Source organism: Paenibacillus sp. GYB004, from assembly GCF_036577605.1.
In the GTDB taxonomy this organism is placed as follows: Bacteria; Bacillota; Bacilli; order Paenibacillales; family NBRC-103111; genus Paenibacillus_AB; species Paenibacillus_AB oceani.
Genome location: NZ_JARBDB010000063.1, coordinates 1 through 115,343, shown reverse-complemented (window position 1 = coordinate 115,343; position 115,343 = coordinate 1). Strand labels below are relative to the sequence as shown.

Here is a 115,343-nt window from a genome sequence, read left to right as displayed (position 1 = left end):
TGGAAGAGATCATCGAGACGGACGGTATCTTCGTAGCGATCGGGCATACGCCGAATACACGCTTCCTGAACGGCCAGCTGAAAACCGACGAGATCGGCTATCTGCTCGTTACTCCAGGGACGTCCGAGACCAACGTGCCCGGCGTGTTCGCTTGCGGAGACGTGCAGGATCACAAGTACCGCCAAGCGATTACGGCAGCGGGCAGCGGTTGTATGGCGGCGCTGGATTGCGAGAAGTTTCTGGAAGGAAACGCGGTTCACGACTGGAGCAAGTCGCTCTAATTGGACAACGAATCGTAGGGAGAACCCGGGTTCTCCCTTTTCCTTTTCCAATATTCGCACAGGTGCGTTAGAGGACTTTTGCGCCCTTGCGGAGCCTCCCGCTTTACTTGACCTAATAGGTGGGTTGGCTTATAGTTGGAACAGTAGAATACAATTTCGGTTGAGGTGACATTGGGAATGTCGGAGAAGATTTATGTCGGAGTGGATTTGGGCGGCACCAATATTAAGGTGGGCATTTGCGACGAGCAAGGTAAGCTGCTTCACACTTATGAAGGTCCTACTGGAGCAGAAGACGGTCCCGAAGCGGTGCTTGACCGTATCGCGCAATATGTAAAGAAGATCGTGTCCGACTCGACCTACCAGTGGGAACAGGTGGCCGGCGTTGGAGCTGGAATTGCCGGATTTATCGATTTGGCAAACGGAGTCGTCCTGTTCGCACCGAACTTGAAATGGAAAGACGTTGCCGTGAAGAGCGAGCTGGAATCGCGACTTGGGCTTCCGGTAGCGCTCGACAATGACGCAAACGTGGCGGCGCTCGGAGAAGCTTGGAGCGGAGCGGGCGCAGGCCTCAAACATATCGTTGCTTTTACGCTTGGAACGGGCGTAGGCGGCGGCATTATTATCGACGGCCGGATCTATCAAGGCTTCCGGGGAATGGCCGGGGAGCTGGGTCACATTAAGGTCGTTCCCGACCTCGAAGCGATCCAGTGCGGATGCGGCCAGTTGGGCTGCGTGGAAACGGTTTCGTCTGCTACGGGCATCGTCCGGATGGCCAAGGATGCAGTCGGCCGCGGCGAAGCGACTTCGCTATCGCTGAATGAAACGATCTCGGCGAAGGACGTATTCGATGCGGCCAAAGACGGGGATGAAGTGGCGATCCGCATTGTGAAGCGGGCGGCGTATTATTTGGGCAAAGCGATGGCAGCTGTGGCGGTTGTATTGAATCCGCAAAGGTTTGTCATTGGCGGCGGCGTATCCAAAGCCGGCGATATTTTGTTCGACGAGATCCGCAAAGTGTACGTTCAGAACGTTCCTGAAGTGTTCGCTCAAGGTGTTGATATCGTTCCGGCTACGCTCGGAAACGACGCGGGTGTTGTGGGAGCGGCCGGATTAAATTTGAAGTAAGCCTCATACAGTAATAGAGCGAGTTCAAAAAGTCCGGTTTTCAGCACCGAGAAGATGGGATGAAGCTAGGAAATGGGCTTTATGAACAACCTCTAATAGAGAGAATAGAGCGTCCGCAGCGCCCGGCGGTTCTCTCAAGCGATGGGAGGGGAAACGTATGGAGGACATGGCGAACGTTGCAAGACTAGTCATCATTACGGGTATGTCGGGAGCGGGGAAAACGATCGCGGTGCAAAGTCTGGAAGACCTTGGCTTTTTCTGCGTAGACAATTTGCCTCCCGTACTCATCCCGAAGTTCGCGGAGTTGATCGACCAGTCCAAGGGACGGATCGGCAAAGTGGCCCTCGTCATCGACCTGCGCGGACGCGAATTTTTCACCTCGTTGTCCGAATCGCTGCGCACGATTAAGGAAAACTATACGATTACGTACGAAATCTTGTTCCTGGACGCTACCGATTCGACGCTCGTCCAGCGTTACAAGGAAAGCCGCCGCCGTCATCCGCTCGCTCCGGACGGACTTCCGCTGGACGGCATCCATCTCGAGCGTAAGCTGCTTGAAGAGCTCAAAGGCATGGCCAATCAAGTGATCGATACGAGCAGTCTGAAGCCGGCCGAGTTGAAGGAACGGATTATTTCCCGATTTACGAGCATGGGCAAAGGAAGCATCTCGGTCAACGTGATTTCCTTCGGATTTAAGTACGGAATCCCGATTGACGCCGACCTTATTTTCGACGTCCGTTTTTTGCCGAATCCGCATTATGTGGAACACCTGAGACCGAACACCGGCCTTGATCCGGACGTCTACGATTATGTGATGAAATGGAGCGAGACGCAGGAGTTTCTGACGAAACTGATCGATTTGCTCCAATTTCTCATCCCGCAGTATGCGAAGGAAGGCAAAAGTCAGGTTGTTGTCGGGATCGGCTGTACGGGAGGCAAGCACCGTTCGGTGGCGATCGCCGAATACTTGGGCAAGATGCTCGGCAGCAGCGAAACCGAAGTGACGCGGATCAGTCATCGGGACGCGGATCGGGATCGCCGTCCCGAGGTGAGCCGATGAGCGAAAATGTGCAGGAGGGCAGCCTTCCCCGGATTGTCGTCATTGGCGGCGGTACCGGTCTGTCCGTCATGCTCCGGGGACTGAAGGAGAAGCCTCTCGATATTACGGCTATCGTCACGGTGGCGGACGACGGGGGCAGCTCCGGCGTGCTTCGCCACGAGCTGCAAATCCCGCCTCCAGGCGATATTCGCAACGTGCTGATCGCCCTGGCCGACGTAGAGCCGCTGCTGTCAAAGCTGCTTCAGCACCGGTTCTCGAGCGGAGCGGGCCTCGCCGGGCACAGTCTGGGCAATCTGATGCTGGCCGCGATGAAGGATATTACCGGCGATTTCGTAACTGGAGTCAAGGAGCTCAGCCGGGTGCTTGCTGTCCGGGGCCGCGTGCTGCCGGCAAGCGATCACCAGATCATCCTGAAGGCCGAGATGAAGGACGGGACGATTATTGAAGGCGAGTCGAATATTCCGAACGCCGGAGGAAAAATTAATAGGGTATTCATCGAACCGGCTGACGTTTCACCGCTCGAAGAAGCGGTGGAGGCGATCCGTGAGGCGGACGCGATTCTGGTCGGCCCGGGAAGCTTGTATACGAGCATTTTGCCGAATTTGCTCGTCCCTAAGCTGGCGGAAGAGATTATGCGTTCCGAGGCGGTCAAAATCTTTGTCTGTAACGTGATGACACAGCCCGGTGAAACCGACGATTTTACGGTCAGCGACCATTTGCAGGCCGTATACGATCATGTGGGACACCATCTGTTCGACTATGTCATCGTGAATAATGGAGAAATTCCGCCGCAAGTTCAGAGCAAGTATGCGGAGAAAGGCGCGAAAGCGGTACACCTCGATATGGAGGAAGTGACCCGACGGGGTTACAAGGTGATCGCCGACCGGCTTGTTCTGTTCCGGACTTACTTGCGCCATGACGCGGCGAGGCTGAGCCACCATATTTTTCAACTGGTGGAAAGCTGGATGGTGCGAAAGAGGTGACAAGGGATGTCTTTTGCGGCGCAAACGAAAAAAGAGCTGACCATGGTCGAGGCCGAGGAGTGCTGTGAGAAAGCGGAAATGGCAGCACTCATCCGGATGAACGGGACCGTCCAGCTGACGAACCAGCGCATCGTGCTTGACATCTCCACTGAAAATGCGGCCATCGCCCGGCGTATTTATATGCTGATCAAAAAAAATTTCAACCTTCATACCGAGCTGCTCGTCCGCAAAAAGATGAGACTCAAAAAAAACAACGTATATATCGTCCGAGTGCCGAATCAGGTTCAGGAAGTGCTTGGCAGCCTCCGCATCGTATCCGAAGGGTTTCAGTTTACCCCGGGGATCGACCGGCGGATCGTGCGCGGCAACTGCTGCAAGCGAGCGTATTTGCGGGGGGCCTTCATGGCCGGAGGTTCGGTCAACAATCCCGAGGGTTCCTCGTACCACCTCGAGATCGCTTCGATGTACGAGGAGCACTGCCACGCCTTGTGTCAGCTGGCCAACAAGTTTCACTTGAACGCGCGCTGCATCGAACGAAAAAAAGGCTACGTGTTTTATATGAAGGAAGGCGAGAAGATTATCCAGTTTTTGAATCTGATCGGCGCGCATCAGGCGCTGCTGCGATTCGAAGACGTCCGCATCATGAAGGATATGCGCAACTCGGTCAACCGGATCGTCAACTGCGAGACGGCCAATTTGAATAAGACGATTGGGGCGGCCGTCAGACAAATCGAGAATATCAGGTATTTGAAGCAAGAGCTGGGTCTTGAGAATTTGCCGGAGAAACTGAGGGAGGTGGCGGAGGTTCGCCTGCTTCACCCGGATATGAATCTGAAGGAAGTCGGGGAGCTGCTGAAAGGCAGTGTCAGCAAGTCCGGAGTGAATCACAGACTCCGCAAGCTGGACGAACTCGCCGAAAAAATGAGAAATTCCTGAACAGTTTGAAATCATGGGGAACTTTCCTTTAACTGTTCGGTAATAAATGATATAATATGTCAATAACGAATTTCAACGGAACGTTGATCATAAGATGTAGGGGGTATCGGTTACATGACCAGACGTCCAGCAGTCGTACGACTGAGAACGGGATTGCACGCAAGACCGGCGGCATTGTTTGTCCAAGAAGCGAACAAGTTTTCGTCGGAAATTTTCGTCGAGAAGGACGATAAGAAAGTAAATGCCAAAAGCATTATGGGCATTATGAGCCTGGCCATCAGCTCCGGCACCGAAGTACACATCAGCGCGGAAGGTTCGGACGCAGAACAGGCTGTAACCGCTTTAGTCGCCCTGGTCGGCAAAGAAGAACTGGAGAACCAATAAGACGTTCTCCCCGGGCCGTAAACCGGCCCGCCGCTTCATACGGAGTATCCGAAAGCTTCCTTTTATCGAGGAGGCTTTTTTGGCGTTTCGGCGGCAAATAAACCTTGAAGATTACGTGCAACCTTTCTCCCTGCATCGCGTCTAAATGTACAGACAACCTATATTATACATAGAAAGAGTGGAGAGAGAAGTTGAACAGGAGAGGTTTGCGCAAGTGGATGGGGCTTGCTTTGCTGTGCGTGCTTATGGCGGCGGCTGTCGTTCCGGTATCCGGAGCGGGGGGAGTATCTACGACCACGATGAACATCTGGCTGCACTTGGATGAGCCGGTCGCTTACGTCGATTCGGCCAAGGTGGATCTGGACACGCCGGGGGTCTTGAAAGACGGCAATATGCGGTTTGTGCCGATTAAGTTTTTGGGCGAGAAGATGGGGTTTGAAGTGAAATGGAACGACAAGTCGCACCGGGTGGAAGTGAAGACGTCCCGGGCGGTCATCGAGCTGGACTCGGTGAACAAGTCGGTATTTATTAATGGGGTTTACTTGCCGTTCGACTCCGTCGCCCGGATGTTCAACGACAAGCTGATGGTGAAGGAAAGCTGGCTGATGGACTTTTTCGGAGCCAAGTACACGTTTAATGCCGAGCAGAAACGGCTGGAGATCACGTATGTCAAACGGCCGCCGTCGATCGTCGACAAAGACGGGAACTCCCGTCCGGTCGCCAGGTTTACATTCGGGAAGCCCGTGTACAAAATCGGTGAGCCGATCCAGTATATCGACCTGAGCTACGATCCGGACGCCGAAGGGCTCGTGTACGAGTGGGCGGGCAAGGAGGAAGCTTTCTTCTCGTCAGGCAAACATCTGATCACGCTGAAGGTCAAGGACGGGAAAGGGCTCGTCAGCGAGACATATTCCCGCTACATTCAGATCAGCTCGGAAGTGATGTACAAGTCTCCGATGGACTACAAACTTCACGTCTACCCGCTTCAGACGCTCGTACCGACGAACTGGACGGAAGTGTATGCGTACTTCAACGATTTGCCGGCCTTCGAGAAGAAGGTGACCGAAGACCGCTCGCGCAAGCTGCTCGTCAGCGACAGCCCGGAGACGTTCGAGGACAAGGGCATTTTGTACGCGGACAAAGTACAGGGCAAAGCGCGGCTGTATGCGGATCACATTAACGGTTCGGACGAGAAAGTGCAGTTCGTTATTATGGCTACGAACCCGGGCACGAAGCCGGTCAAAGTCAAAACGACCAACAAAGGCGAAGTGTATCCGTCGATTTATGCGAATCTGATCGGCCATGAGGCATCGGTCGAGTTTCTGCTCGCCGATCCGACAAGCCGGGAGCTGGAAGTGCCGCCGGGACAATCCCGGGTGTATGTGCAAATGCCGGAATTCCTGCCGGGACAAGGCGTTAACGTTATATACGATGTGGAAACCGACGGTCTGATCGAATTTTCCTTCATGGCGATCGATTCCAGCATCGAGTCTCCGACCTCCACGTATCCGCTGCTGTACAAGCAGCTGCCCGGCGATGGACACATCCGCGGGACGTTCCCGGTAACCGAGAAACGTTGGGATATCGATGCAAGCGCCTTTACGAAGCCGACCCGGCTGATCTTTGGCGACAACGACTATGACGAGTGGCAGAAGGGAATCGACCCGACGCTGAATGCGGAGGTGACCGATGACGGCAACTACGGAGTCGTCTACAAAATCCATTCGGACAAGCCGCGGAAGATGGCGATCTTGCTGCAGGCGCGGGGAGGCCCGTTCAAGGGCCCGCTCAAAATTAACGGCGAATTCGTGCTGGCGCCGCCGTCGGGTGTTATTACGGCGTTCGAAAGCGTGCAAATTCTCGCCAGAACGACAGGCGAAGAGCCATCGCTCGATATCGAATTTACGCCGCCGGCCGGTTCGGCATTCCCGATGAACCTGATCTTTTATCCGCTCGATTAATCGAACAATAGCCTGGAGCTTAAACGGCTCCCGGCTTTTTTTTGGTAGGCAGGCACTGAACAATATAAGAGTCTTTGGAGCCCTCTATTTTCGGCATATGAGGGAAACAGCGACGAATAAAGGTGGTTCGTACCCCTTATTTCAACCAACTGGTCGGGTCTGCACTCTTTTTGCGGGTAGTAGCAGCTACAAACCGCTCTTAAGTCTTCGTTGGAGCGGGTTTCGGACAAAATAAAGGGTACGGACCGCTCTTATGGGCGCTTCCTGCCCACTCCAGTCTATAAAAAAAGAGTTCGCCAAACCGGTCCGGTTCAGCGAGCTCTTTTCTGGGTTAGTGAAGTATGGAATAGTTAAATCTTGGAGACGACTTTATCGATGATGCCGTATTGGGCCGCCTCTTCCGCACTCATGAAATAGTCGCGGTCGGTATCCTTGTCGATCCGCTCGAGCGGTTGGCCCGTACGTTCGGACAAAATGCCGTTGAGCTTCTCGCGCAGCTTGATGATACGCTTCGCACGGATCTCGATATCGCTGGCCTGGCCTTCGGCCCCGCCGAGCGGCTGGTGAATCATCACTTCGCTGTTCGGCAGCGCGTAGCGCTTGCCCTTGGCGCCTGCAGCGAGCAGGAAGGCGCCCATCGAAGCGGCCATGCCGACGCAGATCGTGGATACGTCCGGTTTAATAAATTGCATCGTATCGAATATCGCCATACCGGCCGTAATCGAGCCGCCGGGGCTGTTGATGTACAGGCTTATGTCTTTATCCGGGTCTTGCGCCGCCAGAAACAGCATCTGGGCGATAATCGCATTGGCGATTGCGTCGTTTACGGGTGTGCCGAGGAAGATGATCCGGTCCTTGAGCAGACGGGAATAAATATCGTACCCACGTTCACCGCGTGCGTCCTGTTCGACTACCATAGGGATAAAACTCATAGCTAAAGCCTCCTTAATTGAAACGGATCGTCCACTCGGGGTGGAAACTACCTCTATCATAACGGAAAATGGGCTAAAGGTCAAGAAAGGTCAAATCAATTAAAACGATGTTTATTCCGTCCGCTTTTCCAGTATAGCCAGCGGTTTGGCAGTCTATAAGGTCAAGCGTACCGGATACTCCAAGGATCCACGGGAGGAGCAGCCCGCTCCATAAACAGGACTGGAGGCAACATTTGAAACCTTAGACTGAAGCGAGCAAGGCCGAGCTGTGAGAATAGCCCTTATAATGCAAAAAAACGTCCAAAGGACGTCTGTCGGTGTCATATATGGCGCGCTCGCAAGGAATCGAACCTTGATCTCAGGCTCCGGAGGCCTACGTCATATCCATTGGACCACGAGCGCATATTGTTGTTTGCGTCATAACTGTTTTTCGGACGCAAAGGTTATTATAGGACATCGATAAAAAAAAAGCAAGCTGTTTCTTTTGAGGGAATTTTAAGCCCTATTGTTTCGACAAAAGATGCGAACAAATGTCGCCTTGCATTTTCAGAAAAAGATGCATATAATAAAGTGGAAGTTGCGGGACGGAAAATGAAAGTGCGGGACTAAAAATGTCCCGATAAAAATCCCGCCAGCTGCAATCCGTTTCGGGAGTGTGTCCGCGATCCATGAGGCAGATTTTGGATATTCAAAAGAGGCTGTTGCCGGATTTGACGGACGTCTTGAAGAAACGCTACACCATCTTGCATCATATATCGACGACGGGGGTTGTGGGCCGTCGCGCTTTGGCCACTCATCTGGAGCTAAGCGAACGGGTGCTGCGGGGCGAGGTCGATTTTCTGCGCGAGCAAGGATTGCTCGAGACGGAATCGTCCGGGATGAAGCTCAGCGACTCGGGCAGACAGCTGCTGGAGGATATGGAGCCGATCGTTAAGGAGCTGCTAGGGTTGTCCGATCTGGAGGAGACGCTGCGGACGCGGTTTTCGCTGCGCCAGGTTGTGATCGTACCCGGAGATTCGGATGTATCCGAACTGACGAAGAAGGAAGTGGGCCGGGCCGGAGCGGCCGCGCTGCGGAGATACGCATCGAAAAACGATGTCGTGGCCGTAGCAGGCGGATCTACGCTTGCGGAAGTGGCGAACTTTTTGACCCCGTCGGTTCAGATGAAAGGCAGCATGTTCGTGCCCGCAAGAGGCGGTTTGGGTGAAAGCGTCGAGCTGCAGGCGAACTCGATCGCTTCGACAATGGCGAAGAAAGCAGGCGGACAATACCGTCTGCTGCACGTGCCCGATCATTTAGGCGAGGAAGCCTATGTATCTCTCATGCAGGATCCGAACATACTGGAAATCGTCGAGGTTATTCGCAGTGCGCGTATCGTCGTTCACGGAATCGGCGACGCGATGGTGATGGCGCGTCGGAGGAAGGTAGACTTCCAGACGATTCAAGAGCTGACGGCGGAAGGCGCGCTGGCGGAAGCGTTCGGTTATTACTTCGATCGCGAAGGCCATGTCGTGCACAAGATGCAGACGGTCGGCCTGCGGCTCGAGGACATTCAGGAGACGGAAGTCGTCATCGCGGTAGCCGGGGGCAAGAGCAAAGGCGAAGCGATCGCGGCGGTTATGAAGTTCGGGCACGAGGATGTGCTCGTAACGGACGAAGCGGCGGCCACCGAGCTGCTGAAGTACGTGTAGGCCAGGTTATCTTGACAAGTCCTACAGGCTTGTCTTGACATACAAGATTCCATTTCTCTCGAGGAGGACTTTTCAATGGTTAAAGTAGGGATTAACGGATTTGGACGTATCGGACGGAACGTATTTCGGGCAGCGCTGAACAACGAGAATGTAGAAATCGTAGCGATTAACGATCTGACGGACGTCAGCACGCTGGCGCACCTGCTCAAATACGATACGACGCATGGCCGCCTGAACGCTACAGTAGAAGCAGGCGAAGGCGCACTGTTCGTAAACGGCAAAGAAATCAAAGTATTCGCCGAGCGCGATCCGGGCAACCTGCCTTGGGCTTCCGTAGGCGTAGAAATCGTCGTAGAATCGACCGGTATCTTCACGGCAAAAGAAAAAGCTGAGCTTCACCTGAAAGGCGGCGCGAAGAAAGTTATCATCTCCGCACCTGCATCGAACGAAGACATCACGATCGTTATGGGCGTTAACGACGACCAATACGATCCTGCCAAGCATACGATTATCTCCAACGCTTCCTGTACGACGAACTGCCTGGCGCCTTTCGCCAAAGTACTGAACGACAAGTTCGGCATCGTTAAAGGCATGATGACGACCGTTCACTCGTACACGAACGACCAGCAAGTACTTGACCTGCCGCATAAAGACCTGCGTCGTGCGCGTGCAGCAGCCGAGAACATCATTCCTTCTTCGACAGGCGCAGCGAAAGCCGTATCCCTCGTATTGCCTGAGCTGAAAGGCAAGCTGAACGGCATGGCGTTCCGCGTACCTACTCCGAACGTATCCGTAACGGATCTCGTAGCCGAGCTGAAAGTTAACGTGTCGGTTGACGACGTAAATGCAGCTCTGAAAGAAGCGGCTAACGGACCGCTTAAAGGGATCATGGTTTATACCGAGGAGCCGCTTGTATCCAGCGACTTCAACGGCGATCCGGCTTCCTCGACGATCGACGCGCTGTCGACGATGGTCGTAGGCGACAACCTCGTGAAAGTCGTATCCTGGTACGACAACGAGTGGGGCTACTCCAACCGCGTCGTGGACCTGGCTCATTTCATCGCCAACAAAGGACTGTAATATCGAATAACCGCGCTACAGGCGGGACGCTCTCGTACGTTCCGCCCGCGTAAGAAGGCAAGGGAAGGGGAGAAGCGATTCTCCTCTTTCCCTGTGTGTGCCTCCTTGTTTGACGGTAGACACTTTTACAAGAGGGGGAGTTCCCATGAATAAGAAAAGCGTTCGGGACGTTCAGACGGCCGGCAAGAAAGTATTCGTCCGCGTCGACTTTAACGTACCGCTGGAAAACGGCCAAATTACCGACGATACCCGGATCCGCGAGACGCTGCCGACGATTCGCTTCCTGACGGAGCAAGGCGCGAAGGTGATCCTCGCGAGCCATCTGGGGCGTCCGAAGGGACAAGTCGTCGAGGAGATGAGACTGACTCCGGTAGCGGCACGTCTGTCGGAACTTCTGGGCAAACCGGTGGTCAAAGCGGATGAAGCGATCGGCGAATCAGTCAAGGCGCAAATCGCCAGTCTGAACGACGGCGATGTATTGCTGCTCGAGAACGTACGTTTCTACGAAGGCGAAGAGAAAAACGATCCGGAGCTGGCAAAAGCGTTCGCCGAGCTGGCTGAGCTGTATGTGAACGACGCTTTCGGCGCCGCTCACCGCGCTCATGCATCCACGGAAGGGATCGCGCATCATTTGCCGGCCGTATCGGGACTGCTGATGGAGAAAGAGCTGGAAGTTCTGGGCAAAGCGCTGAACAACCCGGACCGTCCGTTCACCGCGATCGTCGGGGGCTCCAAAGTCAAAGACAAAATCGGCGTGATCGAACATCTGCTCGGTATTGCCGATAACCTGCTCATCGGCGGAGGTTTATCGTACACGTTCCTGAAAGCTCAAGGCTACGAAATCGGCAAATCGCTCGTCGACAACGAGAAGCTCGACCTGGCGCTGGGCTTCCTGAAAAAAGCGAAGGAAAAAGGCTGCAATCTGATGCTGCCGGTCGATATTGTGATCGGGGACGATTTCAGCAATAACGCCAACACCCGCGTCGTGCCGATCAACGAAATTCCGGCGGACTGGGAAGGCTTCGACATCGGACCGAAAACCCGCGAGCTGTACGCGGACGTCATCGCCAAATCGAAGCTGGTCGTCTGGAACGGACCGATGGGCGTATTCGAACTGAATCCGTACTTGAACGGAACCAAAGCGGTCGCGGAAGCTTGTGCGGTTACGCAAGGCTACACCGTTATCGGCGGCGGCGATTCCGCTGCGGCAGCCGAGAAGTTCCACCTGGCGGACAAGATGGACCACATCTCCACCGGCGGCGGCGCATCGCTTGAATTTATGGAAGGCAAAGCGCTTCCGGGCGTCGTTGCTCTGAACGACAAGTAAGAACGGCGTTACGCTTTTCACATACACATTCGCGCATCACGATGAACATAGCATGTAGTTTTACCAAGGGGACGTCCCCACTTTACATTCGAGAGGAGCGTTCGAAAATCCGATGAGAACTCCGATTATTGCAGGCAACTGGAAAATGTTCAAAACGGTCGGCGAAGCGACTGCGTTCATTCAGGAAGTGAAAGGCAAAGCGGAAGTGGACGGCGTGGAAAGCGTCATTTGCGCGCCTTATACGAGTTTGCCGGCTCTGATCCAAGCCGTGAAAGACACAACGCTCAAAGTCGGAGCGCAAAACCTTCACTGGGAAGACGGCGGCGCGTTCACGGGCGAGATCAGCGGCGCCATGCTGAAAGATCTGGGCGTCGACTACGTCATCATCGGCCACTCCGAGCGCCGGGCTTACTTCGCCGAGACGGATGAGAACGTCAATAAAAAAGTCCATGCGGCGTTCAAGCACGGACTTCTGCCGATCGTATGCGTCGGGGAGAGCCTCGAAGAGCGTGAAGCGGGCAAAACGAAGGATGTCTGCCGCGTACAGACGGAAGCGGCTCTGCAGGGCCTTAGCGCGGAGCAGGCGGCACAAGTCGTTGTAGCCTATGAGCCGATCTGGGCGATCGGCACGGGCAAAACGTCGACGGCCGAAGATGCGGCTGACGTAATCGGCTATATCCGCGAAAGAATCTCGGCAGTGTTCGGCGGCGAAGTCGCGGGCAAAGTGCGGATTCAATACGGCGGCAGCGTCAAACCGAACAACATCCGCGAATTTATGCAAAAAGAAGATATCGACGGCGCACTCGTAGGCGGCGCCAGCCTGGAGCCGGCTTCTTATGTCCAGCTCGTCGAGGGGGCGCGCTAAGATGGCCAGACCGAAACCGGTTGCGCTGATCATCCTGGACGGCTTCGGCTTGCGGGAGCAAACCGCAGGCAACGCCGTAGCGCAGGCTAAGAAGCCGAATTACGACCGTTACATGGCGACCTATCCGAATACGACGCTGACCGCCTGCGGCGAAGCCGTAGGGCTTCCTGAAGGGCAGATGGGCAACTCCGAGGTCGGTCATCTGAATATCGGCGCAGGCCGTATCGTGTATCAGGATTTGACCCGGATCTCCAAGTCGATCCGTGAAGGCGAGTTTTTCGAGAACGAGACGATTATCGGCGCGGCTCGGCATGCGAAGGAGCAAGGAAAGAAACTGCATCTGTACGGACTGCTGTCCGACGGCGGCGTACACAGCCATATCGAGCACCTGCTCGCGCTGATTGACCTAGCGAAGAAGGAAGGGCTCGACAACGTCTATATCCATGCGTTTCTCGACGGCCGCGACGTGGCTCCGGACAGCGCGAAAGGCTACATCGAGCGGGTACAAGCTCACATCGCCAAAGTCGGGATCGGCACGATTGCCACGGTTCAAGGCCGTTATTACGCCATGGACCGCGACAAGCGCTGGGAGCGGACCGAGAAGTCTTACCGTGCGATGGTGTACGGAGAAGGTCCTCAGTATACCGATCCTTTGCAGGCGGTCGCCGAATCGTACGACAAGTCGGTTTATGACGAGTTCGTCATGCCGACGGTCATTACGGATGCGGCAGGCAAGCCGGCCGGACTGGTTGAATCGGGCGATGCGGTCGTGTTCTTCAACTTCCGTCCGGACCGTGCCATCCAGCTGTCCCAAGTGTTCACGAACAGCGACTTCCGCGGCTTCGACCGGGGTGACCAGGCCCCTCAGGACTTGTATTTCGTTTGTTTAACGTTATTCAGTGAAACCGTAGGCGGCTTTGTTGCGTACAAACCGAAAGACCTCGATAACACGCTGGGCGAGGTGCTCGTGCAAAACGGCTTGAAGCAGCTCCGGATCGCCGAGACGGAGAAATACCCGCACGTGACGTTTTTCTTCAGCGGCGGCCGTGACGTCGAGCTTCCGGGCGAGACCCGGATCTTGATCAATTCGCCGAAGGTAGCGACGTACGATCTGCAGCCGGAGATGAGCGCTTATGAAGTGGCGGCTGCGGCTGTGAAAGAGATCGCAGCCGAGAACCATGATGCGATCATCCTGAACTTCGCCAACCCGGATATGGTCGGCCATTCCGGCATGCTGGAGCCTACGATCAAGGCGGTCGAAGCGACAGACGATTGTCTCGGCCAAGTGGTCGAGGCGGTGCTGGCCAAAGGCGGAGTCGCGATCATTACAGCCGACCATGGCAACGCGGATATGGTATTTGACGAGAACGGCCGTCCGTTCACCGCGCATACGACGAATCCGGTGCCTTTCATTGTGACCGACAAATCTGTTACACTAAGAAACGACGGCATCCTGGCGGATATCGCCCCGACGATACTGGAGCTGCTGCAGGTGGCGAAGCCGGAGCAGATGACCGGACGATCGATGCTGAGCAAGTAACTCGGGCAAGAGCGGTTTCAGGTAAACATTCGCGGGTCCGGACTTCTCCGTGAAGTCCCGGCCTCGCGTTTATACGGTCTGCTTCTGTTTCACCGGCAGGCTACATACTTTATCTAAGTGAAGGAGTGTCTACGAACCATGACTATTATTTCCGACGTTTACGCACGCGAAGTGCTCGATTCCCGCGGCAATCCGACCGTTGAGGTGGAAGTATACCTCGAATCCGGTGCAAAAGGACATGCGATCGTTCCGTCCGGCGCTTCGACCGGCGCTTACGAAGCTGTAGAGCTTCGCGACGGCGACAAAGGCCGTTACCTGGGCAAAGGCGTTCTGAAAGCTGTAGACAACGTGAACACGCTCATCGCTCCCGAGCTGATCGGTCTGGACGCTTTGGACCAAGTAGCGATTGACAATAAAATGATCGCGCTGGACGGCACGCCGAACAAGGCGAAGCTGGGCGCTAACGCGATTTTGGCCGTATCGATGGCAGTAGCCCGCGCTGCAGCCGACGCTTTGAACGTGCCTTTGTACACGTACCTGGGCGGATTCAACGCGAAGCAGCTTCCGGTTCCGATGATGAACATCATCAACGGCGGAGCTCATGCGGACAACAACGTAGACGTTCAAGAGTTCATGGTTCTGCCTGTTGGCGCTGCGTCCTTCAAAGAAGGATTGCGCTGGGGAACGGAAATTTTCCATAGTCTGAAAAGCGTTCTGAAGGAAAAAGGCTTGAACACGGCTGTAGGCGACGAAGGCGGCTTCGCGCCAAACCTGAGCTCCAACGAAGAAGCGATCCAAACGATCATTACGGCAATCGAGCGCGCAGGCTACAAGCCGGGCGTTGACGTCTTCCTCGGCATGGACGTTGCTTCCACCGAGTTTTTCAAAGACGGCAAATACCACCTCGAAGGCGAAGGCAAATCGTATACGCCGGAAGAGTTCGTTAACTTCCTGGCCGGTTGGGCCGAGAAGTACCCGATCGTGACGATCGAAGACGGCTGCGCTGAAGACGACTGGGCCGGCTGGAAGCTGCTGACCGAGAAGCTGGGCGGCAAAGTTCAGCTTGTGGGCGACGATTTGTTCGTCACGAACACCGAGCGTCTGTCCCGCGGTATCGAAGAAAATATCGGCAACTCGATCCTTGTCAAAGTCAACCAAATCGGTACGCTGACGGAAACGTTCGATGCGATCGAAATGGCGAAACGCGCAGGATACACGGCTGTTATCTCGCACCGTTCCGGCGAAAGCGAAGACAGCACGATCGCCGACATCGCGGTTGCAACGAATGCAGGCCAGATCAAAACGGGCGCGCCTTCCCGTACGGACCGCGTAGCGAAGTACAATCAGCTGCTCCGCATCGAAGATCAGCTTGGCACGACGGCTCGTTACCTGGGCCGCCAATCGTTCTATAACCTGAAAAACTTCAAATAAAAAGCTTTCCGCACTGCGGAATACTTGTAAGTTCAGCGGATTTACAGGGTAACTCTCGGAAAGTAGGGGATCCGGATGAGTCGGTGGATGACAACGATACTTTTTTTGGTGGGGTCAGCCATATTGACGGGGTGGATCCCCTACTCTTCTTTTTTTCGAAATGTCGATACGATGGTACATGAGCTCGGTCATGCGGTTGCTACGCTGGTATTGTCCGGCCAGGTGCTGTACATTGAGCTGTATTCGAATCATGCGGGCGTGACGTATTCGTACATCGAGCAAGGGTGGAAGACGATACCGCTCGGGCTTGCGGGGTATGTAACCGCGTCGCTGTTCGCTGTCTTTTTGTTCAATTGCTACAGGAAAGGGAAGCTGGGGCTTGGTTTTGTGGCGATGTCGCTGCTGGCCGTTCTGTCCCTCGCCTTTTTCGTCAACAATACGTTCGGCGTCCTATGGCTGATCGGGTTTATCGTGGTGAATGGGATCGCTATGTTCGTACCGTTCCCGTTTCTGCGCAAGTTTTACTATTTGCTCGTCTCGTTTATCTGTCTCGAGGAATCGGTCATGGGGCCGATCAACTTGATCTACATGTCGGTCATTGATCCGAGCCGGGCCGGAGATGCAAGCGGATTAAGCCGTTCGACGGGACTGCCCGCGATGTTGTGGGCGATTGTGTTCCTGATTTTTTCACTGCTGTGCGCCAGAAAAGCGATCGCCGATTTTATGGCGGTTAACCGTGCACGCAAAACGCCGGCTCCCCGCTGGGAAAGCCAGGTTTGATCAGATTGGTTCGGCTATCATTTAAAGATATGAAGGATTAGCTTCATTTGTTTATTAATGAGGCGTACGATTCATATTGTAAAGGATCGCGGCTTGTCCGTGTGACACAGTACGGATCCTATAACTAGCGACAATAATCGGCTGCAGACAAGGCGGATAAGCAAAGATGCGGATTCGAGCTTCGTTCCGGGCGAAATGCAGGATGATGAACTTGTCTTGGGACGCCGTTTGTGATACAATAAATATTGCTTTGTACTGTGGTTTTGAAACATTTGATCGTAAGATCATGTACGCAGATACATAGGGATTTCGAACTGGAGGTGGATCAAGTGGAAATTTTTCTGAAAATTTTGCTCGTCATCGCATCGATTGGCCTGATCGCTATCGTTCTTTTGCAAAAAGGGAAGAGTGCGGGATTATCCGGTGCCATCTCGGGCGGTGCGGAACACCTCTTCGGTAAACAGAAAGCACGCGGATTGGAATTACTTCTGTCCCGGGTAACGGTCGGATTTGCCGTATCGTTTTTCCTGTTGTCCCTTATCGTAGCATACGTGGTAAAAGCTTAAATGTCGACATCGAACGCAGCAGGGGTGCTAAGCTCCTGCTGTTTTTTAGTTGGCAAATCGTGGTTGCCCTTACAAGCGAGCGAAGGCTGCGGGCGGCATGGTTGCCGGGAATAGGCTGTCTCTACCACCAAGATGGTGCGGCTGCGCAGGCAGTCCTCCTTCGGAAACTGGCCGCAGCTGTATCGAATGTTTAAAGTGCATGGTTATCGTGTAAAAGCATAGAGAACATTCTTTATCGGAGAACGTCATGATTAGGGGGATGAGCGGGTCGAAAACGTCAATACTAACATACAGAGTAATTATCGACAGGAAACAGGTGATTTTATGATGACAGCCGAGCTATTGCTTGATTTTATGCGCGAGAAAGCGTACAAGCCGATGACGTATCAGGAGCTGGAGAAGCATTTCGAGATTTCGGATGCCGATGCATTTAAACAGTTTCTGAAGCTGCTGAATCAGTTGGAGGAAGCCGGAGAGATTATTCGTACCCGGACAGAGCGTTATGGGGTTCCCGAGCGGATGAATTTGCTGAAGGGCAAGCTTCAGGCTCACGCCAAAGGGTTCGGGTTTTTGCTGCCGGACGACAAAGAACATCCGGATATTTATATTCATGCGAACGACATGAACGGGGCGATGAACGGGGATATCGTGCTGGCCCGCATTACCTCCAAAAGTGCGGCCGGAGGCAGGCTGGAGGGGGAAGTTGTCCGGATCGTTACACGCGCGATCAAGCAAATCGTCGGGACGTTCCAGAGCTTCGAAAGTTATGCGTTCGTTATTCCGGACGACAAACGGATTACGAAAGATATTTTTATCCCGAAAGATTATTTCGAAGGCGCGGTAACCGGTCAGAAGGTCGTCGTCGATATCGTCACGTACCCGCAAGGGCGTGCGGCGGCGGAAGGCCGGGTTGTGGAAATTCTCGGGCATAAGGACGATCCGGGCGTGGACATTTTGTCCATTATCCGCAAATACCAGCTGCCGGAAGCATTCCCGGAGGAAGTGACCGCCGAGGCGGAAGGCGTGCCGGATTCGATCAGCGAGGACGACCTGCGCGGACGCCGGGATTTGCGGGATCGGACGATTGTGACGATCGACGGCGAAGACGCCAAGGATCTCGACGACGCGGTCAACGTAGAGCTGCTGCCGAACGGCAACTATCTGCTGGGCGTTCATATTGCCGACGTCAGTTACTACGTGCGCGAGAACTCCCCGCTCGACCGGGAAGCGTACAATCGCGGCTGCAGCGTTTATTTGGTCGACCGTGTTATTCCGATGCTTCCGCACCGGTTGTCAAACGGAATCTGCAGCTTGAACCCGAAGGTGGACCGGCTGACGATGTCGTGCGAGATGGAGTTCGACGCAGACGCCAGTGTGGTACGCCACGATGTGTTCACAAGCGTGATTAAGACGACGGAACGTATGACCTATACGAATGTGCGCAAAATATTGGCCGGTGAAGACGAAGAGGTCACGAGCCGGTACGCCGATCTCGTCGATTTCTTCAAGCTGATGGAAGAGCTGGCGATGAAGCTTCGCCGGAAACGGATGAAGCGCGGAGCGATCGACTTCGATTTCCAGGAGTCGAAAATACTGGTGGACGAAAACGGCAAGCCGACGGATATCGTCAAACGGGACCGTTCGATCGCCGAGCAGATTATCGAAGAGTTCATGCTGGCCGCGAATGAGACGGTGGCGGAACATTTCCACTGGCTGAAGGTGCCTTTCCTGTACCGGATTCACGAAAATCCGGACGGCGACAAGCTGCAGCACTTCATGGAGTTCATCACCAACTTCGGTTATGTCGTGCGCGGGAAAGGGAACACCGTTCATCCTCGTGCGTTGCAGACACTGCTGGAGGAAATCCGCGGGACGAAGGAAGAGACGATTATCAGCACGGTGATGCTGCGCTCGATGAAGCAGGCGAAGTACGATGCGAACAGCCTCGGCCACTTCGGTTTGGCCGCCGAGTATTACTCGCACTTTACGTCGCCGATCCGGCGTTATCCGGACCTGATCATCCACCGGGTGATCCGCGAGGTGCTGGAGAACGGTTCGCTGAGCGAGCTGCGTCATGAGTATTTGGGCGGACGGATGGACGATATTGCGAAGCAGTCGTCGGAGCGGGAACGGCTGGCGGCGGATGCGGAGCGGGACACCGAGGCTCTGAAAAAGGCCGAATATATGCTGGACAAGGTCGGCGAAGAGTTCGAGGGGATCATCAGCAGCGTGACCAACTTCGGTATTTTCGTTGAGCTGCAAAATACGGTCGAAGGGCTGATCCGGCTAAGCGATCTGTCCGACGATTATTATCATTATCATGAGCTGCAGCATGCGCTGATCGGCGAGCGGACGTCGAAGATTTACCGGATCGGCGACGAAGTGAAGGTGCGCGTAGCCCGGGTCAACCTTGAGGAGCACAACATCGATTTTGAAATGGTAGATGCGCAGCCGCGCGGGCAAAAGGTGAATTTCGTCGACGGGAACCGCGGACAACGGGGCAAGCGCGGCGACGAAGGCAAGGACCGCGAACGCGGACGGGGCGGCGTCGACATGTGGGGCTTTAGCCGCGGCGGCGGAGGCAAGCGTGGCGATCGCGGCGCGCGGACTGGCGGCGGTGCGGGAGCAGGCGGCGCAACAGGCGCGGGAGCAGCCGGAAGCGGCCGGGCGAGCGAGACCGGCGACGGCGGCGAGTGGACCAATGTGCGGCCGGGAGGCAAGCGAGGCGCAGGAGCAGGCGGCGGCAGCCGGGGCGGACGCGGGCGCACCGGCACCGGAGGCAGCGCGCGCGGCGGTGGCAGCGGAAGCGGCGGTAAGCGCGGAGGCGGCTTTGGCGCGTCGCGCAAGCCGGGCGGCGGCGGTGTGAAAGGCGGCGCTTTGGCAGGCGGCAAAAAGCGCGGGAAAAAATGATTATAGCGGTAGCCCCTCATTGATTTTGCGCAGGGAAGTTGATACAATGAATTCCTAGCGTAGTACGAACGGTATCGGACGGACCGCAAGGTTCGTCCGTTCCTTACTCGGAAGGAGGGGATGGAATTGACCAAGAAAAACGATGGCAAGCAGCTGGCTCAGAACAAGAAGGCGTCCTACGATTATTTTATCGAGGATACGTATGAAGCCGGACTTGTACTGACCGGTACCGAGATCAAGTCGCTGCGAGGCGGCCGGGCCAACATATCCGACGCATTCTGTACGATCCGTAACGGTGAAGCGTTCGTGAACAATATGCATATCAGCCCGTTTGAGCAAGGGAACCGCCACAATCCGTCCGATCCGACCCGAGCGAGGAAACTGCTGCTGAAGAAGGTACAGATTCACAAGCTGCTAGGCTTGGCGAAGCAGCAGGGTTACACGATCGTACCGCTCAAGATCTACGTGCGTAACGGCTATGCCAAGCTGCTGATCGGCGTCGGCAAAGGGAAGAAGCAGTTCGACAAGCGCGAAAGCGACGCGAAGCGGGATGCTCAGCGCGATATCCAGCGCGCGTTGCGTGAGAAGCAGAAGATTGCCCGCTAAAGCGACAGGTGCGTTAGGATTCATTGATAAGATTGCCATGGTTTTTTCCATGGGATCGTTGTCAGAGTGAACCTTCGTTTCCATCAAGAAGCGGTGTCGGAAGCAGCCAAATGTGATATACTGTGTATACAGCGATACGATGCGCTGTCGGTTTTCGGCTCCGCAAGCCGAACTTGCGAAGCACCTCGTTCCAGACGAGACTTCCGATCACGGGGGCGTTTTTGGATTCGACGGGGATAGTTCGAGCATGAGTAGCGGGTAGTGGGGCTGCGTCCACTTCAACAACGCGAACGCCAATTTAACTGGCAAACAACAACCAAAACTCGCTTTCGCAGCTTAATAACCTGTGATGCGGCTTCTACCCTGCATCGCCCATGTGCCGGGATAGGGGCTCAACCTTAGTGGGATACGCTGTCTAGTCTCCGCCTGGGGCTAGCTGAAGAAGACAATCAGGCTGACCTGAAGAGTAGCCGGTGACGGGGCGACTCTAGGGTGACATCAAATCTGTCACTACACCCGTAGAAGCTGGTGTGGCGTTATCTTCGGACAGGGGTTCGACTCCCCTCGCCTCCATACCAAACGAAAGCACCCCTAAAGGGTGCTTTTTTGTTTGGTATGGGATTTGGGAGGAGAACCCCTGTCCGAAGAGGACATTGGGGGGCAGATCGCGCGGACCGAAGCGAAGCGGAGGGAGCACGCAATCGAAATCTACCGCTGCGATCTGCATCGTCGAATGGGCATCGGCAGAAAGTATAATCAAGATTGTCGATACTCCCCTCGCCTCCATACCAAACGAAAGCACCCCTAAAGGGTGCTTTTTTGTTTGGTATGGGATTTGGGAGGAGAACCCCTGTCCGAAGGAGGACATTGGGGGGCAGATCGCGCGGACCGGAGCGAAGCGGAGGGAGCACGCAATCGAAATCTACCGCTGCGATCTGCATCGTCGAATGGGCATCGGCAGAAAGTATAATCAAGATTGTCGATACTCCCCTCGCCTCCATACCAAACGAAAGCACCCCTAAAGGGTGCTTTTTTGTTTGGTATGGGATTTGGGAGGAGAACCCCTGTCCGAAGGAGGACATTGGGGGGCAGATCGCGCGGACCGAAGCGAAGCGGAGGGAGCACGCAATCGAAATCTACCGCTGCGATCTGCATCGTCGAATGGGCATCGGCAGAAAGTATAATCAAGATTGTCGATACTCCCCTCGCCTCCATAGCATGCAGAGCACCCGAAAGGGTGCTTTTTGCATGCTATTAGGCAGGGAGGCAGAACCCCTGTCCGAAGAGGACAATGGGGGGCAGATTGTGCGGACCGTAGCTAAGCGGAGGGAGCATCTCTATTTTTTCGCAATTTCTCTTACAAAGGGTTCAATAGTTGTAAGGATTTGGCGACGGTTTCGAACTTTTTCTTTCGTGCTTGGGTTTTATCATTAATTTCCATACCGTTTCTCATTTCGTCACTCGACATCAACCCTTAAATTATCATATATTCAGACGAATTCCTTTTTAGAGAGGTTAAATCTTTATCCCTGCACAATAAGAATAAGCAGCCTTGCGGGAATGGCGGGTATCCGAACTCAATACCAAGTTGTTTTTCAAAATTTACGCTTCCGAATCCATGAGACCGATGAATTCCCGGATCGGCTGTCGTCTATATAAACGAAGACATAAATGAACACAAACTAATTTGACGAAGAGGTGTTTTGAAAATGGCATTAACGTCCGTATTCACGAGCTTCAACCTGCCTGTAAAAAACGTAAAACAATCGAAAGCATTCTTCACTGGACTCGGATTCGAGCTCAACCCGCAATTCCCCGAGAACGAGAATTCGGTAGCCATCGTGATCGGCGACAACCTGCAGGTCATGCTGATCAATCAAGCATTCTTTAATACGCTCACGGAGAAGGAATCCGTCGATACGAGCAAGTATGCGCAGATGACGATCGCACTGGCCTTCGAGAGCCGGGAAAAGGTCGATGAAATCGTGAATACCGCGGTCTCCTTGGGCGGGAAATTGCATGCTGAACCTGAAGATCATGGGTTCATGTATCATTGGGGCTTTGTGGACTTGGACGGCCATCTATGGGCCATTAATTACATGAACATGGATGCGGCACAAGGTTAAGACTAACGGAGAGCACGCTCGTACTAGGGTTCAAAAAGAAAGACGCCGGGCATCTTCCCCGGTGTCTTCTTCGCGATGATTAGTTTTGTTCGGTATAAATTTTGAAATTGTCCATGATGGCTTGCCAGCCTGCTTGCTGGAACTCGACGGGATTGGAGCTTTCCGCGTCGAACGTTTCAATGACCTTCGTCTCATTCCCTTGATCGACGAAAGCAATATCCACTCTTCTTCCGTCTTCCATGGTGTAGCCGATCGCCTCATGCCGATTCACGACATCGTAGACGCCGCCAAAATCAAAGCCCATGCTGCAGTCCTTCGCTTCCATCCGTGTCAGAAACTTGCCGCCGACCCGCAGATCGTTTTCGGCTCTCGGTGCATGCCAGTCCTCGGACGCTTGATTCCACTTCGTGATGTGATCCGGCTCGGTCCAATAGCGCCATACCTTCTCGACAGGGGCTTGAATGACGGCTTGCACGGTTACTTTCGTCGGTTGACTCGTTTCCATTTTAAATAGACACCTCTCTCATGATATTCGTCGTTTGGTTATTCTCAATGATATAGACGTAAGCCAATGACGAAATTCATTGGTCCATTCGCTCAGGCAGCCCAAATCGCGAAAATAATGGCGTATGAATGAAGTTTTGAACGTGCAGGATTTGATTTTCTTTGGTTTCGATGACGTGGATGCCCCAGGGTACCAGGCCAGAGCCTTCTTTGTCCGGCATATACTGGGCCAACGCCGGATAACCGCCATTCACCGTAATGGGCACAAATCGCGAACCTTCGCAATGCCAGCGAGTAAGCGAATAGAAGGCGGACAAATCTTCCTTGCCGCGGATCCACATCTCGAAGGGCGGCATCGACATGCAGCCTTCCTCGTGGAACAACTCGACAAGCGCAGCAATATCGAATTGCTCGAAGGCCTCCACATACCGGGACAGCAGCTGCTGCTCCGGTTGAACGTCCATGCTGCTGAGCTCATCCGAGCGAAGCTGCGCCCGGTCCATCGTCTCTCGGGCTCTTTGCAAGGCGCTATTCACCGCTGCCGGCGACATCGCCAACGTTTCCGCGATCTGCTTGGAGGACCATTCAAATACATCCTTCAAAATGAGTACCGCGCGCTGCCGCGGAGGTAAGGTCTGCAGAAGAGCGATGAAGCACAGTTGAAGGGTATCTCTGCGGACGAGCTGATCCTCCGGATTGCCCCCAAAGTCGGGAGACGGCCAGATCCAGGCAGAGTCCGGCAGTGTGTCGCGCGGCTCGACGATGGCGAAGGCCGGGTCGAACAGGTCAACGGGAAGCGCGCGGCGTTTGGATTGTCTCAGCTTGTCCAAGCACAGGTTGGAGGCAATCCGATAGACCCAAGTTTTGAACGAGGAATCCTGTCTGAACGTGCTCCAGCTCTGCCAGACCCGAATACTCGTCTCCTGAACGGCATCGTCCGCATCGTCCATGGAGCCTAGCATTCGGTAACAGAACGAGGTTAAGCCCGGCTTCAAGCTTGCAAATAATGGTTCGTCAAATGCGGTCTCGTTCATCGCGGCCTCCCTTAACGATCTCCCCGAAGGGTGGTACCATCATTATATGCTTTGAAGCGGACAGCCTCAATCCGAAAGGTTCGGAGGTGACCAAGATGCGCTGGGAAGAGGTTCGTGAACAATTTCCTGAAGAGTGGGTTGTTTGTGAAGCTTTAAAGTCCCGCTCGGAGGACGGATACTGGCTTATTGATGAGGTGGCAGTCATTGATCGCTTTGAAGATTCGTCTGTTGCCATGAAACGCTACTATGAGCTGCATCGGGCACAGCCTTATCGGGAATACGGTTTTTTTCACACGTCCCGCGAAACGCTCAAGCTTCGGGAGAAATGGGCGGGGGTACGGGGAACGAGATGAAAATCGATGTGAAGTATGGATTGCCTTTTATTGAAGTGGTCATTTGTTATCGTGGAGAAGAGCTTCATTTAAGGAATGTACTACTCGATACGGCTCAGCTGGAACTATTTTAGCGCAGATATAGTGGATGCCATCGGGGTCAAAATTGAGCCAGGTGACTTTTTGAATAAAATCAGGGCGTGGGTGGAGTTGAGGTTGTGTACTCCAAACTATTTGATTTTGTGCAAGCAGGAGAAGTGACTTTTGAAGGATTTGAAGTGGAAATTGGAGAAATGAACTATGGAATGGAGATTGACGGCATTATTGGTTTTGACTATATTCAATCAGCCGGTTTGGTGATTGATTCAAAAGCAATGACAGTGAATGCGAGAGAGTAGCTATCCCACTTCATCAAAATCCGGAGCACACGGCGGCGGATTCAAGATTCGCCCGGTTACACTTCGCCTCCTCCATTAGCCAAATCCACAACCTGATGGTTGTGGATTTTTGGCTATACTATACGTTTGCGACTGTAATGTCGAGTGATTGCTCATGGAAGTGCACATTCCCTTGCTAGACAACTAGAAGAAGGGATTACTTCCCTAGATGTTGATAATCTCTACAGAGATACTTTCACACTTATGTATAAATGCTTACCGTCAGTTGAATCCAGATATTCGCTAGAAATACTGTAATCTTTATTTAAATATTGATTCTTTTCTAAAATATTTTTTACTGTTTTAAATAATACCAGTATTTCCATTACATCAATATGATTCACTTTAAATAAGCTCGAGTTAGAGGTAGCGCTGTTGTTATTGGCTAAATTTATAGCTACTTTGGAAGAATCATTTGCCCTGATAATAGTACTTCCTTGATTGTTTAATAAATCTATAAAATGATCTATAGATAAATCAATACTTTTAGACACTACAAAGTTTGGTATATCTATGTTCTCAAAAGATAGATGATTTCTTGTCGTTACAATAAACTCGAAATTGCTTGTATCGTGATGTCGAATCATGGCGTAGTGTGAACCATTTTGCTCAATAAAATTGTCCTTGTTATAACTAAGCGCATGGTTGCATAACTCGCAAGCAAATCTCACCATTAACCGATCCCCCACTTTGATTATTCGATTTTGTCGAAATACTAAATGAAATATTACCACAATTTGCAATGACTTTACACATCTTGGTGATTTTCGATAGTATTTTCTTCGGTAAATGGCAACCTATACGAATTGCGACATCTAGATGAACTAATATTTAGGCACTCTCAAAAAAATAACTGATCAAATCGCTCAAATCGATACCTTATCTCGCTGGAAATCCATACTTCAGACGGACCCCGAGGGGGTACACGGTCATAGTTTCTTCAACAGGTATTTCCCTCGGTTGCCGTGCAGAAAAGACTACTTGGTTCAGGGCTCGTTTTGATAGCAAGTCCGGTGGTCGACGAATGGTGGAATTGCTAACCCAAACGTCGCCTCCATACACTGGGAGGAGGGGGGCGGAGCGCGCAGCCAGAACGAAGCGCAGGAGCATGCAATCGAAATCAAATACTGCGACCGGCATCTTTTGGTGCGCTTCGGTCGAAAGTGAAATCGGAATTGTCGATACTTCCTCGCCCTCACCATCACGAAACTCATTCGCATGAGGAGTTTTTTTGCTTTATAAATGAACACAGGCTTGTTATTATGTATATACATTATAAAAGTTATTACGTTTATAAGGTATAACGGTGATCATGCAGATCATACTTATAGGGGGTAGAATACCTAATGAATGGGGTCGTTAAAGTGTCAGATGATAAATCGAATGGGATGCGGTATACCCGCAAAATAGGGCGAATGGGCAACAGCTTGGGAGTAAGCTTGCCCAAGAGATTGGCTGACAAATTGAATGTTGCGCAAGGGGATGAAATCGAATTCAGAGAAAATGACCGTGGTGAAGTCGTATTGAAAAAGGCTCGGCAGGTGAAGCTCCCAGATAATGTTAGACCGGAAGTTTTAGAAGCGTTTTATGATGTGTTTGAGGAAGATGAAGGCATCCTTCAGGATTTAAGGGACCGTTGATATGACAATCTTTCTGACTAAAGAAGAGGTTATATCCGCTCACTATTTCATGATGAAAAGAATGAACGACGCAGAGCAAGCGGGTGTGAAGGATCATGGCCTGTTGGAATCTGCGGTACATAGACCCCAGCAAAGTGTTTTTGGAGAAGATGCTTATCCCAGTTTATTTGACAAAGCTGCAGCTCTATTGGAGTCTCTAGTGAAAAACCATTGTTTTCACAACGGTAATAAACGGACGGCCTATATGGCGACAAAATCTTTTTTGATCTTAAATGGATACTATTTGCGGATGGAACGTCAATATGCGGTGGAATTTATCGTAGATATTGCAAAGGGGTTATACTCGTTGGAAACAACAGCTCATCGATTACAAGAGCATTCGGTAGAAAGATAATTCATAGATCATTCGTTCCGTAACAAAAACTACCTGTGGCTACAGCGCATACGGAAGAGTGGCATGTTCAGGGCGGCAATCCCATCGCCTCCATTCTATAAGGAAGCATAGCACCCGAACGGTTGCTTTCTTTCAGGCTGTTGATAAACCCCTGTTTTTGATGAAGGATTGGCGTTGCAAATTCCTGAAGTCTCCCTCAACAACCTGTTTCTGTCGACGCTTACGGGGCAACGGGAGGATCGTACACACAGAGGGAGCTTACGAAGCTCACAACGAAGCCTGCCGCTGCGCTAAGCTCCCAACGTACACTTCCTTCAGCAGCAAGGCTAGTCAAGACTGCCCTGCTCCCTCAAGTCCCTCAAATCCACCCGTTTCCCATCCGCCCGATCCCTAAAATTCTTATCCCATAAACCCGCATACGCCTGTGCGCGGGGAGTTGACGACCGGGAGGAGCATGTCCTCACCGCATTTGTGGTTTTCTGCGCAGGTATCGCACAACCAGCCGGACTCCTCGTATTGGCATTCGGAGCAGATGTATTCCGCCTCGGCGTCTCCGCATTCGGTGCAGGAGATATCGGGAGCTACGTTGCGGGCGAGGAGCTCGATGCCAGGCGAATCGGGTTTGGTTCCTAAACGTTCCTCCACCACCTTCAGGCTCAATTCCGTCGTTGATCCCATATCGTACTCATGCAGGAAAGACAGGTCTTTTTTCAGCACCTTCCCCAATCGGATCTGCATGCTTTTGTCGCCGAACTCTTCATCCGGTGAAGAGCCATAAGTACGATCCCTCACGATGAACAGACTCAGATGTCCGCAGCATTCCAGCCAGAGATCCCTTAGGAAATGGTCCAGATCGGTTAACGTCGCGTCAGCGCTTGCTTCCAGGTACAGCCAGTACTTAGGCAAGTAGCGGTCTTGCACACGAATCAGAAAATATCGGTTGTTTCCGTCCTGCAGCACTCGTTTGGGACAAGTTTGCAGATGCTTCCCAATGGCGCTTTTGCCAACTTCTTTTTCGCAGCTGGTACAAATTCCTTTAGTCGTTTTGCCCATAGCGATGCCCCTTCCGTAACGTACTGTATTTATGTTCATTATAACTATAAGGACAAGCGAGTAAAAGATGTCTTAAGGCAGATGGCGGCACTCCTTCCCCTAAAGTCATTTATTAACCCAATAGCGGAGATTCGAATTAAACGGAATGGATACAAGAGAGAGCGGCAAGGAGCGGAGCAGGCATCCGGTTGTTGCTTTTTCGTTGTGGTGGAGTTCGGGGAACCGTTTCGGGGCATACTAAAAATATCCAATCACGTTCGAATCAAATAGAAAAAAATTTCCCGAAGGCCGATACATTTTTTCAAAAAACATTGCGGCTGTACAGGTTTGTCGAATAAAATTGAAAAGCAACGAACTGTGTTATGTCATTACGATAGGGATTCAGACGAGACGAGGGTACTGCCGGCACCATCTCATTCTATGGCAGACTGATTCTAGCGTTTCCCCGGGTTCGGTTTGACGCGATAAAGAAGAGAGGAACTAAAGTGGGAGCAGTTTCCAGGAAAGCAATCATTCGAAGAAAGATATTGAAGGCAGTTTCTGTAATCGTTGGCGGTTTTATTACAGCGTATGGTTTGGAAGCCGTGCTGATCCCCAACAACGTATCGGACGGGGGCGTGACCGGCCTGAGCATCGTCGGCTCGCAATGGAGCGGTCTGCCGCTTGCTCTGTTGATTGCCGTGATTAACATTCCTTTCATTTTTTTGGGTTACAAGCAGATCGGCAAAAGCTTTGCGATTTTCTCGGTGCTGGGCATCGCGTCGCTTGCGATCGGTACGACGGTGATGCACCATATCCCGACGATTGTGCAGGGCGATACGTTGCTGGTTACCGTGGTCGGCGGCATTATTATCGGTTTTGGCATGGGGCTGGCGCTGCGTAACGGCGGTGCGCTGGACGGGATTGACATGCTGGCTGTGCTGCTGGCTCGCAAGCTGCCGTTCGGAACGAGCGATCTGATTTTGTTTCTGAACTTGTTCGTCTTTATCGTCGTCTCGACAGTGTTTGGGCTTCAAGGCGCGATCTTGTCGGGTATCGCTTATTTTATCGCTTCCAAGGTCATTCATATTGTGGAGGAAGGATTAAGCGGCTCCAAAACGTACAAGATCATAACCAGCCAGGCGGAAGAGATGATTGAGACGATCCGCGACCGGTTGGGGCGCAGCTCCACCTACACGTTCGTCCACGGCGGTTATTCCAACGAGCAGTTCAAAGAAATCACATGCGTGATCAACCGGCTTGAGGAAAGCAAAATGAGGGAGATTATTAATGAGATCGACGATAAAGCGTTCATTATCGTATATGATATAGCGGAAGTGAAAGGCGGCAACTTCCGTAAGCGCAATATCCACTAGACGGAGGCCGGTGACGATGTTAATGGCGGCATAGTCATCGCAATGATACAAGGAAGCACTGGGCAGCTAGAAACTCCCGGTGCTTTTTCGCGTAATATACGAAAACATGTATCCTTTTGGCCTGCCGGACGCGCATCTGAATGCAAATCTTCTGCCAAAAGTTTGACGAGTACAGCTAGAATAAGGCACTATGGATACAGAACGCGTTGTTGTATAGCCTGGACGGGAATTTTCACGGGGGCATGCGCGTACTGCTCTTTTCGCTCCGCACCCATCCCATATGAGACAAGGAGGAGGAGGCGTATGGACCGATCCAAAGCGATAGTGACGCTGCTGGTCGTGAACCTGTTGGCTGTCCTGTATATCGGATACAAGCAGAACGGCGAAATTCGCAGCCAGAGCAGCCAGACAGACTCGCAACTCCACATCCTGCAGCAGCAGGTGCAGATGCTGGAAAGCCAGATTGTTAACGGGATCAGCCGTGAGCTGACCGCCCAGGCCGACAAGGTGGAACGGCTCGACTATGAATTAACCGAAGCGGATTTGGCTCAGAAGAAAGCGAAGGTTGGTTTGCAGGTGGCGCTGAAAGAAGTGTCGCCCTCCGCCGTCATTGCGGTATCTGTGCGCCGCGACGGCCAGGTGAAGCCGCTGGAAGCGGTACTGGAGCCTCAAGGGGGCATGCAGTATGGAACCGAGCTGGAACTGTCTCTGGAGCATAATTACGAGCTGACCGTATGGGAACGAAGCGGCAACGGACAGAAGCAGCTGAACGCCGAGACGCGCCGGCTGCCGCTGATGGACGATATGTATCGCAACCGTGTGTCCAAGGCAAGCACGGGGACCGGCCTTTCCAATGACAGGTTGAATGCGGACTTTTCCTTTTTATTAAAAGATTTGGGGATACCGGGAACCGGGCTGGAGCAGGCCTTGCTTCGCATCCGAAAAGGCGGCGAGGTATATGACGAGATCGATGTGACGGCGCAGGCGACGCCGCGCTCAGGCCTGTACGGGGAGATCGAGGATCATTACAAAGTAGCTCGCGCATCCGGTCAGATCGACAATTCCGTGACGCTGGAGCAATTTGCCCGCGACAAAGGCTTCAATCCCGATCGGTACGTTCCGACCGCTACGGCGGGAGAGCCGTCGCCCTATGCGCAGTATTCGCTGCTGTATACGATCGAATTTGCTAAAGATTACCCGGAATTGAAGCTTAACCGCGATTTGGCGGAGCAAATTTCCTTTGAATGGGTGCTGCGGTTCGAGGACGGCTATGAGCATCTGAATTAATTCGACGTTGTCCCAGAACGACACCGGCAGGTGAGCCGATCCAAGGCGGCTAGCAGGGACGCTTTCCAAAACCTTGATAGAGGTGGGGGGAGCGTCCTTTTGCCTGCATACCATGTCACGATGGGGCATCAAAACCGTGCGCGTTGCAAAATAAGCTTGGGGGAGAGAACCTCAGCGTGAAGGAGGGGGCCCGGAGGCGTTCGTGAACGGACTTTGCAAGTGGACGGCGCGCTGCAGTTGAATCCTGTCAAGATACTTGCCCGGTTATAGAAGAAGAGAAAGCTTGTACATTGCCAAAAAACATGTTACGATTAAACCGACAGGCAGTCGGTCGGTATAAAGGGGGTAAACTATTGAGAATTGTAAAAGAAGCGGAAGAGCGCAGGAACGAAATTCTGGACGCGGCGGACGAGCTGTTCGGCCAGAAGGGCTTTGACGGCACAAGTACAAACGATATTCTCCATAAGGTCGGAATCGCGCGGGGAACCCTGTATCATCACTTCAAGTCGAAGGAAGAGATTATGGATGCGCTGATTGAGCGGTATAACGCCCGTCTCCTGGGAGAGGCCCGGGAAATAGCCGAAGACAAGGGCATCCCCATAGTCGAGCGTATCGTCCGGGTTGTGGCGGCGCTGAACATAAGCGGCGGAAGCAGCGGCGGTGAAATTATGGATCACATTCACAAGCCGCAGAACGCGCTGATGCATCAGAAAATCCAGAGGGTCATCATCAACGGCGTGACGCCGATTCTGACCGGAATTATCCGCGAGGGCATCGAGCAGGGGATGTTCCGCACACCGTATCCGTATGAGTGCATGGAGATGGTTGTGATCTATGCGATTACCGTTTTTGATGATGATATCGTGATCATGACGGACGAGGAGCGCGTGTCGCGAATGCTGGCTTTTATAGGCAATGTGGAAAGGCTGCTTGGTGCGGAGCGCGGAAGTCTGATGGACACGATGAACATGTTTGGCTAAGGGTTCGGCGGTAACTCATTGGAATTTGACTAGACAGAGGTGACCCATGTACTACAGGATAATCCGCAACGATATATCGGCGAGCAAACTGGTCACGTTCACAACGATGGTATTTGTTGCTGCGGCCGCTATGCTGGTATCGCTGGCGGCGATCCTCGTCGTCCATCTATCGGGAGCGATCGATACGCTGATGACGAAGGCGGAAACCCCGCATTTTATGCAGATGCATTCGGGCGGTCTGGATCGTGCGCGGCTGGCCGCTTTTGCGGAACAGAACCGCAATGTGGAAAAGTTTCAAGTGGTTGAATTTCTGAACATGGACGGCTCGCGCATCCGATTCGGCGATCGTTCGCTGGCAGGCAGCGTACAGGATAACGGCTTCATCACCCAGAGCGGGAAGTTTGATTATCTGCTTGACCTTGAGGGGCACATCATACGCGTATCCGATGGTGAGCTGTATGTTCCGGTCAGCTATATGAAAGACGGTACCGCGAAAATTGGCGATAAAGCGATGATTGCCGGAAACGAATTAACGGTTGCGGGTTTCCTCCGGGATTCGCAGATGAACTCCACGCTGGCCTCTTCCAAACGGTTTCTGCTCAGCGAACGCGATTTCGAGGCATTAAAAGGACGCGGGAACATCGAGTATCTGATCGAATTTCGCTTAAAGGATATGTCGAAGCTCGGCGAATTCGAAACGGCTTATGCGTCCTCGGGGCTTGAAGCGAACGGACCGACGATTACATACCCGCTGTTCAGAACGATTAACGCCCTTTCCGACGGTATGATGATCGGGGTAATCCTTCTAGTCAGCGTGCTGGTCGTGGCCATCGCCTTGATGTGCATCCGCTTTACGCTGCTTGCCAAAATCGAAGACGATTACCGAGAGATCGGTGTGATGAAGGCGATCGGGCTGCGGCTCTCCGACATTAAGAAGATTTACGTGGCGAAATATACAGTGATTGCAGCGACCGGATGTATCGCTGGTTTGCTGCTTGCGTCCCTGCTGCAGGACCTGCTTCTTGAAAATATCCGGCTGAATATGGGGGAGAGCGATAATGCATCCTACGCCCTGCTGTTCGGAATGATCGGCATCCTGCTCGTATTCGCTGCCATCCTTGCTTATGTAAGCGGAGTGTTGAGACGTTTCCGGAAAATATCCGCCGCCGAAGCGATCCGCGCAGGCACTTCTCCGGAACAAACAGCGGGAGCCAGACGATTGACCTTGAGCGGTAACAGGCTGCTCAGCACGAATGTGTTCCTTGGCGTCAAAGATGTGCTCGCAAGAAAAAAACTATATGTTACGAATCTGGTGGTGCTGATGATCTCGGCCTTTATCATGATCGTTCCGCAGAATCTGTATCATACGATATCCTCCAAAAGCTTCAGCCAATACATGGGGATCGGGAACAGCGATATGCGCATCGATATTCAGCAGACCGACCGGATGTCCGAGAAAGCCGCAGATATCGTTAAAACGATGAGCGGCGACAGCACGATCTCCAAGTATGCCGTGCTAACCACGCAATCGTTCCAATCCCGGATGGAGGACGGCTCGGAGGAGAGGTTAAAAGTTGAGCTTGGCGACCATTCCGTGTTCCCGGTGCAATATGCCGAGGGCAGAGCGCCTGCCGCGGAAGACGAAATGGCGCTTTCTGCCATGAATGCGAGTGAGCTAAGCAAGCAGGTGGGCGATTCTCTTACGCTGTTGGTTGAGGGGAAGGAAAGAAAGCTCAAGATCAGCGGAATTTACTCCGACATCACGAATGGAGGCAAAACCGCAAAGGCCGTCTTCACCGATCGGTCGGCGGCTGTCATGTGGTACGTAATCAGCGCGGAGCTTACGGACCGAGCCCTGGTCGACAGCAAAGTTTCCGAATATGCGGGCAGGTTTGAGTATGCGAAAGTTTCGGACATCGATGAGTATATGGCGCAGACATACGGCCCGACCATAAGCGCGGTTGAAAAAGCTGCCTATTCCGCAATTGCAATCGCGCTGGTCATAACGGGGCTGATCACCTTGCTGTTTATGAAAATGCTTGTCGCGAAAGACAAATATTCCATTGCCGTTTTGAAGGCGTTCGGTTTTACCAGCTCGGATCTGACGGCGCAGTATGTTTCGCGTGCGGTCTTCGTCCTGATAGTCGGAATGGTTCTCGGCACGCTGCTGGCGAACACGCTCGGAGAAAGCCTTGCGGGCGCGATGATTTCCTCCTTTGGAGCGTCGGCGTTTCAGTTTACGGCCCATCCGCTTTCGGCGTATCTGCTTAGTCCGCTGTTGATGATAGGCACGGTGCTTCTCGCGACACGGATCGGCATCTCAGGCGCGGGACGCATCCACATTTCGGAAAGTATGAAGGGGTAGGCAGATGAAGAAGGTGATTATCGGCGATCGTATCGTCAAGTCTTTCGGAGCGGGCGATGAAACGTGCAAGGTGCTTGACGGAGTGTCGGTCGAAATCGGCGAGGGCGAGTTCGTTGCGGTTATGGGGCCTTCGGGTTCGGGGAAATCAACGCTGCTGTTTGCGCTGAGCGGGACGGATGGTGTGAATGGCGGAAAGGTCGTGGTTGACGGCAAGGATTTATCCGAGATCGGGGAAAAGGAGCTGTCCGATCTGCGCCGGACGAAGATGGGATTCGTGTTCCAACAGCCGACGATGCTGAAGTATCTGAATATCCTCGACAATATCATTCTTCCCTCCACGCGGGACAACCGAAAAAACGTCGCAACCATAACGGAGAAAGCAAGAGCGCTTATGAAAAGGATGGGCATCGGGGAGCTTGGAGCACGCGACATTACCCAGGTTTCGGGCGGTCAGCTTCAACGTGCAGGCATATGCCGAGCACTGATGAACAGCCCGGCCATTATATTCGGCGACGAGCCTACAGGTGCGCTTAACTCCAAATCGGCGCAGGAAATAATGGACATCTTCTCCGAAATTAACAGGGAGGGCACGGCGATTATGCTGGTCACGCACGATGCCAAGGTTGCGGCGCGGACGGAGCGGATATTGTTTATGCGCGACGGGACGATCGTGAGCGAGCTGATGCTGCCCAAGTTTGACGGAACGAATCTGGACGGACGGGTCGAGAAAGTAACGGTGAAGATGAGGGAAGTCGGCATCTAACGGTGGGGGCGTGCTGGATCTCGATACGCGGTTATGGAGAGGTCCAGCCTGCTTTCGTCCGCAACGCGCACACAAAATGCGCGTTTTTCCGGCATTTCCGCAAAGAGAGCAATTTCGGATAAAACGTAAGGGTTTGTCGACACGATGGCATGAAGACGGCTACCGGGAGTCGTGTTATATTTTTTATTGAAAGCGCTTTACTAAAAATCCATCCCAATACGCTTCATCGGTCCGAGTCGAATCGTATCGGACGGGTAAACAAACTAATGGATTAAAGGGAGGAATGATGATGAAAAGGTACAACCAAAGCGGGGACATGCTGCTACCGGAAATAGCGGTCGAGTCCCCAAACGGGACTGTCCCTGCTCCAGGCGAGGCAACCGGCAGTCGGCTTGGGCGACGGAAATTGCTGGCTACCGCAGGGTTAGCAGGCGTTGCCGCCGTAGCCGGAGGACTATTCAATCTTACGCAAGTCCATGCGGATAAAAAGAAAGCTTCTTCCGCGGACGTGATTTGCCAGTATCCCGGCGGAACGATCCGGACCGTCTCCGACAAATTGGCCGAATCGGTCAGCGTCAAAGACTTCGGCGCGGTCGGCGACGGGACTACGGACGACACGGCGGCCATTCAGCAGGCGTTCCAAGAAGCGGACGGAGCGGTTTTTTTTCCGGCGGGCACCTACATCGTATCCCCCTCTGCAAGCTCGGCCTACATGTTGTCCATTGTCAATCGGTCGTCCTTCTCGATCTACGGCGAGGGCGTCTCTTCCGTCATCAAGGTCAAGGATGGAGCCGGAAATTACAAAGGGATGATCGGCCTCGCCAATTCGACCGTCGATCTGGCTCATTTTCATGCCGAGTCGCTCGTATTCGACCATAACCGTCACAACAACGTGCTGGCCTCTGTTACGGATTACCAGGCGCAGTTGCGAAGCTCGATAAGCAACTACTCGTCGACAGCCGGATACGGTCAAATTATTGTTACCGACTGTACCTTCCTGAACGCCGATGGGGTGGTCAGTCTTTATTTTCCGAAAGGAGTGAACGAAGGCAAGCTCGTTCGCATAACGAATTGCAGTTGGATCGGGGCCGCGAATGCGAACGGGAGCGACTTCGACCAATCGTTTATTAATGCGACCTGCGACCAATTGCTCCTATCGGGCTGCTCCTTCGAAGGCGCAGACTGGCCGCTTGCCCCGCGGACGGCGATCGAGACGCATGCTTCCCATTGCGTCGTAACGGGGAATGTCATCTCCCGTTTCCAGATTGGCATGAACCTTACCGGAATCGCACAATCCGGGACGACGCTGAACCAGGTATGCAGCGGCAATACGGTTCACACGTCCAGGGACGGTATCCTGATCTGGTCGCAATCGCTAAGCCCCGCCAATGCGACAGTCGGCTTTAAAAATATGATCGTCGAAGGGAATACGGTCGACTTGAATCCGTACCAGTATACGTTCAGCTCGACGGTCGGAGGATGCCGGGGCATATCCATCTACGGCGGGGCCAAGTCGGTCGCCTACGAAAATTTGGCCGTACATGGCAATGTGATCCGGTACGAGCGGGAAGTCGGCACGCCGTATATAAACAAGTTTGCCTTGAAATCGTTCGGCGCCATCAGCAGCTACGAGAACGGCAATCAGACGAATCTCGCTTCCCATTTTTCAATTATGAACAACAAAGTCGTCAATTGTCCGGCATCGGGCATCTTTTTCGATCTCGGCAAGGTCAAAGGACTGGTTATCTCCGGCAACGAGCTGATTGATTGCGGCACGACGATCAGCCCGACAGCACAGTTCAGCAACAAGGTCCCGCTGTACTTGTCGCCTTCACTGGAGAGCGACTGTCATGTACAGGGCAATATCGTAATGCAGACGGATCCGGCGCCGACGATCGGCAGTTTTATCTATATCCGGGATCGGGCGGGCAGCAACTACGTATACAAGTGTCTGCATAATACGTTTGCCTTGCGGGATGGCGTGGACCCGGCGAATATTGCGGATTATGTCGGGATGTTTAATTCCGCGCAGAGGCTGTGGATGGAAGGAACCGTTCCGCTGGGTACGATCCGCCTGCCTGCAATGACAGGCGGGATCGGCTCCAGGGTCGCCATTGTAGGAAGTGGTATAATCGCGTCCAAAACGGGAGCGTCTGTATGGTGGAGCAAAGAAGGTTGGGGAACGGCTCCTCCGGCGGCCGGCCTCTGGAACCCAGGCGATGTCATTCATCATGCGGCTCCGGCAGTTGCGGGCCATATGGGGTGGGTGTGCGTAGAAGCGGGTTCCCCCGGGACCTGGAAAACGTGGGGCGCTATAGAAAGCTAAAGCCGTACATAAACGATCGTCTTCACAGCGTAAAGAGCACTCGAGAGGGTGCTTTTTTCGCATGGAAGTAGACTTGGAGAAGAGGATTACCAAGCTAGGTTACGGTTTGTCGATCCGTCTTCCTCGCAAACTTGACAATAGAGGTTTATTGCAATAAACTTTTTTATAAGGTTTATTGCAATAAACCCGTTGAAGGGGGAGCGAGACATGGAACCGTACAAATTGTTCGACTCTGAGTATAAATTTGCATGTCTGATCTGGGATCATGAGCCGATCAATTCCACCGACCTGGTAAAGCTGAGCCAGACGAAGCTCGGCTGGAAGAAGTCGACGACCTACACGGTGTTAAGAAAGCTGTGCGAACGGGGAATTCTTAGAAACGAGGGCGCAACGGTCACGGCCGTGATCAAAAAAGCGGATGCGCAGAAATACGAAAGTCAGACGGTTGTGAATAAAGCGTTTAACGGGTCCTTGCCCCAATTTTTAACCGCATTTCTGGGCGGGAAGAAAATTTCGGAGAAGGAGGCGGAGGAGCTGAAGCGGATTATTGAGGAGGCGTCGAGAGGATGAACCTGTTTCTGATGATCCTTCCTATGAGTATTACGGCAAGTTTGGTCGCATTAGCGGTGATGATCGCGAGATTGTGTTTGAGGCGCGCTCCTAAACTGTTCTCCTATATCCTGTGGTCGGCAGTAGCGGTCAGACTGCTTATCCCCGTCAGTTTCAGTTCGGACTTTAGCCTGCTACGGCTGGTGCAACCTCAAGCCGACGTGGGTGGGGGCTACATAGGGAGAGTAGCGACGTTGATGGAGGTGCAGAAAAATCCCGTGGTGGATGCCGGAATTAGAGAGATAAGCCGTTTGGTAAACTCGGCCCTTCCCGCAATCGCCGCTCCTGCGACAAGCACAAGCCCGCTGGAGTTGATCCTGACGATCGGAAGCGCGATATGGATAACGGGCGTGGCCGGTCTCCTGATTCGCAGCATCGTTTCGTACTTGCACCTGGTATCCAGGCTCCGGACGGCCACCCTCGTCCAAGATAATGTCTATGAGACGGACCAGATCGACACGCCCTTTGTTTGCGGTTTTTGGAAACCGAAGATTTACATTCCGACCGGTATAAGCGAGCATGAACGGTCTTACATTGTACTGCATGAACAGACGCATATCCGGAGACGGGACTACTTGATCAAACCCTTCGCCTTTCTGCTGGTGATCCTCCATTGGTTCAATCCGCTGATGTGGCTGTCTTATTCGCTTATGAGCAAAGATATGGAGATGTCTTGCGATGAACGTGTCGTAAACAAGATGGGGGACCGGATTAAAGCGAGCTATTCGACCTCCTTGCTCAACATGTCCATGGGAAGAAGCGGGGCGCTGACCGGCAGTCCGCTTGCCTTTGGAGAGAATGACGTTAAAGCCAGAATTAAACATATCATTACGTACCGCAAGCCTTCGTCATGGAGGATGGCAGCCTACACGCTGGTAATCGCCGTCCTGGTTGTAGGATGCACGGCGAATCCCAAGCAGTCGCCTTTGTCTTCGTCTTTGCAGCGGGTGGCGCAGCCGCACTACTCGGGATATAACCTGGAGCAGCTGTTGGCTAACAAAACGCTGTACGTAGGGAACGCCAGCAAGGTAGGCGGTCTGATTGGCGGAATGCCCAAGCCTGCCGGTTTGACCGCTGACGGTATGGAGCTTCACACGAAAGCTCCGCCTTATGGGGTAACCGTTCATTATGTCCGAAATGATCCGACCGGGATATCGGAAGAAGGAGCCGTTAACGGAGAGGCTTTCTATCGCAACTCGATCCTGTTGTTAAGTCTGATCGATAATGTCGATTGGATCACCTATTCGATTGCAGATCAGGCTGGCCGGTACGACGATGCGGTATATAGCTACACCTTTACTAGGGAACAGATCGACGAGCAGATTGGAGAAGATGTCCGCCGGCATGCCGCAGACGAATCCGGCTTGAAGCGGCTGATCGACCGTTTGCCAAATGCTAAAAGCGAAAGCGTCGTCCCTCTGTAAATTCACGGATATTTGCAATAGAATGGCCGATATAGTTCGTGATTCGACTGTGGAATTCATAGACACGTTGACATGCCGCGGAAAATTCATTATCCTATCCAAGGAAGTGAACATCTCGTATAACCTCAATAATACGGTTTGAGGGTTTCTACTAGGAGCCGAACAATCCTAACTACGAGTATAGGGTGCTTGTATTTCTGCGTACCCTATACCTTGGTTAGGATTTTATTTTTTTGGAGGAAGAAGCGAATGATGGAAGCCTGGTTTAAGTTGAAAGAACGGAATACTTCGATCCGCACGGAGCTGCTGGCGGGGATGACTACGTTTTTTACGATGGTGTATATCGTGATCGTGAATCCCGGCGTACTTAGTCAAGCCGGCATGGATTTTAACGGAGTGTTTGTAGCTACCGTATTAGCCAGCATAATCGGTACGCTGATTATGGGATTTGCCTCCAATTACCCGATTGCGGTCGCGCCGGGGATGGGGCTTAACGCTTACTTTGCGTTTACCGTCGTCGGGGGCCAAAGCATTACGTGGCAGACTGCGCTCGGAGCCGTCTTCGTGGCAGGGCTGCTGTTCATCCTGCTTTCGTTGACTTCGTTCCGCTATATGCTGCTGGATGCGATTCCTTCCAGCTTGAAGCATGCGATTACGGCAGGGATCGGATTGTTTATTACGTTTATCGGTCTTCAAAACTCCGGCATCATTGTGGACTCTCCGGCTACTTTGCTTACGTTGGGCTCGCTCACCGAGCCGATGACGCTCCTGACCTTAATCGGATTGATCGTATCGCTGATTCTGATGTCGTACCGGGTGAAAGGTTATTTATTTATCGGGATGCTGATTACGGCGGTCCTTGCGGGATGGATGGGTCTGCTGAAGCTGCCCGAGAAGCTGGTCTCCCTGCCAAGCGGATTGTCCGCGACGATGCTGCAGATGGACGTCGGCGGTGTTTTTACGAACGGGTTGTACGCTGTCGTTTTCACTTTTTTGCTCATTACGTTATTCGACACGACGGGAACGATGCTTGGGGTTGCCGAGCAGGCGGGACTGGTGAAGGACGGGAAGTTTCCCCGCTCGCGCGGAGCGCTCCTTGCGGATGCGGTGGGGACTACGGCGGGGGCCGTGCTGGGAACGAGTCCAACCTCGGCCTACATCGAATCAAGCAGCGGCGTTGCCGTAGGCGGAAGGACGGGATTAACGGCGGTTACGGTCAGCTTGCTGCTGGGGCTGACTTTATTTTTCTCGCCGGTCATCGGGGTGCTTGCCGCTGTTCCTGCCATTACGGCGCCTGTGCTGATCATTGTCGGTTTTCTGATGATCAGTGTGGTGTCCAAGATCGACTGGAGCGACTTCGAGGTCGTATTCCCGGCGTTTCTGATTATCGTGCTGATGCCTTTGACTTACAGTATCGCAACGGGAATCGGCGTAGGTTTCATTACGTATCCGATCCTTAAGGCGGTAAAAGGTAAATGGCGTGAAGTTCATCCGATCTTTTACTTGTTCGCCGTATTGTTTTTTATCCAGCTGGCGTTTTTTGGGCATTGAGGGAATCGAAGATTTTTCTCGGCGAGAAGAGCGATTTGTACCCGCTATTTTGTCCGAAAACCCGTTTGGACACGGAATAAGAGCGGTTTGAAGCTGCTAATATCCGCAAAAAAGGCGTAGCCCCCTTCAGGTGGTGGAAATAAGAGGTACGAATCGCCTCTATTTGTTTCTTTCCTCCCAAGAGGCCGAAAGTAAGGGCTGCCTCAGAAAACATTTTGGGATGTACAGTGCTCACTTGGAAACCGATTCCTTGAGCAAAAGGACCTTAACCTCCACATGACTGGAATTTGGGGTCCTTTCGTTTGGAAATCGGGACGTTCCCTGTCATGCGAGCCCTTTCGGGCCCCCTTTTTTCTTATTGCTACGCATCTTTTATAGTGACGCGGCGCGTTTGTCTTGACAAAAAGTGAAGACTTGAGATATAGAACAAGTAATACAATTTCCATTCGCCATTTTCGGGGAGGTACGGCGTTGGGGAAGAAAAAGAATAAAACAAACACGCCGAGGGTTAAGCAAATGAACAGGGAGGGCCGTCTGGCCTCTGCTGCATCGAGCTGGCTTGAAACCTATAACGGGAAGCGACGCATCCGCGGTTACCGCAAACATTTTGGCGTCGACGCAGGTACGGCTGTTGCAGAACTGCGCCAGTTGGGCGTACCGCTGACCGACGAGGAGATCCGGAAAGCGAGAGAAGGCGAGCGGGCGGCGGCAAACGCCAAACAAACCCGGAAGAAAAAAAGGCTGCAGCGTCAAAAAGAGCAGCAACAAGAAGAAGCCCCTTGGTCGGATGGAACATTTGCCTACATTGCCGGGTATACGGACTGGGGGGTTCCGTATGGCATTACCTGGGAAGAGATGGAACGGTTTGCCGATCAGGAAAGTCTGGATCGCACAGCTCCTCCTCGGAGCCGAAATCGGCAGCCGGCGGATGAAGCGGGGCGTCCCCTTGTTCCAGCACGGGAGGCGGAAGAAGTGCCGTTCGATCTGGATGATTGCATGAAATATTATGCGAATGTTGAAGTGCCGTTCGAAATCGGCGAATCTGTACGAATCGCGCCTCCGACCGAGGGGACTTTCTACGAGATGGCGGATACGACGCCGGACGGTTTTGGTTTTGATCCGAATTCTGCGTAGAATAGAGAAGAATAGCGTTTAAGAAGAATGAAAGGGAGAGTTGGCCTTGAAAACGAAGAACATACCGTTACCGGAGCCTGAATTGCGGGTGATTCTGAGGGCGGCCGACGATATCATTGATGAAGGCGGACGAACGCTGCTCTCCAAAATTTTAAAGGGGTCCAAAGAGCGGAAGCTGTTGGAGCTGGGGCTGGATCGGAACCCTTCATACGGATTTTATAGAGACCTCTCCTTGGAGCAGATTACGGATAAAGTAGATCATATGATTCGAACCGGATTTTTGGAGACCGAAGTAGTAAACAAGCTTCCAAGGATTGTATTTACCCCTCGCGGATGGGCGATCGAAAGAGAGCGGCGGGCGGAAGAATTTATACAGGAATGGGACCGCTGGCTGGAGAATAATGTGACGCCGATCAGCATGGATTATTTGAAGGAACGGGACCGGGGCATGATCTTTTTGTTCTTGTTCAAAATTTTATGTTCCGGTAATAAGAAATATATTCCGTTTCTGGAGTTATGGGAACGAGTGGATTTCAAGAGAGTGCGGGTTGAGATTCAGCATGTGATCGACGTTTTGAAGCAAAAAGAGCGTCTGAGCCCGTCCGATTGGGAACGGCTGATCGAGGAACGGATACCATTGCTGCTCCTTCGCTCGCGTGAGCCGGTTATTTTGGCCTGTCAGCAATGCGACCGTCCGTTCGTATGGGATGAGTTGAATCCGGAGTGTTATACATTGGAAGGTTTGCGTTTTCCGGAGCGGTGTCCGAACTGTCGGGAGGACCAGCCTTAGCCATAGCGGCGTTCCGCTGACGGGTCATGTTCCCCGGAGAAAGGACGTCTTGGACTGGCCTGCGCGCCCGGCGATCCGTCCCGCCGCTTCCCCATTCTAGGTTAAATAAAGCCTCCTGCTCACTTCAAAGTGAACCGGGAGGCTTTTCGTGTGCTTACCGGCTGAAAATCTGAATCCCTTCCATCTTGGACAAATAAAGCTTCATATTTTGCCGGATCTCCTCCAGCTCGGAATACGTCACATTCAGGGCGGTGTGATAGCTGAATGTCGGGAACGTTTCCCGGAATATAAAGAAGCGGTCGGGCTGCTTCACATGAACCGGTCCGTTCCATTCCGCAGCGCTTTTCAGACTGGGAAGGCTGAGCGTGTTTTGACGCAGCTGGAGCTGGGCTTGGTGGGACAGCATGAAGTCGATAAACGTTTGGGCTGCCTGTTTATGCTTGGAATGTTTGTTAATAGCCAATCCGATCGTGATCACCATCGTTTTGGGAGTTCCCTGATACGGCAGCGGCGAGATATCGTACGAGAAATCGACGTCTTCGATCATGTTGAGAAAGAAGTACGAGGTTAAAATCATCGATACCTTCTGCTGGCGGAACAGCATATCCACATCGTGGTCGTTTTCCGACAGGAACGGCGGGAATACTTCCTCGCTCAGATCGATCAGCGTATGAAAGCTTTCCTTCAGCGAAGCGCTGTCGAGCTCCAGATTGTTGTTGCCGTCTCCCCGGCCGCGGTTGAAGACGACATTATTTTGCAGCAGGAAGACCGGCCACCGGTTGTCGGACAAGAGATGGAAGAAGAAGCCGTACCTGTTCGTGCCGGCCGACAATTGGTGGGCCGCTTTTTTGACCGTATCCCAAGTCCAGCTGCTATCCGGCTCCGGAACCCGACTCTCGGTAAAGTGATCTTTATTGTAGCAAAGAATAACCGGCGAGAACATGAAGGGCTGCACATATAACGTTCCGTCAAACGTAAAAGGCTCCGTTAGTACCGGATATATGCCTTCCTTGGCGATTAAAGGCTCCAGCATGTCAGGCGGGCCGTCCGGATTGACGAACAGCTCGACATTATAGTTATTGATGGCCATAACATCGATATGGTCGGATTCCATGTAGTCCTTCATAGTCGGTTTCGTATGGTAATAAGGCATAGGAATCATGTTGATCCGGATCAACGGATGCTGCTTGTGGAATTCCTCGACCAAGTCAAAGATCCGGGCTTCCTGGATCAGGGACGGGTAGTATCCGAATTTAAGGGTAATCCCTGTAGGAGCTTTGCGGACGCGGTTGCCGACCCGCGGAATTTTCTCGATAAAGTTGTCGGAAGCGAGCAGGTCCAAGCCTTTGCGCACGGAGTTTTTGCTCAGTTGAAACCGTTCGGCAATATCGCTCTCGGAAGGCAGATAGCTTCCTTCTTCCCATATGTTTGTAATGATCTCATTTCGCAACGTGATCATCATTTCCTCATAGCGGCTCCTGAACGTAGAACGCTTCGGCTTTGAATTCATCTCCAAGCACCCCGATTGCATAGTGATCCAACAACAGCTAATTATATCATAAAGTCAGGAGTCCCCATATTGATCCAGAACTGTTAAGGAAGTTGCAAGGCGTTTCAATTGCCGTTGACAGTTTCTTTTAACTGTGATTATAATCTGTTATGAACCAGATAAGCAACATGTAATTCTCGAATGTTTAAATTGTGACCAAGAAATTAGCAGAAAACCATTCGAAGTAAGGAGGGTTGAGTACGTAAGGATTGTTTGAATTGTTTTTAGTTTACTTATCTGAATCATATATAAATCTATAATTATATATGGTGTTAATGATATGTGGTAGATACAGTAAGAGTTTTTGGAGGTGGTATACAGTTTATACAGAAAAGATAAGCGCGGTCATAACCGCAGCGATAGGTGCACGGCGCACAAGCCGGGCAGTCTCGGTATGTAAATGAATAGCTGCAGAAAGGAGCATTACGGAATGAACGTTAAACGTTTGTTTGTGTCCCTGCTTATTTGGAGTCTTCTCTTATGCACTCCTATGTATGCGTTTGCACAAAGCGCTTCCGATCCGGCATCGGCTGTAATCCGCCTGGAGGCTGATGGGACCTCGATAACGGAGGGAGACCGGGTTACGGTTCGTATCGTCGCCCGCAATGCGGTTGATCTGTACGGAGTACAGGTTGCGGTGAGGTACGATTCGTCCAAGCTGGATGTCCATCAAGTAAGCCCGCAAGGAGGTTACAACGATTTTGGCGGCAAGCAAGTTCTTCAAACGGAAGGGAAGATTATGCTGCCTCTGCTGCGCGAAGGCGCTTCCTCCCCCGATTCGGCAGCATCTTCCCTAACGATCGCAGTGCTGGATTTCACTGCTCGTAATGCCGGTACGGCGGAGCTGTCCATCGATACCGTCAAAGCCGTCACAAGCGAGAGTTACATACATGCAAGCGGATACAAAGATCTGAAGGAGCTCGCGGTCGTTCCCGGAGGGAAATGGACGCTGCATATCGGAAGCTCCTCATCGTCTTCTGAAGATACTGCAGCGCCTCCCGCGGCGTCCGTTCCGCCGGTCCGGCCGGATGTCCGGCAAAGCCTGCAGGACTTGGAGAAAAAGCTGGACGCGGGCAATCCCGAGCAAGCTCTGGCCCAATTGTCGGCGTTGTTCTCTGGCGGCGCAGGTTCGTATTCGCCTGCGGAGGTGAAGCAGCTGGAGAAGCTGGCAGGCCAGCTGCAACAGCAGCTGCGAACTAGCGTGAAGACAACTGCAGATCCGTCGACCCAATCGATGATGCTTGATAACGATTCTTTAGCGAAAGCTGTACGGGCTTTGCAGCAGCTTTCCGAGCTGGCGGCAAGCAACAAATTGGACTTGCCGACGGAGGCGAGTCTTCCGATCCGGCTTGCCGATGGCAGCTCTCCGGGGCTGCTTGTGTCCCCCGAGCAAGCCAAGCAGCTGGAAGGCGGCCAAGTATCGCTGCTGCTGGAGAACGGGCGGGGGGCGGCCTTTATATCGTATCAGGCTCTGGCTGATGATAAAGGAACGCTTCTCCAGTTCCGCGAAGCCGGTGAGCAAGCCGGTCGGCAGGCCGATGCGCAATTAAACTTCGTTTCCGGACTGAACGTGCAAATCTCGACGATCGAAGACGGGAAACCGGTTGCTGTTACACGTACGGCCGGGCAGCTGCGTCTGACGCTGAATTACGACGAGTCCAGCCCGCAAGCGCATAAGTTGGGCGTATATGTATGGAACGAAGCGGCCTCCTCATGGGAATATGTGCGGAAGGCTAAGCCGAACGACGGCAAGTTTGAGGTTGCGGTCGATCAGCCGGGCGTCTATGCCCTTATGGAGTTTGAGGCGGATTACAAGGATATCGGGAACGTGTATAACGAAGCAAGGCATGCCATCGAGGCGCTCGCGGCCAAACACTATATGTTCGGAACCGGGGAAGCGGAGTTCGCTCCTTCCAGAGAGATGACGAGAGCCGAGTTTGTCGCTTTGCTGGTACGGATTTTAGATTTGGATTCGGCTGCCCCGCATGCAGGCTCCTATAGCGACGTTGCGGCTGACGCTTGGTACGCGGGCATAATCCATGCCGCCCGACAAGCCGGAATCGTGCATGGCGACGGCGTGAACTTCGATCCGGACGGCAAGCTGACGCGCGAACAGATGGCGGTACTGCTGGTCAACTCCGGACTGGTGGTAGCAGTCGGCGCGGCAACGGACACATTTGCCGATGACGAATCGATCAGCGATTGGGCGAAAGAGGCGGTGTATGCGGCAAGGGCGAGCGGCCTGATTCAGGGCGTCGGCGACAACACCCTTTCTCCGAAAGCAAGCGCGAACCGCGCGGACGTTGCCGTACTTTTGCTGCGGTTGATTGAACAACGATAAGGAGTGAGTCTATTGAGCACATTGCGAAAAAGGATATCGGTCCTTGCGGTTATGGCTCTGTTGGCGGCTGTATTCGCAGGCTTGCCTCTCCCCGGGATCGTCGCGGCGGACCCGTCTCAACCGGGCATAGTCGCGATGGTGAATCCCGGCTTCGAGGACGAGATCGGACAGGACGGCAAAATTCCCGGCTGGAATGCGAATTACACCGTTAAAGACGATGTGTACGGCAAAGTTACGCACAGCGTCTACGGTACGGTCTCCAAAAGCGGCGGCAAAAGCTTGAACCTGTTCGACAATTCGAATAAGCATACGGTTGAGCTTGTGAGCGATAAATACCCGGTGATCCCGGGCAACGAATATACGCTCAGCGCATGGATCAATCCGAACGAACCGCAAGGGAGGAAGGACGGCTCCATAGGCGGCACGATTCAGCTTCGCTTCTACGATGCGAACAACAACGAGCTGACCGGAAACCGGGTTGCGAACAACTATAACAGTCCAAGCGGAATCGGTAAATTTACGCAAATTTTGGTCAAGAGCAACGTGGTGCCGGCTGAAGCGAAATATGTGTCCGTCGCAGTCCTGATTACGGCCTATTGGACCGGCAATACGTATTTCGACGATTTCGAGCTGAAATATACAACCACGACGCCGACGCTGCCGCCGGAGGATTTGTCGGAGAAGGTGATTTCCTCCAACGGTCTGAAAGAGGTTGTGAGCATTCCGGTTCCGAACGCCGGATTTGAGAGAGGGATGACCGGCAGCGGAGCTGTCGACGGATGGAGAAACTGGGCCGCGCCGAGTGAAACCGTCAAGTTCGAGCTGTCTTCTGCCGTGAAGTATTCGGGCAGCGCAAGTCTCAAGCTTACGGACACGCAAAACAATAACGGCGTCACGATGGAAAGCCAGCCGCTCCCGGTGAAACCAGGCGTGGAATATACGGCTTCTGTGAGGATGTACGTGGAAAGTACCCCGGCGCCGACGGGCGGCGCGACGTTCCTGCTGCGCTTTTTCGACGATAAGGACAAACAGACGGGACCGGATACTTTGCAGCATCTGAAATCGCCGTTAAACGAATGGTTCAAGGTGGAGCTGAAAGGAGTTGCTCCGGCGAGCGCCAAGCACGCCAAACTATTCGCCCTTGTTAACAACGCCTATATGGCAGTCGCTTATTACGACGATATGTTGTTTACTTACGAACGGGATCTGATGCAGCTGGATATAACGTCTGCCGAATACGCTGTCAAAGACCGGACCTTCACCGCACGTCTCGGCTCCAAGTACGCCGAATCGCTGACGGCGGCCGAGCTGAACGTGGCGTTTGACGCCACGAAGCTCCAGGTTGTGGAAGCGGCGGTTCATCCTGATTTTGGAACAAGCGGCAATACGACGCTGACGTGGGAAGTGGATGGAGACCTGCTCACTGTCCGCGCTTCCAGAACGGATAACGGCGTCGTCAACGGACATATCGGCCTTGTGACGGTTACCTTCAAGGCGTTAAGCGGACAAGGCAATACGGTGCTTTCCCTGAAAGCGAACTCCGTATTGAAATCGCTCAAGGGCGGAACGGTGGAGGACAAGACGTTCCCCGGCGACGTAAAAGCAAGAACGACGCTGCTCCCTCATCTTGAAGATGTGAACCATGACGGCGTTGTCAATCTGGTCGATCTTCTGCTGGCGGCAAAAAGTGTGAACGCAGGCTTGGACGGCATGACAAAATATTACGATCTGAACGGCGACGGGAAGATTGATACGGCCGATATCGACATTCTCGCCAAAGCGCTGGCCGCGAACTAGCGCCGGATGAAGGGTGGGCATGAAGATGACATTTTCAACGGGAGGTTTAAGATGCGGAACATACGAAATAAATGGATCGCGATTGCCGTGTTTTGCTGCTTGCTCGTCTCTGCCGTTTTCCCGGCCGTACCGGCGGGAGCAAGCCCGGGCGGTGATTCGGAGGTGACGTTCAAAGGGAGAATCTTCGGAGAGCCGGAGAAAATCGCCACACCGATTACGAAGGCGGGTTTATCGGGGGCGGTCGTCGGCGTGGAGGACGGCCAGCCGGTGTTCTACACGACGGTGAACGCCGAACTCGCTTCGTTCCAGATCGTCGACATCAAGACGAATACGCTGCTTCGCAGTTTCCCGATGCCGGGCGTTCAGCAGGCTTGGGCACATGTTATCGCTCCTGACGGGACAGTGTATATCGGCGGAATCCGGACGTCGGGGCAGACGAGAGGGATCTTGTGGACATATTCTCCGGTAACGAAGGAGCTTGTAGAGCTCGGCGAGCCGATCCCGGGCGAGAAATCGATCTGGTCGTTGACGGTCGACGACAAGGGCAACGTCTACGGAGGCACGTTCCAGAGCGGCCGGGTGTTCAAATACGATCCCGTCGCCAAGACGTTTACCGACTACGGAACGATGACGGCCGGACAGGAATATGTCCGCTCGCTCGCCTATCATGACGGATATATTTATGCCGGAATTGGTACCGTCGGCGATGTCGTGAAGCTGGGCGTTACGGAGGCTACTCAAGGCTACAAGGCGAGCATTGCCGCCGATGTGCCCGGGCTGCTCGGCGTTACCGCGGCGCAAGTGCCTTTCGCTTACGATATGGCGGTGGCCGGGGATCTGCTGCTGGTGAAGTTTCAAGGCGATCTGTACAAGATGCTGATCTATGATCTGAGAAATGAAGCGTGGCTTCCGCATGTAATCGATAAAGACACGGCAAACGGCGGAACAGGCGTCGGCGTATTCAACTTCGCCCAATTGGCCGCCATCCGGGATAACAAGCTGTACATTCCGGCCAACGGTTACTTGACCGAGCTCGATCTGACGACTTTCCAGACGACCCCGCTTATCAAATACGGGACTTCGCTGAGAGGGGCGGCCTGGGTCCAATTCGACCAGTTGCCCGGGTACCCGGGACAGTCGCTCGTCTCGATGAAAGGCAACGGCGAGATTGCGGTCTTTAACGTAGACGCCAAGACGGTATACAGCATGCCTTCTGCACTGGTCGGCGCTCCGAACCCGATTCATAATATCGAGGTCGGGCCGGACGGCAATTTGTATATGTCGGCTTATCCGGCGGGGGTAGGCGCCGTCTATGATCCGCGTACGGGCACAACCAAAAATTTAATAATGGAGCAAGCCGAAGGCATGGTGGCCTACGGCACGGATATGTACCTGGGGCTTTACCCGGGCGGTCATGTATACAAGATCGATACGACCCGCAGCACTCCGGTCGCTTCGGAGGTATTCACCATCGGCGAGGCCCAGGACCGCCCCTATATCATGAAAACGATGGGCGATAAAATTATGACCGGCACGATTCCAGGTTATGGCGAGCTTGGCGGCGCGCTGACGATCTTCGATCCGGCTTCGGGTCAGGTTAAGGTGCACCGCAATATCGTCCAAAACCAAAGTATCGTCGGTCTTGCTTACAAAGACGGCTACATTTACGGATCCACTACGATACATGGAGGTCTCGGCACGACCGCTACCGAACGCTCGGCGAAAATGTTCGTATGGGACGTCGCGAACGAGCGTAAAGTAACCGAATTCACCCTGGATATTCCGGGGCTTAGCAATCCGCCGATGATCAGCGGCTTGTCCGTAGGCCCGGACGGCAACATCTGGGGCGGGGTGAACGGCATTTTGTTCAAGATGGACCCGGAATCGTATGACATTTTGAATTATAAAAATATGTATCCCGATATCGCGAACTACGGCATGTGGCGCCCTTATCATCCTTACTGGGGCAAGGACGGCCTGCTGTACATGGACTTGGCGGACCGCATTACCGTGATTGACCCGAAGACGCTGGACTTTGTACGCCTGTTCCCTCAGAGTATGGAGGTCAAATTTATGGCGCTTGCCGCGGATGCGGACGGCCGGGAACAGATTTATTTCGCCGATGCTACGGATATGGGCAGCCTGCAGCGCATTCAAGTATCCGATGTGCAGTACGAGCATGCGGGCAAGCTGAAGTGGAACGGGGCCGTGTCCGCACAGCAAAACGAGACGGTTACGGTCCGTTTGGAGCTGGATCAAGCGAATGAACTGTACGGCTTCAAAGCCAAGCTTGCGATCGATCCCGACCAGTGGACGGTCGAAAGCATTACGGGCTCGGACAGCTGGATAACGGATGGATACTTGACCTGGTCGGCAAGCGGCAGCAGCGTTACCATCGTCGGGACGCAATTGGGCAGCCAAGGTGTTAGCGGCAGCAAGGCTGTGGCGGAGATCAGGTTAACGGCCAAGAAAAATCACGTGAACACGAAGCTGCTCCTGCTCGGCGAGTCGGAAACGATCCGCATCGACGGCGATGTGACCGGGGTGACGTTTCGTCAGGGCACAGACACCGCATGGCCGATCCGAATCGGGGACGTTTACGAAGAGGATATGAATCAGGACGGGACCGTCGATACGGCTGACTTGATCGAGCTTGCCCGGCAGATCGGGGCCGGAATCAACGATACCAATCGTCATATGGATCTCAACCGTGACAACAAGATTGATATAACCGATCTCGGTCTGGTTGGATTGAAAGTGTATAGATCTTCGTGAGCATCGCAGGGGAAGATGAAGATTGCTGAGCCAGTCTCCCTAATCCCTGCAAATTTAGACACCCTGCGAGGTGTCTTTTTGTTTGGATGTAAATTTGAATAAAGTAGCTTAAGAGTTGCAATCGGAGATGATATACTGAATATAGGATGTAATACGGAGGTGTTTACAATGCGATGGGAAGAGGTTCAGGAGCGTTTTCCTAATGAGTGGGTCGTTCTTGAGGCAACCAAGGCTTACTCAAAGGAGGGGCAACGATTTATTGAAGAGATGGCTGTCATTGATTCTTTCGACGATTCTGTGAAAGCCTTAAAAAGATACAGTGAGTTGCATAAAAAGGATCCTCATCGGGAGTATTGTTTTTTTCATACATCCCGTTCTGAAGTGGTAGCAAATGAACGCTACGTAGGTGTCAGGGGGCCGAGATAAATATAATAGAATGTTATGGACTTCCGTTTGTAAGTATTGTTATAGAATTCAGGGGGAAGATGCTGAGTCTGGAGAAGGTCCTGATTGACACCGGGTCTGCAAGCACACTTTTAAATGCGGATATCGTTGGAAAGATAGATATGATTCCTGAAAAAGATGATGTAGTTGATACAATTAGAGGCGTGGGTGGTGTCGAGTATGTGTACACCAAGTCCGTTGATGCCGTTATAATCGGAGAAGCTATAGTTAAAAACTTTCAAGTCGAAATTGGTAGTATGGATTATGGTATGGACATTCACGGAATAATAGTAGGTGGTGATATCTACGACGCCAAAGCTTCATTTGTAATCTTCTCGATATCGATCGGCGATCGGGAACCCTCTCTAACCATGTCGGGCAAAATATGCTGCAGAAAATAGTCCACGCAATGGAGCTTGATTCCTTTAATTTTAATTAGAGCACTGCGATACATCACAATAAACTCTTTCTCCGTATTGCCCCGCTGCATCTCGGCAAACGCTTCATAGATCTGATCCATCTTATCCGCCACTTCCAGAATTTGTCCTTCCACCGAATCGTCCTTGCCTTCGCGCAGCTGTCTGCGGAAGATCGGCTTGAACTCCTCCGGAATATGCTCGTTGATGAAATGGGCGACCATGCCTTCCTCCACCTGCTGCAGCATGGCCCGAAGCTCCAGCGAATAATGCTTCACAGGCGTCTTGATATCGCCGATAAAAATTTCGCCGTAGTCGTGGCTGCTCGTGACTTCATAGAGCTTTTTCCAATCCACCGTGACGCCGTTGCTTTCTTCGATATCCGCGAGCGTTTTGGCGTACTGTACGACTTTCCAGGAGTGGGCCGATACGCTATGCTCCTGAAACTTGAACTTGCCCGGGCAGCGAATAATCCGTTCCAGATCGGTTAACGATTGAAAATACGTATGAATGCCCATAGGTCTGAATTCCTTTCTTCGATGAGAGTATATAACTCGGCTGCTTAGCTTCACTATAACCCCTGATTGTTAAGGGAGAATAAACTCAAACGAAATCTAGTCGAGAATGCTTCCTCCCATAATAAACCGGTTGTTCAGTTGCCTCCAGGTCAACGGTCCGATATGGACGCCTCCGCTGTTTTTGGAAGGAGAGTGGATGATCTTCCCGTTCCCCATATAGATGCCGACGTGAGTAACGATCCGATCGGCCGGTTTCAAATTTTTGTAGTCGGCGGCCTTGTTGCCTCTGTAGCTGGTAAAAAACATTAAATCGCCGCGTTTGGCCTCCTTTAAGGAGGTGTACGTTTTTTTGGAGAAGGCGTTCACATAAGCCGCTTGACTTCTCGAATCCCACGGCAAGTCCATCCCGAGCGAAGTTAGAAACACCCAGCGCGTAAAATCGGAACAGTCGAACGTGGAGGGCTCGGTCCGGTCGGAACCGTACAAGTAAGGAGTGCCAATATACGACTCGGCGATTTTAAGGAGCTGTTCCACATGGTTCCCGGGCCCCGGGGATGTGGAAGGTTTCGGGTGCTGCCGGATGAGCGGGAATCCATTCGGGTCCACCAGCGGTTGACGGTTCGGTTCTGCGATAGCGAGACTCCGCAGGCGATGCTCTTTGAACTGCTGCTCGACCCCCAGATCGCCGAAGTACAAATCGGGATCGTCCGCTTGCTCTTCCGAACGAATGATCGGAGCAGGTTCGGCAACGGAGCGGGGGCGCACCTCCCGATTGGCCGAGCATGCGGACAGGAGTACCAAGCTGCACCCTAGTCCGATCGCGAGCGTCTGAACCCATAGCTTTTTCTTCATCCTCATCCCTCCTGGTCGTCGTCATATGGCTTTAGAATGTCAATTTTGGCTTTTTTTGATTCAGGCGGATCGTAGAAGGGGAAGTGTAGCTTGAAGGCCGATCTGCTAAAATGAAACATAGAAATCCATGAAAAAAAGAAATCGATGAGAGGGCGATTCATTATGCGCATGCAACTGATGGACGAGCTAATCGATGCTTACTTGGATAGTGATTTCGATCATCCGTATTATTTGGATTTGCAGACCGGAGAAGTTATCCTGGACCTGGATGAGGCGGATACAGGGGTACCGGGAATTGATTGGGATGATGAAGCAAGCGAAGGACGGTATGTGAATATTCCGAAAATCGGTTCGAGAGAAGCGTATGCGGTGATGACCAAGTTTGCCCAGACTACGGAATCGGACCCGGACAACCTGCTGCTCGCCGCCCTTGACAGGAACAGGCCTTTCCGGGGATTCAAGGATACGCTGTACGATTTGAATCTGTGGGACCCGTGGAATCAATTCGAGCAGAGGCTGGCAGAGGAAGCCATCCGGAAGTGGTTAGAAAAAGAGGGCTTGGATTACGAAAAATTGAATTTAAAGTATACAAGCGAATGATTCCAAGTATCGGACTTGTGGGTGGGGGAGTTGTTTTGGAATCGTCAAGAACTGCAAAAGAAAGTTCGTCATACCGTGCGTCAATTGGTGTAGAGGAGCTGACTGGAAGGGAGGCATCTGCGGCGGATGACCAGGCGGCGCAATATGGGAAAAGCCAGCTGCACCTCTCAAACTAGTGGCGGAATTGAGGCTGTCGATTCAATGTGGACAACCTGTTTGAGCAGAAGAAGGTAACTTTTCACTTGGAACGGCCTGCTATCCCTTCTACACAATGAATCGACGGCCTCGAATTATTCCATAGTTACATCATAGCGTTGGCGGAGCAATCGACTAACAGAAAAGAGTATACAAATGTGTGCCGGGTCATCCGCATGCTTCACCAAGCAGCCGGCAGCGAAGCGGCTCAAAACATGACGAAGCTGCTGCTGGAGACCTATCCCAGAAGACCGGCTTTTCGGGATGAGTTGTTAAGCCTGGTCAAGCCGTAAGCGAATAAGTTTAGTTTGCACAAAGAGCACCTGCAGAAGGTGCTCTTTGTCCGTTCCAACGCTTATACAGGGCACGGCAGTCCGGTTTATTTCACGGCCCCCCTTTTCGCCTTGGAGCAGGCCAGGCAGTAATGTCTCCCGTAAGCTCTGCCGTAGGCTACGATCTTATTGATGGTATGCCGCTGCTTAAGCTTGGTGAACGGACAGGGGTCGGGCCGGGTATTCACCTCCAGGATCCACGGAGTGAGGTTGCGATCGATGGCGATATCGAGTCCAAGCTCGTTCATGGCCGGATAGGTGCGGCTGAACTGGGCGGCGGTCAAACGGGCGATCCGGTTCATCTTGCGCAGCAGTCCCGCGGTTTTTCCGTCTCTTGCATGCGGCTTAAGCAGATCGGCTGCCGGATAAATCGTGCTCCCCTGACTCCCGTTCGTAACCACCTTCCGGGGATGCGCGACGCGTCCGACCGTTCCGGTGGGCTCCCATTTACGGGACGGGTTCTTTTGAATCATGACGCGGAAATCGAACGGGCATTTCTTATAGGTCAGCATATGAATCCCTTGTTGGACCAAATAACGCTTGCCTCCGATGCGTTTCGAGACGGACCGGAAAAGCTCCTCATAGGTCCGAAACGTAAAAAGCTGGACGCCTCTTTGATACCGGTACGCAGATTCGCGTTTCTCTACCCGCATGACCCCGATGCCGAGCGAACCGCGATCCGGCTTTACGTATACCATGCGATAACGCTCCAGCATACGAAGCAGACCGCTTCGTGTGAACGGGCAGGTGGCGGGGATATGTTTGGCAAGCTCCGGGTGATGAAGCAGCAGGTTTGTTTTCAGCAGCTTGCTTGTAACGATACTTTGGGAATGTTTCATAGGCGGTTTCCTCCTTTCAAGCGGATTCGGGCGGAAAGCTTGGTTCCGGGTTCTCTACAGCATACGGGGCTGCACGGTATAGGTGATAGCCGGATTCGCCGGGAGCTATTCCTTTTTTGGTTTGGAACGAACGTGTATGGGCGGCCGGCATATGTTATAGGAACCGGGGGAAAAGGGGACGCGATGCCCGCCCGGTCAAGCAGCGGAGGAGGGGAAGGCGCATGGAGCGGCTCACAAGCCGTCAGGCGATCGAGAAGATGGCGCAGCGTTTTGCCTGGTACTTTCCTTTGCTCGGCTACCGGCAGGTGGAGGAGGCGAAGGACCCAGCCTGGGAGAGCTTGCCCTTGATGACGGCATCCGTGCTGGAGACCCATTATTATTCGGACCGCAATCCTCTTGCCGGGCGTGAAGGAGTACACGGTTATCAGACATCCGGCACCAGCTCCGGCCGGCGCAAATCGATCTATTACTCCGAGCCCGACGAGGAGCACTATATCCGCATCAAGATGGACGTGTTCCGGACGATTCTGGGTTCGTCCCGTTACCGGACGGCTATGGCCGATATGGGGACGGGGCATGCCGAAGCGACGGCGGTGGACGTGTTTCGTCGCCTGGGAATGGAAGTGGAATCGGTGTCGTTTCGGCTGCCGGTCGAGCGGCATATCGAGCGGTTATCGGCTTTCAAGCCGGAAGTGCTGTATACGATGCCGTCGATTCTGGACCGCATCCTTTATGCTTCCGAAGATCCGGCGTCATATGGGATTCGCCATGTGATTCTGGTCGGGGAGATTGCTTCCCCGGCGTGGATCAAGCGGACAGCCGACCGGCTGGGGATCGGCAAGGCTTGTATAACCGATACGTACGGCTCCATCGAAATCGGTACGATCGCTTACTTCTCCCATGAGCACGGACGGTATTTGCTGGCGGATGGACTTATGGCGGAAGGACTGCGTCCGGAAGAGATCGGAGCGGATCTGGAGCCGCTGACGGACGAGGAGGAGCGGGTGCTCGTGCTGACTTCGACGGTTCGGGAAGCGTTTCCCGCCGTACGTTATGTCACGTACGACGTTGTGCGCGATCTGCGCCCGATATGGGCGGACGGCTGTTGGCGCCAAAGCTTCCGTAGTATTGTGAAACGGATCGGTCCGGACCTGAAGCATGGTGAGAAAATCAGCATCTACGATATAGAAAGCGTCGTATTCCGGCATTTGGAACAAGCGGGCGTTCGGGTCAAGGTGGCGGGCAACGCTCTGATCGTATATATTCATGGGCCGCAACCGTCGGCGGAGCAATTGGATTACATCCGGCACGATCTGGAGAATCGGATTCCGGAGATCGGGGCGATGATCCGCTCCGGCCTTCTGGATCGGATTCAGGTGCTGGGCGGCGTTTTTGAAGACGAAGCCTACCGCGGCACCGTCAAAAACAAAAAAATCGTTTACGAGTGAAGAAGGGATGCAAGTGGAACTCGAGGGTGGAATAGCCGATGCGATTGGCGGCACTCCGTTAATACGGTTCAAACGTCTTTTCGCCGATGTGCCGTTTCAGGTGTTCGGAAAGCTGGAGTGGATGAACCCCGGGGGCAGCTCCAAAGACAGACCCGCACTGCATATGCTGCGCGAGGCGGTACGCCGCGGAGAAGTTACCGGCGATACGGTTGTCGTAGAATCAAGCTCGGGCAATCTGGCGATCAGTCTTGCTCAATTGTGCGGTTATTTGGGGCTGCGGTTTATATGCGTGATCGATCCCCGCACGACCGAGCAGCATAAACGAATCATCCGTTGTTTCGGCGGGGAGATCGATCTGGTCGACAAGCCTGATGAAGAGACGGGCGAATATTTGCCGGCGCGCATCCGGAGAGTCGGCGAGCTGCTTCGGCAGCTGCCTCATGCTTATTGGACGAATCAGTACGGGAACCCGGATAACTATGCGGCCCATCAGGAAACGACGATGAGGGAGATCGGGGAACGTCTCGGCGAGATCGATTATTTATTTTGCGGGGTCAGCTCCTGCGGCACGATACGGGGATGCCGGGAGTATGTCCGCAGCCGGGGATGGGCCACGAAGATCGTAGCGGTCGACGCTGCCGGGAGCGTTATTTTTGGCGGGGAGAAAGGCAACCGGAGATTGCCGGGGCTGGGAGCGGGGGTAACACCTCATCTTTACCGGCCGGACGTAGCCGATCATGTCCAATATGTATCGGATATCGATTGTATTCAAGGCTGCCGGGATTTGGTCCGGTACGAGTCGATTTTGGCGGGAGCTTCGTCCGGGGGCGTCATTTCCGCTATATGGCAAATGGCTGACCGCATATCCGAAGGGGCCGTCTGTGCGGCTATATTGCCGGACCGGGGAGAGCGGTACTTGGACACCGTGTACGATGACGAATGGGTGCGGCGGGAGCTTTCGTACGATCCGGTACCTGCATCGCAGGGGGCTAACGCATGATTTATTTACATGACGGTCATATCCGCGGGATCGGGATCGACTGGGGGAAGCTGACGGAGATCGTGGAAGAGATAATCCGGTTAAAGGACGCCGGGGATTGCGTACACCCGCTGAAGCCGTACTTGCGTTTCCGGGAGCCGCAAAACCGGATGATCGCGATGCCGGCTTTCGTCGGCGGAAGTGTCTCTATGGCGGGAATCAAATGGATCGCCAGCTTTCCGGACAATCCTCGTACCGGACTGCCCAGAGCTCACAATACGATTATTCTAAATGATCCGGCTACCGGCGAGCCTGTCGCTTTTCTGCATAGCGGTTTGCTGAACGGATTCAGAACAGCCGCAGTTAGCGGACTCATGCTTAGAGCGTACATCGCGGCGAGACATCCGGCGAAGCTGAGAGTCGGGATTGTCGGATGGGGGCCGATCGGGCGTCTTCATTTGGACATGTGCGTTTCTTTATTAGGAGATCGGCTGGAGCGGGTAACCTTGTACGATCTGAAAGGAATCGACCGGGCAACCGTACCCGGGGCGGTTCGCGGTATAACCGACATAGCCGACGATTGGCGGCCGGTGTATCACGGCTCCGATGTTTTCGCTACATGTACGGTATCCGCCCAGCGGTATATCGACGAGGCGCCGCCGGAAGGGGCGCTGCTGCTGAACATCTCTCTTCGAGACTATAAGCCGGAAAGCGTAGCCCGGGCGAAAGGAATCGTAGTGGACGACTGGCGGGAAGTATGCCGGGAGAATACCGACGTGGAGCAGCTGTTTCTTCATCAAGGCCTGCAGGAGTCGGACGTCCTTACGTTCGCGGACGTTATCTGCCGGGAAGGGCTTCACTCGCTCGCTGCAGAGGAGCCGGTGTTTTTTAACCCGATGGGGCTCGCCGTGTTCGATATCGGGATCGCCGGTTATTACCTGCGGGAGGCGCTGCGCCTGGGGAAAGGAATCAGCTTGCCGAACGGGTAGTTGGAGATCGTAGTCGTTCGCACTCCAGGTTACTTCGCAAAACCGTATTTCCTCGATCCCATATAGGGCACGAACGTACCATGGGCATTCCACTCTCCGGAGCGGAATGCCTTTGCTGTTCTAAATGCCGCGTTACTTTGAAACCGGTTGCAAAATTTGCCGCTTGATCGGCCTTCGGTCACGGCGTAAGCCGCTGTATGTACTCTTTCGGAGAGCAGCGGTTATACCGTTTGAACAGCTCGTAGAAATGCGTCATATTGCTGATGCCGACTTTCTCGGCGATTTCCGTTATGTTAACGCTTTCGGTCAATAGCAGTCTTTCCGCTTTTCTGACTCTTTGCATGTTGACGTATTCGACAAACGATACGCCGATGACCTTCTTGAAATATTTGGAGAAATAATGATAGCTCATGTTCGTCATTTTGCTGATCGTCTCCATCTCGATTTTGTCGGATAGATGCTTGTCGACATAATCGAAGACCGGGTGCAGATTATAGGCGGACGGAGGCTCATTCCAATTTTCGACATTATTAGGCTCGCTTCGGACAATGGTAAGCAGCAGCCGCTTCACATGAAGGTCGATTGCGATTTCGTATCCTCTGCGTCTGCTCTCCATTTCCCGGTGAATGCACGTTATGGCATCGCCTATATCCGACTTCAACTGGGGATCGGTCTGAAGCCAATCGTTGTATCGGCTGAGCGGACCGTCGATTTCATAAAATGTCCGGTAATACAGCATGACGGAGGGATCGGAATAAGCGTGCATATCGAAATGCAAAATGAGGTACACGACTTTCTCCGACAGCACCGACCAGGTGACATGCGGCTGGGAGGCGCCGATCAGCAGGACGTCTCCGGGCTCCAGGGTGAATACGCGTTCCTGCACGCGCATCTGAAGCACACCTTCCTGAATGTACAAAAATTCGAGCTCCCGGTGGTAGTGCCACTTCCTTTGCAACGGCTCCCTGACTTTCATATGCTGTAAAGTTTTGATCCGCAGCATATTGTCCTGATAGTAGATCGGCTCATCGTACATCTTCATCGCACGCCCCTTGCTGAACAAAAATCGTTATAAATCGGATAAATGGGGACATACAGCCATTATTTTGGGGCTCTTATAATTAGGTATACGGTCATTATAAGGCAGGCGGAGAAGCCGGGCAACCTTATATGACCGCATCGGGCAAGCCAATTCCATAGGAGGGGTTCATCTATGAAAAAGAAAACGATACGCAGAAGGAGCATCGTCGCTCCGTTGCTGCTGACGCTCGTGTTGTCGGCGTGCGGAGGCGGACAACAAGCGGCGGCGCCGGAGGGAAGCGCTCCGCAGGGCAGCACTCCGCAGGAGGGGACGCAGCCGAAAGTGCCGGCCGAGCCGGTACCGATTACGGTGTACAGCAACAACAAAATGACGGAGGAAGCGTTTAACAAGCAATACGGCGACGCCATCCGCAGCAAGTTCCCGAACGTCAAACTGACCTTTACGTCCGATGTTCTGAAGGATACGATCGCCGCCAAAGTGCCGATTGACATTATGTTTGGCTCGATCGGAACCTTTTTTACCCACCTCTATGATTTCGAGCTGCAGTACGATTTGAGCGAACTGGCGAAGTCGCGCGGCTACTCGTTCGATAAGCTGGAGCCGACTATGGTCGATCTTCAGCGGAAGCTGGGCGGCGGGAAATTGTACGGCTTGCCGGTATGGACGGCGACATCGGGGCTGTTCTACAACAAAGATCTGTTCGACAAGTTCGGCCAGCCGTATCCGAAGGACGGGATGACATGGGAAGAGTTGGCGAGCTTGTCCAAGGCGATGACCCGTGTCGAGGGCGGCATCCAGTATTACGGTTACGTCACCTCGCCTGGCGCCCAGATGTCGACGAACCAACTGGGGCTTGATCCGGTCGATCCGAAGACGATGAAAGCGAACTTGACCGCCGAGCCCTGGAAGCAATTTATGCAAAATATCGTCGATGTGTATAAGGCGGCGGGCTTGACCTATACGAAGGATGAACTGGACATTGCAAAGAGCCGCAATTTCTTCGAGAAAGAGTCGCGGGCGGCGATGTATACGAATTTCACGGGCGGCACTCCTCCTGAGACGATGAACTGGGACGTCGTGCAAGTGCCTTCCTTGCCGAATGCGCCGGGGGTCGGCCCGCAGCCGTACCCGAACTATTGGTATGTCGCGTCCATCAGCAAGCAGAAGGAAACGGCTTTCGATATCATCGCGTTCCTCACCTCGGAGCAGTTTCAGATTCCGCATAACCGGGCCGGGTATGCGACCGTGCTGAAGGACCCGGAAATCAAAAAGCAGTACGGACAAGATATGCCCAAGTTCCAGGGGAAAAACGTGTCGGCGATGTTCCCGAAGAAGTCCTCCGCTCCGATGAACTATACGCCTTTCGCCAATGACGCACAGGTGGAATTTCAGAATGCGTTCCTCAGCCACATGCTGGGAGAGAAAGACTTGAACACGGCGCTTCGCGATGCGGCGGAACAGCTGGACAAAAAAATTCGCGAGAAGACGAAGTAAGCACGGCGGACAACTAAAGGAGAACGATACATTAGACAGATAGTGGAGCGGGGAACCCAATGAAATCGTACCAGTTTGTTTATAGTTCGAGTTCAAAAAGTCCGGTTTTCAGCACCGAGAAGATGGGATGAAGCTAGGAAATGAGGAGCGGAACGTAGTGGAGCTTTGTGAGGACTGGAAGTTCCGGCTGAATTCCATATTCGATGTCGAGCAGGCTTCCTGATCTGCTTCGTGATCAAAAGTGGACTTTTTGAACAACCCCTTATAAGGACAGGTGAACAACCTTGCGCGGAATAATAGGGCGGGCAATGAGAAAACGGGTGGCAATCGGCCTAATCCTGCTGCTTTTTGTATCGGGACTTCCCGTCATGCCGGGCTTCGGCGGAGCGGAGACAGCTTCGGCGTCATGGGCGAGCTTGCCCAATGCCGGATTCGAAGACACGGCGGCGGGCAAGCCGCAGCACTGGACGGCTTCCGGGATCGCGGAGTCCTCTGCGGAGCAGGTGCACACCGGCTTGCGGAGCGTGAAGCTGACCGATCCGAGCAACGTCACATCGGCACGGTTGCGCAGTGCGAAGCTGCCGGTGCAAGCCGGGCAGCCGTATGAAGCGTTGGTATATTCCTACAATATACAAGGGACGTCCGCTTTGTTCGTGGAGTTTTGGGATGTCGGCGGCAATTTGCTGACAGTCCCCTACGAAAGCAATACGACATTGGACCGTTGGAAGGAGATTAAGGTATATGGGCAAGTTCCGGAGACAGCCGTGGAAGTTAGCTTGCGGCTTTATCTTCATCAAACGAATGTCGGCTCCGCGTATTTTGACGATGCCGCCTTCCGCATCATGAACGTGTCCGATCCGCTGCAAAACGGAGACTTGGAACTGGTATCGGACGGGTTGCCGATCCATTGGAGATTGGCGGCGGGAGAAGGGTATTCGACCAGCGAAAAAGCATATAGCGGCACGAATAGCGTAAAGCTAGTCGATTCCAGCAATGCCTCGTCCGTCAGTTTGCGCAGCAACCGGATGAAGATCGTCCCCGGACAGAGATATGAAGCGAGTGTTCAATCGTTTAATGTACAGGGCACTTCTCAGCTGTATATCGAGTTTTGGGACGCGGGGAGCACGCTGCTCGCTACGTTCCCGGCTTCGAACACGACACTGAGCCAGTGGAGCGAAATCCAGACTAGCGGGGCGGCGCCGAACGGGGCGGTTTACGCGAGCTTGCGGCTTTATTTGCATGTGGGCAACGTGGGCACCGCGTATTTCGACGATGCGGCGTTCCGCGCCGTTCCGAACGACCTGCATCGGGACTTGATGAACGGAGCGTTCGAGCTTGTGACGGGCGGCAAGCCCAATCATTGGGACGAGACGGGGGGCGGCATCGCGGTCTCGAACAGCGTCGTGCATGGAGGCATGAACAGCGTACAACTTACGGACACCGGTTCTTCCAATCAAGCCGCGCTGCGCAGCCATCTTGTTCCGGTCGAAGCGGGAGCGGATTATAAGGCGGGTGTATTCGCGAACGCCGCTTCGGGGGCGGCCGAGCTGAGGCTCGAATTTTGGGACGCGAACATGAATGCTCTCCTTAGCTTTCCGTCGGAGAGCGCCGCGCTTCATCTATGGGAGGAACTGACTGCCGAAGGAACGGCGCCGGAGAGCGCGGCTTACGCCAGCTTGCAGCTCGGCATCGGTCGGGATCAGGCGGGCGTCGCTTACTTCGACGATGCTTCGCTCAGGAGGAACAGCCCGGTCGCGGGCAGCAAGACAAGAGCTACCTATTATACGCCGGATAAGATTGCCGCAGCACGGAGCAACGTTCAGCAATACGCATGGGCGGCCACTTTACGCGACGACGCCGTGGCGAAAGCCGACCGTTACTTGTCGGGCGGGCTTGAATTTCTGTGGAACTCCGTTCCGGCCCAGACGCTGCCGCGCAGCTACGGAGTGAATCAGCAGCTCGGCAGTCCGATTACCGGCAGAGCGATCGACCAGTACGGCAATTATCCTTATACGGCCGACCCGGTTCAGCAGCCATGGAAAATCGTTGACCCCAGCAGCGGCTATACGTTCCCGACGAACGACTTCGGGGCTTATTATACCAGCGGGCTCGATGAACACGGGGTGTTTCGGCCTGAACTGGCCGATCGCGGTCTGCTGGTTAATACGCTGTATCCGGAGAAAGGGGCGGGATGGGGCGTCGATGACGGCTTCGGCTGGGTGGACGAGCAAGGCAATCGCTATACGTTTATCGCTTATTACGTGCATTGGTTTTTGTGGTACAAAACGGGAATGATTCAGGATGCGTTGGCCGCATTCAAGGATGCTTACCTGTATACCGGCGATATGAAGTATGCCCGGGCCGGGACGATTATGCTGGATCGGATTGCGGACGTATACCCCGAGCTGGACGTATCGGTTTACAACCGGACGCTGTATCTGAACTCGCATGGCGGGACGGGCCGCGGCAAGGCGGTCGGCTCCATCTGGGAGACGGAGCTGGTCAAAGAGTTTATCGGCGCCTATGACGCCTTCTATCCGGCAGCGGGCGATCCGCAAACCGTCGCTTTCCTGGGTGCGAAGTCGCAGATGTACCGGCTGACCAATCCGAAGAGCAGCGGCGGCGATATCCGGCGCAATATCGAAGACAATATCGTCAAGCAAGTGTATCCTTCCGTCAAGTCGGCGAATATTCATGGCAACGACGGGATGCATCAGAGCGCTCTGGCGATGGCCGCCGTCGTCTACGACACTTTGCCGCACACGAAAGAGTGGCTCGATTTTACGTTCCGGTCGGGCGGTCTGCTGACGAATCCGTATCGGGTAACCGGCGGGAACATCTGGAACTCGCTCGTCTCGAACGTGGACCGGGACGGCAGCGGGAATGAGGCGGCTCCGGGTTACAATGCGCTGTGGTTATCCCGGCATCAGCTTACGGCAGACCTGTTGGACGGATACGATCTGTACCAGGCCGGGGATTTGTATCAAAACGTCAAGTTTCGCAAAATGTTTTCCGCGCTGTATCCGCTTACGTTGAGTGAAGCCTACACGGCCAATATCGGCGACTCGGGTTATACCGGCAACCCGGGAATTAGCGTCAAGCTGTCCGATATGGTCAAGGCGTTCGATCGGTTCGGAGACCCGGTGTTTGCCCAAATGGCTTATTTTCTCAATTACAATCGCGCCGACGGGATTCATAAGGATGTGTTCTCGAATAATCCGGAGCAGGTGAGCGATCAGATCCGCGGCGTCATCGCCGAGCACGGGCCGCTTGATTTGAAGAGCAGCCATTTAAGCGGCTACGGGTTTGCCGCTTTGCGCGACGGGCAAAGCCATAACCAGCGGTTCGGCATACCGTACGAGTTTCCGTTCATGCCCGTGACGGCGGGCAATACGCCGCACAAGCTGTTTGCGGAATCGGGCACGGTCCAGTTGGAAGCGTCCGCTCCGGGAGCGACAATCACATTCGGCTTCCAGGTGCCCGCGACGGACGAATACGATATCGATCTGCTTCCGTTCAAGGCGGCAACGTACGGCATCTACCGCATCTCGATCGACGGGCAGCCGGTGAAGGAACTGGACTTCTACGGAGGCCGCACGGATGATTTCGAGACCATCGTCAGGATGACGCTGACGGCGGGGACGCACCATATTACATTTGAAAGCATCGGCAAAAACCCGGCGGCCGGCAACTACAAGATGGGCGTCCGCACGCTCAGTTTGCTAGACGAGCAAGCCCGCGCCTTGCGGGATCAGGCGAATGCGCAAGGCAATACGCTGCGCGATTTCTGGATGTATTACGGACGGACGAGCGGACACGGACACCGGGACGCGCTGAATGTGGGCGTTCATGCCTTCGGTCTCGACCTGGCTCCGGATCTGGGCTATCCCGAATTCGCCGACAACCTCGATAAGCATCGGCACCAATGGGTGAACAATACGATCAGCCACAACACCGTAGTTGTCGACCAAAGGAAGCAGGAAGCGCAGTGGGTAGCCGATCCGAAACATTTCGACGACACGGAGCGCGTCAAGCTGATTGATGTGGAAGCGCCCGACGCGTACCCTCAGACGGATCTGTACAAACGGACGACGGTCATGATTCAGGTGTACGACACAGCTTCGTATGCCGTCGACTTTTTCCGGGTGAGTGGCGGCAACGACCACCATTTCAGCTTCCATGGGGCCGAAGGGACGGTCGCTACGGAAGGGCTTGCGATGGTCGGACAGCCGACCGGAACGTATGCGGGACCGAATGTCGGCTATGGCGAACGGGTGGACGACGTCGACGGGCGGGGCTATATGGGCAGCGGATTTCATTATTTGAAAAACGTGTCCCGCGATGCAAATCCGGCAAGTTCGTTCAGTGCGGACTGGGCCGTGGAGGACACCTGGAACGTGCTGTCCGAGCCGGAAGACATTCATCTGCGTCTAACGATGCTTGGTGATCTGGACGAAGTAGCGTTGGCGGACGGAGTGCCGCCGCAAAACAAACCGGGCAATCCCGAGACGCTTCGTTATTTGATCGCCCGCCGAAGCGGGACGAATCTGGACAGTCTGTTCGCCTCCGTCATGGAGCCGTACAAGAACGAGCGATTCATTCACTCGATCGGCAGCGCGGTTGTGCGCCAAGGGGGAGCGATCGTCGATTCGCCTGACGTGAAGGCGGTCAAGGTGGAGCTTGCGGACGGGAGAACCGACTATATCATCTATTCGTTGAACCCGGATACGGAATATACGATCGACGGCAAAATCCGCTTCAAAGGATTCCTCGGCGTGTATTCGGAGTTGGGTGGCGAGCAAGTGTACGGGTACATCCATGACAGCGCCTATATGATCCCGGTGAGCGCGCCGGCTGTTCCGGCTGCCGCGGCCCGGCTGGAAGGGACCGTAGTCGATTTCACGCGCGTACTGTCCGTCAGCAACCATATGGACGTTCAGATGGCGGTATACGGAGGCGGCGTGCCGGATGTGATCGGAAAATGGATATTCGTCGACAACGACGGCGTCCGAAACGCGGCATACGAAATCAAGGATGTGACGCCGCTTGGCGGCTTGTACAGACTGTCCGTGGGCGATGCGACGTTTGTCCGTTCCTACGTCAACGCGGCGGATTTCAGTCAAGGCTTCGTGTATGATATAGCCGCGGGCAGCGCGTTCCGCATCCCGCTTACGGCGCAAACTTACGCGGCAGCGCCTTTCCCTTGATACCAGGCGCGTTCGTAGCCATGGATTAAAGCGGAGCAGCGCTTCGGCATCAACTGCACTTCCGGATGGAAGGAACTTGATGCTGAAGCGCTGTTTGGCGTTTTTTAGCGCGAATTCATTCCGGTGCCGTTCTCTTCTTATGGCTCCAGGGCCATTTGTATAGAACGTGCGGCTGCTTCCGGATGCGATATCGGGAACTGGTGGGCATAGGGCAGCGGTGTCACCCGGAATGCATCCATGGAGCGGGGAAGCGCGTGCTCCGTATCGGTTGTTCCCCACAAAATCGCAACTTGCTTCGGATTCCAGCGTGCCGGATGGACGGTTATATGTTCAGGTCTGGACAGGCCGCTCATCACTTCGGCGGTCGTTTTCCTTACTCGTGTAGACTTACATTCATTATGCACATAAGAAAGATAGCTTTCGGGAATTTCTTCGGCGGTAGCGAAGCTTTTGGTTTGAAGCATTTTTTTCTTTAATGAAGATTCGGATAGGAACTGTAAGCCGGTTTGAGTCCGGAATGAAGAACGATACCGGGAGCTTATGGACTGCAGCACAGGCTGAAGCAGCACGGCTTTTTCAATACGGTCGGGTATGGTCTCCAGCATCTTCGCGGCCAAATATCCCCCGAACGAATGCCCCACGAGGATCACTTTCGAATCCAGGCTGCGTATCAGCTCCTCCACAGCGCGCTCGAAGCCTTGCAGACCGGAACTCTTATGGTGGTGATAGGGAGAACGGCCGAATCCGGGAAGATCGGCGAGATAGATCGGATGCCCCAGCTGGGCCAGGGACTGTGCCATCGGCAGCAAAGCCAGCGAGGAGCTGAACGTGCCGTGAACGATCACGATCGGGATTCCGCTTCCTTCGCTTTCGATCGTGGCCAGACCGGCCCTTCTATGGAATCGGAACGGCTCGGGCAGACGGACAGCTCCATGGGACAGCCGGTAATCCAAGTCGGTGATGACAAAGGGCAAGGTCGATTCGTTTACGGACAGATTCAGGTTGTATTTCGTCTCTATCGCCCGCTTGGAGGCCGTCGGGAACTCGGATTGCACGATGAAATCCACGGACTGTCCGGGAAGCTGCAATAGTTTGTCGGCACCGCCGTTCAGCAGCTTCTTGATGAGGCGGGGCGGGATCGAGCCGATTGGAGCGGCTGCCCGGACCTCTCTGGCAATGAGCCGGACCAGCTCGGTGATGCCGGGGCTGTTCCGCATGTCATCCAATAAATAGTAGGTGTCGCTCACCGGATTCGCTTCCTCCGCCAAGGCGGAAATAAACGCCGCGACATGATCGACGTGCACGAGCGGAAGCCAGTGGTCCGGGCCGCCCGGAGCCAGAGCCATCAGATTTCGGCGCACCGCATTCACCAGGATGCCGAGCCCGCCGGTCTGTTCGGTCATTCCCGTGTAGGAGTCGCCGATCACTACGCTCGGGTTCACTACAGATAGCGGGATTCCCCAAGCATGCAGCTTCTGGCGGATCAGGAGATCGGCCTCGAACTTCATTTTCTCGTAGGGAGGATCTGAGCGATGGTCGTATGTGCGGGCATGGCCGTCATTATCGCGTTCCGAGTAAGGCGACTTGAAGCCGACGACGTGGATAAAATGCCGGAGCCCGCTTGAGTCGTGAACGGTTTTGGCGAGACCGGCGATTTCTTGAGCGGCGTGGACAAACAGCTGACGGGCTTCCTCCTCCTGCAGAAGAATATCCATCGGCCCGCCGGCGTGTATGATGGTGTCTACGTTGCGGAGCAACTGCCGATCCTCCGGACCGAGGCCGAGCGAGGGTTTCGTCAGATCGCCGCGAACCGCCGTTATCGAAGACATGTCGCTGCAGCCGACCTCCTTCATCGCTTCGGCCAGCCTTGCTTCAGAACGGACCAGCACGTAGAGGCGATGTTTCGCTTTCGCCAAGGCCGCGACCACGCGCCGCCCGATAAACCCGCTGCCACCTGTTATGAATATCGAACTCATGATATACACTCCTTTTTAGTACTGCATGGTACTAGTTGTGGGTAAAAAAATTACTTCAGCATATAAGCCAAAGTTTGTAAAAGGTTGGGCAGGAAAGCGGAGTCTCTATGGGTATGCTGCAGAAATAACCCGCCCTCGATCGTGGAGACGATCAGCTCTGCGATCCGCGAGACAGGCAGCCCGGGCTTGAATTCTTGTCTATCAATGCCTTCCTGCAGCAGCTTCTCCAGCGTGAAGATCTGGTTTTGGAAAAAACGGGCGATCTCCTCTCTGACGAAATCCGATTCGTGCGACGTCTGGACATAAATCGTAAGGAAGGGGCAGCCGCCCAGGCTATGGGGCTGCTGCTCGGCAATCACCTCGGCGAACCGGCCGATTCGTTCCGTCACAGTCAACTCGGTCTGACTTGCGATGTCTTCGATGATCTGGTTGTAGGTCCCGGTCATCTGGCGGACGATGGCGGCCAGCAGCTCTTCCTTGCTTTTGAAATGGTAATAAATGTTCGTTTTGGATACTTTGCTGGCCGTGACGATTTCATCCATGCTGGTCACTTGGTAGCCTTTCTCCAGAAAAAGGACGGTTGCCGTTTGCAGGACGATATCGCGGTTGGAACGTTTCGCTTTTTTGATCATACTAGAACTATACAGTACTAATTAATGAATTGTCAAATAGCGGATTGCTTAATGGCATAAACCGTACAGGCGATTAACAATAAGCCGGATACATTAATGAAGCTCCGGCGATTTGTCATGTGACAAACTCATGACACCGATCACTACTTTAGAACCAGGTTATTCTCTATAATCAATGTCAGCAAAGCGAAAGAATTGATTAAAAGCATGTTGGGGGAGATTGGAAGTTTGACCAAACCAGGCGAAGGTATTGAGAAGACAGGTTGGCGATAGTTTTCGTACATAACCAATAAGGAAAGGTCGTTTGTATCGGATGAGCACCAGTCAGTCGTTTCGTTTCGGAGCTTTTATTCATGGCAAATCATTCACCAGCTTGATCTTGACAGTCGTTTTCCTGAACGCGATTGTGATCGGACTTCAAAGCTACCCGCAAGTGAATGCGGCGTATGGATCGCTGCTACAAAGCTTGGATCTCGTGTTTTTGATGATTTTTACGGTGGAAGTCGTATTGAAGATATTCGCAGACCGGACGAACTATTTCAAGGACGGCTGGAATGTGTTTGATTTTATCGTTGTTGCGGCAAGCTTACTCTTCATCAGCTCCCCATTTGTAAGCGTGCTTCGAATCTTGAGGGTGCTGCGGATTTTGAAGACGATCTCTTCGATCCGCTCGCTGCGCCGAATTATTACCTCGCTCTTCATGGCCATTCCGACGATCGGGAGTATCGCGCTGCTTATGATCATCGTGTTTTATATATACGGTGTGATCGGGGCTACGTTTTTTGCGGAGATTTCTCCGAGTTATTTCGGTAATTTGAGCAAGTCGTTGATCACGTTGTTTCAAATCGCGACCTTTGACGACTGGGCCAACATTTACCGGCCGATCGCCGAGACTACGCCGCTCTCTCTTCTTTATTTCGTGACGTTTATTTTCATCGCGGTATTCGTCATGCTCAACCTGGTCGTCGGGGAGATTGTCAACAACGCGGCCAATATCCAGAACGAAGTTCAAGAGATTGAGAAGGAAGTTCACGAGATCAAAGCGGACTCCTCCGAGATCGCGCTGCTACGGGAAGAAGTGAAGGAATTGAAGCAGCTGCTGCTGGAAGAACGGCAATATCGGCATGATCGAGCGGTGTAGCCGGACCCGGGAGGCGCCAAGTCGGAAACGCATAAAACCGGAATCGGGCCTATGGGCGGTATGCCCTGAACAGTCAGCAAACGTCTTAATCAGAGCGTCCGGCTGTGTTACGGATCAGAGGAATTTCTAAGGGAGGTTGCCCGAGATGAAAGTTTTTCGGATGCTGGCGGTAATCGCGCTCGTCCTGAGTATGACTCCTGCTCTTGCTCAATCGGAAGGCGTGGAAGCTACACGATACATCCAAGTCAGAGCGGCATCCTCGATGCTCGCCCTGCTCCGGTCGTCGGCGGAGAGTTACATGGAGCAGCATCCGGATATAGCCATCTCCGTAACCGGTTCGCAGAGCGGGTCATTCCGGGGGATGAAGTCGATTATCGAGGGCACTTCGGATATCGGCGGCTCTTCGTCGGAGCCGGATGAAGTTCATATCCAGATGATGGAGAAAAAAGGCGTGAAGGTTACAGGAGATATCGTCCAGAATGACGCGGTCGTTCCGATCATCCATACCGGCAATCCGGTTACGGGCCTGTCACTTAAACAGCTCAAGCAGATATATACCGGAGAGATCCGCAATTGGAGCGAGGTCGGTGGGAAGGACATGCCGATCCGCGTCGTCTCTCAGCTTGGGAATACGGGAGCTTACGAAACGTGGAGTAAAGTCGTACTCGAAGGAACGGCGATGGTTACGCCGAGCGCCGCATTTCTGGATACGGCCAGCGCCGTCAAATCTGCGGAGACGAACGAAGGGACGATCGCGTATTCGGGTTTTACGAACATCAACGGCAATCAATCGGTCAAAAAGGTTGTTGTTGACGGAATCGAGGCGAACGAGCGGACGATTCGGGATTCGACTTTCCAGATCAAGCGATCTTTGGCTTTGTATACGCTGGAGGGGGCTCCCCAGGAAGTCCAAGATTTCGTCAAATACGTGCAGACACAGGCTAATCAATCGAAACCGTAAACTATAAGGCCAAAGGATGATCGGATCGAGATGGGACCAATCGGACGGAAAGTGGGCCTGGGCGCCGCCATGCTCTTATGCATATCCCTGTTCACTGCGGGATGCGGACTGCTGAATACGGCCAAAGAAGACAACAGCCTGCTGGTTGCCGGAACGAAACAGTTCTCCGGCTATTCCGGCTTGTTTCAGGCGGAGTTTGCCAAACAGTACAAAAACACGCTGGTCGTCATCCAAGAAGGAGATACGACGCCCGGTATCCTCGCACTCCGCAACGGCGCCATCGATGTGGCAATCGCTTCCCGGGATCTGAACGAAAATGAAGACGACAAATGGACGCAAAGCCACCTGATAGCCAAAGATGCAATTCATCTGATCGTTCATCCGGGCAACCCCGCGGCGGATCTGACGATGGCCCAATTGAAAAGTATACTCACCGGCAAGGTGGACAACTGGAAGCAGCTCGGAGGACCCGATATGCCGATTGCACTAGTCTTTACGGGCCTGGCTTCGGATACGTACGGGGGACTCAGCGATCTGGTGATGGAGGGCGAGGAGATGGCCGCCAAAGCGGTGACCCGGGCTACGGGCAAGGAAGTGGTTGAGGACGTTGCAGCGGACAAGCAGGCCGTCGGTTTTGTCGCAACGAAGGATTTGGATGTCAAGGTCAAGGCTCTGACCGTAAATAACGTGGAAGCGAACCGGACTACGATCTACTCAGGCCGATACCCGCTGACCCGCTCGATTTACTTCGTAGTCCAATCGGAGCCGTCGGAGCTGACCCGCAAGTTTGTGGATTTTTTTCTGGGCAAGGACGGACAGGCTTTGCTGCGTAAAGAAGGAGCGCTGCCTATCCATTAGAAATGAAAATAGACCGAATGGCGAGGGACAACCATGGAAGCCGAACAACTTTTAAGCAGCGAAGCGCTGTCCAAATTTCAGCGGAAGGCCTGGTTTCGCAAAACGGTCGCCGTCATTCTGATTGGGCTGATTCTCGCCTTAACGGGATATTTCGTATACGGCCTGATTCCGAAGCAGTACACGTTAACCATTACAGGGGGAGATATTCTCGGCAACCGGCATCTGATCGCTAAGGTGCTTAAAGATGAGGCGGCCCCGTATGGAGTGAACCTGATCATTCAGCCGACGGAAGGTTCTGTGGAGGCGATTAAGCGCGTTAGCGAGGGGAAGCTGGATATCGCCCTTGTGCAGAGCGGGCTGGAGGATAAGCTGCCGAATGTCGAGCATGTGGCCACGCTGCCCGCAGAGGTTACTCATTTTCTGGTGAAGCCGGATATCCGGGAGATCGAGGATTTGAAGGGGAAAGTGATTAATACGGGCTCGAAATCGGACGGCACCCGGCTAACGACCAAGCAGGTGCTTGATTTCTCCAATCTGGAGGCCGGCGTCGATTATATCGAGACCAACTACAGCTTCGAGCAGTTGGTGAAGATGAAGTCGGACAAGCTTCCGGACGCGATCGTGAACATCTCCTACTCGCCCTCTTTTGTGGCGGATTATTTGGTGAAGGAAAGAGGGTATTCCGTACTTGAGCTGCCATTCCCTCCGTCTCTGGCTCTCCGTTACGGCTGGGTGGGGGACGGGGCGAAGATTTTGGCCTATACGTACAACACGATCCCGCCGGTGCCTGCTACGGATATAGCTGCGGTAGGCGTCAATCTGCAGATGATCGCGAATTCGAATGTACAGCCTGAGGCGGTCTCCAAACTTCTGGAAGTGCTGTACAGCCCGACAGTGGTGAACCGGATCAATCAAAAGGTGGACGAGTCGAATATAACAACGGCGGCGAGTTATCCGATCTCTTCGGGAACCGTGGCGTATTTAAAAAGAAATGAATCGTTTTTCTCTCAGGAAACGATGGAACAGTTGAAAAATTTGCTCGGCTTGCTGTTCACGCTCGGCTCTTCCTCCTTAATCGTGCTGAAATGGCTGAAGGGCGGCAGGCTGGACGATGATCTGGAATTTAAGGAGTACATCGCCCTCGTATCCGCTATCGAGAAAGAAATCGGTGAGCTGGAACAACAAGGCGGTCTTGAGGCGGAACAACTTGTGCAGTTATCGTACAGACTGACAGCGTTAAAAAGCGAAGCGCTGGAGAAATACAATCAAAGCAAGCTGAAGGACCCGGCTCTAATGGATACCTTCCTGTCCAGCGTGACGGATACGCGCAATTATGTAGCGTTACTGATGGAGCGTATACGAACGGCGTAGCAGATGCGCCGAAAACGAAGTTTGCCCTGATCGATGTCGTGAACCTCCATGCTGCCGGCTCACGACTTGTGACGGTGGAGGTGTTCGACTGGTCTAACGGATCGCCGGTTCCTCTGAGAGTAAGTCCATGCGGCAGCAGGTCGTGTGCGATAAGAGTAAGGGCCGTATCGAAAGTCAGGTTCAAGTACGAGGTTCGCCTGACTTAGCGGGCCGACCGCAAGCTGATCGCGAACGTATTCGGTGTAACGAACGCACCGTTTACGCCGCAGGAAGGGGATACCGTGCTGCAGCGGAATTTGGTGCGGATTCGATAATGTACCTGGAGAGAAGTTGAACTGAAACCCGCTTTCATTGCGGGTTTTTGTTGTTTGGGGAGAAGTTCCTACGGATATTGATACATGATCGATCGTCCGAGTACATCCGTTTGAACCACAGTATATGTCCTTAATCAAGAAGCAGTCTTTGCAGATCCGTTCTGCGAGGGCTGCTTTTTCATTGGACGGAAGGTGTGTCGTGTAAGCTTTTTGTAAGAGCGGGTGTTGTAAGATGTGGGAAAGTTTGCATTTCCTAAATGGAGTTTGGGGGAGGATGGAATGACTGCTACGAGGAAGCGGGTCGTGAAAGGATTGCTGGCCGCTCTGCTGCTGATGCCATTGCCGGTTCATGGCGCCGGATTGTGGTCGGAGTCGGACTATGGGAGCGGCACGACTGGCAGCGGGATCTGGTCGGATCTGGAATGGCAGACGGGCAATCCGGGAACGACGTCAGCCGACGGCGGCACGGCAGGCACTGGAGGCGGGAACGGACTGGGGATAGAATGGCAGACGGGCAATCCGGGCACGACGCCGGCGAACGGGGGGACGACAAGCACCGGGGGCGGGAACGGACTGGGAATAGAGTGGCAGACGGGCAACCCGGGAACAACGCCGGCGAACGGCGGAACGACAAGTACCGGAGGCGGGAACGGACTCGGTGTAGAGTGGAGAACCGGCACCCAATCAGGTACGGCTCCGCAAGGCGGCCAGCAGAACAACAACCAGAACAACAACCAGAACAACCAGCAGAACAACCAGCAGAACAACCAGCAGAACAACCAGCAGAATAATAACCAGCAGAACAACAACCAGCAGGGGGACCGGTCCGCGTTCACTCCCCCGCCAGGCATGACGGAGATTGAACTGTACCGGCATGCCTATCAGAAGGACGACACCGTGTACATTCCGTTGACCTATGTCATCCGGGCGATATCCGACCAACAGGAAGACGACATGAAGAGTGCCGCAAGGTATTACAAGGGCACGGACATGAGGGACTTCCTCTACTTGAAACATGGAGATCCTAGGGTGTACCGTTCCAGCTGGGCCTACGATTATACCCGAACGAGTTTCGACTTGTCTGAGCCGGTATTCGAGAACGAAGGGTGCAGCGGTCATTATTCGTGCTGGTACGTTCCCCTGGACAGCCGGATAACCGAATACTTCGGCTACAAGGCCGAATGGAGGCCGGAAGACCGGGTCGTTACGCTGGGCTCCAAATACTATTTTAAAGTGTACGACGATCACTGGAACCGGCAGGAGCAGTTATGGCGGGGCCAATATATCGGGACGTGGGATGTATTCCGTCACGGATTGGCCGATACGGTGCAGGAGAGCTGGGGAACGCTGGAGATCCGGGAGGACGGTACGATGGTATGGGATGACCGCGTCCAGGTGAACCGGGGCCGGTGGATGATGAGCTCCGATACGAAAGGATTGGCCAGGACGACGAACGGATTTAATAACTACGGATGGAACCTGGACTTTATCGAAGATGGTACGTTGAAAATTTACGGGCATGCGATGACGTTTATCGGGTTCAAACGGTTTACGCCGAACGAATCCCCATTTGTTCCGCCCGCAGGCATAAAAGAAATCGCGTTGAAAACGCCTGCCTTTACCGAGAACGGTCAACTGTTTATTAATGCTGGCGCGCTCCGATCGCTGAAAGCATCCTTCAGCGGCAACCCCAGCTCGATGAGAATTACTAGAGGCACGGAGACGCTGTCCATTCATGTGGACAATTCGACTTTCTTTATCAACTACCCCGGCACGGTCAAGCCGCTGTCGGCCAAACCGCAATTCATCGACGGGATCTGGTACATCGCCGCCAAAGAACTGATGGATTTTCTGAACTACCGGATGACGCTTGACGTGAATAACCGGGTACTGCTTTTGGATGACGAGTTTTTCCTGAAAATTGTAGAGAAGCCGGGCGAATAAGCGGAAATGAGTGAAGGAGGAAGGACGTATCTTGAAACGAAAACGGGTAGTAGGAGCGATATGCGCCCTATGTCTAATCAGCATGCTGTGGTGCGGCGCAGCCAGCGCGAATCAAGCCGGAGATCGGGTTCATTGGTCCGCCGTGAAAACGTTCATCTACGAGGGGCTGCATCCGTATACGTTGAACTGGAGCGGGGACGTGCTGGATCGCGGGGGATTATCGCTAGCAACGCTTAAAATCACTACGTCGAGTAAGGACGCGGACATCGTGATTAACCAATACGGCGCGATGGGAGCGGCAGGGATCTTAAAGCTTGCCGGAGAGAAGCTGGAGGAGGCGACGGACCGTCCGCGCTCCGGCTTCATAAACTCGGTCACGCTCGAAGAACAAGCGTTATATCTGATCAAGCTGCACGACGGTCAACTCGCTAAAATCCGTATCGACTCGTTGTCGGCAGGCAAAGCGTCTTTCTCTTATGTAACCGAGGCAAAAGCAACGCAGTCGTCGTCGCCAGAAACTTCCACGGAAGGCGGCAAAAGCCAGTCCGGACCCGGCACAACACCCGAATCTGCGGGAGCCGGCGCTCCGAAACAAACACCGGCTCCGGATACGGCCGAGGGGATGCGTTGGTCCGACAGCTACGAAGTGCCGGTACCGGAGCAGCTCCCGTATCCGCTCAAAATTTATTTGACCTTGGATAGCACGGAAGCTTCGGTTCACGACAAGCGTAACCGGAATACGGACTACCGTCTTCATACCGCACCATTTCTGCTGGACGGCCGGACGATGGTTCCGCTTCGCTTCATCGGAGAGGCGCTTGGCGCCAAAGTGGTCTGGGGAGCCGAGGACCAGTCGATCACGCTGCTGAACAACCCCGGCATAACGATCCAGCTGTGGATTAACAACAAGCAGGCCATCGTGAACGGGAACACTTACGAGCTGGATGTGGCGCCCGTCATTCACGGGGAGTCTGCGGTTATTCCTTTGCGTTTTGTGAGCGAGCACTTGAACATGTTCGTCTATTTTAATCAAGGCGATCTTTTGATTACCGACACCGAGAACCCCTATTTTGAAATCGGGGCGGATCTCAAGCCCTCTTCATCGGCAGAACCCGAATCCTCTTCGGCCGCGGATACGGAGGATGCAGCCTTTTTCTACGGCACATGGAACTTATGGATTCCGGGAGGATACGCCCCGACAAGTTCGGTTACCCATGGGGACGGATCCCGGACGGTCACCCATTCATATACCCCGGGAGCCGCCGGGGACTGGATCGAAATACGCGAGGACGGCACTTACGCCTGGCTGGATCTGGGCAAAACGTACGAGGGGAAATGGGCCGGAAGCGGCAGCGTAATCACGTTGCTGGGCGGACCGATGGATTCGGATTGGTCGATGCGCAAGGAAAGCGACATTGAAGTCAAGATTTTTGCGTGGGGGCTGGAGTATAAAGGTTCGAAAGCGTCGGAATAGCCATATCTCATGTGCGATCAAAAGACACCTGCGAGGGTGTCTTTTGCTTTAAAGAGTAAAGAATTGAAGAACCCACACGTTTCTCCCCGTGCTGGGGTCAGAAGGGCGGAGGTGTGGTTGGGATGCAGATTTGCCAGGAACAGGGGGCGGGCTGGAGTGCCTTGCAGTTGGATTAAATTCCAATATTTTAAGTATTGACATCGGATATGATAACGATTATCATTTTCAAATGGGTGGTAATAATTTTATTACTAGTAAATTGATCGGTAAAGTTAGTGAATTTATTCATATCGCTTAGGGGGATTTATTTTATGAACAGGTTGAATAGGCCGCTACTTGTGTTTGCATGTGTCCTGCTTGTATTCCTGACAGCCGCTTGCGGAGCGGGAAGCAGCGCTCCCAAGGAATCCGGGACGCCCGCGCCAAGTCCGGCTCCGGAAGCTTCGTCGGGAAGCAGAGAGATCCAGCATGCTCTTGGCACGACGGTGATCAAAGGAACGCCGAAACGCGTAGTTGCGCTGGAATGGTCCCTTGTGGAGCATTTGCTGGCGGTAGGCGTACAGCCTGCCGGGATCGCCGATATTAAAGGATACAAAACGTGGGTGAACATTCCCCCGCAGCTCGATGCAAGCGTTGCCGACGTAGGTTCGCGCACGGAGCCGAGCCTGGAAGCGATCGCGGCCTTGAAGCCGGATCTGATCATCGCTCCGGACTTCCGGATCAAGTCGAGCTATGAAGCTCTGAGTAAAATTGCTCCGACACTTGCTTTCAATCCGTATCCGGCGGAAGGATCGGGCAACCAGTACGACGAGATGGAGAAAACGTTCAAGACGGTGGCCGAGCTGATCGGCAAAAAAGCGGAAGCCGACAAAGTGCTGAGCGATCTGCAGAAGTCGTTCGACGAATCCAAGGCGAAGCTGAAAGCGAAAGGCAAGGAAGGGGCGGAGGTTGCCGTCACCCAGGCGTATTCGCAGCAAAACGCCGCCGTCCTGCGGATGTTTACCGACAACTCGATGCTGTCTCAGATTATGCACCGGATCGGACTGAAAAATGCGTTCAAATCGTCGAAGTTCGAATCCAACGGCTTCTCGACGACCAGCGTCGAAGCGCTGCCAGCGGTCCAGAACGCCAATTTCATCTATATCGTTCAAGACAACGACAACATATTCGACAAGCAGCTGAAAGACAATGCGGTCTGGAACGGACTGACGTTCGTCAAGGAGAAACGCACGTACAAGCTGCCGGGCAATACGTGGACGTTCGGTGGACCTCTGTCTGCCAAATCGATCGCTGATCTCGTAACCGACTCCCTCACCAAATGACCAGCATGAGAACCAATTCGATAATGATCGATGCCGCCCGGCCAGCGGGATGGACGACGGCATTCGTATTCGGGGGCGGCTTCGTTATACTCGCCGCCCTTCTTTTTGTCAGTCTGACGTACGGCGAAGCGGACATTACGCTGCGCCAAGTAGTGGATGCGATCGCTAATCCGCAGGACAATCCCGCGCATCATATGGTGCGGGGCGTACGCCTGCCGAGAGCGGTCATGGGACTTCTCGCCGGCGCCGCGCTCGCTGTGTGCGGCGCGCTGCTGCAAACCGTAACGCGCAATCCGCTCGCATCGGCGTCGACGTTCGGCTTAAACGCCGGCGCTTACTTTGTGATTATGGCGGCGGCTATCTTTCTACCCGCCTTAAAGGCCGGCGCGCCGTTGCTGCTTGGCCTTGCGGGAGCGCTCGGCGCTGCGGCGATGACGTATTTGATCGCGGGAGGCAAGCGGGGCACGCCGGTGCGAATGGCCGTGGCCGGCATGATTGTCGGCTTGGTGCTCTCTTCCTTCACGAGCGCGCTGCAGCTGCTGTTCGAGACCGAAGCGTCCCAGCTGCTTGCCTGGGGAGCCGGCTCGCTCGTACAGAACGACTGGAGCGGCGTACAATATGCCGCGCCATGGATCATTGTCGGAATCGTTTTTGTGATGTTTCGCGCACGCGCTTTCGACATGCTGGAGCTTGGGGAGGAGACGGCCCGTTCCCTCGGCCAGAAAGTGGATACGGCGCGCTTCACCGGCATCGCTGCCGCTGTCCTGCTTGCCGGCGTGACGGTAAGCGTCGTCGGACCGATCGGTTTCGTCGGCTTGATCGCGCCGCATCTGATCCGGCTTATGGGCTTGCGCCGCCATCTGTACCTGCTGCCGGCCAGCGCCTTATGGGGGGCGGTAATTCTGGTCGGCGCCGATACGATCGCCCGGATGTTCCGCAGCTCGATCGGCGAGCTGCCGGCGGGGGCAGTTACGGCCCTCATCGGCGCGCCGTGGCTCATCTGGCTTACCGTACGCGTGATGAAGGACAGGCAGACTCAGGAAAACGGCTCGTCCATGAGTATCGGGGCAACCGGTGCGCGCATTCCGTATCCGGTACTCGTCGCCGGGGCTTTGCTTATGCTGGCGGTTTTGATCATCGGCGGTTTAATGGTGGGGACTTTGCGGCTATCTATAAGCGAAGTATGGCTTGCGATGACGGGCGGAGGCCAGGAGTTTGCGCGCAACGTCGTGATGGACCTGCGTCTTCCCCGGATATTGGTCGCGGCATTTGCAGGCGCAGCGCTGGCGATTGCCGGCTCGATGATGCAGGGCGCCGTGCGCAACCCGCTCGCCGATCCGTCGGTCATCGGGGTCACCTCCGGAGCGGGCTTCGGGGCGCTTGCCGTCATTGTGTTATGGCCGCAGGCTTCGGCCGCGATGCTGCCTGTAGGAGCCATCGCCGGTGCGGTGCTGGCGGCGGCCCTCGTATACGCGTTTTCCTGGAGGAAAGGATTTAATCCGATCGTCCTTATTCTGGTCGGGATTGCCGTCTCCGCGATCGGGACGGCGGGCATCCAGTTTTTCGTAATCAAATCCGGAATCGCCGCGGCGCCGGGGCTTGCCTGGCTCGCTGGCAGCACCTATGCGCGCGGTTACGACGAATTGCTGCGTCTCGTCATCGCGGTCGGCTTGCTCGGACCGTTCGCATGGCGGCTTGGTAGGAGAATGGACCTGCTTGCCTTCGGGGATCAAGTGTCGCTGGGACTGGGGCTGAAGCTTCAGAGCACGCGTCTGATTGCGACCGCAATCGCCGTGCTGCTGGCGGCAGCGGCGGCTTCCGCCGTCGGCTCGATCGGATTTATCGGGCTGCTCGCGCCGCATGCGGTCCGTCTGCTGGTCGGCCACCATCATCGCAGAGCCGTCGTGCTTTCCGCGTTGATTGGCGCCCTGCTTCTCGTCGCAGCCGACCTGATCGGCAAAACGGTCATCGCACCGAAGGAAATCCCCTCGGGCATTATCGTAGCTCTGCTCGGAACGCCGTATCTGCTTATGCTCATGTACCGGAGCGCGGTGCGGAAGTGACGCGTCAACCTATGGAAGAGAAAGACACCTATCCCTGGTAGGTGTCTTTTGGCTTTTTGGGCTGGAGCGAACGAACGCAGTAAGAGCGGTTTGTACCCTTTATTTTGTCCGAAACCTCGATTGGACAAGAAATAAGAGCGGTTTGGAGCTGCTAAAATCGGCGATAAGGGTGCAGACGCGTCGAGTGAGTTGAAATAAGGGGTGCAAACCGCCTCTATTCGTCTCGATCGTCCCCATATGCCGAAAATAGAGGGTACGAGAGACTCTTAATTGCGGGGTTCACCTCACGAGCTCCAAAGCGTCACGGCCTCCCTTCACCAGCCGCATGGACTTCCTTCGACACCCTTTTATTTTCCCTGCTACCGTGCCGCCCTGCGGCATGGACATCTTCTTTGTTTAGGGACGCATTCCGCTTTCGGCGAGGCTGAACACGTTCTGTTCAAAAAAACGAAGAGGCTGAGGGGCCCATCGGAGGTCGAGCGGGTAGCAAACGGCAGAAGGAATGATAAATATTTCTTATATAAGCAAATTGTACTATTCTAAATATGTCGAATTTGTTACAATGAGCAAGTGTTCGACCTGATTGATTAAGGAGGAATGGAATTTTGACAAATTCTAAAGTGTTAAAATGGGTATCGGGTTCGCTGGAACTTTTTCTGGCCATCCCCATTTTAGGAGCGCTGGTGGTGATGGGAAGTTATTATACGGTACTCGGTGCCATGCTCGTTCTCCATATTGTGACCCTGGTCCTGTCCAAGCAAAATAACGAGCCCATTTACGGTTCGGTGCTGGGAATCATCACCTCGCTGGTAGCCTGGATTCCGCTTGTAGGCTGGATTCTCCACCTGCTCTCCGGGATCTTCCTTATGGTTACCGCCGCTCAGAAGAGCAAACCGCCCGCATCCCATCATTATTAAGATCATCCCGCACACATCCGTTCATCGGAACGGCCGTAAGCGCCAAGAAGCACCCGTAAGGGTGCTTTTTGCATGCCCGGGTAGCGGCGGAATGACCATGTTCAACGAAAAAGACACCCGCCCCCGGGTGCCTTTCCTGTTTCATTCGCCGCCTGATGCGCTCACGCGAGTCCCGTGCGTCTCTCGAATCGCCGGCAGTACGCCTCCAGCTCGCGGAAGGATACCGTATAAAACGCCAGCTCGTTCACGACCGACCGGGTCGAGCCGGGCAGCGCGCTGAATTTGGCGAAAAGCTTATCCGGATCCGTCGGGTCCGCGGCAGTCCAGAACTGAACCTGCTCGACCTCGGGATTGCCCTCCCGAATCAGATCGATAAGGGCGCGCAGGCCCTGGACGAACAAGGAGGTACGCCGGTATTCCGCCAAAATGAAAGCAACCTCCACCTGGCAGATGTGCCGATCTTCGTAACCGTTAGCACCGGTGCCGTAGACGAAGCCCGCCGCGCCGACGGTGTCGTAGGACTCTTCCTCGTAGGCAAGCATAGCTTTGCCGAAGATGAGAGGACTGCCGACGAAGCTAAGCTTCATGGCGAACGAATAAGGCAGGTTCAACTCCGCATGATGCTGGAGCAGAAATTCAATGTACGACTTAAAGTTCATTTCCAGTTCGCATGGACGAAATAGAAACGTCATTATTTCGGTTGTGCTCTCAGGGAATCGTTAGTAATAACGATTCTGCCGAATCCGCTGCCTTTTGTAGGTTTTTTACCGAATCCGAGTGGTGGAATCATGTGCCGCACCTCCTATACGAGATTGAAATAAAATAGGTTTAATATCCTAATTATACCTTGAGAAACGAATTTAAAATAGCTATGATTCTGTTAATTTTGACACAAAAAACGATTTCTTTGCCGAGGTTTCCTTCACGCTCATACCGGCTTTCGGTAAGTCTGGCATACAGCCTGCACAAGTATTCGTTCTCCGCCAGGGCGGCCAACCGGATTTCCTCTACTTCCGGATGGGCCGCGGCGATGTCGTACACCATACGCCGGAACCCGTTCAGAAACAGACGGGTCCCCCGGTAAGCCGGATCTACAATGACGATGTCGATCAGCGCGATATTTTTATCCTGGAACTCCTGCTCCGCCGTCCCGTGATAATAAGCGGAGGCTCCGATGACCCGCTGATCGGCATCGAGAGCCAGATACAGATGTCCGTCCGTCAGATAGGAATACAGCAGGGAGATTGCGTCCAGCGTTGTAAAGGAAGGATGCACGTCTTGTTTGTTTTGCAAAAAAAACAACCCGATTTTGGCGTAATCGTCATCCGTGACGCAATGTTGGAAATGTGCTGACATCGTGCTTTCCTTTCTGGCCATGCCGTCATAATCGCTTCTTCAGCGTTTGTTCCAGCGCCTGGAGAATTTGAGGATATTCGGCCGTCAGCCGATCGAACGACTCCCGTCTCACCGCAATCAGCACGGAAGGTGCCATCGCTCTTACTGTAGCGGTGCGCGGAATGTTTTTCAGCAGCGCAATCTCCCCGAAGTGGTCGCCGTCCTGCAGAACGGCGACTTGCTTCTCTCCTTCACCGGGGAATTGCTTCCGGACCTCAAATTTGCCGCGGACGATGATGTAAAACTTATTGGCTTCCTCGCCCTCGCGGACGACGTCCTCCCCTTCCTGACAAAGCTCGGTCGAGAACAAGCCGGCGATATTCTGGAGCAGCCGCCGGTCGATTCCGTCGAAGAAGGGCAGCTTCGCCAGCCGCTGAACTTCCACGGTAGCATGAAGCCCGTCGCTGGACAGATGGAAGCCGTGCTGCTTCTCCCATAGGCTGTGGTACAATCCGCTGTGTTGCACAAGCTCCTCGTGGGTGCCGGACTCCGCGATCCGGCCCTCGTGGAACACGTAGATCCGGTCCGCATGAACGACGGAGGCCAGCCGGTGGGTGACGGAGATAATCGTCATCTTCTGGCGGATCTGCTGAATCAGCTCGTTAATATCGGCTTCGGTCGCAGGATCGAGCGCCGACGTCACCTCGTCGAGCAGCAGCAGCTTCGGTTTTCTCAGCAGCGCCCGGGCAAGCGCGATCCGCTGGCGTTCGCCGCCGGACAACGTACCGCCTTCCTGGTGAATCCAAGTCTCATACCCCGACGGCCAGCGGGTTATAACATCATGAATCTTCGCCTGTTTGGCGGCTTCGATCATCGCTTCTTCGGTTGCCTCCAGGTTGTCCAGCAGCAAGTTGTCGCGAATCGTCGCGTTAAACAGAAACGTTTCCTGGGTAACGAGCGTTGCCAGCTTTCTTAAGGAAGCTTCGCTGACCGTGCGCAGGTCGTGACCGTTAATCTTCACCGTCCCTTGACCGGGATCGTAGAAACGGGACAGCAGCTGCAAAGCGGTGCTTTTGCCGGAGCCGCTCGGCCCGACGAAGGCCACGTAGCTGCCGGCCGGGATGTGCAGGCTGACGTTACGGAGCTGATCGGACTCTTCGGTATAGCCGAACGTAACCTGATCCATCCGGACTGAAGAGACGGAGGCGGGCAGTTCTACGGCTTCGGCCGCTTCAGGGATGTCCGGCTGATGGTCGATCAATTCGCCGACCCGGCGGAAGCTGGTGCTCGAATCAATCAGATTCGGAATCAGAAACGATAAGTTGGAGCCGGCTTGCCCGACGCTCATAAACAGCGTGAAAAAAGCCATAAAGCCGCCGATCGTCATCTCGTCTTGGAAAATGAAATAACCGCCGAGGCCCATCATAATCCCGTTCAAAATCAGCAAAGCGGTCAAAGGCATACGTTCCATCAGAGAGTTGGTTACGTGCAAGCGCAGGCCGAACGAAAACAGCTCGAGAATTTGCCCCCGCGCGCGCTCCCGGAACCGCTGCTGCTGATGCAGCCCTTTAATGGTCCGATGCCCCTTGGCCATCTCGTCAATCGTATTGGAGAAGCGCTCCTGAGCTTCCTTGTAGTTCCGGTTGGCAGCTTCGGCACGTCCTTGAAGCAGCCGGGGGCCGACAAACATCAGTGCAGAGCCGGCCAGCACGGCCAGCGTCAGCTTCCATTCGATCGAGAACAGCATGCCGAGGCCGAGCATAATATTTAACAATTCCTTCAGAAAGAAAGGACTGGTGAACCGAATGGCGTTTTCGATGGACGACATATCCGACGAGAAGCGGGTGACCAGATCGCCGACTTTATAGCGCTGATAGAAGGGAAGGGACTGCTTCTGCAGATGCGCGAACAAGTCGGTTCTGAGCTGACGGATCACTCCGCCGCTCAGCTTCCCGAGCGAGTAATCCCCGAATTGGCCCGCCGCGATGTTGAAAAGCCCGCCGCCGATCAAGATGCTCATGATGAGAAGGAAAACCTGAAAATCTTTGGGCGTAAACGCTTCGTCCACTAAATATTTGAGGCTCAGGGGGGCTGCAACCGAATAGGCGACCTCGACAAAAATACTGAATATGAAAATGCCGCTCAGCAGCTTATAGCGCTTAAGCTGGTGCAAGAGGATCTTGATTAAACTCAACTCAAATCGCCGCCTTCCAGTACCCATAGATTACCGTAGATTATTCATGCTGTAAACGGTTCCTGCCAGGCGCTTCGGCTTAATTCCGGTCCGCAAGTCCATGGGCGTGAAGCTCTCCCGCAAGCCCCGGCTGCCCATCGTATTCAGGCGTTGTCCCGCACCGGTCAGGTTCTGCGACTGTCAACGCCTGGCGGCGTGTATGAACAGCTCCTTCGTAAACTTGATCCATTCCCTGGCTGCATGGGACATATACCCTTCCCGCCTCCAGGCCATATCGAGCCGCCAAGGGATGACCGGGTCCGTCAGGACGGCCGCTCTCACCTTGCCCGGATTCAACTGCCGGCACATCGTCTCGGGCAGCATGGCGATCCCCAGATCGGCGCCCACCATCTCTCCGATAAAATCCCACTGGGAGCTTTCATAGACGATATGAGGATCGAAGCCGACCGTACGGCATTCGGAGATGATCCGGTCGTGCAAAGCGAAGTCGCTGTTGAACAAAATAAACCGCTCCCCCGCAAGCTCCGCCAGCCGGATCTGCTCGCGATCCGCCAGCGGGTGGGCAGGGGGCAGGATGACCTTTAACCGGTCTTCGACCAGGGTGAAGGAATCGAACAGGACCTCGTCGATCGGCCACAGCGCGACCCCGACATCGAGAATGCCTTCGGACAAGCTTTCCTCGATTCGCTTGGCCCCGTTCTCCATCATCTTGATTGCTATGTTCGGGTATTGCTCCCGAAACTTCTTGATCACCTGCGGGAAAAAGCTCGAGCCTGCCATCGGCGGAATGCCGAGCCGGATGCTGCCCGTATTCAGGTACGTCAGATCATGCAAAGCCGCCTCCAGCCCGTCGAACAGCTGGAGAATCGGCCCGGCGTGGCTTACGATCGTTTCTCCGGCGGCCGTCAGCTTGATGTGTCTGCCCTCCCGGACGAATACTTCGACCCCGAGCTCATTTTCCAGATTTTTAACGATTTTGCTGATCGTCGGCTGGGTCAGGTGCAGTGCTTCCGCTGCTTTGGTAAAGCTGTTATGCCTGACGATTTCGGTGATGTATTGCAAGTGGCGGATGTCCAAAGCGGTTGCTCCTTCCATAGATAAAAGGAATGAAAACCATTCTATATATTGATTTTACGCATGAAAGGCGATCTTGTATACTTTTTACAAAGGAGCTGGACAGCGTGAGAAAAATGGCGGGGATCGCGCTTCAAATTTTATTTTTTGTCGGCATAGCCCAAATCGCGGACGGTCTCGCTTCAATCCTTCCTATCCCGGTTCCGGGAAGTATTGTGGGGATCGTTCTTTTATTTGTTCTGCTGAAGCTGAAGATCGTCCGTCTCGGGTGGATCGAGCAGGGCTCCAACTGGCTGATTGCCCAGATGCTGCTGTTTTTTATACCGGCTACTGTTGGCATTATGAACTATAAAAACATGTTTATGACGAGCGGACTTCGGATTATAGGCACGATCGCGATCAGTACGGCGGCTGTCATGATATGTTCGGGTTATATCGGCGAACGGATCGCTGCGCGCAAGGAAAGGGAGGCGTCATGATGGACGCGGTATTATGGCTGGGCTGCACGATCGCGGTCTACTGGGCGGCCAAACGGCTGTACAAGAAATATCCGAAAATGTATATGTCGCCGCTGCTTCTTACGCCGGTCGTCCTGATCGGCCTGCTGGCAATTAGCGGAGCTTCGTTCCAAACGTACAACGAGGGAGGCGTCTGGCTCTCGAACATGGTCGAACCGGCGACCATCGCATTAGCGGTCACGATGTATAAGCATATCGATCTGCTGAAAAAGCACGCCTTCGTCATCGTAGTCAGCGTCGGCTGCGGGGCGCTGACCGGAATCGTCACCTCGGCGGGACTGGCCCGTTTGTTCGGCCTGACCTCGGAGCTGATCGGCAGCCTCACTCCCCGTTCCGCGACGACGCCTATCGCGGTGTCGATAACCGGGCTGATCGGCGGCATCCCGACTATTGCCGCTGTAGCAACGCTTATCACCGGGCTGCTTGGTTTAGTGATCGGACCGCCCATCGTAAAATGGTGCGGAATCCGGAGCTCGATCGCCCAAGGGATTTTGTTCGGGACAAGCGCTCATTCGGCCGGGATCAGCAGGGCGTCGGAGTATGGTACGGCAGCGGGATCGATCGCGGGAGTCGCTATGCTGCTGACGGCATTCGTTACGCTGGGCGCCGCCCCGTGGATGATTGAATGGTTCCGCTAGACGGCGGGTCTGCCGCCTTTTTTTACCGGAAGCCGATCAACCGCCTTTTGCCTGCGAAGGAATAATTCCATATAATGAGGAATAGGTGTATACTTCGACGGTTTAAGGAGGTGACTGAGATTATGGACGATGAGCCAGAGGAAGCGGGCGATAGGATTCAGTCCGCAGGGTTGCATAATACAATCAAAATTTACGGGAAAACAAGTTACTATCCTCGGCATTGACTTTCCGTCCGGCTATTGGAGCTGCAGGAAAGACAATGACCTGACTACCTTGGATGGAGGAGGAGCAACTTGTTTACAGAAATTTTGGTTCTTATTGTACTCATTGTGCTGAATGCGTTTTTTGCTGCCTCGGAGATCGCCTTGATCTCGTTGAACGATAACAAGATCCGATCAATGGCCGATGCGGGGCACAAAAAAGCGAAACTGTTGCAGAGCCTTCTGAGCGAACCGAGCCGTTTCTTGGCCACTATCCAAATCGGGATTACGCTAGCCGGATTTTTGGCGAGCGCTTTCGCGGCCGAAAGTTTTGCCGGCAGAATGGCGCAGTACTTGTACTCGGCGGGAGTCCCTTTGCCGCAAAGCATGCTGGAGACGATATCGGTCATCCTGATTACGCTGCTTCTGTCTTATTTTACGCTTGTCCTGGGCGAACTCGTCCCGAAGCGGCTGGCGATGCAGAAGTCGGAATCGATCTCCATGTTTGCGGTCACACCGCTTACGTTTTTGCTGAAAATATCGGCGCCGTTCGTCAAATTGCTGACTCACTCGACGAACCTGCTCGTCCGTCTGATGGGGGTCGATCCTCATGAGAACAAAGAACAGGTGACGGAAGAAGAAATCCGGATGATGGTCGATGTTGGCAACGAGAACGGGACGATTCAGGAAACCGAGAAAATGATGATTAACAACATCTTCGAATTCGATAACAAGGCGGTCTCGGATATTATGACCCACCGGAGCTCGGTTACCGGCCTTCCGCTGAATTTGTCACTGAAAGAAGTGGCCGGGATGGTCAATATCGAGAAATATTCGAGATATCCGATATTCGAAGACAATATCGATAATATTGTAGGCATCCTGCACGTGAAGGACATCATGAAATATATCGAAGAAGGCAGCGAAGAGACGTTCGTCATTCGCGACATTATTCGTACGCCTTACTTCATTCCGACCTCCAAACGGATCGACGAGCTGTTTAAGGAGCTGCAGAAAAACAAGGTGCATATGGCGGTCGTCATCGACGAGTACGGCGGCACGGCCGGGATTGTCACGATCGAGGATCTGCTCGAGGAGATCGTCGGCAACATCTTCGACGAGCACGACGAGGAAGAGAAGGAATTCGAGCAGATGGACGACAGTACGTACGTCATCAACGGAAGTCTCAGTCTGCGGACGCTGAAGGACGTGCTGAACGTTCCTTTGCCGGTCGAAGACTACGACACGGTCAGCGGCTTCGTAGTCGGCCAGCTGGGCCGAATTCCGCTTGAGGATGAGAGGCCGGTCGTGGAGTACGAAGGATTGATCTTTCAAGTCGAGGAAGTCGACGAGAAGCGGATCAGCAAAGTTCATGTACTCCGGGCAGCGGCCGAATCCGCCTCCGATACCGAATCCGAGTAGCTGTCTCACCGCAGCGCCAGCGAGAATGAGGCTGAGCCGGCACCGTCCACCAACGCGTTCCCCTGTGACGCCCGGGCGGTGCTTTTCACATGTTGGCACGGCCGCGCAATGACAGTTTTTTTGAAGCATAGTTTTCGCAAACTCATGACTTCAGTCATGAGTTAGAAAACATCGGATAGGGCGTGGCTTATGCCACGTTAACTATCCGATACATGTTTAGGTGACTATTACAACAATCCCTTTAATGTCAAGGTTTCTATAGGTGAACAACGCTGACATAGGTTATCCTGTAATCAGAGGTGATTATGTGTCAAGGTTTCCTGGTCGATGTTTGGCTCCATGCTAGAGTACAAAGCGAAGTGGTATGGCCGCATAGTAGTGGCTGTAGGCTCAACATTCGCATCTTCGCAATTATGCTCCTGCTGTAGCTATAAGCACAAAGATGTAAAAGATTTGAAGTTGCGTGAATGGGACTGCCCGGAATGTGGAGCGCATCACGACCGAGACTTTAACGCAAGCCTGAATATTCTTGCCGAAGGCAAAAGACTTCTTGCTGTGTAATCCTTACACGAACTGTCGGAACGACAGGGTTAGCTTGGTGAACTTCTCTTCGTTAGAAGGGACTACCCAAGAATCTCGTGACTTTAGTCATGAGAGGTTCAAAGTTGGATCAAGTTTGCTATACTTAAACCCTATACGGTATACATACGATGGAGGTATTTTCGTGGAAAAGATCAGAGTAGGCATTGTAGGGTACGGCAATCTGGGCCGCGGTGTGCAAAGTTCGATCGCGCAAAACCCGGATATGGAGCTTGTAGCAATCTTCACAAGACGTCAGCCCGAAGGCATCCAGTCTTCCGTTCAGATGGTTCATATGTCCGAGATCGAGAGCTATATCGGGAAAGTGGACGTTATGATCTTGTGCGGGGGTTCCGCTACGGATTTGCCGGAGCAGGGGCCGTTCCTCGCGTCCATGTTCAACACCGTAGACAGCTTCGACCGCCATGCGAAAATCCCCGACTATTTCGACGCCGTTGACGGGGCGGCCCGCAAAGGTGGACACGCCAGCGTCATCTCCACCGGATGGGACCCGGGCTTGTTCTCGCTGAACCGGCTGCTCGCCGAAGCGGTTTTGCCGGAAGGAAACGACTACACGTTCTGGGGGAAAGGGGTTTCCCAAGGACATTCCGACGCGATCCGCCGCATAGCGGGCGTGAAGGCCGGCGTGCAGTATACGATTCCTAGCGACGAGGCCGTCCAGCGGGTCAGAGACGGGGAAAATCCGGAGCTGTCCACCCGGGAGAAACATCTGAGAGAATGCTTCGTCGTGGCAGAGCCGGGCGAAGACTTGGCGCGGATCGAGCGCGAGATTACGACGATGCCTAACTACTTTGCCGACTATGAGACGCGGGTTCACTTCATCAGCGAAGAAGAACTGAAGCAGAGTCATTCGGCGATGCCGCACGGCGGCCTCGTATTCCGCAGCGGCAAAACCGGCGAGAGCAGCAAGCAGATCATCGAATTCGGACTGAAGCTGGACAGCAACCCGGAATTTACGGGCAGCGTGCTGGTCGCTTACGCGAGAGCGATCCACCGTTATGCGAAGGAAGGCTTTATCGGGGCGAAGACGGTATTCGATATTCCGTTCAGCTATTTGTCTCCAAAATCGGGGGCTCAGCTTCGCCAAGAGCTGCTGTAAAGCTTCTCGGCCGGTAAACGGAGGGAGGTGCGGCGCATGAGCTTTATCGTGGAACGGATCGAGACCAAAATCGAATTTTTCGAAGCTTTCGATCTTCGCACGCTGGAGAGGAAGATCGAGGAGCAGATTCATAATAATAAGGTGCTGCTGCTGGACGTCAAGTCGGTTCAGCATCAGGCGACGTTTCACCCGCAAGCCGACAAGATGCTGTACACCGCTGTCGTGCATTTTGCGGTCAAGCAGTTGCCCTAGCGCCAGCGCCGCCCGGAACCCGGGATGGGCCTGAGAGGGGCACAAGAGACGTATGCGCAGGAGCGCATGCGTCTTTTTGTGCAGCTGCGCAAGTCATGCAAGGCCATCGGCCGCGGCTGACGAGGAAGTTTGTCCGAGCGGATCTGCCCTTCCGCCGAAGCGTCCCGGAACGAATTGTGTGTCGAAACTCCGAACATCGTGCGTATTTCCTAATAAATACCTGTGAACCAAACGTGTTTTGGTATATATTCCTTCAAAGGCCATCAGTTCTCAGACTAGAGGTGCAGCCATGAATCTAAGCATTCGCTGGAAAATTGTACTGATTTACTCCGTCATCGTTGCGCTTGGCATTGTAGCGTTGTCGGGTTATGCGTCGATTTCGATGAACCGGGAAGTCGTCGGGATTGTGAGCAAGCAGCTGGAAGCGGACCTCGAGATCGGCAAGGTGCTGCTGCAGGAAGACGTCCCCGGCGAGTGGAGCGAGAAGGACGGCAGTTTATATAAAGGGCATACGCTGCTGAACGACAACTTCGTATTCGTCGACAAGCTTGCCAAGCTGTTGGGCAACGAGGCGGCGGTGACAGTATTTGTCGGCGATACCCGCGTCTCGACCAATGTGACGGTAGACGGCAAGCGGGCGGTAGGCACGAAAGTGTCGGATGAAGTGAGGCAGAAGACGTTAGTGGAGAAGGGGAGGTTTCTCGGCCTCGCTCAAGTCGTGGGGGCGGATTATCAGGCGATCTATGAGCCGATCCTGGACGGAAAAGGAGAGGCTATCGGCATTTTGTTCATCGGCATCCCGAACCGGATCTTCGAGGAGGCGCAGCACGGCTTTCTCCGCCACATGATCACAGCGGGCTTGCTCGGCGTAATCGTGCTGGTCGTCTTGGTCTGGTTCGGCAGCGGCAAGTTTACGAGGCCGCTCACGAGGCTGGCCGACGTAACCGCCCAAGTGGCGTCGGGCGATTTGCAGGCGAAGACCGACCCGCTGCGCTCGAAAGACGAGATCGGCAAGCTGAACGGCTCGGTTCAGGGGATGATCGACAGCTTGCGCGAGTTGATCGGACATATTCACCAGGCGGTCCGGCAAGTAGTCGGCTACTCCGCTCAGCTCGCCGCCAGCGCCGAGCAGACCAAGGCGTCCGCCACCGATATTACGGATACGATGCAAGGCATGGCCTCCGGTGCGGAAGTTCAGGTCCAGGCCGCGGATGAAAGTGCGAGGGCGATGGAAGAGATGGCGTCCGGCATTCAGAAAATCGCCGAATCGGCCTCCTACGTAAATGAAGCCTCCGGCGAGATGGTACGGCAGGCGGACGCCGGCAATGCTTCAGTCCAAACCGCGGTAGGCCAGATGGAGGTCATGAGTCGATCCATCGCGGACGTATCCGAAGCGATTCGTGAGCTGACCCGTCTCTCTGCAGAGGTGGAACAGATGGCTGCGGCGATTAAAGGCATCTCCTCGCAAACGAATCTGCTGGCCTTGAATGCGGCCATAGAAGCGGCTAGAGCCGGGGAGCATGGGAAAGGCTTCGCCGTCGTCGCTGCCGAGGTGCGCAAGCTGGCCGAGCAGGCCGGCGTGCAGGCGGAGCAGATCACCGGGCTGATCGAACGGATGCAGACGGCTACGACAGGTGCTGCGGCCAAGATGACGCAAGGGATGGAGGAAGTCCGCATCAGCGTCGATCGGGTGGAGCAGGCCGGCCGCACGTTTGCCAGCATCGTAGCCTCGACGAAGGACGTAACGGCCCAGATCGAGGAAGTATCGGCCGCGTCCGAGCAATTGTCGGCCGGAACGGAGCAGATCGCCGCCTCCATCACGGAAATCGCCAGGATTGCCAGACAATCGGCCTCTGGCATCGAGGAAGCGGCTGCCGCCTCGGAGGAGCAGCTTGCATCGGTGGATGAGATCTCGCGGTCCTTGGAGGCGATGAACGGGATGACGGGGCAGCTCGAGCGGCTGGTGGGCAAGTTTAAAGCGTAGGCAGGCTGCGGAAAACCGTTCTGAGATCGGTCCAGCCGGCTGAATTGTTAACACGAAAGATCCGGCAGGCGAACCGGGACATGGGTAACTTTTAAATACGAGTTCAAAAAGTCCGGTTTTCAGCACCGAGAAGATGGGATGAAACTGGGAAATGAGGAGCGTAGCGTAGTGGCAGCTACGTGAGCACCGGAAGTTCCGGCTGAATTCCATATTCGATGTCGACAGGCTTCCTGACCGGCTTGGTGATCAAAAGTGGACTTTTTGAACAACATCTTAAAGGGGAATGTCGTTTTTGATGAAGGTTTTGGCTAAGCTTTCAACATGAAGGTCCCGGTTCGTTTTATCGTAATCCTCCAGCACATCGATCACATATTCTTCACCGGCCTCGGTTGCTCTAAAAATGAATTTTTCCGTATCCTCGATGCGCACATTGTGGCCGCAAGCCTTCAAGCATTGTTCGAAATCCTGGAGCGTAGGCTGCGCACCGGGTTCCAAATAAATAAGTCCGCGCAGCAGCTTGGTTTCGTCCTTACGGAAAATTTTAAAGTAAACGGTATGTTCTTTACGCATAATTGTAGCCTCCTATAGGACATTCCTCATGTAAAATCTAGGTATGGTACCATCATATTTTCATTGCCGGGCTTTTGTCTATAGATTTTGCCAACTGCCAACGATTTGTCGTTTTTACATTCGTTTTGGGAGCGGCGATAAATCGGATTTGCTTTTTGAAATCGGATATGCTATGATACAGATACTGAAATTTTGACCTGAACTCACATATTGTAGAGGGTTATTATTTTCTGTGAATAACCTTGTCCAATATGTGATTTTTTATTTTAAAGCAAAATAAAGGTCATGTAATTTATTTAGGAGGTAATTCAATATGCAAACAGGAACAGTAAAATGGTTTAACGCAGAGAAAGGTTTCGGCTTCATCGAAGTTGAAGGCGGAAACGACGTATTCGTTCACTTCAGCGCAATCGTTGGCGACGGCTTCAAATCGCTGGACGAAGGCCAACGCGTAGAGTTCAACGTTGTTCAAGGCAACCGCGGACCACAAGCTGAGAACGTAGTTAAACTGTAAGAAGCACGAACACATAAAGCCCCAAACCTTTGCGTTTGGGGCTTTATTACTTAAATGCGGTCTGTAGCTCGATAGCGGTGACTTGTCAAAGCGAGCTGTAATGAGTGGGAACCGAAGCTTCTCATACTGACGATGGATCACTATTAGAGGGAAAAGAGGGACGTCATGTACTATTCACGCAGAAAGCCGCTGGACGAAATTCCACAGGAGCTAACGCTCGTATGGTCTTGCACGAACGAAAAGTGTAACGGTTGGATTCGAGATAACTTCTCCTTTTCGAATCAGCCGATTTGTCCCCAATGTCAATCCGCCATGGCGAAAACCGAAAAGATGATTACCGTGATCGCGAACACAAGCCCCAATTCATCCAAAAAATAAATGGAGATTCATGAAGAAGCCCGGCCGCACGAGGTCGGGTTTTTTGCATTTGGCAAAGCCGCCCTGCCTGTTTCCGTTCCCCTCATTCTTGGGTGCAGGTTATTGTGTGCAGGTTATGTTCGCCTTCGTCAAAACGTATGCACGCGGGCTCTGAGCAAAATAGGAGTCTTCGGTACCTTCTAAGAAAAACGCCGACCCCTTGGAGGAGGTCGGCGTTTCTCGGTTAGCCGGACAAGCCGTGTACGCTTTTTGTAATCATCTCGCGCAGCTCGGCCTGATGCGTCTCGAACTGTTCGGCGGTTATGCTGCCGCTGGTCAGGCGCGACGTGAGCTGCTGGGATAGTTCGGCGACCTGGAGATCGATGACGTCCTCCACATCCACACGCTGCTCCTCGGCGAGGTCGGCCAGCGTGCGGCCGTTGTACAGGGCGTCGTGAATCTCCTCGTCCGACAACCCGCCGAGCACATGCTGCAGCGACGCGACGGTCTCCGGACGCGAGGAATCCCGGGTATGGACGGCAGGATCGGCTTGACCCGGCAAGCCCAAGGAGGCATTGGCTTCTTCATTTTGAAAGACAGTGCTTATGGATATGACGATAGCGATTGTACCGGCTATGATGATTTGCTTCGGATTCATATGATGCATCCTCTTTTCTCTTTTTCACAAAAAAGGCATACTCTCTTATTCATACGTTTGAGCGGGGGATTAGTTGCAAAAAAGTTTTTGGGCTATTCGGGACTCAAGTTCGGACGTTCGAACGAAAAAGGAGAAAAACGTTAAAAAATTGTAAATTCCGGCGAATGCCTAAGGAAACCCAAGATAAACCTGGACAAAACCTAGATAACAGAAAAATCAGAATATTTACACAACATGTGCAGGCAAGTATAATGAGGGTACAACACGGAGAGGGGATAGTCCAATGAAGAAGGTAAGCGAAGCATAATCGTGCATCGGTTACAATCCAAGGGAAGCTGACGAGCTTATCCGTAATCGTCACGGTATGCGGGACCTCAGAGAATCGGGAACCAATTGGATCAACCGACCGGATTGTAAAGGAATTGCAGTACAATCTTCTGAACGGGAAAGGTAAAGGATTGGAAAAATAAAGCGTGCCAAGCATGTTGGATGAAAGGAAAGACGAAAGACCAGTGAATCGAATACTCAAGAAATAGCTTCGTCTGCTGTGCCGCAGATGGGGCTATTTCTGTTTTGGCGGTAAAAGGCTGAAACGTGCCTCTTGCCATCCGCGCAAGAGCGTGATAAAATAATTTCTGACGAAATGACTAAAATGGTATTTTGGTCAGTCGGTCGGGAGGTGAGTTTGATGTCTATTGACCGGAGAAGATTGATCATCGATGCTGCGGCCAAGTCTTTCGCTTTATTCGGTTATAAAGGGACTACGATGGATCAGGTTGCGAAGATCGCCAATGTGGGCAAAGGAACGATTTATACGTTTTTCTCGAACAAAGAAGAGCTGTTTCAGGAAATTATGAACAGGCTGATCGGGGAGATGAAGCGTGTCGCTGAAGAGGTGGTCGATCCGGGCCGCAAGTTTTTCGATAACTTGAACCTCGTGCTTGATCAGCTGCTCGATTTTCGTGAGGAGCATGAGCTGGCGATCAAGCTGTCCCAGGAAGTGAAGGAGATTGGGACCCAGATGGCGCAGGACGGCATCTATCAGATCGAGAAAGCGGTCGTCGGCTACATTCAGCAGCAGGTGCAGGCGGCTGTCGATAAAGGCGAAATCAAGCCGTGCGACCCAGAGATGACTGCGTTCGTCATGTTGAAGCTGTACATGGCGCTTACGGCCGACTGGAAGAAGTCGCACCCCCCGCTGGACAAAACGCGTGTGGCCGAACTTCTTCGGTTTTACTTACAGGAAGGACTGGCTCCGGACTAAGCCGGATGCCGTTTTTTTATCGATAAAATGACTAAATGACCAAAATGGTCAATTGGACAAAATGAGGAAAATGCGTCGGTTTATTGGGTGAAACGGATGAATTCGTCCGAATATATATATTCAGTTATAGGAGTGGGGAACGATGTTTAAAAGTTGGAAGCAGTTCGGCAAAGAACTGACCGCCGTTATGCGCAACCGCAGGGTGTTGATTCCGGTTATTGCGGTGCTGATGATCCCGGTGCTGTATACGGCGATGTTTCTCGGAGCGTTCTGGGACCCGTACGGCCGGCTGAGCGACCTCCCGGTTGCTGTCGTTAATGCCGACAAGGGCGCCGAGTTTAACGGCAAGCAGCTGCAGATCGGTCAGGAGTTCGAGGGGCAGTTGAAGAAAAACCCGCAGTTCGACTGGCGGTTCGTAACGAAGGAAGAAGCGGACGCCGGTCTGAAGAACAATACGTATTATATGGCGATCGAGATTCCGGAAGATTTCTCGGAGAAAACGACGACGCTCACGTCCGATCATCCTGCGGCGGCGAAGCTGGCATTTCTCCCGAACGAAAGCTATAACTTCCTGGCGTCGCAAATCGGCAATACTGCGGTAGAGAAGATGAAGGCTCTGCTGAATAAAGAAGTGACGGAAGCTTATGCTAGAACGGTATTCGGACAAATGGAGCAGCTCGTCGACGGCATCGGCCAGGCGAGCGACGGCGCAGGCAAGCTCGCCGAAGGCACGACGAAAGCGAAGGACGGAGCGGTGCAGATCGAGCAAAATCTGAATAAGCTCGTCACCGGTTCGGTCTCGCTGAAGGAAGGCGTCTCCCTGCTTCAAGCAGGAGGCGGCCAGCTGAATAACGGCGCCGCCGCGCTCGGCGGAGGCGCAGCCGGACTAGCGGACGGGCTCGCCAAGCTGGACGCGGCCCGTCAGGAACTTGGCGCAGGCGCCGCCACGATCGGCGAAGGCGCGGAATCGCTGCGCTCCGGCTCGGAGAGCCTGAGCGGCGGGCTGACGCAGCTGGCCGAAGCAAGCGGCAAGCTGTCGGCAAGCTCTGCGCAGACGGAGCAGGCGTCCGGCCGGCTTGCGGCGGGATTGGCGCAGTCGGCTGCAGGCTCTGCGAAGCTGGAGGAAGGCGCGGCCGGGCTGGCGAAGGGCCTCGAGCAGCTCGCCGGGGCCGACCCGCGGCTGGCCCAGGACGCCGGCTTCCAAAGCCTGCTGGCGGCAAGCAAGCAGCTGTCGGCGGGGCTGGCCGAAGCCAAGACGGCGCAGCAGAAGCTAAGCGGCGGAGCCGAGCAATTGCACGCCGGACTCGATCAGATGAAGAGCGGCATGGCCACATTTGACGGCAAGCTGAAGGAAGCGCAGGCCGGAGGGCAGCAGCTCGCCGCGGGAGGACAAAAGCTGTCGGCCGGTGCCCGCGAGTGGACGGCAGGCATGACGATGTTCGGTACCAAGCTGGCCGAAGCCAAAAACGGCGGAGCCGAGCTGGCGGCGGGAGCCGGGCAGCTAGCCGGAGGCGCTGCGGAGCTGCAGCAAGGTCTGAACCGGCTGGCTGTGAACATCGGGCCGTTCGTAGAAGGCTCCACCCAGCTGGAGAACGGAGCCCGGCAGGTCGCTTCGGGACTGCTGCAGCTGGATGACGGTTCGCATGAGCTGTCCGATAAGCTGGGTGAGGCGGCTGCCAAAACGTCGGGACTTCAAGTAAACGACTCGATGTACGACATGTTCACCGAACCGGTAGGGCTGGACGTCCAGAAGGTTAATGAGGTGCCCAACTACGGCACGGGCTTTGCTCCTTATTTCCTGTCGCTCGGCTTGTACGTAGGGGCGCTGCTGCTGACGATCGTGTATTCGGTCCGCGAGCCGGCCGTCGTTCCGGCGAACGGACGCAGCTGGTTCTGGAGCAAAGCTTTGACGCTTGCCCTGGTCGGCACGATTCAGGCGCTGATCGCCGATGCGGCGCTGCTGCTTATTTTGAACCTACAAGTGAAGAGCGTTCCGCTGTTCCTTCTGTTCTCGATTATTACTAGCATTACCTTTATGATGCTCATTCAATTTCTGGTCGCTACGATGCAAAATCCGGGCCGGTTTATCGCGATCGTGCTGCTTATTTTCCAACTGACGAGCTCGGCCGGCACGTTCCCGCTGGAGCTGATCCCGGGATGGCTGCAGCACGTAACGCCTTGGCTGCCGATGACGTATTCGGTTGCCGGATTGAAGGATGTCATCTCGAGCGGCGACTTCGGCTCGATGTGGAAGCAGGCGGCGCTGCTCGGCGTGTTCGCGGTACTGTGTGCGGCGATGACGTATGCCTACTTCACGGCGGCTCACCGCAGAATGAAGCGCCGCAAGCAGACGGCTGCGGCAACCCCGGCTGCTGCTAACTGATCGGATGCAGGAGCGGTTTCGGAGGAACGCGCAACAAAGACGAAAACTGTCGGTTAAGCCTGATAGGAGGCTTTCCGGCAGTTTTTTTGCATGTCGGCGCATGAGAAAGCTCATAGGATCGGCAAAGGGGGATTCAGCGAGCGGAGCGGCGCTGGAAGGTTTTGATGCACCTGATCGACGAACAAAGCGGGGAGAGAGAGAGTGGAGAGTAGAGATTGGAGAGTAGAGATTGGAGAGTGAAACGGAAACGGAAGATTCACTTCCTTTATTCGATCGGTTCAACGGTTAGAACAGGCAAAACGGAAGAAAGGCTTCCGCTATTTCTGAGTTTCAACACAAACTCGGCCTTTTATGCCTGATTAGAGGAAGCGATTCTTCCGCTAACACATGCTTTTACCCCCAATAGTCACAATAACGGAAGTAGAATTTCCGCTTTTGCCGGAAAACTCCCTCCCAGAGCGGTTCTTGCTCCAATTCCGCCATATCCGATTGCCCCCAAGCCCCCAAGCCCCCAAGCCCCCAAGCCCCCAAAGCCCCCAAGCCCCCAACCTCCAAAACCTCCAAAACCTCCAAAACCTCCAAAACCCTAAACCCTAAATCCCCTCCCCCAAAAAGCTCCCATTCTGCCCACTACTGCCACGCTCTCCCTTACGCCTATTGACCCCATGTCCCCAAGTCCCCTTCTCGCCGCAAGCTCTTTTCTTGATCGGGTTCACAGTTCCGTGTATCGTAAAGCTAGAACAACACTGTGTTCGTCTCAGTTAGAACGGCGCTGCACACCCGATGCGCTTGTTAGAGGGTGAATAGCGGCAGCAGGCAAGAGGGCCCGAAGGATGCTCTCAAAAACGTTCAGTTGCCGTTCAGGTTCCGCTCAGCATCGGTTCAGGGCGGCGGGCGATAATAGAAGAAGTACACACTGGGGAGGTTTCCAGGATGCGCCAGCTTAAGGGGATTAAAGTGCTGCTTGTCGACGACGAGCCGAATATATTGCAATTTCTGGAGCTGGGTCTGACGAACGAAGGTTTCGACGTACAGACGGCACAGGACGGGATGACCGCGATCACGGTAGCCAGACAATTTCAGCCGCATGTCGCCATTCTCGACGTGATGATGCCCGGGATGGACGGCTTCGAGGTATGCAAGATGCTGAAAAAGTCAGAAAATGTCGCGATCATTATGCTGACGGCCAAAGACGAGGTGGACGACCGCGTGAAAGGGCTGACGCTCGGGGCCGACGACTATGTCGTCAAGCCGTTCAGCTTCGAAGAGCTGCTCGCCCGTATCCATGCCAGGGTACGCAACCAGTTTCCGAATCTGCTGGGCGAAGTGGCTGCCGGGCCGTTCCGGATCGACGATCGCCGCAAAGAGATCAGTTACGCGGATAAAGTGCTGGAGCTGTCTCCTACCGAATACGAGCTGCTCAAATTTTTAGTGACCAACCACGGGCTCGTCCTTAGCAAAAGTATGATTTTGGACAAGGTGTGGGGGTACGATTTCGGCGGCGAGGAAAATATCGTCGAGGTGTACATCCGGTCCTTGAGAGACAAGCTCGGAGACAAGGAGCATCGGGTCATCCGCACGCTGCGGGGAGCAGGATACCGGGTTGATGTGACATGAAGAAGCGGGGACGGTTCCGGTTTCCCCGGGCTTTAACGCCGCATTCGCTGCGGTTCCAGCTGCTGGCCCGGTCTTTGCTCGTAATAGCCGTCATTTTACTGTTTATCGGGTTATTCCAGTACGTGTTCATGCGCGAGTTTTTGTTTAAAAACAAAGCGGAAAGCATGCAGGGCCAGCTTCGCTCGGTTCCCCGGGAGGTGCTTCTGAGCACGGGGGACTGGGAGTATGAAGGGCCGGGAGGGCGCAAGCCGATGCTGTACTTCCCGGATATGACGTTCGCCGTCATCTATGCGTCCGGCACGTTCACCAATATGTCCGGCTGGCCGGAGGCCGGGGAGCCGCCGAGGCTGGAGGATGCGGAATACGAGGAAGCGATGAAGCTGAAACCGAAGGACGGGCTGCACTATACCGTGATGCGCGATGCGCAAGGAGCCGAACAACTCGTCGTGCTGCAGCCGATCGATTCCCGGGGGCGCATCCTCGGCGTCGCCCAGCTAAGCATGAGTACGGCGCCGCTCCACGACGTCGCGGTTAATCAGCTCTTCGTGTTCTCCGTGCTCTCCTTGCTTGCGCTGCTGCTTGGCCTGCTTGCCTTTATTCCCGTATTGCGTCGGACGCTCGTTCCTTTGTCCAAAATCGTGGATACCGTGGAACGGATCGATGCCGGCAATCTCGACGAACGGTTCCCTTCCCGGCAAGGCCAGCAGGAGATCGACCGGCTGGCCGTGTCGTTTAACGGCATGCTGGAGCGGCTGGAGGCTTCCTTCCTCGCGGAGAAAGAGGCGAAGGAACAGATGCGGCGGTTCGTCGCGGACGCTTCTCATGAGCTGCGGACGCCGCTTACGTCGATTCACGGCTTTCTCGAGGTGCTGCTGCGCGGAGCGATGCATCAGCCGAACCAACTGGAGAAAGCGCTGACGAGCATGTACGGCGAATCGGAGCGGATCAACAAGCTGGTCCACGATCTGCTGCTGCTCGCCAAGCTGGACCGCGCGCCTTCCGTCGTATGGAGCGAAGGCGATCTGGGCTGGCTGCTTACAGAGATGGAGTCCCAACTGCGGCTGCTGGCAGGCGAACGGGAGGTGGAGCTCCGGATCGAATCCGTAGTGAAATGCCGGTACGACACGGACAAGATCAAGCAGGTGGTGCTGAATCTGTTCCAGAACGCGGTCCAGCATACCGATCCGAAGTCGGGCCGCATCGGGGTGACTTTAACCGGGACGGAAGACGAGGTTGAGCTTGCCGTAGCGGATAACGGCCCGGGTATTCCCGAGGAGCATCTCCCGCATGTGTTCGACCGCTTCTACCGGGGGGAATCGTCGCGTACCCGCAAGTCGGGCGGGGCGGGACTCGGTCTTGCCATCACGAAGTCGATTGTGGACGCTCACGGTGGGACGATTCACGCCCGGAGCGCGTCTGGAGCGGGGAGCACCTTTACCGTCCGGCTTCCCCGCAGCGGGACGCTGGACTAAGATTGGGAACGGATGGAGCCGAAGGATGATCCGTATGGCGGAAAGCGATGCGGACTTCTTTCGGTTCTTTTTTGGCGTATCCGGATTTTGGTATAAGAAGCGGCCCGCTTACAAAAGATACTTGAATCTACCAAGATCAGCCTGCCATACGGGAGAGAATCGATGCGAACGGATAAAAAGATTACCGCCTTTCAGCTGTATATGATGCTTATGCTGTTTATCGGTATTTCCAATCACGTCCTGCTGATTCCCGTTCTGCTCTCGACAGCCAAAAGAGATTCCTGGATCGGCGCCGCCGCCGCCATACTGCCTGCTCTGCTATGGGTAGCGCTGCTGTATGTCACGATCCGCACGACCGACCGGAAGAAGCTGACCGACTGGCTGCACCAACGGTACGGGATCGTTCCCGGCGCTATACTTCGATTCGTCCTGATCGTTTATTTCGCCATCGTCGGATTTGTGTCGCTTCTGGATACGATCACCTGGACGCAAGTGACGTATTTGCCCCGCACGCCGAGACTCGCGATCGCTCTGGCCCTCCTGCTCGTCTGCTGGTTTGCCGCCAAAAGGGGAATACGGGCGATCGCCGTCACGTCGGGGATTCTGCTGCCTGGCGTAGTTTTTCTCGGCTACATGGTAGCGAGCGCCAATCTGCAATATAAGGATTACAGCCTGCTTTTTCCTTTGTTCACCCACGGCTACACTTCGGCTCTGAACGCAATGGGATACACGTGCGGGGCGTTGTTCGAGCTTACGATCGTTTTGTTTTTGCAGCAGCACGTCTCGAATAAGATCCGGCCGGCCAGCTTGATCGTGATGTGCTTCATCATCGTCGGATTGACGCTGGGACCGTTAACCGGCTCCCTGGCGATATTCGGACCGTTCGAATCGGCCTATCAGCGGTATCCGGCTTTCGAGCAGTGGCGGATGGTGACGATGGGGAAGTTTATTTCGCATGTGGATTTTTTTTCGATCTACCAGTGGATTGCAGGGGCGTTCGTCCGGGTTTCGTTGTCCCTGTTCCTGATCGGGGACATCGCCGGAGTCCGCAAACCGCGCAACGGGACGGTCCTGCAAACCTGGTTGTGCCTGCTGTTCCTCGCGGGCATGCTCATTCCGTTTAGCGACGCTTCCCTGCTTGAATTTTTGCAAAAGTGGTTTTTTCCCGGTGAATTCGTTCTTCATCTTGTGCTGACGGTATCGCTGCTTATATTCGCTTTGCTGCCGGCAGGACGCAGAAAGGAGAGTTCCGCCCCATGATCCCGTTATCGAGATGGACGGAGAGCAGCGTCAGGGAGCTGTTCAGCAAATCCCAGGACGTAGCCGTCGAGACTTGTATCTTCGGTCCTCCCGGAACAACCCATAAGGTTGTCCTGATCTACGCTCAAGGTCTGGTCAATAACCAGACGCTCGAGGATGCGGTGCTTCCTTACATGCGGGATATGCTGGATCAGTCCATTACGGTTGATCCCGCCCTTCTGGAACGCAACCAGCGGCTGATGCTGCGACGGGTAGCTGCGGAACAGACGACGGAATCGGTGATGGCCGATCTGTTCTCCGGATACTTGATCTTATTTTTCGAGACATCGGGTTTGATCTACACGCTTAATATCTGCAGCTTGCCTAACCGGAATCCGGAGGAGTCGAGCTCGGAAGTATCGATTAAAGGGCCGAGAGATTCGTTTACCGAAAGCATAGGCGTGAACGTGGCATTGGTCCGGAAAAGGCTGAAATCCAACTCGATGAAGTGCGAGGTTTATCCGGTCGGCAGACGCAGCAAAACGTCGGTCGCCCTGCTGTATATCGACGATGTTATCAATCCCGAAGTGGTGGAAGACGCGAGGCAGAAGCTCCAAGCTATCGACGTTGACGGGCTGGTCAGCAGCAGCCAGCTGGAGGAAGGATTGACCGGCTCGTCTTTTAGCCTGTTTCCGCTGCTGGATTATACCGGGCGTCCGGACTTTGTAGCCGACAGTCTGCTCCGGGGAAGAATGTGCATCATTGTGGACGGCTCTCCGATGGCGCTCCTCGGTCCGGCAAATTTGGTGTATATTATGAAGTCGCCGGAAGACGTCCATTTTCCGTATTATTATGTGGCGATGGAGCGGATTCTGCGGGTTATCGGGCTGCTGGTGGCCATTTTTCTGCCGGGCTTCTACATTGCCGTAACGGCGTTTAATCTCGATCAGATTCCGTTTCCGCTGCTGGCCACGATCTCTTCGCTCCGGCTCGGGCTCCCTTTGTCGGGACCGATGGATTTTTTCATAATGCTGGGGTTGTTCGAACTGTTCCGGGAAGCGGGAATGCGTCTGCCGAAGGCGGTCGGGCAAACGGTTGCCGTAGTCGGCGGGCTGATCGTCGGCGACGCGGCGATCCGGGCCGGCATCACTGGTCCCGCTACGCTTGTCGCTGTTGCGATCTCGACGATGGCGATGTTTACGCTCGTCAATCAGTCGCTCTCCGGCGCCGTTACGCTGCTGCGCATTATTATTTTACTCGTATCGACTGTACTCGGGATGTTCGGCTTCATCTTGTCCGTCGTCGCGCTCACGCTGTATCTGGCGACCCTGGAGACGTTCGGTGTATCCTACTTGGCGCCAATATCGCCTCCCAACTACCGGGAGTTCGTCCAGGCGATATTGGCGAAGCCGTTTGCGATGATGAGGCGTCGGCCTTCGTTCCTGAAGCCGATCGACCGGACACGAAGGGAAGGGGATACGTCTTGATTCGTTCGTTTCAGACGTTGGCCCTTGGAGCCGTCATCATGGCGCTGCTGAGCGGATGCTGGGATATGAAGTCGATTCAGGATACGAACTATGTCGCCGCGCTCGGTTATGACTTTCAGGACGGCAAATATGTCGTATATGCTCAACTGCTCGACTTCTCCAACGTATCGAAGCCTGACTTTTCCAAAGGCGGTGCAGCCGGAAACGTGTGGTCGGGCAAGGAGGAGGGCATCACCGTCGTCGATGCGATGAACCGGCTGTACAAGACGTCGCAGCAGCGCGTGTTTTGGGGACAAGTATCGTCGATCGTCTTTAGCCAGGAGGCTTTAAAACACGGCGCCCTTCAGTATTTGGACGGATTGATCCGCTTCCGCGAAATCCGGTATACGCAGTGGGTGTATGGCACGAACGAACCGATCGACCGGTTGTTTACGGTCACGCCTTTCTTTAATTTATCCCCGCTCGCGTCGATTCTGCACCAGCCGGAAGACAACTACCGGCAGCGCTCTTATATTCGTCCGCTCCGGCTGCATAAGATGGTCTCGCAACTTCGCGAGCCCGGCAATAGTTTGCTGCTGCCGATGCTGGCGATCGACGGGGAAGTATGGAAAAAGAACGATAAGCCCGATAGGAAGCTGGTGGTGGCGGGGATTTATGTCCTCACTCAGCATAATGATCCGGTGTTCGTCAAAGATTCGGAGCTGACCGGGCTTCGCTGGATGGAGGCCCATTCGAGACGGGGCGATCTGGTGATCAGCAAAGACGGGCAGCCGTCGGCGTCGATGTCGATTGAGAATATCAGGGCGGATATCCGGTTTGACGAGCAGGGCGGCAGCAACCGGTTTTCGGTCCGATTCAGCTGTACGGCTACGATCGCCGAGATGCTGGAGGGGATGACGGAACAAGAAATCGAACAGGAGACGATCAAGGCGATAAGCTCGCAGATCCGGCAAACGTTCGAGCACGGCCGGGAGAAGGGGCTGGATTTGTTTCACCTCAACCATGAGCTGTACCGTCAACATTTTCCGATCTGGAGCAGGCTGACGCATAACGGCACGACTCCGCTCGAGGATTATACCCTCGGATCTATAGAGGTGAGCGTCGACTTGCTGCACTCGGGGATGTACCGGATTACGAAGCAGCCGAAAAATCAATATTAGTTTGAAGAAGAGCCTTCCGGAGGAGTGAGTCCGAGAGGCTCTTTAATTTTTGGCAGAGGCTTGGATAGAGCATAAAGGCGGTTTATGAGGCTGTCGATTCATTGTGTAGAAGTGTTAGCAGGTCGTTCCAAGTGAAAAGCTACCTTCCTCTACTCAAACAGGTTGTCCGGAATCCCTTGATTGAATAAGGATTGTAGTAGGGGATTCCAGACAAAACTCGCCAGAAGGTAATCTTTTCCCTTTCTACTTGGTTGTCCATAATGAATCGACAGCCTCGTTTATTTGAATTGCTTAAGCAAGACGACAAGATGAGAGCCTCCCATATAACTTATAACTTCACAAGAAAAAATTGGAACTTTTTTTTGGACGTTTCATATAAAAGAAGTCCCGCAGCTAGAAAACGGCAGCGGGGCACAACTTGTATACGTCAGATCAAGGCGGATCGGGTTATCGGAAGAACGTCGAATTTCTTTTATAGAAAAGCGGTTTCATGTCCGGATTCACGACATACCTCAGTGGTGAATCGGCACTCCGATCGAATGGTGGCAACCGGTTTAGGGGATACCAATACTGTCGCTGAACAAAATACCCATTTTGTTAGGTTAGGAGGAAGGCATAGACAGTATCATTATACTGGTTATGGAACAAGTTGTCATTTAGAATTTCGACATAGTCAGACAATTTTCGTTCTATAAGGAAAAGGATTCCAATGCCTCGTCCACCATATCGTCGTTAATTCCGATATATCGCAGTGTGATGGAAGGACTGGAATGTCCAAATATGTATTGCAGCATCGCCACATCTTTCGTCTTCTGATAGAAGTGATATCCGAACGTTTTCCGCAATGTATGTGTTCCGATCGCCCCTTCCACCCGGCATGCTTTGGCGGCCTGATGAATAATATGCCAGGCCTGAATCCGGCTGATCGGAGCGCCTCCTTTCTTCGACGGGAACAAGTAATCCGAGTCTGCGTACCGTTTCGTGTACTTTTCAATTTCGTTCCGTAGCGTGTCGGTAATGATCGTTTTACGTGCATTTCCCGTCTTCTTCTCGCGAACTTTCAGATGCTTCGTATACTTCACATCCATAACCCGCAACGGCAAAATATCACTGATCCGCAATCCCGAATTAATGCCGAAAACAAATAAAAAATAATCCCGGTAAGACCGGTGAAGCAAATATTCTTTGATTTGCTGGATTTGCTCCAAGTCACGTATCGGTTCTACGGCATTGGCACCTCGTCTGTTGGTCATGAGAGTCTCCGTTAGTTAGATTAAATGCAATATTTTGAAACATAATGTTATATAAGATTATCGGCGATTATTGTCGAAATTGCAACGTTCCTTACTCCCATAAGGGAAATAAGCCTTTAGACTTAGTGTTTCAGATCTAACAAAATGGGTATTTTGTTCTATTTGAGGAAAGCGGAGTTCGTTACGGATAGTAAATATGTCGATAAAGGAGGGACCTTGCTTTGATGGATCAAGCATTCCGGCCCGGTACAGCAGCGCTTACGTCTAAAGGCGAAAGGCCGGCTCCGGCTCCTGGACGTAAAGGAGTAGAGTTCCGGTGAAGAGCATAATGGAGGATTGTCTGCGCCGTTTCTTGGACAAAGGCGACCGGATGACCTACGAGCACAGCTTGCGGGTCGGGCATCTGGCGCGGATTGTAGCCGCCCATGTATCGGGGTGGACGGAAGAAGAGAAGGAAGCTTTTGTCGCGGGCTGCTGCATTCACGACATCGGGAAACGGATGATTCCGCTTGAGATTTTACACAAGCCGACCGTTCTGACCTCCGAGGAGTGGAGAAGCATGAGAAGACATCCGGAAATCGGGATGAGACTGCTTCATATCAACGGCTACATGCACCCTCCTGTAGCCGATATCGTGCAATATCATCACGAGCGATGGGACGGTCTGGGGTATCCGCATGGCTTGAAAGGAAGCGAGATTCCCGAATGGGCGCGGGTATGCTCGGTGATCGACGCCTTCGACACGATGGTGTCAAATCGGCCCTACCGCAGAGGGTTGTCTGTCGAGCAGGCCAAAGAGGAGCTGCGCAGGCAAAGCGGCACACAATTCGATCCGGACGCGGTCGAATTGTTTTTGAATGTTCCTTTCGAGTCATTTCGGGCGGCGACTGAATTTTGCGAGACGTATCCCTTTCCGGGTTCTTCGAGATGGAAGCGGAATTTGGAGACAAATGTTCACGAGGCGCAAATGAATGCTACAGCATGGAGGAGAAGTGGACAATGAGATGGTTCCTGAACTTGAAAACATCCGTTAAACTGATTTCCGCTTTTGTAACGGTTGCGGTTTTGCTGGCGGCCGTAGGTCTGTATGCCTTATCCAATATGAGTATGTTAAACGGAAACGTCCGGGAAGTGTACAACAACAATCTCGTCTCGGTACGAGACCTGTCGGCCGCGCAGATTAGCTATCAGCAGATGCGTGTAGCCATCCGGGAAATGAGCACGACGACCGACAAATCACAGTTGGATCAGCTGTCCCGGGAAATCGACGAATACAAAAAAGAGTTCGTCGACAAGATCGAATCTTACCGGAAAGTTGCCGTTACAAAAGAGGAGCAGGACGAACTGAAAGCGTTCGATACGGCATACGCCGCTTACGATAAGCTGTTCGATCAGGCTCGCCAGATTACGTATCAGAACGACTGGGAAGCGTTCCGCAAATTTCAACTGGAGGAATTGAACCCGGTCGCGACAAAAATGAGAACCCACCTGACGAAGCTGATCGACATGAATGTAGAGATCGCGGGAGCGACCTACGTGGAATCCGGCGAGGCTTACACGTCGGCGCGCAACGTAACGGTTGCGGTCATCATCTTGGCTTTTGTGATCAGCATTTTGCTCGGTTATTACATAGCGCGGACGATCGCGAATCCGCTGGGACGGATGGTGCAACTCATTGCGAAAGTAGCGGAGGGCGATTTGCGGGAGCAATCCGAGATCGATACGCGCGATGAGATCGGCCAATTGGCCGGCTCGCTCAACGAGATGATTCATAATCTGCAAAGACTGATCGGCGGAATCGTCCAATCGTCCCAAAGCGTGGCGGCGGCGTCCGAGCAAATATCGGCCAGTACGGAAGAGATCGCAAGCAGCAGCTCCAGCCAGGCCCAATCGGCGCAAACGATTACCGATCTGTTCGGCGAACTGACGTCCGCGATTCATTCCGTGGCCCGCAGCGCGGAGCAAGCGGCCGAGCTGTCCTCGGACACGGTGCGTACCGCAAGCGAGGGCGGTCAAGCGGTGGAGGCGTCCGTCGCCGGGATGCAGGCGGTGAATGAAAAAATGTCGCGTCTCGAAGAAGATTCGCAGCGCATCGGAGATATTATCGAGGTGATTGACGAAATCGCCGATCAAACCAATCTGCTTGCCCTAAACGCGGCGATCGAAGCGGCCCGGGCGGGGGATCAGGGCAGAGGCTTCGCCGTAGTCGCCGACGAGGTTCGTAAGCTGGCGGAACGAAGCAGCGAAGCGACCAAGCAGATCTCGACGATCATCAAGACGATGCAGGACAATACGAAGCAAAGCGTCTCCGCAGTTCTCGTCAGTACGGAGCAATCGGTCAAAATGGGCGATGCGTTCCAGCGGATTGCCAGCATGGTCGATACGACAGCTGGCAAAGTGAATGAAATTGCCGCGGCAAGCGAGGAGCAGTCGGCCCAGGCTACGGAAGTGATGAGCTCGGTAGAGACGATCGCGGCGGGCAGTCAGGAAGCGGCGGCGTCTTCCGAAGAGACGGCTGCGACGTGCCAGTCTCTGGCTCAGCTGGCGGATGAGCTGCACACGTCCGTCTCGGTGTTCAAGATCAGCTAATTTGTCGTTAGGAGGCTTGAACGTGAACGTGGCTACCGTTCGGCAAGAGCAATATATCGAGTTTCGCATAGGAGAGGAGAACTATGCGATCCGCATCGAGCACATCCATGAAATTATTAGGCTGCAGACGATTACGCCTCTTCCGCATTCGAAGCCGTATGTGAAAGGTGTCATTAATTTGCGCGGGCACGTGGTGCCGGTCATCTCGCTGCGCAGGTTGTTCGGCATGGCGGACGATACGGATACCAAATCAACGCGAATCGTGGTCATTAAGCATCGGGAGCAATCGGTAGGGGTGCGGGTCGATCTGGTCAACAAGGTGACCCTGTACCCGGATGTTCAGCCTCCGCCGGAGCGAGTCGGCGATTTGAGCGGAGCTTTTTTTACCGGTATCGGAGTCAGGGAAGGGGAACTGGTCGGCCTTTTAAACCTGGATGAAGTGCTTCTGCGGGATTAATGGCGGTGGAGCGCTGACTAAGGAGAGGCTCGGACAAAGAACATAACGGCAAGCACTGCTTCGGGGTGAAGCGGTGCTTGTTTATTTTGCGCGAGGTGCTCGGCGTCACATGACAGTGGTCAACCACATGAAAGACGAGACCGGTCGTGTATCCGCTGTGGCAAACCTTTATCGAGGGGAGCGAAACCGTGGCGTTATCGTTTTTTTTGTTTCCAATGCGGTATAATGACACAAGCGGAGCCGTTTTTAGGGCATCCTACTCCTAGTGGAGACCGACAGCAAGGAAAGGCGTGATCATGTGGTAGAGAAACGTTTCTCGAAAGAGTCCAGATGTTACAAGACGTTTCGGGTATTTCCGACCGACGTGAATAACTACGATACGCTGTTCGGAGGCAAGCTGATGGCGCATATCGACGACATCGCCTCCATCGCCGCATCCAAGCACAGCCGCAGCTTTGTGGTGACGGCGTCTACCGACTCGGTGGACTTCCTGTCCCCGATCCCGATGACCGCTTCCGTATGTCTGGAATCGTATGTAACCTGGACCGGCCGAAGCTCGATGGAAGTGTTCGTCAAGGTTATCACCGAGGATCTGCTTAGCGGGGAACGCCATATCGCCGCAACCTCCTTTCTAACCTTCGTCGCGCTGGACGACAACAAGAAGCCGATTCCCGTGCCGCAGGTTGTGCCGGAATCCGAAGAGGAGATTCAGCTTCACCAGTCCGGAGACGGACGGGCGGATATGAGGCGCCACCGCCGCGAGCAGAGCAAGAAGTTCGCCGATTTTTTGACGACCAGCTATTCCTGGGAATGACCGGATATCGAGCAAAAGCCAGTAAACCGTTTCCTCAAACGGCTTGCTGGCTTTGTTGGTATCAGACAATTTTACTTCCACTTCTCGAATTCAGCCTCCAGTGTTTCCCTCGTCACCTTGCGTCGATGCAGCGACAGGCTGGGAGACTGAATGTTCAGCTGCGTTATTTTTTTGTTAATGTCCTTAATATGGGCGTCGATCGATAGTTCATCCGGATGGGTCTGCAGCAGCTTGAGCGTATATTCGATCGATTCCTGTATATCTTTACGCAGCATAATCCATGGGGGTGGAACTTTGGCGTTTTTCAGTATCGTCTGCAGCACGTCCTCGGTCGGCACCTCGACCGGTTTTCCTTTGCCGGGCAAGTGATCGAAGCCGCCGTTGCGCTTGCATTCCTCGAACGCCTCATCAAGCCAGTGGTTCATCCGCCTGTAATGTAAAATGGCGACTTGACGGTCTTCGAACGTATCGGCCGGCAAGGGGATGATCGGGCGCTGCGGAGGTTCCGAATAAACCCCACCGTCAGGAAGGTTGTTGCGAGAAGACGACATGGCGTAATTCCCCGCTTTCTTATAGAACGGTTTGGTTCTAGCGTAGCGGATTGGCTGGGCCGGGTCAAGCGGAAGACGGGTAACCGACGCGTCCACATTTTGCAGGAGACCGCTCCTGCGTTCCGGCACATAAATCGTTCCCCGAACCTTCATACTAACGTTAAAACGGAAGGGGAATGCCTTATGAAGCGGATGACCGCAATCGCGGTATGCTGTCTGCTGGTGTCCGGCTGCTGGAACGCGGGGCGTTCGGGAGAAGATAATCCGGCTGTACCGGCCCCGCGGGACTATGCGTCGGACGTTCCGCACAGCATCGTTCGGACGGAGGAACTTACGGAGCTGATGGCGCAAACGGCCGAGCGGGAGCAGCGGGTATCCGATACGGTGTCCGTTTCGCCCAAGGCGAAGCCGATCGAGATCAAGCAGGAGCCGCCGGCAGTTCCCCCGCATCAGGAGACGCGAGCCAAGCCGAAGCCGAGCGCCAAGCCGAAAGCACCGCCCAAAGCTCCGGCGGTAAGCGCGCAGCAAAGCTCGTCCGGACGGAAGCTGTCGCTCTCGGAGCTGAGAGCCAAGTACCCGGACTGGTTCAAGGTAAGCGGCGCAGCGAAGGAGCCCCGGATCGCGCTGACGTTCGATGACGGTCCCGATTTACGCTTTACGCCGCAAGTGCTAGATGTATTGAAGGCCAATGGCGTGAAGGCGACCTTCTTCCTGCTGGGCAAAAAGGCGGAGGAGCATCCGGATATCGTAAAGCGGATCGTACGGGAAGGTCATGCGATCGGCAACCATTCGTACCGCCATCCGCAGTTTACCAAATTAACGGTGGACGAATTTGCTTCGGAAATCGAGAAGGCGGAGGAGGTGCTGAACCGGCTCGCCGGTTACCGGCCCAAGCTGGTGCGTCCTCCTTATGGAGCGATCGATGAAGATGAGCTGCAATGGGCCAAAAATAGAGGATACGTGATCGTCAACTGGAACGTCGATTCGCTCGATTGGAAAAACCTCGGGGAACAGCAAGTGTTAGGCAATATCCTCGGCCATACGAAGGCTGGAGCGATCGTTTTGCAGCATTCGGCCGGAGGAGACAGTCAAGATTTGTCCGGTACCGTCAAAGCGCTGCCCGGCATCATCGCGAAGCTGAGAGAGCAGGGCTACGGGCTGGTTACCGTTCCCGAACTGCTGAAGCTGCCCAAAAGCAAATAATGCCGCCGACTGCTAGTCGACGACATACACCGTTACATTCTGGTAACCGAACAATTTGGCTTGCTCGCCCGAACTCGGCACGAAGATGTCGATCCGGTTGCCCTTGATCGAGCCGCCTGTGTCGGACGCTACCGCCATCATTCCTCCGGCCGGCAGACCGTCGAACGTATAACCGGTGACGTATACGGTCGTTCCGAGCGGAATCACTTTGGGGTCTACAGCAATGGTGCCGACCTTCAGCGTATTGCCGAAATAATCAAGTCCGGCATAACCGCCGTTTTCTTCGGCGCTGCCTGTATAGGCGGAAGCGACTGCGGCGATGGTTTTGGCAGGTTTGATCTCTTTGCCCGCCACCGTGACGACCGGCTGGTTCGTTGACGGCTGCTTGGCGGTAGCTTTCGCTTCGGTTGCGGCTTTCGCTTGGGCCGCTGCCGGAGCTGCTTTTTTGGCTTGGTTTGGTTGCGCTTTCTTCGCTGTATCGGACGCGGCTGAAGCGGCCTTCGGCTTGGCGGGTGCGCTGGCAACTGCAGCAGATGCTGCGGGAGCCGCCTGGGGCTGAAGCTGAGGCTCAGGCTGCGGAAGCTGCTGTTCTGCAGCCGGCTGAGCCGTCTCTGCGAGTTCGGCTGCCGCTGGTTCCGAGGCCAACACCGTTACGATTCCTTGAGCCGGGTAAGCGGAAGGAGATAATGCCCCGCCATCTGCAAATAAATGAGTCTGAAAAACGAACGGAGCCAGCATCGGCATCAAGGCCGGGTCGTAGGGACGTCCCCCTGCGGTTGCTGACGATCCGGTTCCGGATAGGGCGAACAAAGCGAAACTGCCCGCAAGCAAAGCGTGCTTCCAGGGTAAGTACTTCACGAACGGCATCTCTCCTTTTGACGGCCTACGAGGTTAGTTGTCGGATTCGGGCTGAGGATACAACCCTACGCGTAGAAACGCGATTCACCCCGGAGCGGACAAGTCCGCTTGATGATAATCCCCCGCACTTATGGAAACCGCGAATGGTAAAACTTCGCAGTTTTGAAGTTTCGGCTTCTTGTAGAAGGCTAACATATGTCGGACGGAAGGGGAAAGCCTCAAAATTTGCCAGTTGCAATTTCGCCGTGCCGAAAACAGCTCGTCACATGGTCCTGCACCATCCCGGTTGCCTGCATGAGCGCGTAGCAAATCGTCGGGCCGACGAAGGTAAAGCCGCGCTTTTTTAAATCTTTGCTCATCGCTTCCGAGATGGGGGTGGAGGCGGGCACATCCTCCAGACGATCCCAGCGGTTGCGGATCGGATGTCCTCCGACAAATTGCCATATATATGCGTCGAAGCTGCCGAACTCCTGCTGAACCTGAAGGAAGCATCGGGCGTTGCGAACGGCGGATGCAATTTTGGCCCGGTTGCGCACGATGCCTTCGTTGTTCATCAATTCCTCTATTTTGCGGTCGTCATATCCGGCGACTAGTACCGGATCGAACCGGTCGAACGCTTCGCGGTACTGTTCCCGCTTGCGCAGAATCGTGTACCAGCTAAGGCCGGCTTGAGCGCCCTCCAGCACGAGCCGCTCGAACAGGGCGTGATCCTCGTGAACAGGCACGCCCCATTCCCGGTCGTGGTAATCCCGGTAGAGCGGGTTGTCTGTGACCCAGCCGCAGCGTTTCAAAGGTTCCTGCATGAGAAAATCGCCTCCTTAGGTATCCACCCAGTCCTTCCAGTATAACGGAGGATGCCTCCGAAGGCGAAATTCCAGTCCCGATAGCGGGCTCAGGGTCTTAGTATCGTTCCTGCGATATAGCGGGTCGCGTCCTTGTGACCGCCCGGACCGTCTGCATCATGAAAGTAGTAGGAGGCCAGCACTTCGCCCGGACGCACCTCGACGGCGCGCGGGTAACCGAGATCCCGGCTGCCGCCGTCATCGCGCAGAATCAGCTCTTGCCCCCACGTCGCACCCCCGTCTTCGCTCACACGCGCCCGGATGCCGTACGGCGGACGCCTGTAGCCGTAGACCACGAACAAACACCCGTTAGCGAGAAGCGACAAGTGCACGACATCTCCATGGTCGTTGATGCGGTTAATAAATCGCCACGTTAATCCTCCGTCGTCGGAAGCGTACAGCTCGTTCCAGGCGGCGATCATTGCCGGTTTGCATCGGACTGCAACGAGAATCGTACCGTCCGGCATCAGGACCGGAGACGGGCAGATGATGCGGTATTCCTGGCTGCCGGGCATAAGGGATACAAGGCTCCAATTACAGCCGTTGTCAAATGAGGCGAATACGACCGGACGGTCATGAGGGTTCGTCTTCGGTCTTGCGGTCAAAAAGAGCAAAATGACTCCGTCGGGTCGTACGATATAAGAGGGCCGTCCCTGGTAGCGGGGAATGCCGCAGTCCGGCAGCATACTGGCTTCTTCCCACGTAAAGCCGCCGTCGCGCGACAATTTGATCCATGCGCGGGCCTGATCGGAGCCGGAATTGGGCGTGCTCCAGCAAGCGAGCAGCACGTGAGGATCGTCAAAATCGCTGCCCTCGGTGATTTCGTGCTTGCGGCCGTACAGCAGCTTCTCGCCGAGCCTGTAATTATCGGCGATTTCCGTTGCGGCGGTCCATGTGCGACCTCCATCCCGGGTGCGAACGGCTGCGATTCGGCTGTACGTCTCCACCCGGTCGTGCTTCAGATTGCCGGGCACCGAGTAGTCGCAGTTGATGTTCATGAAGCCGACCAGGATGTCGTCTTCGGCTATTTTCCACATCCCCGCGTTAAACGGCCATGAACAAAACTCGTTATCGTTTCTGTAAATGACGACATGCTCCAGTCCGTCCGGCTTTACCGGTTTCCAGTAATTCATCGGCAGTTCCTCCTGTTTGATGCATAGTTTTCGCAAACTCGTGACTTCAGTCATGAGTTAGAAAACATCGGATAGGGCGTGGCTTATGCCACGTTAACTATCCGATATATGTTTAGGTGACTATTACACAATCGCTTTTTCAAAAAACAAAACGATGCGCCAAAGTTTAAGAGTAAAAAGAATCCTGTACAGTCTTATCAGACAAACTACACGAATGGAAATATTGAAATTGTAGACAATCAGATCAAGTTGCC

The 115,343-nt window shown here is 54.0% G+C and carries 97 protein-coding genes, 1 tRNA gene, 1 other RNA gene, 1 pseudogene and 2 riboswitches (1 of these 102 running past the window's edge); of the genes and pseudogenes, 76 read left to right on the top strand and 24 right to left on the bottom strand.

The features are described from left to right. From trxB to PV433_RS28010, 7 genes are all read left to right on the top strand, one after another. On the top strand, window positions 1-281 hold the 3' portion of the coding sequence (trxB, locus tag PV433_RS28040) for a thioredoxin-disulfide reductase (RefSeq protein ID WP_332075328.1). It extends 667 nt beyond the left edge of the window; 281 of the gene's 948 nt are visible here — the last part of the coding sequence; the start codon falls outside the window, past its left edge; its stop codon occupies window positions 279-281. Window positions 282-458: 177 nt separating this feature from the next. Continuing rightward, the gene (locus PV433_RS28035; RefSeq protein ID WP_190930283.1) at window positions 459-1,406 is read left to right on the top strand and encodes an ROK family glucokinase; all 948 of its coding nucleotides are present in this window, start codon (window positions 459-461) and stop codon (window positions 1,404-1,406) included. Between the two features lie 157 nt (window positions 1,407-1,563). Continuing rightward, entirely contained in the window at window positions 1,564-2,466 is a 903-nt protein-coding gene (rapZ, locus tag PV433_RS28030) for an RNase adapter RapZ (RefSeq protein ID WP_190930282.1), read from the top strand. Beyond that, complete coding sequence (locus PV433_RS28025) at window positions 2,463-3,449, top strand: gluconeogenesis factor YvcK family protein (protein ID WP_332075327.1); 987 nt, start codon at window positions 2,463-2,465, stop codon at window positions 3,447-3,449. The genes rapZ and PV433_RS28025 overlap by 4 nt, the downstream gene beginning before the upstream one ends. A 6-nt stretch (window positions 3,450-3,455) precedes the next feature. Then, window positions 3,456-4,385: a DNA-binding protein WhiA gene (gene whiA, locus PV433_RS28020; RefSeq protein ID WP_190930280.1), complete on the top strand. Its 930-nt coding sequence runs from the start codon at window positions 3,456-3,458 to the stop codon at window positions 4,383-4,385. A gap of 114 nt (window positions 4,386-4,499) precedes the next feature. After that, window positions 4,500-4,769, top strand: coding sequence for an HPr family phosphocarrier protein (locus PV433_RS28015; RefSeq protein WP_110842828.1), 270 nt, complete (start codon window positions 4,500-4,502; stop codon window positions 4,767-4,769). 191 nt (window positions 4,770-4,960) lie between these two features. Further along, window positions 4,961-6,730 carry a stalk domain-containing protein gene (locus PV433_RS28010; RefSeq protein ID WP_223836869.1) on the top strand — a complete coding sequence of 590 codons (1,770 nt, stop codon included), beginning with the start codon at window positions 4,961-4,963 and terminating at the stop codon, window positions 6,728-6,730. Between the two features lie 350 nt (window positions 6,731-7,080). Here PV433_RS28010 and clpP read toward each other — a convergent pair whose 3' ends face one another. Together clpP and PV433_RS28000 are read right to left on the bottom strand one after the other, a co-directional pair. Beyond that, complete coding sequence (clpP, locus tag PV433_RS28005; RefSeq protein ID WP_332075326.1) at window positions 7,081-7,662, bottom strand: ATP-dependent Clp endopeptidase proteolytic subunit ClpP; 582 nt, start codon at window positions 7,660-7,662, stop codon at window positions 7,081-7,083. 327 nt (window positions 7,663-7,989) lie between these two features. Next, window positions 7,990-8,064, bottom strand: a tRNA-Arg gene (locus PV433_RS28000). A 266-nt stretch (window positions 8,065-8,330) separates the two neighbouring features. Between PV433_RS28000 and PV433_RS27995 the strand changes: the two genes are divergently transcribed. From PV433_RS27995 to PV433_RS27940, 12 genes are all read left to right on the top strand, one after another. Further along, a complete protein-coding gene (locus PV433_RS27995; protein ID WP_332075325.1) occupies window positions 8,331-9,353 on the top strand; it encodes a sugar-binding transcriptional regulator in 1,023 nt (340 codons plus the stop codon). 75 nt (window positions 9,354-9,428) lie between these two features. Continuing rightward, window positions 9,429-10,433: a type I glyceraldehyde-3-phosphate dehydrogenase gene (gap, locus tag PV433_RS27990; RefSeq protein WP_332075324.1), complete on the top strand. Its 1,005-nt coding sequence runs from the start codon at window positions 9,429-9,431 to the stop codon at window positions 10,431-10,433. Window positions 10,434-10,578: 145 nt separating this feature from the next. Then, entirely contained in the window at window positions 10,579-11,760 is a 1,182-nt protein-coding gene (locus PV433_RS27985) for a phosphoglycerate kinase (protein WP_332075323.1), read from the top strand. 112 nt (window positions 11,761-11,872) lie between these two features. After that, entirely contained in the window at window positions 11,873-12,625 is a 753-nt protein-coding gene (gene tpiA, locus PV433_RS27980) for a triose-phosphate isomerase (RefSeq protein WP_332075322.1), read from the top strand. 1 nt (window position 12,626) lies between these two features. Next, window positions 12,627-14,165 (top strand): 2,3-bisphosphoglycerate-independent phosphoglycerate mutase, encoded by a 1,539-nt coding sequence (gene gpmI, locus PV433_RS27975; protein WP_332075321.1) that lies wholly within the window; start codon window positions 12,627-12,629, stop codon window positions 14,163-14,165. A gap of 138 nt (window positions 14,166-14,303) precedes the next feature. Then, window positions 14,304-15,596, top strand: coding sequence for a phosphopyruvate hydratase (gene eno / locus PV433_RS27970; RefSeq protein WP_190930273.1), 1,293 nt, complete (start codon window positions 14,304-14,306; stop codon window positions 15,594-15,596). Window positions 15,597-15,719: 123 nt separating this feature from the next. Continuing rightward, window positions 15,720-16,376, top strand: a complete 657-nt coding sequence (locus tag PV433_RS27965; RefSeq protein WP_442951585.1) for a M50 family metallopeptidase — start codon at window positions 15,720-15,722, stop codon at window positions 16,374-16,376. Between the two features lie 329 nt (window positions 16,377-16,705). Beyond that, a complete protein-coding gene (gene secG / locus PV433_RS27960) occupies window positions 16,706-16,942 on the top strand; it encodes a preprotein translocase subunit SecG (RefSeq protein ID WP_190930271.1) in 237 nt (78 codons plus the stop codon). 324 nt (window positions 16,943-17,266) lie between these two features. Next, window positions 17,267-19,852 (top strand): ribonuclease R, encoded by a 2,586-nt coding sequence (gene rnr, locus PV433_RS27955; protein ID WP_332075319.1) that lies wholly within the window; start codon window positions 17,267-17,269, stop codon window positions 19,850-19,852. A 126-nt stretch (window positions 19,853-19,978) separates the two neighbouring features. After that, window positions 19,979-20,458, top strand: a complete 480-nt coding sequence (gene smpB / locus PV433_RS27950; RefSeq protein WP_317891258.1) for an SsrA-binding protein SmpB — start codon at window positions 19,979-19,981, stop codon at window positions 20,456-20,458. A 211-nt stretch (window positions 20,459-20,669) separates the two neighbouring features. After that, window positions 20,670-21,034, top strand: a transfer-messenger RNA (tmRNA) gene (gene ssrA / locus PV433_RS27945). Window positions 21,035-22,167: 1,133 nt separating this feature from the next. Further along, window positions 22,168-22,584, top strand: coding sequence for a VOC family protein (locus PV433_RS27940; protein ID WP_332075318.1), 417 nt, complete (start codon window positions 22,168-22,170; stop codon window positions 22,582-22,584). Window positions 22,585-22,663: 79 nt separating this feature from the next. Here the strand turns inward: PV433_RS27940 and PV433_RS27935 are convergent, their stop codons facing one another. Further along, window positions 22,664-23,089, bottom strand: a complete 426-nt coding sequence (locus PV433_RS27935) for an SRPBCC family protein (RefSeq protein ID WP_332075317.1) — start codon at window positions 23,087-23,089, stop codon at window positions 22,664-22,666. A gap of 76 nt (window positions 23,090-23,165) precedes the next feature. After that, on the bottom strand, window positions 23,166-24,122 hold the full coding sequence (locus PV433_RS27930) for a sigma-70 family RNA polymerase sigma factor (protein ID WP_332075316.1): 957 nt from the start codon (window positions 24,120-24,122) through the stop codon (window positions 23,166-23,168). A gap of 95 nt (window positions 24,123-24,217) precedes the next feature. Here PV433_RS27930 and PV433_RS27925 point away from each other — a divergent pair, with 95 nt between their 5' ends. Both PV433_RS27925 and PV433_RS27920 read left to right on the top strand, forming a co-directional pair. Beyond that, complete coding sequence (locus PV433_RS27925) at window positions 24,218-24,475, top strand: hypothetical protein (protein WP_332075315.1); 258 nt, start codon at window positions 24,218-24,220, stop codon at window positions 24,473-24,475. Window positions 24,476-24,672: 197 nt separating this feature from the next. Continuing rightward, complete coding sequence (locus tag PV433_RS27920) at window positions 24,673-24,852, top strand: hypothetical protein (RefSeq protein WP_332075314.1); 180 nt, start codon at window positions 24,673-24,675, stop codon at window positions 24,850-24,852. Between the two features lie 221 nt (window positions 24,853-25,073). Here PV433_RS27920 and PV433_RS27915 read toward each other — a convergent pair whose 3' ends face one another. After that, on the bottom strand, window positions 25,074-25,565 hold the full coding sequence (locus tag PV433_RS27915; protein WP_332075313.1) for a hypothetical protein: 492 nt from the start codon (window positions 25,563-25,565) through the stop codon (window positions 25,074-25,076). 672 nt (window positions 25,566-26,237) lie between these two features. Between PV433_RS27915 and PV433_RS27910 the strand changes: the two genes are divergently transcribed. Continuing rightward, complete coding sequence (locus PV433_RS27910; RefSeq protein ID WP_332075312.1) at window positions 26,238-26,531, top strand: AbrB/MazE/SpoVT family DNA-binding domain-containing protein; 294 nt, start codon at window positions 26,238-26,240, stop codon at window positions 26,529-26,531. A gap of 1 nt (window position 26,532) precedes the next feature. Then, a complete protein-coding gene (locus PV433_RS27905) occupies window positions 26,533-26,925 on the top strand; it encodes a type II toxin-antitoxin system death-on-curing family toxin (RefSeq protein WP_332075311.1) in 393 nt (130 codons plus the stop codon). 399 nt (window positions 26,926-27,324) lie between these two features. Here the strand turns inward: PV433_RS27905 and PV433_RS27900 are convergent, their stop codons facing one another. Then, window positions 27,325-27,978 carry a hypothetical protein gene (locus tag PV433_RS27900; RefSeq protein WP_332075310.1) on the bottom strand — a complete coding sequence of 218 codons (654 nt, stop codon included), beginning with the start codon at window positions 27,976-27,978 and terminating at the stop codon, window positions 27,325-27,327. 527 nt (window positions 27,979-28,505) lie between these two features. Here PV433_RS27900 and PV433_RS27895 point away from each other — a divergent pair. The 11 genes from PV433_RS27895 to PV433_RS27845 all read left to right on the top strand — a co-directional run bounded on the left by PV433_RS27895 (window position 28,506) and on the right by PV433_RS27845 (window position 42,562). Beyond that, window positions 28,506-29,333: a YitT family protein gene (locus tag PV433_RS27895; protein WP_442951584.1), complete on the top strand. Its 828-nt coding sequence runs from the start codon at window positions 28,506-28,508 to the stop codon at window positions 29,331-29,333. 303 nt (window positions 29,334-29,636) lie between these two features. Beyond that, window positions 29,637-30,620, top strand: coding sequence for a hypothetical protein (locus PV433_RS27890; protein WP_332075308.1), 984 nt, complete (start codon window positions 29,637-29,639; stop codon window positions 30,618-30,620). Window positions 30,621-30,973: 353 nt separating this feature from the next. Beyond that, a complete protein-coding gene (locus PV433_RS27885) occupies window positions 30,974-31,600 on the top strand; it encodes a TetR/AcrR family transcriptional regulator (RefSeq protein WP_332075307.1) in 627 nt (208 codons plus the stop codon). A gap of 46 nt (window positions 31,601-31,646) precedes the next feature. Then, entirely contained in the window at window positions 31,647-33,965 is a 2,319-nt protein-coding gene (locus tag PV433_RS27880; protein ID WP_332075306.1) for an ABC transporter permease, read from the top strand. Window positions 33,966-33,969: 4 nt separating this feature from the next. Next, window positions 33,970-34,728, top strand: a complete 759-nt coding sequence (locus PV433_RS27875) for an ABC transporter ATP-binding protein (protein ID WP_332075305.1) — start codon at window positions 33,970-33,972, stop codon at window positions 34,726-34,728. Between the two features lie 289 nt (window positions 34,729-35,017). Beyond that, on the top strand, window positions 35,018-37,054 hold the full coding sequence (locus tag PV433_RS27870; protein WP_332075304.1) for a glycosyl hydrolase family 28-related protein: 2,037 nt from the start codon (window positions 35,018-35,020) through the stop codon (window positions 37,052-37,054). Between the two features lie 207 nt (window positions 37,055-37,261). Further along, window positions 37,262-37,624: a BlaI/MecI/CopY family transcriptional regulator gene (locus PV433_RS27865; RefSeq protein WP_332075303.1), complete on the top strand. Its 363-nt coding sequence runs from the start codon at window positions 37,262-37,264 to the stop codon at window positions 37,622-37,624. Further along, window positions 37,621-39,087, top strand: a complete 1,467-nt coding sequence (locus PV433_RS27860; RefSeq protein ID WP_332075302.1) for a M56 family metallopeptidase — start codon at window positions 37,621-37,623, stop codon at window positions 39,085-39,087. Before PV433_RS27865 ends, PV433_RS27860 begins: the two co-directional genes overlap by 4 nt. Window positions 39,088-39,182: 95 nt before the next feature. Continuing rightward, window positions 39,183-39,282, top strand: a riboswitch (purine riboswitch). A gap of 57 nt (window positions 39,283-39,339) precedes the next feature. Beyond that, the gene (locus PV433_RS27855; protein ID WP_332075380.1) at window positions 39,340-40,638 is read left to right on the top strand and encodes an NCS2 family permease; all 1,299 of its coding nucleotides are present in this window, start codon (window positions 39,340-39,342) and stop codon (window positions 40,636-40,638) included. Between the two features lie 471 nt (window positions 40,639-41,109). Further along, window positions 41,110-41,772 carry a hypothetical protein gene (locus PV433_RS27850; RefSeq protein ID WP_332075301.1) on the top strand — a complete coding sequence of 221 codons (663 nt, stop codon included), beginning with the start codon at window positions 41,110-41,112 and terminating at the stop codon, window positions 41,770-41,772. A 46-nt stretch (window positions 41,773-41,818) separates the two neighbouring features. Then, on the top strand, window positions 41,819-42,562 hold the full coding sequence (locus PV433_RS27845; RefSeq protein ID WP_332075300.1) for an RQC-minor-1 family DNA-binding protein: 744 nt from the start codon (window positions 41,819-41,821) through the stop codon (window positions 42,560-42,562). Between the two features lie 154 nt (window positions 42,563-42,716). On the opposite strand, the gene PV433_RS27840 is transcribed toward PV433_RS27845, so the two are convergent. Then, the gene (locus tag PV433_RS27840; protein WP_332075299.1) at window positions 42,717-44,024 is read right to left on the bottom strand and encodes an extracellular solute-binding protein; all 1,308 of its coding nucleotides are present in this window, start codon (window positions 44,022-44,024) and stop codon (window positions 42,717-42,719) included. Between the two features lie 517 nt (window positions 44,025-44,541). Here PV433_RS27840 and PV433_RS27835 point away from each other — a divergent pair. The 5 genes from PV433_RS27835 to PV433_RS27815 all read left to right on the top strand — a co-directional run bounded on the left by PV433_RS27835 (window position 44,542) and on the right by PV433_RS27815 (window position 51,869). Beyond that, window positions 44,542-46,452: an S-layer homology domain-containing protein gene (locus PV433_RS27835; protein ID WP_332075298.1), complete on the top strand. Its 1,911-nt coding sequence runs from the start codon at window positions 44,542-44,544 to the stop codon at window positions 46,450-46,452. A gap of 12 nt (window positions 46,453-46,464) precedes the next feature. Then, entirely contained in the window at window positions 46,465-48,249 is a 1,785-nt protein-coding gene (locus tag PV433_RS27830) for a carbohydrate binding domain-containing protein (protein WP_332075297.1), read from the top strand. Between the two features lie 51 nt (window positions 48,250-48,300). Next, window positions 48,301-51,024, top strand: coding sequence for a cohesin domain-containing protein (locus PV433_RS27825; RefSeq protein ID WP_332075296.1), 2,724 nt, complete (start codon window positions 48,301-48,303; stop codon window positions 51,022-51,024). 168 nt (window positions 51,025-51,192) lie between these two features. Then, complete coding sequence (locus PV433_RS27820; RefSeq protein WP_332075295.1) at window positions 51,193-51,450, top strand: hypothetical protein; 258 nt, start codon at window positions 51,193-51,195, stop codon at window positions 51,448-51,450. Window positions 51,451-51,509: 59 nt separating this feature from the next. Further along, complete coding sequence (locus tag PV433_RS27815) at window positions 51,510-51,869, top strand: retropepsin-like aspartic protease (RefSeq protein ID WP_332075294.1); 360 nt, start codon at window positions 51,510-51,512, stop codon at window positions 51,867-51,869. Here the strand turns inward: PV433_RS27815 and PV433_RS27810 are convergent. After that, complete coding sequence (locus PV433_RS27810; protein WP_332075293.1) at window positions 51,773-52,402, bottom strand: YfbR-like 5'-deoxynucleotidase; 630 nt, start codon at window positions 52,400-52,402, stop codon at window positions 51,773-51,775. The two genes, PV433_RS27815 and PV433_RS27810, sit on opposite strands and share 97 nt — an antisense overlap. A gap of 96 nt (window positions 52,403-52,498) precedes the next feature. Next, window positions 52,499-53,254 carry a C40 family peptidase gene (locus tag PV433_RS27805; protein WP_332075292.1) on the bottom strand — a complete coding sequence of 252 codons (756 nt, stop codon included), beginning with the start codon at window positions 53,252-53,254 and terminating at the stop codon, window positions 52,499-52,501. A gap of 162 nt (window positions 53,255-53,416) precedes the next feature. Between PV433_RS27805 and PV433_RS27800 the strand changes: the two genes are divergently transcribed. Both PV433_RS27800 and PV433_RS27795 read left to right on the top strand, forming a co-directional pair. After that, window positions 53,417-53,854 carry a UPF0158 family protein gene (locus PV433_RS27800; protein WP_332075291.1) on the top strand — a complete coding sequence of 146 codons (438 nt, stop codon included), beginning with the start codon at window positions 53,417-53,419 and terminating at the stop codon, window positions 53,852-53,854. 353 nt (window positions 53,855-54,207) lie between these two features. Beyond that, window positions 54,208-54,342: a hypothetical protein gene (locus PV433_RS27795; RefSeq protein ID WP_332075290.1), complete on the top strand. Its 135-nt coding sequence runs from the start codon at window positions 54,208-54,210 to the stop codon at window positions 54,340-54,342. Window positions 54,343-54,428: 86 nt separating this feature from the next. On the opposite strand, the gene PV433_RS27790 is transcribed toward PV433_RS27795, so the two are convergent. Further along, window positions 54,429-55,220, bottom strand: a complete 792-nt coding sequence (locus tag PV433_RS27790) for a YheC/YheD family protein (protein WP_332075289.1) — start codon at window positions 55,218-55,220, stop codon at window positions 54,429-54,431. Window positions 55,221-55,441: 221 nt separating this feature from the next. Here PV433_RS27790 and PV433_RS27785 point away from each other — a divergent pair, with 221 nt between their 5' ends. Genes PV433_RS27785 through PV433_RS27775 form a run of 3 tightly spaced genes read left to right on the top strand, consistent with a single transcriptional unit; the run spans window position 55,442 to window position 58,636 of the window. Beyond that, entirely contained in the window at window positions 55,442-56,668 is a 1,227-nt protein-coding gene (locus PV433_RS27785) for a CoF synthetase (RefSeq protein ID WP_332075288.1), read from the top strand. A gap of 7 nt (window positions 56,669-56,675) precedes the next feature. Further along, window positions 56,676-57,668 (top strand): 2,3-diaminopropionate biosynthesis protein SbnA, encoded by a 993-nt coding sequence (gene sbnA / locus PV433_RS27780; protein WP_332075287.1) that lies wholly within the window; start codon window positions 56,676-56,678, stop codon window positions 57,666-57,668. Beyond that, the gene (locus PV433_RS27775) at window positions 57,665-58,636 is read left to right on the top strand and encodes a 2,3-diaminopropionate biosynthesis protein SbnB (RefSeq protein ID WP_332075286.1); all 972 of its coding nucleotides are present in this window, start codon (window positions 57,665-57,667) and stop codon (window positions 58,634-58,636) included. The genes sbnA and PV433_RS27775 overlap by 4 nt, the downstream gene beginning before the upstream one ends. Window positions 58,637-58,814: 178 nt before the next feature. Here the strand turns inward: PV433_RS27775 and PV433_RS27770 are convergent, their stop codons facing one another. Then, window positions 58,815-59,678, bottom strand: a complete 864-nt coding sequence (locus tag PV433_RS27770) for a helix-turn-helix transcriptional regulator (protein WP_332075285.1) — start codon at window positions 59,676-59,678, stop codon at window positions 58,815-58,817. Window positions 59,679-59,849: 171 nt separating this feature from the next. Between PV433_RS27770 and PV433_RS27765 the strand changes: the two genes are divergently transcribed. Both PV433_RS27765 and PV433_RS27760 read left to right on the top strand, forming a co-directional pair. Beyond that, on the top strand, window positions 59,850-61,172 hold the full coding sequence (locus tag PV433_RS27765; protein ID WP_332075284.1) for an ABC transporter substrate-binding protein: 1,323 nt from the start codon (window positions 59,850-59,852) through the stop codon (window positions 61,170-61,172). A gap of 320 nt (window positions 61,173-61,492) precedes the next feature. Then, window positions 61,493-66,379: a heparinase II/III domain-containing protein gene (locus PV433_RS27760; protein WP_332075283.1), complete on the top strand. Its 4,887-nt coding sequence runs from the start codon at window positions 61,493-61,495 to the stop codon at window positions 66,377-66,379. Window positions 66,380-66,516: 137 nt separating this feature from the next. Here PV433_RS27760 and PV433_RS27755 read toward each other — a convergent pair whose 3' ends face one another. Both PV433_RS27755 and PV433_RS27750 read right to left on the bottom strand, forming a co-directional pair. Then, entirely contained in the window at window positions 66,517-68,355 is a 1,839-nt protein-coding gene (locus PV433_RS27755; RefSeq protein ID WP_332075282.1) for an alpha/beta fold hydrolase, read from the bottom strand. A gap of 50 nt (window positions 68,356-68,405) precedes the next feature. Next, on the bottom strand, window positions 68,406-68,987 hold the full coding sequence (locus tag PV433_RS27750) for a TetR/AcrR family transcriptional regulator (protein WP_332075281.1): 582 nt from the start codon (window positions 68,985-68,987) through the stop codon (window positions 68,406-68,408). A gap of 313 nt (window positions 68,988-69,300) precedes the next feature. Between PV433_RS27750 and PV433_RS27745 the strand changes: the two genes are divergently transcribed. From PV433_RS27745 to PV433_RS27705, 9 genes are all read left to right on the top strand, one after another. Then, entirely contained in the window at window positions 69,301-70,128 is an 828-nt protein-coding gene (locus tag PV433_RS27745) for an ion transporter (protein ID WP_332075280.1), read from the top strand. A gap of 145 nt (window positions 70,129-70,273) precedes the next feature. Beyond that, a complete protein-coding gene (locus PV433_RS27740; RefSeq protein ID WP_332075279.1) occupies window positions 70,274-71,089 on the top strand; it encodes a substrate-binding domain-containing protein in 816 nt (271 codons plus the stop codon). 30 nt (window positions 71,090-71,119) lie between these two features. Beyond that, window positions 71,120-71,947 (top strand): phosphate ABC transporter substrate-binding protein, encoded by an 828-nt coding sequence (locus tag PV433_RS27735; RefSeq protein WP_332075278.1) that lies wholly within the window; start codon window positions 71,120-71,122, stop codon window positions 71,945-71,947. A 33-nt stretch (window positions 71,948-71,980) separates the two neighbouring features. Then, the gene (locus tag PV433_RS27730) at window positions 71,981-73,318 is read left to right on the top strand and encodes a TAXI family TRAP transporter solute-binding subunit (protein WP_332075277.1); all 1,338 of its coding nucleotides are present in this window, start codon (window positions 71,981-71,983) and stop codon (window positions 73,316-73,318) included. A gap of 593 nt (window positions 73,319-73,911) precedes the next feature. Continuing rightward, on the top strand, window positions 73,912-75,576 hold the full coding sequence (locus tag PV433_RS27725; RefSeq protein ID WP_332075276.1) for a hypothetical protein: 1,665 nt from the start codon (window positions 73,912-73,914) through the stop codon (window positions 75,574-75,576). Window positions 75,577-75,607: 31 nt separating this feature from the next. After that, on the top strand, window positions 75,608-77,050 hold the full coding sequence (locus PV433_RS27720; protein WP_332075275.1) for a copper amine oxidase N-terminal domain-containing protein: 1,443 nt from the start codon (window positions 75,608-75,610) through the stop codon (window positions 77,048-77,050). A 311-nt stretch (window positions 77,051-77,361) separates the two neighbouring features. Further along, on the top strand, window positions 77,362-78,372 hold the full coding sequence (locus PV433_RS27715; RefSeq protein WP_332075274.1) for an ABC transporter substrate-binding protein: 1,011 nt from the start codon (window positions 77,362-77,364) through the stop codon (window positions 78,370-78,372). Window positions 78,373-78,377: 5 nt separating this feature from the next. Continuing rightward, window positions 78,378-80,435: an iron ABC transporter permease gene (locus PV433_RS27710; protein WP_332075273.1), complete on the top strand. Its 2,058-nt coding sequence runs from the start codon at window positions 78,378-78,380 to the stop codon at window positions 80,433-80,435. A gap of 605 nt (window positions 80,436-81,040) precedes the next feature. Further along, window positions 81,041-81,352: a hypothetical protein gene (locus PV433_RS27705; RefSeq protein ID WP_190930225.1), complete on the top strand. Its 312-nt coding sequence runs from the start codon at window positions 81,041-81,043 to the stop codon at window positions 81,350-81,352. Between the two features lie 161 nt (window positions 81,353-81,513). On the opposite strand, the gene PV433_RS27700 is transcribed toward PV433_RS27705, so the two are convergent. The 4 genes from PV433_RS27700 to PV433_RS27685 form a co-directional block, all read right to left on the bottom strand. After that, window positions 81,514-82,011 (bottom strand): hypothetical protein, encoded by a 498-nt coding sequence (locus PV433_RS27700; protein WP_332075272.1) that lies wholly within the window; start codon window positions 82,009-82,011, stop codon window positions 81,514-81,516. A gap of 181 nt (window positions 82,012-82,192) precedes the next feature. Beyond that, on the bottom strand, window positions 82,193-82,708 hold the full coding sequence (locus PV433_RS27695) for a hypothetical protein (protein WP_332075271.1): 516 nt from the start codon (window positions 82,706-82,708) through the stop codon (window positions 82,193-82,195). 25 nt (window positions 82,709-82,733) lie between these two features. Further along, window positions 82,734-84,881 (bottom strand): ABC transporter transmembrane domain-containing protein, encoded by a 2,148-nt coding sequence (locus PV433_RS27690; protein ID WP_332075270.1) that lies wholly within the window; start codon window positions 84,879-84,881, stop codon window positions 82,734-82,736. Window positions 84,882-85,061: 180 nt separating this feature from the next. Beyond that, a complete protein-coding gene (locus PV433_RS27685) occupies window positions 85,062-85,958 on the bottom strand; it encodes a LysR family transcriptional regulator (protein WP_332075269.1) in 897 nt (298 codons plus the stop codon). Between the two features lie 113 nt (window positions 85,959-86,071). Between PV433_RS27685 and PV433_RS27680 the strand changes: the two genes are divergently transcribed. The 7 genes and pseudogenes from PV433_RS27680 to PV433_RS27650 all read left to right on the top strand — a co-directional run bounded on the left by PV433_RS27680 (window position 86,072) and on the right by PV433_RS27650 (window position 92,668). Further along, the gene (locus PV433_RS27680) at window positions 86,072-86,434 is read left to right on the top strand and encodes a CidA/LrgA family protein (RefSeq protein WP_332075379.1); all 363 of its coding nucleotides are present in this window, start codon (window positions 86,072-86,074) and stop codon (window positions 86,432-86,434) included. Continuing rightward, entirely contained in the window at window positions 86,431-87,111 is a 681-nt protein-coding gene (locus PV433_RS27675) for an LrgB family protein (protein ID WP_332075268.1), read from the top strand. Before PV433_RS27680 ends, PV433_RS27675 begins: the two co-directional genes overlap by 4 nt. 293 nt (window positions 87,112-87,404) lie before the next feature. Further along, window positions 87,405-88,733 carry a hemolysin family protein gene (locus PV433_RS27670; RefSeq protein WP_332075267.1) on the top strand — a complete coding sequence of 443 codons (1,329 nt, stop codon included), beginning with the start codon at window positions 87,405-87,407 and terminating at the stop codon, window positions 88,731-88,733. A gap of 312 nt (window positions 88,734-89,045) precedes the next feature. Continuing rightward, window positions 89,046-89,294, top strand: a pseudogene (locus tag PV433_RS27665) (zinc ribbon domain-containing protein); the annotation flags it as partial. Between the two features lie 163 nt (window positions 89,295-89,457). Next, window positions 89,458-90,432 carry a diaminopimelate dehydrogenase gene (locus PV433_RS27660; protein WP_332075266.1) on the top strand — a complete coding sequence of 325 codons (975 nt, stop codon included), beginning with the start codon at window positions 89,458-89,460 and terminating at the stop codon, window positions 90,430-90,432. A gap of 36 nt (window positions 90,433-90,468) precedes the next feature. Then, the gene (locus PV433_RS27655; protein WP_332075265.1) at window positions 90,469-90,684 is read left to right on the top strand and encodes a DUF2536 family protein; all 216 of its coding nucleotides are present in this window, start codon (window positions 90,469-90,471) and stop codon (window positions 90,682-90,684) included. A gap of 289 nt (window positions 90,685-90,973) precedes the next feature. Next, entirely contained in the window at window positions 90,974-92,668 is a 1,695-nt protein-coding gene (locus PV433_RS27650; protein WP_332075264.1) for a methyl-accepting chemotaxis protein, read from the top strand. Between the two features lie 273 nt (window positions 92,669-92,941). Here the strand turns inward: PV433_RS27650 and PV433_RS27645 are convergent, their stop codons facing one another. Further along, on the bottom strand, window positions 92,942-93,238 hold the full coding sequence (locus PV433_RS27645) for a hypothetical protein (protein ID WP_332075263.1): 297 nt from the start codon (window positions 93,236-93,238) through the stop codon (window positions 92,942-92,944). Window positions 93,239-93,551: 313 nt separating this feature from the next. On the opposite strand from PV433_RS27645, the gene PV433_RS27640 reads away from it, so the two are divergent. Together PV433_RS27640 and PV433_RS27635 are read left to right on the top strand one after the other, a co-directional pair. Beyond that, window positions 93,552-93,752: a cold-shock protein gene (locus PV433_RS27640; RefSeq protein WP_040951936.1), complete on the top strand. Its 201-nt coding sequence runs from the start codon at window positions 93,552-93,554 to the stop codon at window positions 93,750-93,752. A 165-nt stretch (window positions 93,753-93,917) separates the two neighbouring features. Further along, on the top strand, window positions 93,918-94,130 hold the full coding sequence (locus tag PV433_RS27635; RefSeq protein ID WP_332075262.1) for a cold-shock protein: 213 nt from the start codon (window positions 93,918-93,920) through the stop codon (window positions 94,128-94,130). A gap of 223 nt (window positions 94,131-94,353) precedes the next feature. Here PV433_RS27635 and PV433_RS27630 read toward each other — a convergent pair whose 3' ends face one another. After that, a complete protein-coding gene (locus PV433_RS27630) occupies window positions 94,354-94,767 on the bottom strand; it encodes a hypothetical protein (protein WP_332075261.1) in 414 nt (137 codons plus the stop codon). 688 nt (window positions 94,768-95,455) lie between these two features. On the opposite strand from PV433_RS27630, the gene PV433_RS27625 reads away from it, so the two are divergent. The 7 genes from PV433_RS27625 (at window position 95,456) to PV433_RS27595 (ending at window position 105,389) form a co-directional block, all read left to right on the top strand. Continuing rightward, window positions 95,456-96,031, top strand: coding sequence for a TetR/AcrR family transcriptional regulator (locus PV433_RS27625; protein ID WP_332075260.1), 576 nt, complete (start codon window positions 95,456-95,458; stop codon window positions 96,029-96,031). Between the two features lie 142 nt (window positions 96,032-96,173). Continuing rightward, window positions 96,174-98,414, top strand: coding sequence for a YhgE/Pip domain-containing protein (locus PV433_RS27620; RefSeq protein ID WP_332075259.1), 2,241 nt, complete (start codon window positions 96,174-96,176; stop codon window positions 98,412-98,414). A 933-nt stretch (window positions 98,415-99,347) separates the two neighbouring features. Beyond that, window positions 99,348-100,031 carry a response regulator transcription factor gene (locus PV433_RS27615; protein ID WP_332075258.1) on the top strand — a complete coding sequence of 228 codons (684 nt, stop codon included), beginning with the start codon at window positions 99,348-99,350 and terminating at the stop codon, window positions 100,029-100,031. Continuing rightward, window positions 100,028-101,503 carry a sensor histidine kinase gene (locus PV433_RS27610; protein WP_332075257.1) on the top strand — a complete coding sequence of 492 codons (1,476 nt, stop codon included), beginning with the start codon at window positions 100,028-100,030 and terminating at the stop codon, window positions 101,501-101,503. The genes PV433_RS27615 and PV433_RS27610 overlap by 4 nt, the downstream gene beginning before the upstream one ends. 162 nt (window positions 101,504-101,665) lie before the next feature. After that, window positions 101,666-102,763, top strand: a complete 1,098-nt coding sequence (locus PV433_RS27605) for an endospore germination permease (RefSeq protein ID WP_332075256.1) — start codon at window positions 101,666-101,668, stop codon at window positions 102,761-102,763. Further along, window positions 102,760-104,229 (top strand): spore germination protein, encoded by a 1,470-nt coding sequence (locus PV433_RS27600; protein WP_332075255.1) that lies wholly within the window; start codon window positions 102,760-102,762, stop codon window positions 104,227-104,229. Before PV433_RS27605 ends, PV433_RS27600 begins: the two co-directional genes overlap by 4 nt. Further along, a complete protein-coding gene (locus tag PV433_RS27595) occupies window positions 104,226-105,389 on the top strand; it encodes a Ger(x)C family spore germination protein (RefSeq protein WP_332075254.1) in 1,164 nt (387 codons plus the stop codon). The genes PV433_RS27600 and PV433_RS27595 overlap by 4 nt, the downstream gene beginning before the upstream one ends. Window positions 105,390-106,078: 689 nt before the next feature. On the opposite strand, the gene PV433_RS27590 is transcribed toward PV433_RS27595, so the two are convergent. Then, window positions 106,079-106,642 carry a site-specific integrase gene (locus tag PV433_RS27590; protein ID WP_332075253.1) on the bottom strand — a complete coding sequence of 188 codons (564 nt, stop codon included), beginning with the start codon at window positions 106,640-106,642 and terminating at the stop codon, window positions 106,079-106,081. A 316-nt stretch (window positions 106,643-106,958) separates the two neighbouring features. Between PV433_RS27590 and PV433_RS27585 the strand changes: the two genes are divergently transcribed. The 4 genes from PV433_RS27585 (at window position 106,959) to PV433_RS27570 (ending at window position 110,502) form a co-directional block, all read left to right on the top strand. Further along, on the top strand, window positions 106,959-107,645 hold the full coding sequence (locus PV433_RS27585; RefSeq protein WP_190930192.1) for an HD-GYP domain-containing protein: 687 nt from the start codon (window positions 106,959-106,961) through the stop codon (window positions 107,643-107,645). Continuing rightward, the gene (locus PV433_RS27580; protein WP_332075252.1) at window positions 107,642-109,231 is read left to right on the top strand and encodes a methyl-accepting chemotaxis protein; all 1,590 of its coding nucleotides are present in this window, start codon (window positions 107,642-107,644) and stop codon (window positions 109,229-109,231) included. Before PV433_RS27585 ends, PV433_RS27580 begins: the two co-directional genes overlap by 4 nt. Window positions 109,232-109,253: 22 nt before the next feature. Next, entirely contained in the window at window positions 109,254-109,688 is a 435-nt protein-coding gene (locus PV433_RS27575; RefSeq protein ID WP_332075251.1) for a chemotaxis protein CheW, read from the top strand. A gap of 298 nt (window positions 109,689-109,986) precedes the next feature. Next, window positions 109,987-110,502 (top strand): acyl-CoA thioesterase, encoded by a 516-nt coding sequence (locus PV433_RS27570; RefSeq protein WP_317891254.1) that lies wholly within the window; start codon window positions 109,987-109,989, stop codon window positions 110,500-110,502. 71 nt (window positions 110,503-110,573) lie between these two features. Here the strand turns inward: PV433_RS27570 and PV433_RS27565 are convergent, their stop codons facing one another. Further along, the gene (locus PV433_RS27565) at window positions 110,574-111,182 is read right to left on the bottom strand and encodes a J-domain-containing protein (RefSeq protein ID WP_332075250.1); all 609 of its coding nucleotides are present in this window, start codon (window positions 111,180-111,182) and stop codon (window positions 110,574-110,576) included. A 54-nt stretch (window positions 111,183-111,236) separates the two neighbouring features. Here PV433_RS27565 and PV433_RS27560 point away from each other — a divergent pair, with 54 nt between their 5' ends. After that, on the top strand, window positions 111,237-112,256 hold the full coding sequence (locus tag PV433_RS27560; RefSeq protein WP_332075249.1) for a polysaccharide deacetylase family protein: 1,020 nt from the start codon (window positions 111,237-111,239) through the stop codon (window positions 112,254-112,256). A gap of 12 nt (window positions 112,257-112,268) precedes the next feature. Here PV433_RS27560 and PV433_RS27555 read toward each other — a convergent pair whose 3' ends face one another. From PV433_RS27555 to PV433_RS27545, 3 genes are all read right to left on the bottom strand, one after another. Further along, a complete protein-coding gene (locus PV433_RS27555) occupies window positions 112,269-113,114 on the bottom strand; it encodes a 3D domain-containing protein (RefSeq protein ID WP_332075248.1) in 846 nt (281 codons plus the stop codon). A 7-nt stretch (window positions 113,115-113,121) separates the two neighbouring features. Beyond that, window positions 113,122-113,266: riboswitch (cyclic di-AMP (ydaO/yuaA leader) on the bottom strand. 66 nt (window positions 113,267-113,332) lie between these two features. Beyond that, a complete protein-coding gene (locus PV433_RS27550) occupies window positions 113,333-113,917 on the bottom strand; it encodes a DNA-3-methyladenine glycosylase I (RefSeq protein WP_332075246.1) in 585 nt (194 codons plus the stop codon). Window positions 113,918-114,006: 89 nt separating this feature from the next. Next, window positions 114,007-115,089, bottom strand: a complete 1,083-nt coding sequence (locus tag PV433_RS27545) for a sialidase family protein (RefSeq protein WP_332075245.1) — start codon at window positions 115,087-115,089, stop codon at window positions 114,007-114,009. Window positions 115,090-115,343: the final 254 nt, after the last annotated feature.

Coding starts and splice junctions, on each gene's coding strand:
- PV433_RS28035 (WP_190930283.1), top strand. CDS start 459: ATGTCGGAGAAGATTTATGTCGGAGTGGATTTGGGCGGCACCAATATT.
- rapZ (WP_190930282.1), top strand. CDS start 1,564: ATGGAGGACATGGCGAACGTTGCAAGACTAGTCATCATTACGGGTATG.
- PV433_RS28025 (WP_332075327.1), top strand. CDS start 2,463: ATGAGCGAAAATGTGCAGGAGGGCAGCCTTCCCCGGATTGTCGTCATT.
- whiA (WP_190930280.1), top strand. CDS start 3,456: ATGTCTTTTGCGGCGCAAACGAAAAAAGAGCTGACCATGGTCGAGGCC.
- PV433_RS28015 (WP_110842828.1), top strand. CDS start 4,500: ATGACCAGACGTCCAGCAGTCGTACGACTGAGAACGGGATTGCACGCA.
- clpP (WP_332075326.1), bottom strand. CDS start 7,662: ATGAGTTTTATCCCTATGGTAGTCGAACAGGACGCACGCGGTGAACGT.
- PV433_RS27995 (WP_332075325.1), top strand. CDS start 8,331: ATGAGGCAGATTTTGGATATTCAAAAGAGGCTGTTGCCGGATTTGACG.
- gap (WP_332075324.1), top strand. CDS start 9,429: ATGGTTAAAGTAGGGATTAACGGATTTGGACGTATCGGACGGAACGTA.
- PV433_RS27985 (WP_332075323.1), top strand. CDS start 10,579: ATGAATAAGAAAAGCGTTCGGGACGTTCAGACGGCCGGCAAGAAAGTA.
- tpiA (WP_332075322.1), top strand. CDS start 11,873: ATGAGAACTCCGATTATTGCAGGCAACTGGAAAATGTTCAAAACGGTC.
- gpmI (WP_332075321.1), top strand. CDS start 12,627: ATGGCCAGACCGAAACCGGTTGCGCTGATCATCCTGGACGGCTTCGGC.
- eno (WP_190930273.1), top strand. CDS start 14,304: ATGACTATTATTTCCGACGTTTACGCACGCGAAGTGCTCGATTCCCGC.
- rnr (WP_332075319.1), top strand. CDS start 17,267: ATGATGACAGCCGAGCTATTGCTTGATTTTATGCGCGAGAAAGCGTAC.
- PV433_RS27940 (WP_332075318.1), top strand. CDS start 22,168: ATGGCATTAACGTCCGTATTCACGAGCTTCAACCTGCCTGTAAAAAAC.
- PV433_RS27935 (WP_332075317.1), bottom strand. CDS start 23,089: ATGGAAACGAGTCAACCGACGAAAGTAACCGTGCAAGCCGTCATTCAA.
- PV433_RS27930 (WP_332075316.1), bottom strand. CDS start 24,122: ATGAACGAGACCGCATTTGACGAACCATTATTTGCAAGCTTGAAGCCG.
- PV433_RS27925 (WP_332075315.1), top strand. CDS start 24,218: ATGCGCTGGGAAGAGGTTCGTGAACAATTTCCTGAAGAGTGGGTTGTT.
- PV433_RS27915 (WP_332075313.1), bottom strand. CDS start 25,565: ATGGTGAGATTTGCTTGCGAGTTATGCAACCATGCGCTTAGTTATAAC.
- PV433_RS27910 (WP_332075312.1), top strand. CDS start 26,238: ATGAATGGGGTCGTTAAAGTGTCAGATGATAAATCGAATGGGATGCGG.
- PV433_RS27905 (WP_332075311.1), top strand. CDS start 26,533: ATGACAATCTTTCTGACTAAAGAAGAGGTTATATCCGCTCACTATTTC.
- PV433_RS27900 (WP_332075310.1), bottom strand. CDS start 27,978: ATGGGCAAAACGACTAAAGGAATTTGTACCAGCTGCGAAAAAGAAGTT.
- PV433_RS27890 (WP_332075308.1), top strand. CDS start 29,637: ATGGACCGATCCAAAGCGATAGTGACGCTGCTGGTCGTGAACCTGTTG.
- PV433_RS27880 (WP_332075306.1), top strand. CDS start 31,647: ATGTACTACAGGATAATCCGCAACGATATATCGGCGAGCAAACTGGTC.
- PV433_RS27875 (WP_332075305.1), top strand. CDS start 33,970: ATGAAGAAGGTGATTATCGGCGATCGTATCGTCAAGTCTTTCGGAGCG.
- PV433_RS27870 (WP_332075304.1), top strand. CDS start 35,018: ATGAAAAGGTACAACCAAAGCGGGGACATGCTGCTACCGGAAATAGCG.
- PV433_RS27865 (WP_332075303.1), top strand. CDS start 37,262: ATGGAACCGTACAAATTGTTCGACTCTGAGTATAAATTTGCATGTCTG.
- PV433_RS27860 (WP_332075302.1), top strand. CDS start 37,621: ATGAACCTGTTTCTGATGATCCTTCCTATGAGTATTACGGCAAGTTTG.
- PV433_RS27855 (WP_332075380.1), top strand. CDS start 39,340: ATGGAAGCCTGGTTTAAGTTGAAAGAACGGAATACTTCGATCCGCACG.
- PV433_RS27840 (WP_332075299.1), bottom strand. CDS start 44,024: ATGATGATCACGTTGCGAAATGAGATCATTACAAACATATGGGAAGAA.
- PV433_RS27835 (WP_332075298.1), top strand. CDS start 44,542: ATGAACGTTAAACGTTTGTTTGTGTCCCTGCTTATTTGGAGTCTTCTC.
- PV433_RS27825 (WP_332075296.1), top strand. CDS start 48,301: ATGCGGAACATACGAAATAAATGGATCGCGATTGCCGTGTTTTGCTGC.
- PV433_RS27820 (WP_332075295.1), top strand. CDS start 51,193: ATGCGATGGGAAGAGGTTCAGGAGCGTTTTCCTAATGAGTGGGTCGTT.
- PV433_RS27815 (WP_332075294.1), top strand. CDS start 51,510: ATGCTGAGTCTGGAGAAGGTCCTGATTGACACCGGGTCTGCAAGCACA.
- PV433_RS27810 (WP_332075293.1), bottom strand. CDS start 52,402: ATGGGCATTCATACGTATTTTCAATCGTTAACCGATCTGGAACGGATT.
- PV433_RS27805 (WP_332075292.1), bottom strand. CDS start 53,254: ATGAAGAAAAAGCTATGGGTTCAGACGCTCGCGATCGGACTAGGGTGC.
- PV433_RS27800 (WP_332075291.1), top strand. CDS start 53,417: ATGCGCATGCAACTGATGGACGAGCTAATCGATGCTTACTTGGATAGT.
- PV433_RS27790 (WP_332075289.1), bottom strand. CDS start 55,220: ATGAAACATTCCCAAAGTATCGTTACAAGCAAGCTGCTGAAAACAAAC.
- PV433_RS27785 (WP_332075288.1), top strand. CDS start 55,442: ATGGAGCGGCTCACAAGCCGTCAGGCGATCGAGAAGATGGCGCAGCGT.
- sbnA (WP_332075287.1), top strand. CDS start 56,676: ATGCAAGTGGAACTCGAGGGTGGAATAGCCGATGCGATTGGCGGCACT.
- PV433_RS27775 (WP_332075286.1), top strand. CDS start 57,665: ATGATTTATTTACATGACGGTCATATCCGCGGGATCGGGATCGACTGG.
- PV433_RS27770 (WP_332075285.1), bottom strand. CDS start 59,678: ATGAAGATGTACGATGAGCCGATCTACTATCAGGACAATATGCTGCGG.
- PV433_RS27765 (WP_332075284.1), top strand. CDS start 59,850: ATGAAAAAGAAAACGATACGCAGAAGGAGCATCGTCGCTCCGTTGCTG.
- PV433_RS27755 (WP_332075282.1), bottom strand. CDS start 68,355: ATGAGTTCGATATTCATAACAGGTGGCAGCGGGTTTATCGGGCGGCGC.
- PV433_RS27750 (WP_332075281.1), bottom strand. CDS start 68,987: ATGATCAAAAAAGCGAAACGTTCCAACCGCGATATCGTCCTGCAAACG.
- PV433_RS27745 (WP_332075280.1), top strand. CDS start 69,301: ATGAGCACCAGTCAGTCGTTTCGTTTCGGAGCTTTTATTCATGGCAAA.
- PV433_RS27740 (WP_332075279.1), top strand. CDS start 70,274: ATGAAAGTTTTTCGGATGCTGGCGGTAATCGCGCTCGTCCTGAGTATG.
- PV433_RS27735 (WP_332075278.1), top strand. CDS start 71,120: ATGGGACCAATCGGACGGAAAGTGGGCCTGGGCGCCGCCATGCTCTTA.
- PV433_RS27730 (WP_332075277.1), top strand. CDS start 71,981: ATGGAAGCCGAACAACTTTTAAGCAGCGAAGCGCTGTCCAAATTTCAG.
- PV433_RS27725 (WP_332075276.1), top strand. CDS start 73,912: ATGACTGCTACGAGGAAGCGGGTCGTGAAAGGATTGCTGGCCGCTCTG.
- PV433_RS27715 (WP_332075274.1), top strand. CDS start 77,362: ATGAACAGGTTGAATAGGCCGCTACTTGTGTTTGCATGTGTCCTGCTT.
- PV433_RS27710 (WP_332075273.1), top strand. CDS start 78,378: ATGAGAACCAATTCGATAATGATCGATGCCGCCCGGCCAGCGGGATGG.
- PV433_RS27700 (WP_332075272.1), bottom strand. CDS start 82,011: ATGAACTTTAAGTCGTACATTGAATTTCTGCTCCAGCATCATGCGGAG.
- PV433_RS27695 (WP_332075271.1), bottom strand. CDS start 82,708: ATGTCAGCACATTTCCAACATTGCGTCACGGATGACGATTACGCCAAA.
- PV433_RS27680 (WP_332075379.1), top strand. CDS start 86,072: ATGGCGGGGATCGCGCTTCAAATTTTATTTTTTGTCGGCATAGCCCAA.
- PV433_RS27675 (WP_332075268.1), top strand. CDS start 86,431: ATGATGGACGCGGTATTATGGCTGGGCTGCACGATCGCGGTCTACTGG.
- PV433_RS27655 (WP_332075265.1), top strand. CDS start 90,469: ATGAGCTTTATCGTGGAACGGATCGAGACCAAAATCGAATTTTTCGAA.
- PV433_RS27650 (WP_332075264.1), top strand. CDS start 90,974: ATGAATCTAAGCATTCGCTGGAAAATTGTACTGATTTACTCCGTCATC.
- PV433_RS27645 (WP_332075263.1), bottom strand. CDS start 93,238: ATGCGTAAAGAACATACCGTTTACTTTAAAATTTTCCGTAAGGACGAA.
- PV433_RS27640 (WP_040951936.1), top strand. CDS start 93,552: ATGCAAACAGGAACAGTAAAATGGTTTAACGCAGAGAAAGGTTTCGGC.
- PV433_RS27635 (WP_332075262.1), top strand. CDS start 93,918: ATGTACTATTCACGCAGAAAGCCGCTGGACGAAATTCCACAGGAGCTA.
- PV433_RS27630 (WP_332075261.1), bottom strand. CDS start 94,767: ATGAATCCGAAGCAAATCATCATAGCCGGTACAATCGCTATCGTCATA.
- PV433_RS27625 (WP_332075260.1), top strand. CDS start 95,456: ATGTCTATTGACCGGAGAAGATTGATCATCGATGCTGCGGCCAAGTCT.
- PV433_RS27620 (WP_332075259.1), top strand. CDS start 96,174: ATGTTTAAAAGTTGGAAGCAGTTCGGCAAAGAACTGACCGCCGTTATG.
- PV433_RS27615 (WP_332075258.1), top strand. CDS start 99,348: ATGCGCCAGCTTAAGGGGATTAAAGTGCTGCTTGTCGACGACGAGCCG.
- PV433_RS27610 (WP_332075257.1), top strand. CDS start 100,028: ATGAAGAAGCGGGGACGGTTCCGGTTTCCCCGGGCTTTAACGCCGCAT.
- PV433_RS27605 (WP_332075256.1), top strand. CDS start 101,666: ATGCGAACGGATAAAAAGATTACCGCCTTTCAGCTGTATATGATGCTT.
- PV433_RS27600 (WP_332075255.1), top strand. CDS start 102,760: ATGATCCCGTTATCGAGATGGACGGAGAGCAGCGTCAGGGAGCTGTTC.
- PV433_RS27590 (WP_332075253.1), bottom strand. CDS start 106,642: ATGACCAACAGACGAGGTGCCAATGCCGTAGAACCGATACGTGACTTG.
- PV433_RS27580 (WP_332075252.1), top strand. CDS start 107,642: ATGAGATGGTTCCTGAACTTGAAAACATCCGTTAAACTGATTTCCGCT.
- PV433_RS27560 (WP_332075249.1), top strand. CDS start 111,237: ATGAAGCGGATGACCGCAATCGCGGTATGCTGTCTGCTGGTGTCCGGC.
- PV433_RS27550 (WP_332075246.1), bottom strand. CDS start 113,917: ATGCAGGAACCTTTGAAACGCTGCGGCTGGGTCACAGACAACCCGCTC.
- PV433_RS27545 (WP_332075245.1), bottom strand. CDS start 115,089: ATGAATTACTGGAAACCGGTAAAGCCGGACGGACTGGAGCATGTCGTC.